At 40.4% G+C, this 88,708-nt stretch carries 69 protein-coding genes; 26 read left to right on the forward strand and 43 right to left on the reverse strand.

Translation table 11 applies throughout. From position 1 onward, the window contains the following. Positions 1 to 388: 388 nt before the first annotated feature. The gene (locus GGQ60_RS00005; RefSeq protein ID WP_183759349.1) at positions 389 to 1,369 is read left to right on the forward strand and encodes an acyl-ACP desaturase; all 981 of its coding nucleotides are present in this window, start codon (positions 389 to 391) and stop codon (positions 1,367 to 1,369) included. A gap of 235 nt (positions 1,370 to 1,604) precedes the next feature. Here GGQ60_RS00005 and GGQ60_RS00010 read toward each other — a convergent pair whose 3' ends face one another. The 5 genes from GGQ60_RS00010 to GGQ60_RS00030 all read right to left on the reverse strand — a co-directional run bounded on the left by GGQ60_RS00010 (position 1,605) and on the right by GGQ60_RS00030 (position 9,650). After that, entirely contained in the window at positions 1,605 to 2,528 is a 924-nt protein-coding gene (locus tag GGQ60_RS00010; protein WP_183759350.1) for an MBL fold metallo-hydrolase, read from the reverse strand. After that, the gene (locus GGQ60_RS00015) at positions 2,529 to 5,924 is read right to left on the reverse strand and encodes a methylmalonyl-CoA mutase family protein (RefSeq protein ID WP_183759351.1); all 3,396 of its coding nucleotides are present in this window, start codon (positions 5,922 to 5,924) and stop codon (positions 2,529 to 2,531) included. A 130-nt stretch (positions 5,925 to 6,054) separates the two neighbouring features. Further along, the gene (locus tag GGQ60_RS00020; protein ID WP_221235843.1) at positions 6,055 to 6,423 is read right to left on the reverse strand and encodes a VOC family protein; all 369 of its coding nucleotides are present in this window, start codon (positions 6,421 to 6,423) and stop codon (positions 6,055 to 6,057) included. A 210-nt stretch (positions 6,424 to 6,633) separates the two neighbouring features. Further along, the gene (gene pafA / locus GGQ60_RS00025; RefSeq protein WP_183759352.1) at positions 6,634 to 8,292 is read right to left on the reverse strand and encodes an alkaline phosphatase PafA; all 1,659 of its coding nucleotides are present in this window, start codon (positions 8,290 to 8,292) and stop codon (positions 6,634 to 6,636) included. Positions 8,293 to 8,360: 68 nt separating this feature from the next. Beyond that, on the reverse strand, positions 8,361 to 9,650 hold the full coding sequence (locus tag GGQ60_RS00030) for a bifunctional folylpolyglutamate synthase/dihydrofolate synthase (protein ID WP_183759353.1): 1,290 nt from the start codon (positions 9,648 to 9,650) through the stop codon (positions 8,361 to 8,363). A gap of 235 nt (positions 9,651 to 9,885) precedes the next feature. Here GGQ60_RS00030 and GGQ60_RS00035 point away from each other — a divergent pair, with 235 nt between their 5' ends. Continuing rightward, positions 9,886 to 11,949 carry a CBM96 family carbohydrate-binding protein gene (locus GGQ60_RS00035; protein WP_183759354.1) on the forward strand — a complete coding sequence of 688 codons (2,064 nt, stop codon included), beginning with the start codon at positions 9,886 to 9,888 and terminating at the stop codon, positions 11,947 to 11,949. 59 nt (positions 11,950 to 12,008) lie between these two features. Here the strand turns inward: GGQ60_RS00035 and GGQ60_RS00040 are convergent, their stop codons facing one another. The 8 genes from GGQ60_RS00040 to GGQ60_RS00075 all read right to left on the reverse strand — a co-directional run bounded on the left by GGQ60_RS00040 (position 12,009) and on the right by GGQ60_RS00075 (position 23,799). Beyond that, positions 12,009 to 12,842, reverse strand: a complete 834-nt coding sequence (locus tag GGQ60_RS00040; protein ID WP_183759355.1) for an energy transducer TonB — start codon at positions 12,840 to 12,842, stop codon at positions 12,009 to 12,011. Continuing rightward, the gene (locus tag GGQ60_RS00045) at positions 12,842 to 13,243 is read right to left on the reverse strand and encodes an ExbD/TolR family protein (RefSeq protein ID WP_025144642.1); all 402 of its coding nucleotides are present in this window, start codon (positions 13,241 to 13,243) and stop codon (positions 12,842 to 12,844) included. Before GGQ60_RS00045 ends, GGQ60_RS00040 begins: the two co-directional genes overlap by 1 nt. Next, entirely contained in the window at positions 13,243 to 13,947 is a 705-nt protein-coding gene (locus GGQ60_RS00050) for a MotA/TolQ/ExbB proton channel family protein (RefSeq protein ID WP_183759356.1), read from the reverse strand. Before GGQ60_RS00050 ends, GGQ60_RS00045 begins: the two co-directional genes overlap by 1 nt. Then, on the reverse strand, positions 13,944 to 15,725 hold the full coding sequence (locus tag GGQ60_RS00055; RefSeq protein ID WP_183759357.1) for an SPOR domain-containing protein: 1,782 nt from the start codon (positions 15,723 to 15,725) through the stop codon (positions 13,944 to 13,946). Before GGQ60_RS00055 ends, GGQ60_RS00050 begins: the two co-directional genes overlap by 4 nt. 481 nt (positions 15,726 to 16,206) lie before the next feature. Then, on the reverse strand, positions 16,207 to 17,832 hold the full coding sequence (locus tag GGQ60_RS00060; protein WP_183759358.1) for a LamG-like jellyroll fold domain-containing protein: 1,626 nt from the start codon (positions 17,830 to 17,832) through the stop codon (positions 16,207 to 16,209). An 82-nt stretch (positions 17,833 to 17,914) separates the two neighbouring features. After that, positions 17,915 to 19,552 carry a SusD/RagB family nutrient-binding outer membrane lipoprotein gene (locus GGQ60_RS00065; protein WP_183759359.1) on the reverse strand — a complete coding sequence of 546 codons (1,638 nt, stop codon included), beginning with the start codon at positions 19,550 to 19,552 and terminating at the stop codon, positions 17,915 to 17,917. 18 nt (positions 19,553 to 19,570) lie between these two features. Continuing rightward, positions 19,571 to 22,684, reverse strand: a complete 3,114-nt coding sequence (locus GGQ60_RS00070) for a SusC/RagA family TonB-linked outer membrane protein (protein WP_183759360.1) — start codon at positions 22,682 to 22,684, stop codon at positions 19,571 to 19,573. Positions 22,685 to 22,911: 227 nt separating this feature from the next. After that, on the reverse strand, positions 22,912 to 23,799 hold the full coding sequence (locus tag GGQ60_RS00075; RefSeq protein WP_183759361.1) for an ROK family protein: 888 nt from the start codon (positions 23,797 to 23,799) through the stop codon (positions 22,912 to 22,914). A 150-nt stretch (positions 23,800 to 23,949) separates the two neighbouring features. Between GGQ60_RS00075 and GGQ60_RS00080 the strand changes: the two genes are divergently transcribed. From GGQ60_RS00080 to GGQ60_RS00095, 4 genes are read left to right on the forward strand one after another with little or no spacing between them, the layout of a single operon-like run. Beyond that, positions 23,950 to 24,591: an RNA polymerase sigma-70 factor gene (locus GGQ60_RS00080; protein ID WP_183759362.1), complete on the forward strand. Its 642-nt coding sequence runs from the start codon at positions 23,950 to 23,952 to the stop codon at positions 24,589 to 24,591. 47 nt (positions 24,592 to 24,638) lie between these two features. Continuing rightward, a complete protein-coding gene (locus tag GGQ60_RS00085) occupies positions 24,639 to 25,652 on the forward strand; it encodes a FecR family protein (RefSeq protein WP_183759363.1) in 1,014 nt (337 codons plus the stop codon). A 32-nt stretch (positions 25,653 to 25,684) separates the two neighbouring features. Next, the gene (locus tag GGQ60_RS00090) at positions 25,685 to 28,786 is read left to right on the forward strand and encodes a SusC/RagA family TonB-linked outer membrane protein (RefSeq protein WP_183759364.1); all 3,102 of its coding nucleotides are present in this window, start codon (positions 25,685 to 25,687) and stop codon (positions 28,784 to 28,786) included. Positions 28,787 to 28,795: 9 nt separating this feature from the next. Next, positions 28,796 to 30,391: a SusD/RagB family nutrient-binding outer membrane lipoprotein gene (locus GGQ60_RS00095; protein ID WP_183759365.1), complete on the forward strand. Its 1,596-nt coding sequence runs from the start codon at positions 28,796 to 28,798 to the stop codon at positions 30,389 to 30,391. Between the two features lie 30 nt (positions 30,392 to 30,421). Here GGQ60_RS00095 and GGQ60_RS00100 read toward each other — a convergent pair whose 3' ends face one another. Then, complete coding sequence (locus GGQ60_RS00100; protein ID WP_183759366.1) at positions 30,422 to 30,670, reverse strand: hypothetical protein; 249 nt, start codon at positions 30,668 to 30,670, stop codon at positions 30,422 to 30,424. Between the two features lie 41 nt (positions 30,671 to 30,711). Next, positions 30,712 to 31,614 carry a class I SAM-dependent methyltransferase gene (locus GGQ60_RS00105; RefSeq protein ID WP_183759367.1) on the reverse strand — a complete coding sequence of 301 codons (903 nt, stop codon included), beginning with the start codon at positions 31,612 to 31,614 and terminating at the stop codon, positions 30,712 to 30,714. Positions 31,615 to 31,775: 161 nt separating this feature from the next. Here GGQ60_RS00105 and GGQ60_RS00110 point away from each other — a divergent pair, with 161 nt between their 5' ends. Together GGQ60_RS00110 and GGQ60_RS00115 are read left to right on the forward strand one after the other, a co-directional pair. Further along, the gene (locus GGQ60_RS00110; protein ID WP_183759368.1) at positions 31,776 to 32,351 is read left to right on the forward strand and encodes an RNA polymerase sigma factor; all 576 of its coding nucleotides are present in this window, start codon (positions 31,776 to 31,778) and stop codon (positions 32,349 to 32,351) included. Further along, positions 32,348 to 33,850 (forward strand): hypothetical protein, encoded by a 1,503-nt coding sequence (locus tag GGQ60_RS00115; RefSeq protein WP_183759369.1) that lies wholly within the window; start codon positions 32,348 to 32,350, stop codon positions 33,848 to 33,850. The genes GGQ60_RS00110 and GGQ60_RS00115 overlap by 4 nt, the downstream gene beginning before the upstream one ends. Before the next feature lie 275 nt (positions 33,851 to 34,125). Here the strand turns inward: GGQ60_RS00115 and GGQ60_RS00120 are convergent, their stop codons facing one another. The 4 genes from GGQ60_RS00120 to pyrR form a co-directional block, all read right to left on the reverse strand. Further along, on the reverse strand, positions 34,126 to 35,823 hold the full coding sequence (locus tag GGQ60_RS00120) for a TonB-dependent receptor (protein WP_183759370.1): 1,698 nt from the start codon (positions 35,821 to 35,823) through the stop codon (positions 34,126 to 34,128). 4 nt (positions 35,824 to 35,827) lie between these two features. Next, positions 35,828 to 38,851: a tetratricopeptide repeat protein gene (locus GGQ60_RS00125; protein ID WP_183759371.1), complete on the reverse strand. Its 3,024-nt coding sequence runs from the start codon at positions 38,849 to 38,851 to the stop codon at positions 35,828 to 35,830. Positions 38,852 to 39,294: 443 nt separating this feature from the next. Continuing rightward, positions 39,295 to 40,224: an aspartate carbamoyltransferase catalytic subunit gene (locus GGQ60_RS00130; RefSeq protein ID WP_183759372.1), complete on the reverse strand. Its 930-nt coding sequence runs from the start codon at positions 40,222 to 40,224 to the stop codon at positions 39,295 to 39,297. 2 nt (positions 40,225 to 40,226) lie between these two features. Next, the gene (pyrR, locus tag GGQ60_RS00135; RefSeq protein WP_183759373.1) at positions 40,227 to 40,775 is read right to left on the reverse strand and encodes a bifunctional pyr operon transcriptional regulator/uracil phosphoribosyltransferase PyrR; all 549 of its coding nucleotides are present in this window, start codon (positions 40,773 to 40,775) and stop codon (positions 40,227 to 40,229) included. Positions 40,776 to 41,071: 296 nt separating this feature from the next. On the opposite strand from pyrR, the gene GGQ60_RS00140 reads away from it, so the two are divergent. Continuing rightward, positions 41,072 to 41,473, forward strand: coding sequence for a thiol-disulfide oxidoreductase DCC family protein (locus tag GGQ60_RS00140; protein WP_221235844.1), 402 nt, complete (start codon positions 41,072 to 41,074; stop codon positions 41,471 to 41,473). A gap of 2 nt (positions 41,474 to 41,475) precedes the next feature. Here GGQ60_RS00140 and GGQ60_RS00145 read toward each other — a convergent pair whose 3' ends face one another. The 3 genes from GGQ60_RS00145 to GGQ60_RS00155 form a co-directional block, all read right to left on the reverse strand. Beyond that, the gene (locus tag GGQ60_RS00145) at positions 41,476 to 41,676 is read right to left on the reverse strand and encodes a hypothetical protein (protein WP_183759374.1); all 201 of its coding nucleotides are present in this window, start codon (positions 41,674 to 41,676) and stop codon (positions 41,476 to 41,478) included. 138 nt (positions 41,677 to 41,814) lie between these two features. Continuing rightward, positions 41,815 to 42,189, reverse strand: coding sequence for a DUF779 domain-containing protein (locus tag GGQ60_RS00150; protein ID WP_183759375.1), 375 nt, complete (start codon positions 42,187 to 42,189; stop codon positions 41,815 to 41,817). Positions 42,190 to 42,345: 156 nt separating this feature from the next. Beyond that, positions 42,346 to 43,851, reverse strand: a complete 1,506-nt coding sequence (locus tag GGQ60_RS00155) for an aldehyde dehydrogenase family protein (RefSeq protein ID WP_183759376.1) — start codon at positions 43,849 to 43,851, stop codon at positions 42,346 to 42,348. Positions 43,852 to 44,184: 333 nt separating this feature from the next. Here GGQ60_RS00155 and GGQ60_RS00160 point away from each other — a divergent pair, with 333 nt between their 5' ends. After that, a complete protein-coding gene (locus GGQ60_RS00160; protein WP_183759377.1) occupies positions 44,185 to 45,111 on the forward strand; it encodes a helix-turn-helix domain-containing protein in 927 nt (308 codons plus the stop codon). Here the strand turns inward: GGQ60_RS00160 and GGQ60_RS00165 are convergent. The 6 genes from GGQ60_RS00165 to cmk all read right to left on the reverse strand — a co-directional run bounded on the left by GGQ60_RS00165 (position 45,108) and on the right by cmk (position 54,018). Then, complete coding sequence (locus GGQ60_RS00165) at positions 45,108 to 46,772, reverse strand: beta-N-acetylhexosaminidase (protein ID WP_183759378.1); 1,665 nt, start codon at positions 46,770 to 46,772, stop codon at positions 45,108 to 45,110. The genes GGQ60_RS00160 and GGQ60_RS00165 overlap by 4 nt on opposite strands. A 412-nt stretch (positions 46,773 to 47,184) precedes the next feature. Further along, positions 47,185 to 49,119 carry a 30S ribosomal protein S1 gene (gene rpsA / locus GGQ60_RS00170; protein ID WP_183759379.1) on the reverse strand — a complete coding sequence of 645 codons (1,935 nt, stop codon included), beginning with the start codon at positions 49,117 to 49,119 and terminating at the stop codon, positions 47,185 to 47,187. Between the two features lie 411 nt (positions 49,120 to 49,530). Further along, positions 49,531 to 50,514, reverse strand: coding sequence for an SH3 domain-containing protein (locus tag GGQ60_RS00175; protein WP_183759380.1), 984 nt, complete (start codon positions 50,512 to 50,514; stop codon positions 49,531 to 49,533). A 146-nt stretch (positions 50,515 to 50,660) separates the two neighbouring features. Next, positions 50,661 to 52,160 carry a TPM domain-containing protein gene (locus tag GGQ60_RS00180; RefSeq protein WP_183759381.1) on the reverse strand — a complete coding sequence of 500 codons (1,500 nt, stop codon included), beginning with the start codon at positions 52,158 to 52,160 and terminating at the stop codon, positions 50,661 to 50,663. 54 nt (positions 52,161 to 52,214) lie between these two features. Continuing rightward, the gene (locus GGQ60_RS00185; protein ID WP_183759382.1) at positions 52,215 to 53,045 is read right to left on the reverse strand and encodes a 3-keto-disaccharide hydrolase; all 831 of its coding nucleotides are present in this window, start codon (positions 53,043 to 53,045) and stop codon (positions 52,215 to 52,217) included. A 292-nt stretch (positions 53,046 to 53,337) separates the two neighbouring features. Then, the gene (gene cmk, locus GGQ60_RS00190; protein WP_183759383.1) at positions 53,338 to 54,018 is read right to left on the reverse strand and encodes a (d)CMP kinase; all 681 of its coding nucleotides are present in this window, start codon (positions 54,016 to 54,018) and stop codon (positions 53,338 to 53,340) included. 104 nt (positions 54,019 to 54,122) lie between these two features. On the opposite strand from cmk, the gene arfB reads away from it, so the two are divergent. Continuing rightward, positions 54,123 to 54,530 (forward strand): alternative ribosome rescue aminoacyl-tRNA hydrolase ArfB, encoded by a 408-nt coding sequence (gene arfB / locus GGQ60_RS00195; protein WP_183759384.1) that lies wholly within the window; start codon positions 54,123 to 54,125, stop codon positions 54,528 to 54,530. A gap of 140 nt (positions 54,531 to 54,670) precedes the next feature. Further along, on the forward strand, positions 54,671 to 55,705 hold the full coding sequence (locus GGQ60_RS00200; protein WP_183759385.1) for an MAC/perforin domain-containing protein: 1,035 nt from the start codon (positions 54,671 to 54,673) through the stop codon (positions 55,703 to 55,705). A gap of 73 nt (positions 55,706 to 55,778) precedes the next feature. On the opposite strand, the gene GGQ60_RS00205 is transcribed toward GGQ60_RS00200, so the two are convergent. Together GGQ60_RS00205 and lon are read right to left on the reverse strand one after the other, a co-directional pair. Further along, the gene (locus GGQ60_RS00205) at positions 55,779 to 56,729 is read right to left on the reverse strand and encodes a lipid A deacylase LpxR family protein (protein WP_183759386.1); all 951 of its coding nucleotides are present in this window, start codon (positions 56,727 to 56,729) and stop codon (positions 55,779 to 55,781) included. Positions 56,730 to 56,810: 81 nt separating this feature from the next. Then, the gene (gene lon, locus GGQ60_RS00210; protein ID WP_183759387.1) at positions 56,811 to 59,282 is read right to left on the reverse strand and encodes an endopeptidase La; all 2,472 of its coding nucleotides are present in this window, start codon (positions 59,280 to 59,282) and stop codon (positions 56,811 to 56,813) included. A gap of 319 nt (positions 59,283 to 59,601) precedes the next feature. On the opposite strand from lon, the gene GGQ60_RS00215 reads away from it, so the two are divergent. Further along, positions 59,602 to 60,222 carry a tetratricopeptide repeat protein gene (locus tag GGQ60_RS00215; protein WP_183759388.1) on the forward strand — a complete coding sequence of 207 codons (621 nt, stop codon included), beginning with the start codon at positions 59,602 to 59,604 and terminating at the stop codon, positions 60,220 to 60,222. Positions 60,223 to 60,268: 46 nt separating this feature from the next. On the opposite strand, the gene GGQ60_RS00220 is transcribed toward GGQ60_RS00215, so the two are convergent. After that, a complete protein-coding gene (locus GGQ60_RS00220) occupies positions 60,269 to 60,805 on the reverse strand; it encodes a hypothetical protein (protein ID WP_183759389.1) in 537 nt (178 codons plus the stop codon). Beyond that, a complete protein-coding gene (gene gpmI / locus GGQ60_RS00225) occupies positions 60,805 to 62,325 on the reverse strand; it encodes a 2,3-bisphosphoglycerate-independent phosphoglycerate mutase (RefSeq protein WP_183759390.1) in 1,521 nt (506 codons plus the stop codon). The genes GGQ60_RS00220 and gpmI overlap by 1 nt, the downstream gene beginning before the upstream one ends. Before the next feature lie 180 nt (positions 62,326 to 62,505). On the opposite strand from gpmI, the gene GGQ60_RS00230 reads away from it, so the two are divergent. The 4 genes from GGQ60_RS00230 to GGQ60_RS00245 all read left to right on the forward strand — a co-directional run bounded on the left by GGQ60_RS00230 (position 62,506) and on the right by GGQ60_RS00245 (position 65,511). Continuing rightward, positions 62,506 to 62,904 carry a DUF4783 domain-containing protein gene (locus GGQ60_RS00230; protein ID WP_183759391.1) on the forward strand — a complete coding sequence of 133 codons (399 nt, stop codon included), beginning with the start codon at positions 62,506 to 62,508 and terminating at the stop codon, positions 62,902 to 62,904. A 165-nt stretch (positions 62,905 to 63,069) separates the two neighbouring features. After that, the gene (gene nadC / locus GGQ60_RS00235) at positions 63,070 to 63,912 is read left to right on the forward strand and encodes a carboxylating nicotinate-nucleotide diphosphorylase (RefSeq protein ID WP_183759392.1); all 843 of its coding nucleotides are present in this window, start codon (positions 63,070 to 63,072) and stop codon (positions 63,910 to 63,912) included. Between the two features lie 49 nt (positions 63,913 to 63,961). Next, positions 63,962 to 64,609 (forward strand): glycerol-3-phosphate 1-O-acyltransferase PlsY, encoded by a 648-nt coding sequence (gene plsY, locus GGQ60_RS00240; protein ID WP_183759393.1) that lies wholly within the window; start codon positions 63,962 to 63,964, stop codon positions 64,607 to 64,609. A gap of 95 nt (positions 64,610 to 64,704) precedes the next feature. Then, positions 64,705 to 65,511 (forward strand): M48 family metallopeptidase, encoded by an 807-nt coding sequence (locus GGQ60_RS00245; RefSeq protein WP_183759394.1) that lies wholly within the window; start codon positions 64,705 to 64,707, stop codon positions 65,509 to 65,511. A 362-nt stretch (positions 65,512 to 65,873) separates the two neighbouring features. On the opposite strand, the gene GGQ60_RS00250 is transcribed toward GGQ60_RS00245, so the two are convergent. The 4 genes from GGQ60_RS00250 to GGQ60_RS00265 all read right to left on the reverse strand — a co-directional run bounded on the left by GGQ60_RS00250 (position 65,874) and on the right by GGQ60_RS00265 (position 71,838). Then, a complete protein-coding gene (locus GGQ60_RS00250; RefSeq protein ID WP_183759395.1) occupies positions 65,874 to 67,142 on the reverse strand; it encodes an anthranilate synthase component I family protein in 1,269 nt (422 codons plus the stop codon). A gap of 517 nt (positions 67,143 to 67,659) precedes the next feature. Beyond that, positions 67,660 to 68,940: an adenylosuccinate synthase gene (locus GGQ60_RS00255; RefSeq protein WP_183759396.1), complete on the reverse strand. Its 1,281-nt coding sequence runs from the start codon at positions 68,938 to 68,940 to the stop codon at positions 67,660 to 67,662. Between the two features lie 38 nt (positions 68,941 to 68,978). Further along, positions 68,979 to 69,476, reverse strand: a complete 498-nt coding sequence (locus GGQ60_RS00260) for a Fur family transcriptional regulator (protein WP_183759397.1) — start codon at positions 69,474 to 69,476, stop codon at positions 68,979 to 68,981. Between the two features lie 154 nt (positions 69,477 to 69,630). Next, a complete protein-coding gene (locus GGQ60_RS00265) occupies positions 69,631 to 71,838 on the reverse strand; it encodes a RelA/SpoT family protein (protein WP_183759398.1) in 2,208 nt (735 codons plus the stop codon). A 109-nt stretch (positions 71,839 to 71,947) separates the two neighbouring features. Between GGQ60_RS00265 and GGQ60_RS00270 the strand changes: the two genes are divergently transcribed. The 4 genes from GGQ60_RS00270 to GGQ60_RS00285 all read left to right on the forward strand — a co-directional run bounded on the left by GGQ60_RS00270 (position 71,948) and on the right by GGQ60_RS00285 (position 75,360). Next, a complete protein-coding gene (locus GGQ60_RS00270) occupies positions 71,948 to 72,562 on the forward strand; it encodes a DUF4294 domain-containing protein (RefSeq protein ID WP_183759399.1) in 615 nt (204 codons plus the stop codon). Between the two features lie 5 nt (positions 72,563 to 72,567). Then, positions 72,568 to 73,080, forward strand: a complete 513-nt coding sequence (locus GGQ60_RS00275) for a glutathione peroxidase (RefSeq protein ID WP_183759400.1) — start codon at positions 72,568 to 72,570, stop codon at positions 73,078 to 73,080. Positions 73,081 to 73,087: 7 nt separating this feature from the next. Beyond that, positions 73,088 to 73,804: a bacillithiol biosynthesis deacetylase BshB1 gene (gene bshB1, locus GGQ60_RS00280; RefSeq protein ID WP_183759401.1), complete on the forward strand. Its 717-nt coding sequence runs from the start codon at positions 73,088 to 73,090 to the stop codon at positions 73,802 to 73,804. Positions 73,805 to 73,998: 194 nt separating this feature from the next. Continuing rightward, on the forward strand, positions 73,999 to 75,360 hold the full coding sequence (locus tag GGQ60_RS00285) for an acyl-CoA dehydrogenase family protein (RefSeq protein WP_183759402.1): 1,362 nt from the start codon (positions 73,999 to 74,001) through the stop codon (positions 75,358 to 75,360). 399 nt (positions 75,361 to 75,759) lie between these two features. Here GGQ60_RS00285 and GGQ60_RS00290 read toward each other — a convergent pair whose 3' ends face one another. The 4 genes from GGQ60_RS00290 to GGQ60_RS00305 form a co-directional block, all read right to left on the reverse strand. Continuing rightward, positions 75,760 to 76,161, reverse strand: a complete 402-nt coding sequence (locus GGQ60_RS00290) for a hypothetical protein (RefSeq protein WP_183759403.1) — start codon at positions 76,159 to 76,161, stop codon at positions 75,760 to 75,762. 2 nt (positions 76,162 to 76,163) lie between these two features. Beyond that, positions 76,164 to 77,495, reverse strand: a complete 1,332-nt coding sequence (gene lat / locus GGQ60_RS00295) for an L-lysine 6-transaminase (protein WP_183759404.1) — start codon at positions 77,493 to 77,495, stop codon at positions 76,164 to 76,166. A 272-nt stretch (positions 77,496 to 77,767) separates the two neighbouring features. Further along, the gene (locus GGQ60_RS00300; protein WP_183759405.1) at positions 77,768 to 78,844 is read right to left on the reverse strand and encodes an RICIN domain-containing protein; all 1,077 of its coding nucleotides are present in this window, start codon (positions 78,842 to 78,844) and stop codon (positions 77,768 to 77,770) included. A gap of 767 nt (positions 78,845 to 79,611) precedes the next feature. Beyond that, positions 79,612 to 80,364, reverse strand: coding sequence for an SDR family NAD(P)-dependent oxidoreductase (locus GGQ60_RS00305; RefSeq protein WP_183759406.1), 753 nt, complete (start codon positions 80,362 to 80,364; stop codon positions 79,612 to 79,614). A 98-nt stretch (positions 80,365 to 80,462) separates the two neighbouring features. Here GGQ60_RS00305 and GGQ60_RS00310 point away from each other — a divergent pair, with 98 nt between their 5' ends. From GGQ60_RS00310 to GGQ60_RS00320, 3 genes are all read left to right on the forward strand, one after another. Beyond that, positions 80,463 to 80,828 (forward strand): winged helix-turn-helix transcriptional regulator, encoded by a 366-nt coding sequence (locus GGQ60_RS00310; protein WP_183759407.1) that lies wholly within the window; start codon positions 80,463 to 80,465, stop codon positions 80,826 to 80,828. A 112-nt stretch (positions 80,829 to 80,940) separates the two neighbouring features. Next, positions 80,941 to 81,246 (forward strand): GNAT family N-acetyltransferase, encoded by a 306-nt coding sequence (locus GGQ60_RS00315; RefSeq protein WP_183759408.1) that lies wholly within the window; start codon positions 80,941 to 80,943, stop codon positions 81,244 to 81,246. A 138-nt stretch (positions 81,247 to 81,384) separates the two neighbouring features. After that, a complete protein-coding gene (locus GGQ60_RS00320; RefSeq protein WP_183759409.1) occupies positions 81,385 to 82,800 on the forward strand; it encodes an alpha-L-fucosidase in 1,416 nt (471 codons plus the stop codon). A 136-nt stretch (positions 82,801 to 82,936) separates the two neighbouring features. Here the strand turns inward: GGQ60_RS00320 and GGQ60_RS00325 are convergent, their stop codons facing one another. The 3 genes from GGQ60_RS00325 to GGQ60_RS00335 all read right to left on the reverse strand — a co-directional run bounded on the left by GGQ60_RS00325 (position 82,937) and on the right by GGQ60_RS00335 (position 86,137). Further along, entirely contained in the window at positions 82,937 to 83,794 is an 858-nt protein-coding gene (locus GGQ60_RS00325; RefSeq protein WP_183759410.1) for an SGNH/GDSL hydrolase family protein, read from the reverse strand. 381 nt (positions 83,795 to 84,175) lie between these two features. After that, positions 84,176 to 85,045 (reverse strand): 1-aminocyclopropane-1-carboxylate deaminase/D-cysteine desulfhydrase, encoded by an 870-nt coding sequence (locus GGQ60_RS00330; protein WP_183759411.1) that lies wholly within the window; start codon positions 85,043 to 85,045, stop codon positions 84,176 to 84,178. Positions 85,046 to 85,108: 63 nt separating this feature from the next. After that, entirely contained in the window at positions 85,109 to 86,137 is a 1,029-nt protein-coding gene (locus GGQ60_RS00335; RefSeq protein WP_183759412.1) for a DUF6588 family protein, read from the reverse strand. Between the two features lie 102 nt (positions 86,138 to 86,239). Between GGQ60_RS00335 and GGQ60_RS00340 the strand changes: the two genes are divergently transcribed. Together GGQ60_RS00340 and GGQ60_RS00345 are read left to right on the forward strand one after the other, a co-directional pair. Further along, positions 86,240 to 87,268 carry an RluA family pseudouridine synthase gene (locus GGQ60_RS00340; RefSeq protein WP_183761157.1) on the forward strand — a complete coding sequence of 343 codons (1,029 nt, stop codon included), beginning with the start codon at positions 86,240 to 86,242 and terminating at the stop codon, positions 87,266 to 87,268. Between the two features lie 3 nt (positions 87,269 to 87,271). Further along, positions 87,272 to 88,111, forward strand: a complete 840-nt coding sequence (locus GGQ60_RS00345) for an aminotransferase class IV (protein ID WP_183759413.1) — start codon at positions 87,272 to 87,274, stop codon at positions 88,109 to 88,111. The last annotated feature ends 597 nt before the right edge of the window (positions 88,112 to 88,708 follow it).

Raw genomic sequence — 88,708 nt, forward strand, 5'->3', positions numbered from 1 at the left:
CCCTGATGGCAGCGAAAATCCCTTTTGGGTTAAAGAGGGTTACTTATCCAGGCAATGTTCCCCAAAAGGATTGCAGCGTACAGCAGGACGGAACCTCACCCAAATGTACAGGAAACTGCGCTCCTGATAACAAACTCATAACAGGCAATTCCATCATCACGGCTGCTTAGCTTATAACAGATCCAACAGAAGAAACTACGCGTAACAAAAAGATAAGACTTAGTTATGTTGTCAATTTACCGGATGTAAACCCTGTATGAACTTATTTAAGAGCCTGTGGATAATTTTGATCTCTTTTATGAGCGATTTAGGGCTAAATATGTTAATATCATAAGGTTTGCCGCAATATTTGGTTATCTTTGTTGTTAACAATATATAAACACAAATAATGAGTTTTTTTGCAGATAAAAGAAGGGAAGTAATGGTGCATATAGAAAAATATATGCTGGAGATGATGGATACCTATCTTAAACCAATCGATATAAACTGGCAACCGTCTGATTTTCTTCCCGATTCTACCAGCGATACATTTTATCAGGATATTAGAATATTAAGGGATAATGCAAAAGACCTTTCTTATGATTTAGTAGCTGTATTGATTGGCGATACCATTACGGAAGAAGCTTTACCTACTTACGAATCGTGGTTGGCCATGGTTCAGGGGCCAAGCATGAAAGAAGACGGCGGCTGGATGAAATGGAACAGGCACTGGACGGCTGAGGAAAACCGTCATGGCGACTTGTTAAATAAATATTTATACCTTTCTGGCCGTGTAGATATGCGCCAAATGGAAATTTCTACACAGTACCTTATTGCAGATGGCTTCGATATAGGAACGGGGCATGATCCTTACCGTAACTTCATCTATACCTCTTTTCAGGAAATGGCTACCAATATTTCGCACAGAAGGGTTGCTTCTTTAGCGAAAAAAAGTGGTGATACCTTATTATCAAGAATGTGTGGTGTTATTGCATCTGATGAAGCCAGACATGCCAAAGCCTATAAAGATTTTATGAACCGCATTTTCGAAGTTGATCCAAGTGAAGCGATGCTGGCTTTTGAAGATATGATGCGTAAAAAGATTGTAATGCCGGCACATTTCCTACGTGAAGTTGGTCTGAAAATCGGTCAAACTTTTGGGCATTTTACCGATGCTGCACAACGTTTAGGCGTTTATACGGCGGTTGATTATGTCGAAATTATGCAGCAATTAATTGTTGATTGGAAAATTGAAGGTATGCGCGATTTAAATGAAGCCGGTGAAAAAGCCCGCGATTATATTATGGCTCTGCCTTCGCGTTTACTGAGGGTTGCAGAACGTATGAAAAACCCAACCATTGATTATAAATTTAGCTGGATTGCCGGCTAAAAGCAATTGAGAGATATAGAGCCCTGATGTTAAACCATCGGGGCTTTTTTATGCGTTTTCGTCTTTTCAAGGGATAATTTATTGTATAAAAATCAATACGGGTGGCAGCCCTCTCCGGAATCGTCATTTCAAGCGGAGTGCAACGCAGTTGAGAACCTGAAGGCTTTGCGCAGCTAAATCTGCCTTGAGATAGATCGCTCCACTCTGCCATGCCCCGGTCGGGATGATGAAAAACCTAATAATAAATATCGCCCTGTTTAGCAAAGTGGAATCCATTTTTTAAAACCTGTTTTTGATAGGTTGGATCCCAAAGCAGGGGATTGGTATGGTTGAAATGGATAAAGAAAATTTTATTTTTGACATTAGGGGATTCCATACTGAATAATTTTTCTGTTTCGGTTACCAATGGATGCGGAACTTCAGCAATTGGCCTGTTCCCTAATTCGGTATTGCTATAAAAGGTAGCATCGATCATTGCAATATCTACCTTTTTTACTTCATCAATGATATTTTTATTCCATTTGCTCCATTTGTCAATATCGGGGATAAACAGGTATTTTTTAGTTGGTGTTTCGATTTTAAAACCGGCAGTTTCTGAAAATTCGTCCCTGTGCGGAACAGTAAAGGCTGTTATTTTATTGTTGGCAATATCGATAGACTGATCATCGCTCAATGTAACCAGGTTAATGTTGTTGAGCTTGGCCAATTGGCTCCAGGGACCGTTTTGTTCAAGAAAAGACTTTAATTTAGGAAGCGTATAAACTTTTAAACGGTTGGCAGACATTACCTCCCGGCCAAATTCCATCAGGCCAGTGTAGTGACCGATGTGGGCATGGGTAATAAAAATGCCTTCAGGTAAATAGGGATAAGCCTCATTGGTTCTTTTTCGAAAATCCTGAAGCTGTAATTTAATATCAGGAGTAGCTTCAAAAAGCCACCATTTTTTGCTTTTCGGATCAACCAAGGCAAGTGAAACCACATTTTTTCTTAATTTTTGGTTTTTCCAGGCCAATGTACAGCAATTTTTCTGACAGCCCATGTGTGGATAACCCCCGTCTTGGGCAACACCCAATACTAAAACATAGGGAGATTGGATTGTTTCCTGTGCCCAGGTTTTGAAGGAAAAAACAACTACGAAAAATAATAGTATAGCTTTCATTTACATGTTTCTTCTGTATTGTCCACCTACCTCGTAAAGGGCCTTGCTGATTTGGCCTAACGAACAGACCTTACAAACCTCCATCAACTGTTCGAAAATATTATCGCCGGCAATGGCTGATTTTTGAAGCTGTTTTAATAATTCACCAGCATGGCCGGCGTTACGTTTCTGGAATTTCTGCAAGGCCAAAATCTGGTATTGTTTTTCATCTTCCGTAGCACGAATCACCTCACCCGGCACAATAGTAGGGGAACCATTTTTGTTTAAAAAGGTATTTACTCCAACAATTGGGTATTCGCCCGTATGTTTCAGGGTTTCGTAATACAAACTTTCTTCCTGTATTTTTCCACGCTGATACATGGTTTCCATGGCACCCAAAACCCCTCCACGATCGTTAATGCGTTTAAATTCGGCTAAAACGGCTTCTTCTACCAGATCTGTTAATTCTTCGATGATGAAAGCACCCTGTAGCGGATTTTCGTTCTTGGCAAGGCCCAATTCACGGTTGATGATCAATTGTATGGCCATAGCCCTTCTCACCGATTCTTCGGTAGGCGTGGTAATGGCTTCATCATAAGCATTGGTGTGAAGGGAGTTACAGTTATCGTAAATAGCATATAAAGCCTGCAATGTGGTTCTGATATCATTAAAATCGATTTCCTGGGCATGCAAGGAACGACCCGACGTTTGAATGTGGTACTTAAGTTTCTGTGAACGGTCGTTCCCTTTGTATTTATTTTTGATAGCTTTGGCCCATATTCTTCTGGCTACGCGACCGATAACAGCATATTCAGGATCAATCCCGTTGGAGAAGAAGAAGGAGAGATTCGGCGCAAAATCATCGATATGCATCCCCCGGCTTAAATAATATTCTACAAAAGTAAAACCATTGCTGAGGGTAAAGGCCAGTTGAGAAATGGGATTGGCCCCGGCTTCTGCTATGTGGTAACCCGAAATAGATACCGAATAAAAATTCCGTACTTTTTTGTCGATAAAGTATTTTTGAATATCGCCCATCATTCGAAGGGCAAATTCGGTAGAAAATATACAGGTATTCTGCGCCTGATCTTCTTTTAAGATATCTGCCTGAACGGTTCCCCTTACCGAACCGATGGCTTTTGCCTTAATCTGCGCATAAACATCGGCTGGCAGAACCTGGTCGCCGGTAACACCTAGAAGCATTAAGCCTAAACCATTATTCCCTTCTGGTAAAGTGCCATTATATGACGGTTTTTCGATGTTTTTAGAAGCATATATCGCATCAATTTTAGCCTGAACTTCTTTGGTCAAGCCGTTTTCGATAATGTATTTTTCACATTGCTGATCAATTGCGGCATTCATGAAAAAGCCCAGCAACATTGGCGCCGGTCCGTTAATGGTCATGGATACCGATGTAGATGGCGCACAAAGATCAAAACCTGAATATAGTTTTTTGGCATCATCCAAAGTGGCAATGCTCACGCCCGAGTTACCGATTTTGCCGTAAATATCAGGGCGCAAATGCGGATCTTCGCCATAAAGGGTAACCGAATCAAAAGCTGTAGACAAACGATGAGCCGATTGCCCCAGTGAAACATAATGGAAACGTTTATTGGTCCGTTCGGGGCCACCTTCACCGGCAAACATACGGGTAGGGTCTTCACCATCGCGTTTCAGCGGAAATACGCCTGCAGCATAAGGAAACTCGCCTGGCAGGTTTTCGGTTAAGAGCCACCTTAAAATGTCGCCCCAATCTTCGTAACGGGGCAGCGATACCTTTGGAACCTGAAGCTTTGAAAGCGATTCATAAAATAAAGGTTGTCTAATTTCTTTATCGCGCACCTTATAAATAAAAAATTCTTCTTTATAAGCCTTTTTGGTATCTGGCCATTGGCGTAATAACCTTTTGCATTCGCCATCGAGCTGTTCTTCGAAGAATTGATAGGTCGCATTTAGGTTTTTTGACACCCCGTTATGCTGCCCTCCCTCTACGAGAGGGGAATTAGGATCATTTAATAAATCGATTACACCTTTGAGCTGGTACATTTTCCGGGCAATGTTGGCCTGTTTAGTTACCCACTCATTGTATACCTGGCTCGATTCGGCAATTTCGGCCAGGTAACGGATACGATCAGGTGGTATGATGTAGATTTTTTCGGACTGATCTGAAGTTAATTCCATTTTGGCCTGAAAATCTGTTCCGGTTTTAACTTTTATTTGCTCCATTAAGGCCACAAATAAGTTATTCATGCCGGGATCGTTAAACTGCGAGGCCATGGTGCCGTAAACAGGTATTTCGTCGTCTTTGGCGTCGAAAATGTTGTGGTTACGTTTGTATTGTTTTCGTACATCGCGCAGGGCATCCAAAGCCCCTCTTTTATCAAATTTGTTGATGGCTACAAGATCGGCAAAATCGAGCATATCGATTTTTTCGAGCTGGGTAGCCGCCCCGAATTCGGGAGTCATTACGTATAATGAAACATCGCAATGTTCGGTAATTTCGGTATCAGATTGGCCAATACCTGAGGTTTCTACAATAATCAGGTCATAGCCTGCAGCTTTACAGATATCAATGCTTTCCTGCACGTTTTTAGATAAGGCAAGATTAGCCTGGCGTGTGGCCAGGGAGCGCATGTATACCCGGGGGTTATTGATGGCATTCATCCGGATACGGTCGCCGAGTAAAGCCCCACCTGTTTTTCTTTTTGAAGGATCGACAGAAATAATGGCCAGGGTTTTGTCTTTCACCTCAACCAAAAAACGACGGACCAGTTCATCTACCAGGGATGATTTTCCGGCACCGCCGGTTCCAGTAATGCCTACAATTGGGGCAGTGTTATTTTTGGAAAGTTTCTTTAATTCATCAACAAATTTTTGGGCACCTTCAGGATCATTTTCTGCAACAGTAATAGCGCCAGCGATGGCTTTTATGTCTTTTGTTGGGATGGTTTCCAGCTCGTTTGTAATATTGGTTTTGGTTACAAAATCAGTTTGTATAAGCATATCATTGATCATGCCCTGTAAACCCATTTTACGGCCATCATCGGGAGAGTAGATCTTAGCAATTCCGTAAGCCTGCAATTCCTCAATTTCCGAAGGCAGGATTACACCACCGCCGCCTGCAAATATTTTAATATGGCCCGAACCCCTTTCCTGCAGAAGATCGTACATATACTTAAAATATTCGATATGTCCGCCCTGGTAAGAAGTCATGGCAATACCCTGAACATCTTCCTGTATAGCGCAATTTACAACCTCATCAACCGACCGGTTATGGCCAAGATGGATAACCTCGGCACCGGATGACTGAAGGATACGGCGCATGATATTAATGGTTGCATCGTGGCCATCAAAAAGGGAAGCAGCGGTTACAAAACGGATTTTATTTTTTGGCTTATATATTTCTATTGGTTGCATACATTGGGATTTAAAGGATTGATTTATACAGAAACGACCAATCCGTGTTCCAAATATTTGGTTATGCAAATGTACTAAATTAAGCAGTTTTAAGCACGAATACCCTATACTGTTATGGCTTTTGGTTCAGTTATAATTCCTGTCCAAATTGTAGTAAATAGCCATTATTGTCATAAATGGCAAACTCTCTCATACCATAATCAAAATCTTCTAACGGGTAACAGATCTCGCATTGATCTTTTAAAATTTCCCAAAGCTGTTTAACTTCATTGGTTTTAATGTAAAGGGAGCCACTCATAACCGCTTTGGGCATATTGCGGTGCTCGTTGGGCATGCAGAACATAATTTCTATCCCATCTTTGCTAAGGCTAAACCAGCTAAGATCATCGAATTTTGCCTCACAGGTGAAACCTAAAATTGTTGTATAAAACTTTAGCGTTGCCGGTATATCATGCGACTCGAGCATGGGGGTAAGTTTGATAGCGGTGTATGTTGACATGATCTAAAATAATAAAAATGCGATTTTTACCATACGAGAAATTGGAGAACCAAAATTAATGATTGCCCTATTAAAGATCGTCATTTCGAGCGAAGTGCAACGCAGCCGAGAAATCTAATTAGATAGATCTCTCCATTCCGCTACGCGTCAGTCGAGATGACGATTTCAGTAAAACAAAAAAACTATGCTGGTGAGCATAGTTTTTTAATATTATTTATTGGTGATTTCGGTGATGGGCTCTCCAACTGTTCCGTTGGGTGTTTGGATATGTAACAGCGCAGCTAGTGTTGGTGCAATATCGGTCATGTAATGCATCCGGTTTGTTGCACCCGGTTTAACTCCCCAGCCCATAAAAACCAATGGAATATGCGAATCGTACGGATTCCAATTGCCATGGGTGGTTCCTGTACTGCCACCGTTAAACCAGTTCGGTTGCAAAACATAATAGATGTCGCCGCTTCTGCGGGCATTGTAGCCATTGGTAATCATCTTTTTTTGGATCTCCTGAAGGGTGGCCTGCGATATTTTAGCAATATCTACAGCATTCTGGAAACCATCCAATCTTTTTAGGAATTCAACAGCGGCTGATTTAATCACATCGAAACTCACATCACCTTTATCGGTTTTATCGTGATCAAAAATGATCTGATTGTTCATTGATCTTAAAACTACATTGTTTACCTTAAATTTATCGTTTAAGTAAGCATTTAATTTGTTGGCAATATCTCTGTCGCTAACCACTCCCGAAGGCATTTTATTTTCTTGCATAAAACCCGGCACATGGGCCGCACCATGATCGGCAGTTAAAAATACAGTGTAATTTCCTTTACCAACTTTTTTATCAAGGTAATTGAAAAACTCTTCGAAATCTTTGTCCAAACGTAAATAGGTATCTTCCGCTTCTATCGAATTCGGACCATAGGCGTGACCAATATAATCTGTAGAGGAGCAGCTTACTGCCAAGAAATCGGTGATGTTATCCTGTCCTAAATCTTCCGAAAGGATCGCCAGTTTAGCCAGGTCAAGGGTGATGGTATTGCCATAAGGTGTGCTTCTGATGGCATCGAAATTTTTATCAATGTTTTGGGTTAACTGGTGTGGAAATGTGCTCTGTTTACCTTCGTAAGCTTTCTCATCAGCGGTACTGTTTACATAGGTATTGATGGGATATAAAGTTTCCCAGTTTTTTGCATAAAACTTGTTTGCCAGTTTCAGTTTATTATAATCAGCAATCCAGCCTGGTACTTCTTTCATATAATAGGTACTCGTAATCCAGTTTCCGGTGCTACCCTGGTACCAGTATGCCGCATTTGCAGCATGACCTGCCGGAAGGATTGATCCCCTGTCTTTTAACGAAATACCGATTACTTTGCCTCTAAAATTGGTTGCTAACCTCAATTCATCGGTTATGGTGGTGGTTAGCATATTTTTGGGCGACATATTACCTTCTGATGAGGGGGTACTGCCAACTGTTGATACGGAAGAATCTTCTGTACAGTATACATTTTTTTTAGTTTCAGGATCATACCAATCGTTACCGATAATGCCATGAACAGCCGGAACTGAACCCGTGTAGATGCAGGTATGGCCGCAGGCAGTATAGGTAGGGGTGTAAGGAATAAAAGTATTTTCTACTGAAAAACCTTCATTTATTAATCTTTTAAAACCACCATTGGTATACCGGTTATAGTAACGGTATAAATAATCCCACCGCATTTGATCAACCACCAGGCCTACCACTAATTTAGGACGGGCTACCTCGGCAGGGAATGCTTTTGGCTGTGCAGGGATAGTTTTTTTAGTCTGGGCAGAAGAGAGAGAAACTGAAAAAATAGATATAGAAAAGATTAGAAAGGAAATTTTCTTCATTGTGTTTTAGTTAAAGGGCTAAATTAACAACTTTTAAGTGAAGATATTTTGAAGTTAATGTAAAGATTTTATATCGCTTCGGCCACTACAAAAGTGCTTCCACCAATATAAACAAGGTCTTTTGCCCCAGCTGATTGAATAGCCATGGCTTTGGCTTCGGCTACAGATGAATAAGTGTTTCCTTTTAAGCCAAACCCGGCGGCCTGGTCGGCAAGTTCGTTAGCGGCTAATCCCCGTTCTAAATCGGGTTTGCAAAAATAATAAGACGCATTTTTGGGCAGTAGAGCTAAAACCTTCGAAATATCTTTGTCTTTAACCATTCCGAAAACGATATGCAGGTTTTGGTAAGGTGTTTGGCTGATGTTTTTGATTACTTCGGCAATACCGGCTTCATTGTGTCCCGTATCGCAAATTACTAACGGATTTTTACTTAAAGTTTGCCAACGGCCCTGTAATCCGGTCTGTTTTTTAACCTGACTTATGCCTTTGTAAACGTTTTGCACATCGGTTTTGATTTCGGTTTGGGCATTCAGTACGGCCAGTGTTTCTAAAACCGTTAAAATATTTTTATGCTGATAAACACCGGTGAGGTCGCTTTGCAGGTTTTTATATTTAATTTCTTCGCCCTGATAAACCGATAATGACAATTTATTATTTGCCAGTTTAAAATCGAGGGCAGTTAAAACCTGATCGGCAAAAACGATTGGCGCATTCATTTCTGTGGCCTTTTTGTTAAATACTGGCGCCGATGCTTCGTGGGTTTCGCCGATTACAACAGGTGTGTCTTTTTTGATAATGCCGGCCTTTTCGCCGGCAATTTCTGCCAGGGTGTTACCCAGCATATTGGTGTGGTCTAAACTGATATTAGTAATTACCGAAGTAAGCGGACTAATGATGTTGGTCGAATCGAGGCGGCCACCTAAACCCACTTCGATAACGGCAATATCCACCTGGTGCCTGGCAAAACAATCGAAGGCGAGGGCTACTGTAACTTCAAAAAATGAAGGCTCGACCTTTTCAATGAGTTGTTTCTGATTTTTAACAAAAGCAATCACTTCGGTTTTGCTGATCATCTTTCCATTGATACGAATGCGCTCACGGAAATCTTTTAAATGAGGAGAAGTATATAGTCCGGTTTTATAACCCTGCGCTTGTAATACGGAAGCCAACATATGTGAGGTTGATCCTTTTCCGTTTGTACCGGCCACATGGATGCTTTTAAATTTATCCTGCGGATTATCCAAAGCATTGCATAGGATGATGGTATTGGTTAAATCTTTTTTAAAAGCAGAGGCGCCAACGCGGGTAAACATCGGAAGTTTACTGTATAAAAAATCAAGCGTTTGTTGGTAGTTCATAATATGCGTCAAATATAAGTTGACTAGAGTGATTATGGAACGAAATGTTCAATATTTTCATCTGCGATTAAGTCAATTCATGTTTACCTGAAATTTAATTTAGTTTATGTCTGATTTTATCATGATAAATGAAAAACGAACTAAAATTATCCCTAATCTTTAAGATTTTTCGCCCTTCATTTTTTTTAAAATAGATAATATTTGATTGAAAATTTTTAACCAAATCAATTAAACAATGAAAAACTTATTAATTACCTGCTCAGCACTAACCATGCTGCTAATAGGCGGGTGCAAAAAAGCAGTCGTACAAGCTACTGAAAGCTTGTCAAATCAAAAACTAAGCAGACATGCCAGTAATCTTATCAGCGTTGTAGGAACCATTTACTATGTTGATCCTTTAGGAGATGATAATAATAATGGGACGAGTATCAGTACCCCCTGGAAAACCATTAGCAAAGTAAATACGATTACTTTTGCACCCGGCGATCAGATTTTATTTAAAGCGGATGGTGTTTGGACCGGAAATCTTGCCCCTTTGGGTTCCGGAAGTGCAGGAAGCTCAATTGTTATTGGTCAGTATGGAACAGGTAGTAAGCCGGTTATAAATGGTGGTGGATTAACCAATGGTTCAGTAACACTTTTGCTTAACAACCAATCTTTTTGGGAAATTAATAACCTTGAAATTACCAATACAGTAACCTTAGGACAACAATACACCGTTACAGGCATTAAAGTAAATAATTCTGGTGCTACGGCAGCTAGCAATATTACGATCAATAACTGTTACGTACATAACGTAAATGCTACGGGTTTTGGTACGCCCAATTACAATAAGGGTTCGGGCGGAATTATCTTTACCGGCCTGATTAATAATGTGCTGGTTTTAAACTGCCATGTTAAAGATTGCGACATTGAAGGAATCAGAACATCCAGCTCAGTAAAAGCAGATAATGTAGTATTTGAAGGTAATTTAATTGAAAATATTTATGGTGATGGCATTGTATTAAACGGGGTTAAAAATTCGAAAATTACGCATAATGTTTTACGTAATACCTGTAAAAGCGATGCGGCTAATTATGCTGCCTGCTGGACTTATAATAGTTTAGGTACCATTATTTCTTACAATGAAGTTTCGGGCATTAAAGGTGGCGGACCGTATGACGGACAGGCTTTTGATGCAGATATTGATACCAACGGAGACATTTTTGAATATAATTACTCGCATGATAATGACCGTGGTTTTATGTTATTTATGCCAAGCGCTCAAAATATTATTGTTAGATATAATATTAGTGTAAATGATGTGAAGAATGCCAATTCTTCTCCAAGCGGTTCGAAACTTATTAATTATACCTCAAATTATACCACCAATAAAATATACAATAATACTTTTTATACGAATGACAGCTTTACCAGAATATTTCAATACACCAATACTGCCAGTACTTTTGCGTTTAACAGCACATTTAGCAACAATATCATTTATGCTACGGGAACCATTACAAGATTTTCGGACAAACCAATAATGGCATCCGCTGTTTTTAAAAATAATTGTTTTTATCCTCAGTCTATCACTGCGGTAAATGGCCCTGCTGGAACTGTTTCAGGCAATACTTACGCCGACCCGAAATTTAATAATGCATCTGCAACAGGCGGACCTGCAGATTTTAAATTGCAAAAAACTTCTCCTCTAATTGCCGGGGCAGTTAATTTTACTAATAATGGAGGAATTGATTATTTTCAAACTAATCTTCCCTTAAGCAATCCAGATGTGGGTTTTGCTCAAAGCTCTTACCCATTTACAGGATTTATTGCTAACGCTGATACCTATGTAAGAAACGGTACCTATGCTGACAATAATTATGGTACTGAAAGTACGTTTATTGTAAAATCTGATGCAAACTCTTATGCCAGAAAAGCCTATGTTAAATTTGATTTTTCTGCACTGCCTAGTACTATGGTTTCTAATGCGAGATTGGTTTTAAACGCTTCATCAGTAAATACAGATCCCTCCAGAACAATAAGTGTGTATACTGCCGCAACAAATACCTGGACTGAAACCGGATTAACCTGGAATAATGCACCCTTAAGTAATCCATTGGTTAATAGTTTTGTAGCCTATGGAGCTGATAATTATTCAATTGATGTAACCAGTGTAATCAACCAAAACCTAAGTACAGGTAATAAAATTATAACCTTTGTATTGATCAATAATGCTCCTGCAAGTAGTAAAAGCGACATTTATTTTACCAGCAAAGAACAGACGAGCAATAAGCCTCAGCTCAATATCATTTTATAGCGGTCATAAGAAAGCCCGATAAATATCGGGCTTTCTTATGATGCTGATCGGGTATTGTTCTACTTCACTTTAAAGTTGAAGACCACTACACCGGTTTGGTTATCGCCACCAATTTCGGTTTTACTTAAGGAAGATTCCATTACAGCTTTGATACATTTGTTTACCAGTTCGGTATCGGTAATGGTAGAGCCTTTAAGTTCCTGGTTGGCGCGGATGATATCGCCATTTCTATTGAAATAAATCCGGATGGCTATTCTACCCGTTTTCTGTCCGTCGTCTTGTGGTACCACCAGATTGGAGAAATGTCTTAAAGCAATGGGTTTATTTCCAAATCCCGAACCGCCATCGCCGTAATTGTTAGATAGGGGATCGCCGTTAACCGAGCCTTGATTTCCTGCGGTTGTTCCTGTTCCGTCTCCCTTACCCTGACCGGTATTCTTTTTACCCTTATAAAGCGCATTTTGATTAATTACCGGTTTTGCAGGTTGATCTTCGGTTACCGTAGTTGGCGCAACTTTAGTGGGTTTGGTCGCTTTTGTATTTACTGCAATTGCATCTTCGGTATTCTGTGTCTGGATTTCCTTGTTGCTGCTTTCAGTAGCGGTAGTTGGGGTAACCTTTTCTTCGGGCGTTACCTTTTCGGGTGCTTTACCGTTTGCATTTGGATCTGCCGATGGTTCTTCGATGCTGGTATAATCATCGCCCATGCCTTCAGCCGAAGTTCCATAATTTACTACCATACCACCCATGCCCAGCTCTTCAGGTGGCTGGAAAGAACCAATCACAATAAAAAAACTGATTAACAACAAAAAGCCCATAATACCGCTTGCTATCGCAATGGCCTTTGGATAGTTGTTTTCTTCCTGAGGTACATTTTGTGCTTTGTAGTTCATTATTTTTTAGGCTCAACGGCTACAACAAGTTTCAATTTTAATTTGTTGGCAATATCGTTTACCACAAATCCATCCTGATACGTCACATTACGCGAAACATATAAAAGAATGGTCATATCAGGAGCCAGTTTTTGGTACGATGCCAGGGTAGGCTCCAGTTCTTCAATACTAACCGGTTTCTTTTCAACGAAATATTTAAGGTTTTCGTCTATGGTAACTGTAACCGCTTTTTTGGCAGTCGATTGCTGCCCGCTTGATGATTGCGGCAGCAATAATTTAACTACGGTAGGATTTACCACAGCTGAGGCCAATAGGAAGAATAGCATCAGGAAGAACATAATATCGTTCAACGCTGAAGTATGTACTTCTACCGATCCTTTTGTTCTTTTGCGTAAATTCATTATTTGCCCGGTTCTTCTAGTAAATCAATAAAATCAATCGCATCGGTTTCCATCTTAAGGATGATTTTCTCCACCATGATGTTTAAAATGTGGTAAAGTACGTAAGCAATGATACCGATAATCAATCCGGTTGCAGAGGTGATCATTTTGGTGTATAAACCACCTGAAATGGTTCCGATTTCGATGGCACCTTTAATGGATACCTGGTGGAAGATGGTAATTACCCCCACAATGGTTCCAACGAAACCAAGCATTGGTGCAATACCGGCAACAATGCCTAATATGCTGATGTTTTTCTCCAGCTTGGAGACCTCTAATTTCCCCACGTTTTCGATGGCTCCTTCAATATCTTTAATAGGACGACCAATACGTTTCAACCCTTTTTGCAACATGCGCGAAAGGGGAGAATTGTTGCTCCTTAGAAGAGACATGGCTCCGTCTAAATTTCCCGACTGGATATAAGACCTGACCTGAACCATCAGATTGGCTTCATCTTTAGTGGCTTTTTTTATAGTTAAATAACGTTCAACAAAAATAATTAAGGCTAAAAAGGCAAGGAAAGCCAAGGGGATCATTACCCAACCCCCTTTAAAAAGAAGATCGATGAAATGTAATTGCTCCTGTGGTTGTGTTACTGCCTGGTTTAGCGCATTTGCGGTGTCTTGTAATGCTTTTGTGGTGTCCTGAATTAATAAATTTATCATTTTGGTTGTGTGTTGTTAAAAATCTGCTGTACGTAAAAGCCTTTTCCTTTTAGTTTTTTCTGTAAAACCTCTTTTTGTGCTTTTGCTTCTTCTTCTGTGGCAAAGCTTGCTATACTTACCTTTTTCCATGGCCCTGCCATGTTTGCAATTTTGGCATTTATGCCACGGGTTTTCATGATGGCAATGTATTTTTCGGCTCCTTCAACAGTTTTATAAGAGGCTGCAATAACATCAAACGTAGAAGGACCACGGTTTGGTACAATTTTATCGTCTTTTGGTTTTTCAACAGGTGCATTAACCGATGTTTTTACTGCAGGCTTAACTGTTGTTTTTGTATTGGTGTCTGTTTTTTTCTGAACCTGGTTGGCCTTTAAAATGCTATCGGTTTTGGCCACCGAATCGCTCTTTATTTTGGCAGAGTCAACAGTTGCTTTTGGCGAATCGATCACTGCAGGTACTGCTTTAGCTTCCTCGGTTTTACCGTTAAAAATTTCGGGCTTAACCAGGTAGGTAATGGCTGCGGTAATCACCAAAATTAAAATAACGATGGTTACTTTTAACCAGGCAGACATACCGGGTTGTGGTTCCTGATCGTGTAGAATCGGATCGTGACCAAAACGGTTTGGGTGTTCGGCATGTTGTTCTTTAATAAAGGCAGGTGCCTCTATTACCGGTTCGCTGTGTTTAACTTCCTCTTCCAGGTGGAGATAAGTTTTTGGTTCTTCAGTTTCCGGCCGGAGTGAGAAACGGCCAGTGTATTCCCTTTGCGGTATAACTGTTTCGATAGCCTCAGCTGGATCTTTTTCTCCTTCCGTTTCAGGTGTATGTCCAAAACGTCCGGGATTTTCTTCGTGCTGCTTCACCACAGATTCAGGAACTTCAACGGTCGGTTCCTCAACAGTTGCGCGAACTTCAGGTACTGTTGTATTTTCTTTTACTTCATCTTCCTTTTCAACAGGTGCAGGGGTTTCTTCAGCCTGAGGTTCTTCCGAAATATTTTCTACTTCCTGTTCTGTCGTATTCTCAGGAGTTTCTATTTTATTTTCGGCATCAGCAGCAGCTATCCCTTCAGCCGACTGCTGTTCTGCAGCAACATTTTCTATTTCCGATTCTGGCGCATGTCCAAAACGGTTTGGATGTTCTTCATGTTGCTCCTTAATAAAATCAGGTGCTTCGGTAATTTCCTCCGCACGGCTTTCTGAATGTTGTAAAGTATGTTTAAGGTCATCCTTTACTTCATCCAGTTCTATATTTTCAATAACAGGGTGATGGTAAGATTTATTTTCGAACGGAGAAGGTGCAACTGGCGCCTCCGCAATTTCGTCGTATACTTCTTCCTCTTCTTTCGGTAAATCTGTTTTTGCTTCTTCTGTTGCAGTTTCAGGTAAAGCAGGCAGACCGTAATATTCAGAGCCGTAATTGATGTTCTTTACCGGTTCGAAATCAAGTCCCTGTTCGGTGAAAAATAATCGACCGGTTTTTTCCAGTTCGATCTCGTGGTCCAACTCCAGTTTTTCGTTTACCTCATTAACAAACTGTTCGATGTAATACCTTGCACTGTCATCAGAGATATTTCTCCTGGCTGAAATGAAACCTGTTAAAGCTTCTTCTTCGGTTACTTCGGTCGAAAACTGCAGCGTATATCCGGGAGGCAAAAACGTTTGTTTTTCCTTATCGTATCTTCCCGGGTATTTTTTTTTATAAAAAGTGCCCAAGCCGGTAATACCAACTTCTTTGCGTTGCTGCAAGAGTTCTAATAGGTATGATAAGATATCCATTCGGATAAAATTAAGCGTTTTAAAATTAAAAATTGTATTCTACCTTCAAATAGTGTTAAGGCTGTTTAAAACATCCTATTCCAAAAGGGAGATCAAAACGGGTACAGTTTTGTTATTTTGATCCTGAAAAAAATCAATTTTCTAAACCAATACCTGTATCCGTGCAAAGATAACGGTTACAAAGATAGAAATGGTATGCTAGTAAGCAAATGGCTAAATCGATATAATGCCGAATTTGGAGATAAAGCCTAAGCAACAGAAGTGTTTGTGGTAAAAAAGCTTGTGGAGAAAATAAAGATTGGGTGATCAAAATAGGCTGTATCATATTAACCTTAAGGTATACAACAACTTTTACAAACTGTCTTATCCTGAATTTACCTGAGGATTTATTGCACAGCCTGTAAGCATTAAGCCCGCCCCATCAACGGGCCTTGTACAACCATTTGATCTTTGATACAGCCTATTAAGTTTTTAGGAGGAATTACAAACAAGGAACCGTTGTAGACCAATCGCTACTCTCCATATTCACGAGACTAGCGGTGTGGCCATGTCCGGTTGCATCGGCCACGGTAGTTCCCGTTCCTTCGTCAAATTTCCAATAAGCTTCTAAATTGGTGCTTGTTGAGCTTACACTGCACTTATTGGCCGAAATTGTCGACTGTGCCAAGGCTGATTTCCAAACCCGAAATTCGTCGAACTGGCCATTAAAACCCCGGTTGGCATCCCAGCTTCTCGAAATCTGGAATGTGCCATTGGCAACGATGGTACCCGTTGCACTCAAGCTGGCATCTAAAGTTCCGTTGATATAGATTTTCATGGTCGAGCCATCATAAGTGGCTGCAATATGATACCAGGTATTGGCACTTAGTGCGGTGGTAGAATTTAGTTTTTTAGGCGTTGCACCACCTGTATTGAGCACAAACTGAACTTTATTGTTGGCTAAACCGGCATCACCTAAACGAAGCAAAGCCACATTGGCGTCGCTCACTTCGACACCCATAATGGTGGAGATATTTGGAGCAGTAGTTTTAAAGGAGGTTGGCTTAATCCACGCTTCGTAAGTTAAGCTGCTTCCGGCAAGGTTAAACGTATTCGAATTTAAGTACTCATTTGTACCATCGAAAATCAATGAGCGGTTTGCAGCCGGTGGAGGGGTGCCTCCATTACCATCAATACAGTTTGGTTTCACATCAGTTGAGGCACCGTAAAGTACGTTCGACATGGCAGATAACTTAGTTTGTGAGTTGTTGGCTACATTGTAAACCATTGCACTGGCCAAACCATTGTTTTTTACATAAGTGGCAACAGCTGCCTGGTCGCTATTACCTAAATCCGTACCTAAGCCTAATTTACTTTTTGGCACACCGGCGTTGATATAAGGCTGCAAACGACCAGCATAATTGGTAGAGAAATAAGTTTGCTCAAATACATAATCTAATATATCGCCCAATTTTTGGTTGTTATAAGTAGCGGTAAAATAATTAGCCTGGTTAAATGCAGCCATGGTAATGAGTTTGCCGGTACCCATGCGTGCCCTGAGTGCTGCTGCAGCGAGAACCAATGAACCATCATTTGCGGTACAGGTAGAATATTCGTCATCAATATCAATTCCATCCAAACCATATTGTTGTACCGCATTGGCACACTGAATGGCAAAGGCATCAGCCTGGGCATAAGAGGTAAAACAACCCCAGCCTGCATTTTGATGGTTTCCAAGCACATCGAGCAGAACTTTTATTCCCAACGATTTAAGGTAAGCTACCTTGCCCGAATTTAAAGTTTCCTGTACCTGTGGATTGAAGTAAAGGGTAGGGGTGCCATTTACCGAATTGATATTGGCCGCGAAAATTACGGAAATACCAAATAATTGACTGGCTGAGGTACCGTAGGTATAACAGCCGGGATTGACAAAATTATTGCTGTTTACCTCTACATAAGCAGTCATAAACGGACCGGTTAATGCCAGGGCAGAGGCATTGGTTGCGGCTCTGGCTGTTCCTTTGGTGTTCAATAGGTTGTCTTCTTTTTCAGAACTGGCTTTTTTGCAAGCATACAACAAGGCGAAAGCTGTTAACAGCAGTACGCCGAAAACGGTTAGTTTTCTCATAAGTTTAAAGATTTTGGTTAGAAATTGGTTTTTATAAAAATGGTAGGATAACTTTCGTCACCCTACCTGAAATATTGGCCTGTTAGAAGTTTGCTTTATTCACATCCCACCATAACCGGGTACCGCCGTTGTCTGGTCCACCTAAAAGGCCAACCGCTTTAACCACCTCGGCGCTGTTTCCGTTACCATACTCGGTTGCCGGGTAGGGCAATCTTCTGATCTGGGTTTGGGAATTTATAGTTCCACCACTGTTATTGTTGGCTACAGTAAATAATTTAGGGTAACCTGTGCGCCTGTATTCGCTCCAGGCTTCCTGTCCGTCAGGGAAAATGGCCAGCCATTTTTGGGTGATAATCCGTTCCAGTTTTTGTTCATTGGTAGCTGTAGGGTCCCATGTAATGGTAATTGTACTTACCGCTGCAGCATTGTTTGCAGGGTTTTTCGGATCTGTATAACCGGTTTGCTTGCTGCTTGCATCAGCAAGATAGCTGCCAGCGGCAACATTCCATTGCTGAAAGGATGTGGTAATGCCGGTTTCATAATTGGTTTGTGCATCCCCGGCACCAGTCCAGCCACGTAAGGCGGCTTCGGCTTTCAAAAACCATACTTCTGCAGCGGTCATTAAAATCTGTGGCGCTTTTTGTCCGATAACTGATTTCGTCGGATCTGTAGAATTCAGGCTGGAATAGGTTTTGTATCCTGGTTTGCCCAAGCCGCCAGAAGAAGTGTTTGCCCCCGATCTGATCCCCACATATTGGCCCTTAAATAGGGGATCGGTAGCCGGTGTGGCATAAACAGGCAAACGCGGATCATTATATCCCACTAAATAGGTTTGCAGGGCTGCTCCTAATGCATTATCGCCATCATAGGCAACAGTAACTATCCATAGGTCATTATCTCTTGTACCAGACTGTGCTACGGCCGCATTATCAGCCGCAGTGGTTAATAAACCTCCGGGTGCGCCCAAGGCTTTTTCGCCCTGTAATTTGGCTGTAGTGGCATCGGCTTTAACTATACGCATGGCTAAACGTAAGCGTAAAGAATTGGCCAGTTTTAACCATTTTACAGGATCGCCTGCATAAATCAGGTCGCCTTTATCATAGAAAGCAGTTTTACCCGGATTTGCACTGATGTATGCCTGTAAGTTATTGGCTGCGGTATCTATTTGCTTAAAAAATGCATCATAAATGGTTTTTTGATCGTTATACGGTGTTGATACCAGTGATGATCCAGCTGTAGTATACGGAATAGGCCCAAACTTATCCGTTACCCTGCTCATGGCCATCACCTGAACCAAAAGGGCAATTCCCCAGGCTTCAGGCGATTTAGTTTTAACCTGGCTCTGACCAATTTTGGATATTGGCGCCATTACATAGTTGTACTGATCGTTAAAACCGGCACTGTTCCAGCCATCGTTCAGCGAGTAGTTCATATTATTAATCCCTCCGCCAAAAGGTGTAGGTGCCATCATATAACCGCTAAAAGCATCGGCGCTCAGGTTTTGTGCAATCTGGTAGTTATGGAAAATCTCCTGCTCAATTGGACCGATTGCCGATTTTAAAAGCGAAGTGGTCTGCTCAGGAGAAAGTGCTGTCGGGTTGGTGTTAAAATCTTCAAAGTTTTTTGTACATCCAAAATTTAAGGCCATTAAAGATGCCAGCAAAACAGCCGACAATCCTTTAATCCTGTTATTTGATGATTGATAATATATAGTTTTCATGTTGTTTTTTGAATAGAATTAAAATGATACGTTTAGATTGAAACCTAAACTGCGGGTAGCAGGCTGGTTAAAAACGTCTATACCCGATAAGCCATTCCCGGTTGACATGGTGATCTCTGGATCGAAAGGAGCCTTTTTATAGAAATAAAACAGGTTTCGGCCGGTAACAGAGAATTTAACACTTTTAAATGTTTTACCCGTTAATGGCAGGGTATAACCTAAAGCAGCTTCTCTTAAACGTACAACTGTAGCGCTATAGATATATTCGCCCGATACGCCCGATCTGCCACCAACAAATGAATAATAAGCCTGTGGGTTAACTGTTGTTGATACTGCATTACCTTTGGTGTCTACACCGTCAATTTTAACACCACCCTGAGCCCTTGCATTACCGGTCGCTTCAGATACACCTGCTTCGTCCATTAAAGCTTCGGTAAGCGATAATACCTGTCCGCCGAATTTACCGTCAACCAGGAAACTTAAGCTAAAATCCTTGTAGTTGAAACTGTTGTTCCATCCCAACTGGAATTTTGGATTAGGGTTACCTACGTAATTAAATTCTTTACTTTTTAGTGGTGTATATGGCGAAGCGGTTGTACCATCTCCACCTAATATGATGCGGTTCTGTGCATCTCTTTGCAAAGTATAGCTATAAATATCGCCATAAGAACCACCTACTTTTAGCCTCGAAATATAAGAAGTATTACCGGCGCCGGTTAAATCTACACTGTTAATTTTATCGGCCGATGCGATATCGATTATTTTGTTCCTGTTTAACGAACCGTTTACTGAAGTATTCCAGTTTAATCCATCACCTTTTACAACATCAGCACCTAAAATAAACTGGAAACCTTTGTTCTCTACATTACCGGCATTCAGGTATCCTGTTGATACCAATGAAGAAGGAGGTGCAACTACAGGGATATATTGGTTTTTGGTATTGGTTTTATAATAGGTAAAGCTGAAATTGATTCTGTTCGATAGGAAGCGTAAATCGGTGCCCACCTCGAACGATTTTGTTCTTTCAGGTTTTAACTCCCTGAATGCTGCATTGGTATTGAAATTTAATGCACCGTCTGATTTTAATGTATTTTGGATAAAAGTAAGATACGGAGGTACAGTATTTCCAACTTCTGCATAAGTTCCTCTTAATTTGGCATAAGTAATGGTTTCAGGAAGTTTAAACATCTGTGAAACAATCAGTGATAGACCCACAGAAGGGTAGAAATAAGAATCGTTCGGTGTATACGATAGGTTAGAAGACCAATCGTTTCTGCCGGTTACCGTTAAGAATGCCCAATCTTTATAGGAAATATTGGCATTACCAAATACGGCCTGTAACTGGCTGTGGTTAGGAACAATTGGTACCACGTTACTGAGTGTGTTTCCTGTATAGGTTCCCGGAAGGGCAACAATGGTGTTCGCAGGCGAAAAGAAATCGACTGCCGAAAGGTTGCCCGCTAAAGATAAGCCTGACGTTTTCTGATCGTTGATACTCCCGCCAATTAGCCCGTTCACTTTAAAATCAGATCCAGTCATCGGAACAGTAAAATTGGCAATTGCATCTACATATTTCTGTACATAAGTTTGGTTGCTCTGTGCAAAATAACCTGTTCCGGTAGAGTTGAAATTGGTTGCAATTCCCGCATACCTGCGATTTTCATAATCGTCGGTAGTGTGATCCATATTTCCCCTAACCTGTACATTTAACCAGGGTGCAACATCGTATTTAACGCTTCCGCTGAATAAAAAACGGTTACGGATTGATGTATTTGGATTTAAATTGGTTAACCACCATGGGTTTTGATTAATATCCTGCGGACCACCTAACCAGTTTTGGCGTGCGCTACCTGTATTGCCGGCCAATAAATACTGATCTTTATATGGGGTTATATCAACACCGCGGGGGAAAAGGTACAAGCCCAATAATGGATTTAAATACAAACCTAAAGAAGGGCTGTTATTGATGCGTTGATTAATGTAGTTTACACTTCCGTCTACCGTTAATTTATTATCAAAAAATCTGGCCGTTTCGCGGAGATTTAAGTTGTTGCGGTTTAACTTATTGCCCGGTTGAATTCCACTGGCATAGGTGTTTGAGTACGAAAAATAGGTTTGCGCTATTTCAGAACCGCCCGATAGATTTATCGCGTTGGAAGTATTAAACCCTGTTTTGAAGAAATCTTTTAGGTTATCTGTTGCATTACTGATTCCTCCACCCCAACTGTCTCTTACCGTAGCTGATGATGGCCCGTAACTGTTCTGGAACTTTGGCTCGTAAGCAATATGATCAAGGGTTACGCCCGATGAAAAACCTATTTCGGTTTTACCCGCTTTGCCCTGTTTAGTGGTAATTAAAATAACACCATTCTGTGCCTGGCTACCGTAAAGGGCCGCTGCTGATGCACCTTCTAAAACCGTAATACTTGCAATATCATCCGGATTAAGGTTGGAGATACCATCACCACCATCCTGACCACCTCCAAATACACTGTTCTGCTGGCCATTGGCATTACCGTTATTACTGATCGGTACCCCGTCAATTACATATAAGGGCTGATTATTACCGCTTATCGAACGGCTTCCTCTTAAAATTACCTTTGCCGAACCACCAACACCAGATGCACTCGGACTAATGGTTAAACCCGCAACTTTACCGTTAAGGGAATTCATTAAGTTCGGACTTTTTACTTTTGATAATTCTTCGCCCGATACCTGTTGCGTATTATAGGTTAATGACTTTTCTGATCTTTTTACCCCCAAGGCCGTTACTACAACGGTTTCGAGATTTTTAGAGTCAGGGGTTAAAGTAACATCAATTGTACCCTGCGTACCCACCGTAACTTCTTTGCTTTGGTAGCCGATAAAAGAGAACACTAAAACATCGCCTGTTTTAGCGGCAATACTGTATTGCCCTGAGGTATTACTTTGGGTGCCGCCCTGTGCCCCCTTTATTGTAATGGTTACACCAGGTAAAGTTGCGCCGTTTTCGTCTTTTACGGTCCCTTTTATCACGTCCTGGTAAACCGAGTAGTAGGAAACTGACCGTTTAAAATGATCTGCTGGAGTAGCTGCATACAGACCCGCCGATGCATAAAGCAATAAGCATGTGAGCTGTAGAGATTTTTTCATATTCATTATGAATAATTTTGAATAAGTATTTGGTTAATTGTTTTTCGCCTTAAGGATTTCCATCCGGGCTGTTTTATAGATAAGAGTATTATGCTTACAGAAATTGCCTACAGGGAAGTGGAAATATTTTATTTTTTTTCTGGCGTGATGCGGTATCTTTTAGGTATTCCCGTTTCAATACCATAAAATACCTGTTCATGATCTTCAAATTCAATTTATTATAGCTTTCAGATGCTTTCTTTCTCCCGCACGGCCCAACAACCTGCAGCACCAACCAGTGCAGCATCTTCATTCAGTTTGGAGATATGGACAGGCGTATTGATCCCTTGCGATTCGAGGTATTTAAGCACACCGGGCAAAAAGCGGGCGGATGCATTGGCAATGTTACCGCCAATTACAATTGCTTCTACTCCATGATCTTGTTGAAAATTTTTGAGGAAAAGACCCAGGTTATGGCCAAATTCTGTAAATATTTTCCGCACCGTTTGGTTCTCCTCATAAAGCAGGGCCAGCTCGCGAACATTCAGGATATTTAAACTGGTGAGTTCATAATAACGTTTCAAAAACCAACGGGTAGACAGGTAATCCTCTGCTATTCCGTTCAAAAAAGACGAACACCACAGGTTGGCATCGGTAATTTTTCCTTCTTTACAAACGGCACTTCCGAGTCCGGTGCCCAAGGTAATGCCAATCAGGTTTTGGTAGGAACGGGCTTCACCCGCAAATACCTCTCCGGCCAAAAAGCAGGCAGCATCGTTGCCCATTAAAATCTGATCAGGGCTTATCTCCAGTTCTCCAGCCAGCATGTCTTTTATGTTCAGGCCATAAAAAGCAGCATATTTATCATTGCCGGCAATATAAGAGATGCCATTAACATAATCGAAAGGCCCTGGCATGGCGATGCCCAAGCGGTCAATCTGGATACCTGCTTTTTTATAACCAGCTTTAATTGCATTACACCACGTGTGGATTATCTGTGTGGTTGAGCCATGAGAATCGACGCGTTCTCGCGTGTAGGAATTTTTAAGAATGTTCCGTTGCTGCATATCGAGTACGGCAACTGTAATGTGCGAACCCCCGATATCAATGCCCATTACGTATTTGTTTTTATTCATTATCTTCTGCTTCAATAGGTCTATAAGTGGCTGGTGTCTTACGAGTACACCGAATTGAAGAGTCCTTTTTTTGTTAAATTGCCTACAACGGGAATATTTTTTTATGAAATATTTTTTATTACCTTACATTTGGTTCAAAAACTAACCAAGTTGAAAGCAGCTAAACCGAATTTAGTCGTTTTATGGAATAAGATTTGTCTTGAAGATGATGTGAAATCTTTTGAGCAGCTTTACCGCTTTCTGTATACCCGCTTAATTAAATTTTCTATTTATTATGTAAATGATAAACCTGCTGCGGAAGATATTGTGGCCGAAGTATTTATTAAATGCTGGGAAAACCGCGCAGCAGGCGCCCATGTGCTAAACCCGGAAAGTTACTTTTTTATCGCCGTAAAAAATCAATCACTTAAGCACCTTAAAAAAAATTCTTCCATTACGTTTATCGATTTAGTAGACGTAGAAGAGGATCGTCCGGTCAGCACACACACGCCAGATTACATCATGGAAACCAAAGAATTGCACCGGCAGCTTGACCTGGCCATTGATGGTTTGGCCCCACAAGCGGCTATGGTTTTTAGGCTGATTAAAGAAAGTGGGATGAAGTACAAAGAAGTGGCAGAGCTATTGGATATCTCGCCCCGAACGGTGCAAACTCAATTGTTCAGGGCAATTACAAAACTCCGGTTGGTGTTACAGCCGTTAAAAGATAACAGCGCAAATGAAAAAAAACTGGGAAAATTCATCTCTCTGGTTATATTAGTAGGAAGTATATCTTTTTTATACTTTTTGTAGGCAATTTTAAAAGAAAAGAGAACTTAATAATAAAGGGCGGAAAAAAAATGACAGATCAACGATTTACAGAATTGCTTGGAAAACAATTAGCCGGTGAAATATCATCGGGTGAATCTGTTGAACTGAAATCTATTTTAGACGCTAACGAGGCCCTCAGAACAGAATATAAACAACTGCAGGCCTATTTCGAATCGGAAACGGCAGCAGATGAAAATATGGAAACCGTTTTGGACCGGATCAAGGCACAGATCAAAGTTCCTGATCAGGCCAATTTAGCCATTAGCAAAAATAAACCCGGTGTTACCTGGCTAAAAATTGCGGCAGTTTTAGCCATAGTTTTGGTGGGATTATTGATTTATAACAGGGACACAATTTTTATTGATAAAACCAATAATGAGGTTTTGGTAAACGTACAAACCAGGGCGTCCGAAATTAAAACAATTGTACTGGCCGATGGCTCTACCGTTAAAATCAATTCGGGAAGCAGTTTTAAATATCCCCGGAACTTTAAAGGTGCCAGCAGAAATGTTTACCTGTCGGGTGAGGCTTTTTTTGAAGTGAAAAAAGATGCGAGCCATCCCTTTATTGTTCATACAGCGCAACTGGCAGTAAAGGTATTGGGTACTTCCTTTGATGTTAAAGCCTACCAAAATGATTCTCTAACTGAAACATCCTTAATTAGCGGTAAGGTAGCCATCTCGATGAAAGATAATGCCGCAAAGACCTTTATTTTAAAACCAAATGATAAGTTTACGCTTGCAAATGGCAAGGCAAGCTTGGGTAAGCTCACTTATTTTAGTGGCACGGAAAATAACCGGGTAATGGAAACAGCCTGGACAAAACACGAACTCATTTATAAAAACAATCGTTTTGATGAAATTGCAAGGCTTTTTGAGCGGTGGTACGATGTCAAAATTACGTTTAAAGACCCTCAGCTGAAAGCAGTTAAATTTACAGGACACGTAGATAAGGAAACCCTTACCGAAGCCTTAAACGTATTAAAACTGATCGAGAATTTCAATTATTCCATTGAAGGTAAAAATGTATATATCTACCATTAGTACAAACAATTAAGCGATGTATATTTGTAGTCATGAGTGGTGCGCAGAGAATTATATTTTTAATTGGATTAATTTCTTCGCTATGCGCCAAAGCGCAAACTAAAGTTACTTTAAATTTTACCGACGCAAGCTTTGAAAAGGTAATAGAGGCGATACAACGGCAAACTGTTTATCATTTTGCCTATGGCGAGTCTAAAATACTCCAGCACCAGGTATCTGTTAAGGTAGAAAAAGAAGAGGCCATAAAAGTCATCGGTCAATTGCTGCTCCACAGTGGTTATACCTATACTGTACTTCCCAATAATTTAATTGTAATCAGAAAAAATACCGAGGTGAAAACGGGATCAGACAGTGTCCGTTTTTTAAAAGAGGTCGTAATTACGGCTTTGGGTATCGAAAAAGATAACCGGAAAGTGGGTTATGCCCTCACCACTATTAAGGGGAGTTCTATTGCCAAAGCAAGGGAAAGCAATATGATGATGATGTTGCAGGGCAGGGTAGCCGGACTAAATATTGCAGGAATAAACGGCGGCCCGGGGTCTGCGGCACGTATACTGATCCGTGGGGTTTCCAGCATGACGGCTGCCTCCCCGTTATTTATCGTAAACGGGGTACCCATTGATAACAGCATCAGGGGAAGTGCAAACGAATATGGCGGAGCCGATTATGGCGACGGCATCAGTAATATTAACCCGGATGATATTGAAACGATTACCATACTGAAAGGCTCGGCTGCTTCAGCTTTATACGGTGCAAGGGCAGCAAACGGGGTAATTCTCATTAACTTAAAAAGTGGTGGGGAAAATGGCAAACCAAAGCTGGAGTACAATACAAATTTAACATTTGATGTGCCGGTTAATTCAACAGGTTTTCAATATTTGTATGGGCAGGGGGCTCAGAATAAACGTCCTGCCGATCTGTCCAACGCCATTTCTACCGGTTTATTAAGCTGGGGCGAAATAATGGATGGCCGGCTAACTGCGCAGGTTGATGGTTCTATGCGGCCATATTCGCCTGTTAAAAACAATATCCAAACTTTTTACCGCACTGCTCCGGCATTTATCAATACCCTTTCGGTAGTTGGCGGAAATACCCGTAATAATTACCGCGTTTCGGTATCTAATTTAGATTACAGTTCTATCTTAACCAATGGCGCATTAAATCGAAAAACATTAAACCTTTATGGTATGGTGGCACTAAGCCCTAAACTATCGCTGAGTTTTACTGGAAATTACATTTACGAAAGAAATAAGAACAAAAGTTACCTCAGCGATGGTCCATTAAATGCAAATTATGGCATTTCGGCGCTTGCCACGAGTTTAGACCAATCGATGCTGGCTCCTGGTTTTGATGCACAAACAGGCTTTGAAACCCGGTGGAATGCAGATGAATATAAAACCAACCCGTATTTTTTAATGAACAAACAGGCCGATTATGCCAACAGGAACCGCTACATCACTTCGGCCGTGTTAAATTATAAGCTGGCCAGCTGGGCCTCACTTCAGGGCCGGATAGGTTACGATTCGAGTAAAGACGAGGTGGTGAGTATTCTGCCTACCGGGATCGCATTTTCGATTAACAGGCAGGGCGGAATGAATGCTTACGATCAGAACCAAACTTCAGAACTGAATAGCGATATTTTGTTCAGCGCCAGCCGGAACCTCAGCGATAAATGGAATCTCGAATTTTCGGCAGGTGCAAATTACCGGGAAAGGAGGGGCAATAGTGTAAAACTGAAAGGATCGCAGTTTAAAGTCCCTTACCTGTATATTCCCGAAAACCTGGTTACCAGTACAAAAACAATGGCCATATCTAAAATTGTGACCGAATCGGCCTATTACACGGCCGATGTAAGCTATCAGCGTTATCTTAATTTCTCTGTTACAGGGCGTTACGATATTTATTCTACCCTGCCGGCAAACAACCGGGGCATATTTGTACCCGGTGTATCAGGAAGTTTTATTTTTTCAGACCTTTTGAATCTAAAAGATTTGGATTTTGGTAAACTGCGCCTGGATTTTGCCAAAACCAGCGGCGAGCCCATTGTACCCTATACCACACAAATTTATTATACCGTAGATAATCAGGTAAACGGTACTCCTGTTGGCGGTTTTTCAGGCGATTTACCCAACTATAATTTAAAGCCCTTTACCTTAAACGAAATAGAAGCAGGCCTCGATCTTAAGTTTTTCAATAGCCGTATCGATATCGATTTTACCTATTTTAACCGCACCACCCGGAATGAAATCATTAATGCAAAGCAATCTGTTACCACAGGTTTTACTTCGGCTTACGTTAACCTGGGTGAAACCCGTAATGCAGGAATGGAACTTGCAATAGGATACACACCCATTCTAACTGCAACCAGCAAATGGAAGGTTAATTTTAATTTAACCAAGGTAAAAAATACGCTGCTTTCTATCGACGGAAATAGTAATTATACCCTTACCGGTACATACAGGCCCTTAAATGCGAATACAGCACTTGTGGTAGGCAAACCCATTACGCAAATTATGGCTTATGATTACCTGCATGATGCCAATGGGAATGTTGTTATCGGATCGGATGGAATACCCAAGAGAGGTAATTTTATCCCAATGGGTGGTACCATGCCTACTTTATACGGAGGAATTACCAATAGTTTTAACTACGGGCAATTCAGTTTTTCTTTCCTGATCGATTACCGCTTCGGCAATAAAATTTTATCGGCAACAGAATATTACAGTTATGTGCTCGGTTTAAACCAGGCTACTTTGCCAGGCAGGGAAACAGGCATTGTGGCCAATGGAGTGATGGAAAACGGGCAAAAAAATACCATTAATGTTCCGGCTTATGCCTATTACCCCGAGCTGGCTACCAATATTTCGGCCCTATCAGTACTTAATGGTAGTTTTATTAAAGTGAGGCAGGCAACAATTGGCTACGCCTTTAATGAACGTTTCCTGAAAAGAACCCCATTTAGTGGTGTAGAGATCGACCTGGTGGCCCGGAACCTGTTTACGCTGCTTAAATATACGAAAAACATAGATCCTGAATCGCAGTTTTCTCCAACACTTGGTTACGCAGGAATAGAAGGGGCCTCATTACCGGCAACGCGGATGTTTGGGATTAATTTTAATTTTAAATTCAGGTAAGGATTAATCATGAGAAAATTGCATATAATCGGTTTTTTAGCCCTGGTTTTAATGGGCAGTTGTTCTAAAACAGCTTTGGATCAGATCAATACCGACCCGACCAAACTTACTGAAAGCAATTACGATCCTAATAGCCTGCTTGCACAGGCACAGTTAAAATATGCCAATTTGGGTTATTACCAGCTTTTGTACCAAAGTACGATGACGCAGTTACTGGCCTCAACCTATTATTATTACAACAATGGCGATAAATATATCAATGTGGGTAGTTTTACCGATTATCAGGGACGTATTTTTGATGAAGGGTATACGGATGCTTCCTACATCAGGGAGATGCAAAGACTGGCCAGATTAAAGGATCCGGAAGCATATCAAAATCTAATCGCAATAGGCGATATGATGTTCGTGCTGGTTTTACAAAGAATTACCGATACCTATGGCGATGTACCTTACTCGCAGGCGGTTAAAGCAATGCAGGGCATTAAGTATCCGGTTTATGACCGCCAGGAGGATATTTATGCCCGGATGCTGGCTGACCTTGAAGAGGCCATCGCCAGATTGGACACAGAAAAACCCGGGCCTACAGCCGATCTTTTTTACAAGGGCGACATTAGCAAATGGAAAAGGTTTGGGTATTCTCTAATGCTTAGACTGGCCATGCGATTAACCAAAGTTGATCCGGAAAAAGCCAGGATATGGACTGAAAAAGCTGCTGGCAAAACCTTTACCGGCATTAATGACAATGCGATCCTTTTAACTGATGCTTCATCTTTTAATAGCCAGAATGGAACATCACTTGCCTTAAGAACCTATTCAGATTACCTGGAGGTTCGCTGGAGCAAAACCTTAATTGACCAATTACGGAACAGCAGCGACCCCAGGCTGGGCATTATAGGCGAAATACCGAAAGATGGCCTGGCTAAAAATGCAGACCAGAATCTGGCTGGAAATACAGATGCAACCATTCAGCTGGGGCTGCCAAACGGGTACGACCTGCAGGGCGGCGATACCGATATCAGTCGTTCGCCAGGTTATCCCGGTGGTACCGGTAGCGCTAATGATTTTGCCCCACTGGGTAAATATTCGAGGCCGCGCACTGCCTTATACCTTAAATTAGGCGGACCGATTTTTATCCTCAGTTATGCTGAAACTGAATTTTTGCTTGCCGAAGCAAAGGTAAGGGGCTGGAACATAAACGGAAATGCAAATCTACATTACACGAATGGGATAAGCGGTGCAATACAATCACTGGCACAGCTGGATCCTTTGGCTGCGTTAGATACAAAAAAAATCAGTGATTTTGTAAATCAGAACATGCTTGACGAAAGCAGTACTCAAAATGCACTTAAAGCCATTAATACCCAATATTGGATAGCAACCGGTACCAATTTTAATTTTATAGAAGCCTGGCTAAATTGGAAACGAAGCGATTATCCAAAACTTACGCCGGTTAATTATAAAGGTAATGTAACCCAGGGTACTATACCAAGAAGGTTAATTTACCTTTCGACAGAAATTCTGAATAACCCGCAGAACTATAAAGATGCAGTAGCGCGGTTAACGGGTGGCGATGTTCTTACAGCAAGGGTTTGGTGGGACAAGTAAAAACCAAATAATTAATACCTCATAGGACTGTTACAGGTATCTGATGTGTGTTTTTTCCTTTCCGCGGTTAATGCCTTTAATCACCAGGTATATACCTGTAAATAAAAGAACGGCTGCAATAAACATACCCGCTGCAATCGGCAAAAATATAATTGCAGCATTAAAAAACTCATTCCAGTTTATGTGTAAATAGAAAAAGAAAACCAGCAATAAAAAACTTAGTAATATCAAGAAGGCAGCAAAAAAATACAGGGTTCCGGAGGTGGTATTGATTTTCATGTGTTTTTAAAATGATTAACAGGTGAAACGATCAGCAAGATTTAATGGAGGTAAGGGTTCTGTGGAATGTAGACCAAATGGTAACCATTTTTTTTAAGGAGGCCAATGGTTTGCTCATCAGGGAGCTGTTTAAAAATAACGGTAGTTAATACCTGTGCAGGTACAAGTTTTAGCTTTACCAGCGTATCAGCAAGAAACTTCTTCATTTTGATCAGGAAAAATTGCTTATTGCAGAGGTCTGTCGATATCGATTCTGCTCCCTTAAACCAGTAATTTGGATTAATTTTTTTAAAGGCAACCATTGGTAAGCCTAAACCTGCAGCCAGTTTTTCAAATTCGCGTTCAGAAACTTTGTATACAAAATTTCCAACGGGCTCGAATGAAAACCGGTTTTTCCACAATTTATTTAAAAAAGGGGCATTCCGGGAAAAAATATTGCTTAACATTAATAACAGCGGCATTTTAGCAATGGGATCTTGTGGTTCTATTACCACCACACCTAGTTTGGCCACCCTGATCATCTCGTACATAGCAACATAAGGTCTCGGAAAATGGTGGTAAGACTCTTTACAAAGTACAAAATCGAAACTGTTATCATGCTGTGTGAGTTTTTCTGCGTTTTCTGCCACACAGGCATTAATAATCCCTTCTTTTAATGCAACGGTTAAAAAATCGGTATTAAGATCGGTTGCCAGTACATGGTTGCCGGATTGCAGGATGTATTGTGCATCAAATCCGTAGGCATCTCCAACAGTGAGCCAATTCAGGTGTTTTTTGGTCAGGAGTGGGTCGAGACAACTGAAAAATAGCTGCTGAAGCCAGCTGGCAACATTATTTTTTCCTGTAGCCTTTATCTTTTCATAATGATCGCTTTTAGCACTTTCGGATGGGAAATGTACATTGTACCATTCGTTGTGTCGGTTATAGCTTTCATTGTGGCGCATAATTTTCTGATTTATAGAGTATACGGCCCCACCAGCCAAAACGCTTGGTAGAAAAATAAAATGCAGAAATAAAAAATAAATTAATTTTAACCCAGCGTTTTTAATACCTACTGCGTAACCTTATTAGCATACGATGAAAAACCGCTTACCGAACCAAATGGATGAACCTTTTTTTTAAGCAGAATACTAAACTAATCAAAGGTTGTAAAGCCAATGAACGGCAGGCGCAGGAGGGTCTTTATAAACTTTACTATGCAGACATGCTGCGTATTTGTCTTCGTTATTTAAAATCAGACGACCTGGCACAAGATGCATTAAATGTTGGCTTTTTGAAGGTTTTTCAAAACATCCAAACTTTTGATGCTAATAAAGGAGCATTTGGTGCCTGGATAAGAACTGTAATGGTGAGGTCGTGCATCGATATAAGCCGTAGAGAGGCAAAGTTTAATGAAACAATCAATCAGGATGAGATTGAAGAAATTTTTATCCAGCCATCGGTTTTAGATCAACTTTTTGTAGAAGATCTCCTGAAATTAATAAGGCAATTGCCTACAGCTACTCAGCTGGTGTTTAACCTTTCGGTGATAGACGGCTATTCACATAAAGAAATTGGAGAACATTTGAATATTACCGAGAGCACCTCAAGGTGGCACCTCACAGAAGCAAAGAAACAGTTGAGGAAAATGTTAGTTTCCCCGGCCATTGATAAACCAACTGAAAACACAAAAACGAAATGAGAAATTCAGCATGGTATCATAAACTCTGGCGAAATAAATTCGATAGTTTTCCGGTTAAGGATACTCCGGATGCCGCATGGACGGGTATGCACAAGTTACTTAACGAGCAGATGCCGGTCAGTACAGCAGGTGGCCACGGACCTCATGTATCAACAGGGGCGAAATTGTTCAAAATAATTGGTTATACGCTATCTGTTGCGGTTACAGCTTCCACGGTTGGTTATTTCGCCGTTCTGAAACCAAAAAATAAACAGAAAGAACTCAAAAAGAAGATCAAGCCCATCCTGGTAGATTCAACACCTGTGGATAGCAACAAGGTGTTACATTATAATGAAATAGTTGATAAAACGCTAATTAAGGACAGCACTACGGGGACAGGCGATTCAGTAAATGTGACTGCAGAGCGAGATAAAGCAGTTGACCCTACTGCAGCTGAGCTTTTAAAACAGGCTATGCGTATGGAAAATATAACTTCATCTGCTGCTAAATCGAATGCTGTTTCTCCTTTTAAAAACGAGCATGGTGTTACACAAAGGCCAGGTCAGTTTAAATCATCCGGAAATTTCGGACCGGGAATACTAAAACCTGATTCAAAAGTTGAGGGCCACAGAAATATTGTTCAAGAAGTTGATGGCCAATTTACAAAGGGTACCAATGTATTACTGGCACCAAAAGGGTTTCAGCAAGGCGATATATTAGCTCATCTTCCTTCATCAGTTTCTATTATAAATCGCAATACAGCTTTACCGGTTTACAGCTCTAGTGATCTGCAAAATGCCTCATTGGTAAATAGTAATAACAGCAAAGGACGGAATCTCGATCGAACAGATCGCCATACGCTTGACAAAAACCAGAAGGTGAAAAATACCAGACCGGGTAAGATTAAAACGACCCAAACTAAACGAGAAGATAAAACCGAGCCAACCTATAATTATGGCATAAGCACCGGAATGAATGTACAAAAAGACAATAGCAGTTTTTATGCAGGCATATTCGGTACCTGGGCGCTAAATAAGAAATGGAAACTTGCGGTTGGTTTAAATCTCAACAGCAATCAAAAAATCGAAGGGCAATTTACTCACCCTAGTTATTACCGTCCGGATTCGTTACCGCCGTTTACCATTACAGCTACGCGAAAAGTGATTACGATAGATATCCCGTTAACTGCAGCTTATAAGCTATCCAAACATATCGATCTTAAAGCCGGTCCAATAATTAGTTTTACCGGCAAACCGTCTAAAATAATTAGCAGATTAAATCCGATTGCCGATCCGCGTGATACGTTATACCACAGCAAGCAGATCGACTCAACCTTGGTTAATACAAATGTTAATAAGATAAACATCGGAATAACAGGCGGCATCAGTATTCACGTTAAACAATTTGATATAAATGGCAGCTATCAATGGTTAACACCATACAAGGTGAGCAATAGTTTGGGCTCTTTTAAACAGATCAATCAGGTGTTTAGGATCGGGGTGGGGTATCGGTTTAGGTAGAAACCAGGGATCGATGGGCCAAAGGTCCTTCGCATGCGCCACCATTGACAGGTCTCTCAGGAATGCCGTCATTGCGAGAAGGCTTTTTCAGTCGACGAAGCAATCTTTCATGCCAGTAATGACGATTTTTCGGGTAAACCAATACCGTTGGGTTCTCCTGTCGCTCATCTTGATTTTTATAAAATAAATTATTCCTCAGGATGACAACCAGAGAAATAAACGCATAAAAAATGCCTCCCGAAACCGGGAGGCATTTTTTATGGATAAGGACTTTCTTAAAAAGAATAAGTGAGCCCCCCGAAAATATTAAATCCATTCACCTGGTAATACAGATACCGGCTATAGTTTGTATTTAAAATATTGTTTGCTTTGGCAAAAACAGAGAATTTTTTGTTGATACGATAATCTGCACCAAGACCTAAATCTACAAAACCTTTAACCGTAACGATTGATTCAATTGATGGGTTCGGAATCACATATTGAGATGGAGGAACCGGGTTAGCAATATTTACTTTTGCCTTAACATCATCCTGGATCACGACACCGGCATTAAAGCTTAATTTTTTATTGTAAGTGTAAACCAAATTAGAGCTCACTTTTAAGCCGGGCTTAAACCAGGAGTAGGTTTCAGAAGCCGGTTTCCAGTCGTCGAGGTTTAATTTACCCGTCCATTTTAAGGCATCGCTTACCTGAACAGAAATTTCGCCCTCTAAGCCTGTTAATTTTGTTTTACCGAAATCGTAGATGACATCAAACTTGTTAAAGTCAGTATAGTTATTGATAAACAATGGCATATCATCAAACTGTTTTACGTAAATACGGGCTTTGTAACCAAAACCCGGGCCACCAGTACCTTTAACCCCTGCACTGAAACTTAGTTTTTCAACAGTATTTTTAATTACTGCATTGCTGTTTAACCAAGGGTTTTCATCTGTAAAGCCTTTTAATGAGTTTCGGTTTACATCACCCTTAACTTCTCCGAAAACCTGTAAATAATCAGGAATCAAAGTAAAATCTGCGGTAACTGCCGGGAATATCCTGGAGCTGCTAACAGCGCCAAACTCCTGTACAAAATTAATTCCGGCGGTAATTTTAGCTCCTTTAACCTGTAAACGGATATAGGGATTTAAACGCAAAAGGTTATTGCCAACACTTGTCAGCGCATCTTTACTGTTGCCAAATTCGGTTGATGCTGCCAAACCTAAGTTTAAGGAATTGATGCGTTTGTTTACATAACCGTTTAAGCTCAGGTAGTTTTCTTTGGCACTAAATTTATCATTCCAGATATAGCCATTGGCTTTTAATGCGTAACTGAAAGCATCTTCATCTTCTGTAAAGTTCTTTACCAGTTCGCCTTCCAGTTCGATGGTGGTTAAAGCCTGCTTTTCCGGGTTAGGATTCAGGGTAGGTCGGTCATCATCTATCCCGTAAAAATAGGTGCCGTTACGTTCAAAATTAATCCTGCCGCTCACTGTATTTTGATCGAGGATACTGCGTCCAAAAATGCTTAACTGTTGGTTACTGCTGTTTTGTTTGTTCAGCTTTCCTTCCTGGCTAAAATGTTTAAAATAGCCGCCAAGCTGAAGGCCTTCATCTTTTCCGGTATTAAAATAGGCCTCCCCCAAAAGTGTAGCCAGCGAACCGAATGCACCTTTAACATAATTGTTAACCAAAATACTCGCCTTTTCTTCGGCCAATGCCTGCGCCTGCAGTTTTTGGATATCGCTGTTCAACTCCAGCTTCCTGTCTAAAATGCTGTAGTTCAGCTTGGCTTTATAGGTTTTAATATCGTCCAAATTCGGACTTCTTCTCAGTTTTACTGCCTCTGCCAGAATGGGTTTATAAGGCCGAACAACTTCTATTTCTTCTTTTACAACACCTTTTTCATCAGTTTTTTTGTCCTGCGCCCGTGCAGTCATTAACCCGGCAGCCAAAAAAAACAGTGAACTATATATATATTTAATCGATTTCATAATGCTACTTCTTCTGGTTTAGTTTTTCAAGTTTTTCTTTGGCCGTAGGAATGATATCATCCTTGCCTTCGTAATTATCAATAATACTGAGAAGTGTGCTCTTTGCCTGCAAATTATCTTTCAGGGCAACATAGTTATCCGATAAAAGAATAAATGCTTTAGCTACCCAATAATCATAAGCGGCCATGTTGTTGATCAGATCAAAACAGGTTTTGGATGAGGTTTTATAATCACCTTTGTTATATTCTACCAAAGCCAGGTTGTATTTTGCCTCGGCTGCGGCAACTGTTTTGGTTTTGGCCACTACGTTTTTAAATTCCTTAACTGCGGTGGTGGTATCGCCTTTCAGCAAATAGGCTTTCCCCGAGAATAAACCTGAACTGTTTTTCTCTTCTTCAGAAGCTTTTTCCGAATCTTTGGTCAGTTGTGCATATTTCAGCATATCATCTGGCATGTTTAAAGCGGTGTAAGCCTTTAACAGGTTATTGATGGCGAAGCTGTAGTGCGATTTATAATCGGTTGTGGTTTCCAGTCTTTTCAGGTAAACAATGGCCTCATTGTATTTCTTCTGATTTAAGAACAATTGCGAAATGCTTACGAGTGAGCGTTCAGTATAATCGCTGGTCCAGTCGTTTAAGATAAATTCATAATCCGGGATCGCCTCATCCGGACGTTTTAATTTTACCAGCGATTCGGCCCTGATAAATTTGGCTTCTTTCTCATGATTGGCTTTCGGGAATTTATCAAAATAAGCATTAACGGCCTGGAACGCACCGTTGGCATCGCCTTTTAAATAAAGGTTGTTTACGGCAGCGAAAACAATATTATCCTGCTCATTGCTCGAGTAATTGCCCAGTGGCGTAGTATTGGCATAGGCAATAAAACCATTTGCATCACCACGGTCTACATAAATGTTTTTGATAGACTCCATAGCCTGTTTGGCTTCATCAGAGGTTGGGTAATCAGCAATCACCTTTTTAAACGATTCTAAAGCAGCATCGTCCTGATCCTGGTTGTACTGAACTAAGCCAATCGTTACCAGTGCTTTTGCTACGTAGCTGCTGTGTGGGTATTTGGCAATTAAGGCTACAAGATCTGATTTTGATTTATCGAAATCTCCTTTATTAAAGTAAGTATAGGCCGTTTCGAAACCGGCATCGTCTGCATAATTCGAGTTTGGAAAAGCCTTTAATAAATTTTGCATGGTTGCGATTTTCGCATCATATTGGTTTTCCAATCCCTGGATCATCCCTTTCTGGAACGTGGCATAATCTTCAGAAGCAGTGTGCCTGCTGATGATTTTGTTATAATTTGCCATTGCGTCGCCATAATTTTTATTCACAAAATAGGAGTCGGCTAAACGGATGGTTGCATCATCAATGGTTTTTTGGTCTTTATCATTGCCTGCCAAAAATTTTTCGAAATAATTTGCTGCCTTACTATATTTTTCGTCCTCGAAAGCGGCATAGGCCAGGGCATAGTTCGCAAAATTATAAACGCCGGTTTTATCTGCATCCGGCATTTTCAAAAACTTTTCGAAAGTGGTAACCGATTCTCCGTATTTACGCAGTTCGTACATCGATTCTGCTTTCCAGTAAGTATTTAAAGCATTTATTTCATTGTCTTCTGGGAACTTTTCGGAGCGTAAAAACATCGATAACGCATTAGGGAAGGCCCTTTCGTTATAAAATTCTAATCCACGGAAATAAGTAACTTTCTGATAAGCCTCTTTAGCCTCGAGGTTTTTGTCGGGAATAGGCTCCAGAATATCTACAGCTGCCTGGTAATTTTTGGTGGTTAATAAAACCTCACCCAATAAAGTTTTGGCTTCGTTTATCTTGCGCGATTTTGGAAAGGTTTTTAAGAAACCCTGGGTCGCTTCTAAAGCTTGTTGATGGAATTCTAATTCGTAACTTAACTTGGCATAGTTTAACCAGGCTTCTTCCTGTATAGCCTTATCGAAGCTTAAACGCGAAGCCCTGAAAAAAGCACTCTGCGCTTTCTGCTTGTTACCTAACTGGATAAAAGCTTTACCCAGGGTGTGCATACCGTTTTGCAGGTAAATATCATCGGTATTTAACTTTTCTAATACGGCTACTGATTCTTTATATTTTTTATTCTGGAATAAGGAGTAACCGTACTGGTAAATAAAGAGGTTGTTCTTGGTTTCGTTTTTATCTTTGGCATAATATTCAGCAAAATACTTTTCGGCATTTTTGAATTCAGATTTTGCAAAATAAGATGCCGCTACCAAACTCAGCATTTCCGGTTCGAACTGCTGTTTGGTTTTTTGAATGGCCGCCAAAGCATAGCTGATCACATCGTCATAGCGCTCGTCAAGATAGTACATCGAAGTGATGTAGTAGGGATAGCTGGCCTCATAGGTAGGAGAACCCTTTAACTTTTCGAAGTTGGCCAAAGCCGTTTTATACTCTTTATTTAAGTAATTGATATAAGCAAAGTAGTAGGTGGCACTTTCCTGAAAATCGCCTTCTTCTTTTTTAACCTTTTCGAACAAAGGCTCGGCTTTGTCGTAGTCTTTAAGTTCAAAATAGGCATAACCCTGTTTAAACTGGTATTCATTTCTTTGTTTGCCCGAAAGGGTGGAAGGGTCTGTTTTCTCAAACCATTCTAAAGATTTTTTATAGTTTTTCTGGTTAAAATAAGTTTTTCCAACATAAAAATAAGCCAGTTTGGTATTCGGGTTTAACGGATAATCGCGGATAAAAGCCTGAAACAAACTCTCGGCATCGCTATTGGTTAACTCTAACGCGCAAACGGCAGCATAGAATTTGGCATTCTCCTTTAGTAAAGACAGTTCGGAGTTGCTTTCTGTTTGTGTAGAAGGTTTATAGCGTTGCAGCTCAACCAGTTTAAACTGTTGTGCAGCCGCAGTGTATTTTTCTTTCTCTAATAATTCTAAGCCCGTTTGATAGTTTTTGTTAAGGTTCTGCACGGCGCTAACTTGGGCGTAGGTGCTAAAACCTCCTGCTAAAATTAGCGGAATTAATAAGTATTTTTTCTGCATTGGTTTCAAATATGGTTGGTACTAAATTAGAAATAGTATCAAAGCTTATCAACAGAAGTAATTAACATCTGTTAATAACACAAATAAACGACTGGATTTTTGGTTTGGTATTAAGGTGTATACGAATGTGGAAAAGTTGAAGGGTTCATTGGTCATTTGTTCACTAGTCATTGGTACCGCCACTTCCAGTAGGGGTTCATTGGTTCATTCGTCAATAGTTCATTGGTACCACCGCATCCGTCATTGTGAAGCGGCTTTTCAGCTAACAAAGCAATCTAGTAGAAGGGGTAACTAGTCAATCATATAAATTGGTTAATTGCCATAAGCTATTAGCAATGGATTATTTACTAATGCATTGCTAAAAAAGATGCTGGATTTAGTCCTTTTGGCAAGATGCTAGATTATGCACTCTGCACTAATGAACGATGACCAATTGAACTAACCTATCCCTGGCTTGCTAGTAAATACAGCACCGCCATTCTTACCGCCACGCCGTTTTCTACCTGTTCTAAAATGATCGATTGTTTGCTGTCGGCCACATCGCTGGTGATCTCCACACCACGGTTAATCGGGCCCGGGTGCATTACCACGATTTCTTTATCCAAGTTATCCAAGATCTGTTTATTTAAGCCATACATCATAGCATATTCCCTTAAAGATGGGAAATATTTAATGTCCTGGCGCTCCAGCTGGATACGCAGCATATTGGCTACGTCGCACCAGTTTAGGGCTTTAATGAGGTTGTGTTCTACTTTTACCCCCAGTTGGTGGATATTTTTCGGGATCAAGGTAGTTGGTCCGCATACCATTACCTCGGCACCTAGGCGCTGTAAGCAAAGGATGTTCGAGATGGCTACGCGTGAGTGTAAAATGTCGCCTACAATGACTACTTTTTTACCGGCTACATCGCCAAGTTTCTGACGGATGGAGAAAGCATCAAGCAAAGCCTGTGTAGGGTGTTCGTGCGCACCATCGCCGGCATTTACAATCTGCGCCTTTACGTGTTTACTTAAAAACTGACCGGCACCTGCATAGGGATGACGCATCACCACCATATCAACTTTCATTGATAAGATATTGTTTACGGTATCAATAAGGGTTTCGCCTTTGCTTACCGATGAAGATGAAGCAGCAAAATTAATCACATCGGCCGAAAGCCTTTTTTCTGCGAGCTCGAAAGAAAGTTTGGTACGCGTAGAATTTTCAAAAAAGATATTGGCAATCGTAATATCGCGGAGTGAAGGAACCTTTTTGATGGGCCTGTTAATCACTTCCTTGAAATTATCTGCAGTTTCGAAAATCAATTCGATATCATTCCGGTTAATATCTTTAATGCCTAAAAGATGTCGGGTTGATAGTTTTTCTGCTGCCATTTTTATTTATTGTTGTCCGATATTAAAATCACTTTGTCTTCACTTCCTTCGCTCGCCCAGGTTACTTTTACCTGTTGCGAGTTTAAGCTATCTACCTGATGGCCAATGTAATCCGGTTCTATAGGTAAATGCCTGCTAAACCTACGGTCTATTAAAACTAAAAGCTCCACTTTCTCTGGTCGGCCATAAGCAAGTAAGGCATCAAGTGCTGCCCTAATGGTTCTTCCGGTCCAAAGTACATCGTCAATTAAGATCACTTTTTTGCCTTCGATAATAAAATCGATCGAGTTGCTGCTCGCGGTAACCAACCCATCTTTACGGCGAAAATCGTCTCTGAAGAAAGTAATATCGAGATTGCCCTTTACTATTTTCTTGTTTTTATGGATGGTTTGTAATTCCTGGTGAATACGGTCTGCCAAAAAAATACCCCTTGGCTGGATGCCAATTAAAACCGTATTGGAGAAATCGTCGTGGTTTTCAATTAATTGATGGCAGAGCCTCTTAATTGTAATCTGAATTTTTTGCCCGTCAAGAAGTGTTTTCTTTTGCATTGAAGAAGGATTGGGCAAATATATAAAAATGTTTTAAGCTAAGAAAGTGGAATGCAGATTGTTTATGGCTTTACCCTTAAATTGTTCTGTTACAAGATTAAAAACTGTTTTTCTTATGCTATTTTTTTGGAAAGCAATGGTTGCTTTTCCGCTTAATGTTAGTCCGGCTGTACACTGTAGTCCCGATTTGCAATCGTGAGCTGCCGTTTCCATCCGGTTTAGGTGGCCAGTTTTTGCAATTATTCAGGGTAAAACCAAACGCATTATATTCATCAATATTCTTATTTTTATAACTTATGATGCAAAAACCTGTAATCTTTTTTGATGGTGTTTGTAACCTCTGTCACTCATCTGTTCAGTTTGTCATTGCGCATGATAAAAAGGATCAATTCAGATTTACTCCGCTACAAGGTGATTATGCCAGAGAAATGCTGCCAAAATTTAATGTGGATACAGAAAAATTGAATACCATTTTGTTATTGGAAGATGGAAAACTCTACATCAAATCTTCTGCAGCACTAAGGATAGCCCGAAAACTTAATGGATTATTTCCGCTTTTGTACGTATTTCTCATTGTTCCCAAATTTATACGCGACTGGTTTTACGATATGATTGCCAAAAACCGTTACAAATGGTGGGGAAAGCAGGAGAGTTGCTGGCTGCCAACGCCCGAATTAAAAAGTAAGTTTTACCCTTAGTTTTATGGTTTGTTTTTCTTTCCACGCGGCGACCACAACCAAAGCGATAATACAATTAATGGAATACAGATGCTCAATGAAATTACAATCAGAATCGGACGCTGTTTAACCATGTCTGCTTCCTGGGAGATAAAAACGTATACTGCCTCTTTGATGGCAAATAGGGTAACAAGGGTAGAGAGAACAGCCAATAGTTTACGCATGGTTTAATTTTTACTGCAAAGATTGCATAAATTTTTAAAAACAAGAATCATGCTGAACTAAATTCAGCATGACAGGCAGTAAACAAAAATTCGGCCGGATTGCTCCAAACGGACCTGTGTTTACGAACTAAACGAAAATTATTCTGCTGTTTTAACAGGCTCAAGATTTTTCAGTTCTTCTTCGGAGAACAGGCGGTAATGGATCTTGAATGTCTTTTGAAGTGGGGTTTCTAAAGAAAATCCACCAACGCCAAAGCCATCCAGCACATCTAAAGTAAAATGTGAGGATTTCCAGTATTCAAAAAGGTCCCGGTCTACCCAAAATTCGCAGCCCTCTACTTCGCCCAAACAAACATCACGCATACGGAGGTAATAACCGCCTTTTTCAAAACATTGGGGTTGTGTACCTTCACAGCAGCCTCCCGCCTGATAGAACATCAGTTCCCCATGTTGTTCTTTTAAAATTGCAATCAGCTCTTTTGCTTTTGCTGTGCTGTCTATTCGCTTAATCATAGTGATGTATAGATGGTTTTACTGTTCTTCGCATTTCAATAGTTGTATCGTTCATGGTCTAATGGCTGATAGCCGTATTGCTAAATTAATTTTCGCAAGGTTCGGCTTTTATGAAACACGAGGCCATGAACTAACCAACTACGAACTATGATCTGACTAAAAGAAACCTAATTTATTTTTATCATATGAAATGAGCATGTTTTTAGTCTGACGGTAATGGCCCAACATCATTTTATGATTCTCTCTGCCAACTCCTGATTGTTTATATCCTCCGAAGGGTGCGCCTGCCGGGTAAGAGTGGTATTGATTTACCCATACACGTCCTGCTTGTATGGCGTGCGGTACCTGGTAAAGTTCGTGTGCATCGCGTGTCCAAACACCGGCACCCAAACCATACAACGTATCATTTGCAATTTCAATCGCCTCTTCGACGGTTTTAAAGGTGGTAACGGCCAATACCGGGCCGAAAATTTCCTCCTGGAAGATCCGCATTCTATTATGGCCCTTGAAAATGGTGGGTTTGATGTAATATCCCCCGCCCAACTCACCAGCTAATTTATTTACTTCTCCGCCGGTTAACACTTCTGCACCTTCTTCTTTACCTAATTTAATGTATTGCGCAATTTTTTCATATTGGATTTTCGAAGCTTGTGCACCCATCATTACCGTTTTATCCAAAGGATTTCCTATTTTAATGGCTTCAGTTCTTTCAATCACTTTAGCTATAAATCTTTCATAAATATCTTCCTGAACCAATAAGCGTGATGGACAGGTACAAATCTCGCCCTGATTTAAAGCGAACATCACTGCGCCTTCTACCGCTTTATCTAAAAAGGCATCGTCTTCATCCATTACCGAGCTAAAGAAAATGTTAGGTGATTTACCCCCCAGTTCCAAGGTAACCGGTATGATATTCTCGGTAGCATACTGCATCACTAACCTGCCGGTAGGCGTAGATCCGGTAAATGCGGCTTTTGATATTTTTGGATTGGTAACCAGGGCGCGGCCAAGTTCTGCTCCAAAACCATTCACTACATTCACCACTCCCGGGGGCAATAGGTCGCCAATCAGTTCCATCAACACCATAATTGAAATCGGCGTACTCTCAGCTGGTTTCAGCACTACGCAATTACCCGCTGCAAGTGCCGGAGCCAGTTTCCATATCCCCATCAGGAGTGGGAAATTCCACGGAATAATCTGGGCCACCACGCCAATTGGCTCATGAACAATAAGGGAAACAGTGTTTTGATCAAGTTCGGATAACGAACCTTCCTCAGCGCGGATCACCCCCGCGAAATACCTGAAGTGGTCTATACCAAGCGGTAAATCAGCTGCCAGCGTTTCTCTAACTGCTTTTCCATTGTCGATGGTCTCAACAGTTGCCAGATATTCAAGGTTATCTTCCATCCGTTGCGCAATTTTATTTAAGATAATACTTCTTTCAGTTGAGGAGGTTTTGCTCCAGGTTTTAAAAGCTTCATGCGCCGCATCAATAGCCAATTCTAAATCCTCTTTGGTAGAATGTGCCGCTTTGGTAAATACTTTGCCATCAATCGGGGATATATTGTCAAAATAAGCCCCTTTAACCGGTGCTACAAATTTTCCTCCGATATAGTTATCGTAATGGGATTTGAATGATGGTTTTTCCATTAAATTTTCCATAATTATTATTGATTATCAAATTTAAAAAGCCATCATGAGCGGGATTAGGTACAGGACATAATAACATTGCTCATCATGATTTTTGTGGTAATAAGATTTGGTTGATACAAACCTAATGGCAAAGGGTTGGGTACAGATAGCATAATCAGATCAATTGATAGCATTATTGTTTCAGGTTTTGTAATCTTCTTGAAACAGTATGTATTCAGGTGGCCAGCCCGTGCAGGTTTTCTCATTTAGCAGTAAAAGGAGCGCTTTGGGCAAGATTAAAAAACAGACCGAAATTTTTATATTTGATGATAGTAAATAGATCTAACCAAATTATTTCGGTTTATGCAATATACATTGGACCAGGTAAAGCTCAGTGCTTCGGAAACTTTACAGACTTTGATAGAGAATAGGACCTCATATACGCTAGAACGCTGCGAATTAAATGTTTTTGAAACCTACACCCAATCTTATAAAGTCCCCTTAACATTTAACGATTTTGTGATTACGAGTATGCTAAGGGGGAGAAAGGTTATGCACCTGTTTGATAAGGAGGGTTTCGACTATTTTCCCGGTCAAACGGTAATTGTCCCTCCGTCGGTTACCATGGAAATTGATTTTCCTGAAGCTACGGGTATGAACCCTACTCAATGCATTGCGCTGGCTATTGACCAGGGGCAGATTCAAAAAACAATTGCCTATTTAAACGAATTTTTCCCAAGGGAGGGAAGTAACGAAAAATGGTTGTTGAATGATGATGAATACCATTTTTATAACAATGAAGAAATTGCCTACCTCATTAACAAGGTCATCCGCATCTGCTCTGAAGATACCAGAGAAAAAGATGTTCTGGCCGATTTAACCTTAAAAGAATTGCTGGTACGCATTATGCAGACCCAAAATCTTAAAACCATCGGCGACGACAGTTATAGCCTCAGTCAAAATCCACTGGCCTTTGTGCTCAATTACATTAAATCCAACCTAAACGAGAAGATCAGCATCAACAGCCTGAGCGACAAGGCCTGCATGAGCAAGGCCACCTTTTATCGATTGTTTAAACGCGAACTTGGCATTAGTCCCAACGATTTTATACAGGCAGAAAAAATAAACAAAGCAAAAATTCTACTTTCCCAGCCCAGGTCAAAAGTAGCTTCGATCAGTTATGAACTGGGGTTTAACGATGCCAATTATTTTATCCGGACATTCAAGAAGATCGTAGGCATTACACCGGGAGCTTACCAGTTGCAAATGGCAAAGCAGATTATTCATTAATTTTCCAAATACCTTTTCGAATAGGTAATGCCCATTAAATCGTAGCGTTTAAACTGTGTCATCAATCTTTTTCGAAAATCAGGATAATTCCTTTTTTCCTTTGGACTCCACAAAATTTCGCTCAGCGCATCTAACCTTGGGAAAAGCTGGTACTGTACTTTAGCAGGATTGGTAATGTATTCGCTCCACAAACAGCCCTGTGCACCCCAGATGTATTCTGCCTGTCTGGCACTTAATTCTGCAGGTATGGGTTCGTAGTTGTACACATCGGCAAGTAACGATGGGGTACTTGCCGTTAAACTATCTTCTTTTACAAACTGACCATGATTGAAGTAGAATTTGTTTTCCGGGGTCATAATGGCTTTATGATTTTGTTTTGCGGCCTCAATGCCACCTTTTTCGCCCTGCCAGCTCATCACCACAGCATTTGGTGCCAGGCCGCCCTGTAAAATCTCGTTCCAGCCAATAATGGTTTTGCCCTTGCTGTTTACAAATTTCTCCATCCTCCGGATAAAATAACTTTGCAGCTCACTTTCATTTTTTAAGCCCTTAGCCTTCATGATCTGCTGCGAAACGGCCGATTGTTTCCACCATACTTTAGAAGCCTCATCGCCACCAATGTGGATATAAGGAGAAGGGAATAAGTTCATTACCTCTGTTAAAACATTTTCTAAAAACTTAAAAGTAGTATCAGAAACCTGCAGTACATTGTTGTATTTGTTCATCATGCCCCAGGTTTCAGCAACTGTGTACTTTTTGTCCGGTTCGGTACCTAATTCAGGATACGCCGCAAGTAAAGCTATACTGTGCGCAGGCATTTCAATTTCGGGAATAATGGTAATATAGCGCTTAGCGGCATACTCAACCACTTCTTTAATTTGCTCCTGCGTGTAAAAGCCACCATGGCGAATGCCATCTGTTTTAATTACCGCATCTTTTGGCGTAATTTTAATTTCGTTTGGTAGTACCTGGTATTTAATGTTTTCATTGCCCTTGCCCGGCCATAAACCAATAATACTGCCATTACGCCAGGCCCCTATTTCGGTTAATTTAGGGTATTTTTTGATTTCGATCCGCCAGCCATGGTCATCAGTTAAATGCCAATGGAAATAATTCATTTTATGCAGGGCCAGGTAATCGATATATTGTTTCACAAAATCGACCCCAAAAAAATGGCGGCTTACATCGAGGTGCATGCCACGGTATGCAAAACGGGGGTGGTCTATGATCGTTATTGAAGGAACCGTTAGCTTATTATTTAAGTCAGCAGGAAGTAATTGGATAACTGACTGGATGCCATAAAATACACCTGCCGCTGATGTACCGGTGATGGTGATGTTACGGTCAGACGCAATCAGGTTATATGCATCTTCAAACTCACTAATTCTTGTGTTTGAAATCAGTGCGATAAAATTTTTGTTCGGGGTAACCTTAGTGATATTGAGTTTTAGGTTGAAGTATTTTTGAAGATAATTACTTAGGAAATCTGCGGTTGGAGCCAAGGTAGAATCTATTACAACGATTTGCGTTTTCGAATCAATGACGAAAGGTTTTTTGCCAGACGCTGTTTGCTGATAAGCCGGCTGCGGTATAATATTAATTTCCTGAGCAGAAACTTTGAGCGAAATAAGGGTTAGAAACAAAAAGATAATTTTTCTCATGCTGAAAAGGCTTGGTTACGCTTTTCAAAAGTAATGATAATAGGCGGTTGAAAGGAAAAGGTTTGTAAGGACGAATTACTTTGTTACATAAACCCGATAGGATGGATGCCGTTTTTCACGGCAGGAAGGATAGCGGGGCTGTGGTTACCGATAAGCAGTTACTTTCGTTTTCTAATTATTATTAAGCATATAAGACATTTAAGAAAATATAAGCCCTTTCCAGTTCTTAATTGAACTAAACGAGATTGCTTCGGCTCCCTTAAACCCAGCCTCGCAATTGACAATCTGTGAGACTGAAATTCCGTGAGCTCCGTGTTTTCGTGGCTAAATGATAAACGGGGTAGCAAAAAATAAACACAAAAAAAATCCCGATAACTTTCGCTATCGGGATTAATTTATCAGTTAAAAAGAACTAGCCTTTTTTAGCTTTGCTTTCTTCGCCTTCTAATTGCGATTTCAGTTGAGCCAATACGTCTAAGTCTCCTAAAGTAGATTTCTCTACAGAATCTTTAACTTTTTTAACCGCAGTTACAGCAGCTTTAGCTTCTTTTTTCTTAGTTGCTCTTTCTTCAGCAACAGCTTCAGCTTTAACCTCTTCCCAGATACGGGCGTGAGATACTACAATGCGTTTAGCTTCTTTGTTAAACTCAATGATTTTGAAGTCGTTGGTTTCTTCAGCTTTAACTGAAGTACCATCTTCTTTAACCATGTGTTTAGTTGGTACGAAACCTTCTACACCATAAGGTAAAGCAATAACAGCACCTTTATCAGTTACTTTAACAACAGTACCCTGGTGAACCGAATCTAAAGTGAAGATCGTTTCGAAAGTATCCCAAGGGTTTTCTTCTAATTGTTTATGACCTAAGCTTAATTTGCGGTTATCAACGTCTAATTCTAAAACAACTACGTCTAATACATCACCAACTTTAGTGAATTCATTAGGGTGGTTTACTTTTTTAGACCATGATAAGTCAGAGATGTGGATTAAACCATCAATACCTTCCTCGATTTCAACAAAAACACCGAAGTTAGTCATGTTTTTAACAGTTGCTTTGTGCTTGCTTCCAACTGGGAATTTAGCAGCAACTTCTTGCCATGGATCGTTAGATAATTGTTTAATACCTAAGCTCATTTTGCGCTCGTCTCTGTCTAAAGTTAATACTTCAGCTTCGATCTCGTCACCAACTTTTAAGAATTCCTGAGGATTTCTTAAGTTTTGCGACCAGCTCATTTCAGAAACGTGGATTAAACCTTCAACACCTGGGATGATTTCTAAGAAAGCACCGTAATCTGCTACAGTTACGATTTTTCCTTTTACTTTAGAACCCACTTGGATGTCGGCATCTAAATTTTCCCAAGGGTGTGGAGTTAATTGTTTCAAGCCTAAAGCGATACGTTTTTTCTCATCATCGAAATCTAAAACAACCACGTTGATTTTTTCATCTAATGATAATACTTCTTTCGGATGCTCTATGCGGCCCCAAGAAATGTCAGTAATGTGAAGTAAACCATCTACACCACCTAAATCGATGAACACACCGAAATCAGTAATGTTTTTAACCGTACCTTCCAATACCTGACCTTTTTCAAGTTTAGAAACGATTTCTACTTTTTGTGATTCTAAATCGTCTTCAATTAACACTTTGTGTGAAACCACTACGTTTTTAAACTCGTGGTTAATTTTAACAACTTTGAATTCCATTGTTTTACCCACGTATACATCGTAATCGCGGATAGGTTTAATATCAATTTGAGATCCTGGTAAGAAAGCCTCAACGCCCATGATATCAACAATTAAACCACCTTTAGTACGGCTCTTAACGAAACCGTTGATGATTCTGTCGTTCTCAAGAGCCTCGTTAATTGCTTCCCATGATCTTTGGGTTTTAGCTCTTTTGCGTGAAAGGATCAACTGACCGTTAGCATCTTCTGGTGCTTCAACGAATACGTCAACTGAATCGCCGATTTTTAGATCTGGTGTATCACGGAACTCAGAAGTAGAAACTAAACCGTCTGATTTAAAACCTACGTTTAATACTACGTCTTTATTGTTGATTGAAACAACAATACCGCTGATAATTTCACCTTTAGTGATCTGGTTGAATGTTCCGGCATACATATCTTCAAACTTTTTACGGTCTGCCTCATTGTAATTACCAAAAACTTTTTCATCAGCATCCCAGTCGAAATCTTCGCTTGGTGTTGCTAATGATGATTTGATCGATTCGATCGAAACTGAATCAGCTTCTGATTCAATAGTTTCTTTTTCAGTCAGGCGTCCGCCTTCTCCCTGAAGCTCAGCTGTTTTTGCTGCTAATTCTTTTTCTGCTACTTGTTTTTTAGCCATTAATTAATTGTCTCCTTTTTCCCCTGTTTAGGGACTGCAAAGGTAAAACTTTTTTTAATTATAGAAAAGATTTTTTTAATAAATCTTGCTGATTTTTAGCGCATTAAGATTTTCCAGTTCGTCATGCTCACCTGAAGCAAAGCGGAAAGCTACGGAGTAAATTTATTTCAGCATCTGAATCATAGAATTTTCAAACTGTTGAGATAGTTTTTCTTAATTATTTGAAAATGAGCGTCCTGCATTTCGTCAGAAACAGCCGCCCGCTATCGCTTATAGTCCTCTCCCGATGAAATATCGGGATCCGGGCTATTCCGCTCTATCGGGTTTAAAAAAAAGGACTGTGCATGATTGCAACTAGTCCATATCTTTTAAAAAAAGATGCTCAAACAAGTTCAGCATGACGATGTACTTCTATCGTTTCGTAAACGTGCCCCTCGTAAAGCCTTCGCCAATAAGTGTCTGTTCATCCCTGATCAGCAACATAATGGTGTTTTGCTGGTTATATAATTTAATCATATCCCCATCAATCACATATTTGGAGGTGAAAACAGAATCGTTATACGCATCACTCACCGTAACCGAGTCTTTGGATTTAAAATTGAAGGTCTTATACTGTACATCTTCACTGCTGCTAAAAGTGCCAGTAACAACTTTTTCAGCTATGAATGTGATGTAACAAAGATAACCTACTACTAAAATCACAATTACCGAAAAACTGATAATTAATTTGTTGCCACTGGCATATTTGAATGAAAAATACAGGATAGTGAATAAAATCAATGCTACAACGGCAATAAAAATAATACCCGTATAGTTTTTGCTGCTTTGAGGAATTGATGCTGCTATGGTGCTCTTCGGCGCTGCAGGTTTAACCGGCGATACCCTTACGAGGAATTCTTTGCTTACCCAGCCTTCGCCATTGGTTACTTTAATTTTAAAGAAAGTGGTGTTCGATGAATCAATTACGGCCACATTTTCATTTTTGGGCAAATAACCCACAATTTTGCTATTGGCATCGGCTTTTTCGCGTACCCGTAAATCATCGGCAGTTACCCGGTACAGGTCTTCACTGCCTTGCGCAGCAGATGTTTGTGTGTTGGGTGTTGCAGTACTGGCTGCAGGGGTAGTGGGTTGAGCTGCGGGGGCAATTTTCTCTAAAAAGTCTTTACTGGCCCAGCCTTCTCCGTTCTTAAATTTTACTTTATAAAATTTGGCATCGCTTGCGTCTAAAACAGCCACATTTTCGTTTTGTGGAATAAAGCCGATAATCTTGCTTTTTGTATCTCTCGATTCCCTTACACGTAGTTTATCCGCGGTAACCCGGTACATGTCCTGTGCATTGATGCTTGTTGAAAAGAGGGTGAGCGCAAAAAATAAGAATAGGATTCTAGCCATGTTGTTTTTTTTGTAGATGCTTTAACAGAGCGTTAAGTCATACCATTACTGGGTAATTGCCAAAAATAGAAATTCTTTTAGTAATGGCCGGGAAGATCGGAAAAGATTTTTTCACAGGCTGATCCCACAGTATTATTGAGCCTGTTTTACCAGCTTCCCCCGGTACCACCGCCACTGCTGCTGCCACCACCCCAACTGCTTGATGATGAAGAGGAGGAGCTGCTGCTGCCACCTGATGAAGACGACGAAGAGCCGGATTCGACCAGCATAGGCAAGATAATCCACTTAATAAATTCGGTTTTTTTACAGAAACTGCATTCGTTAATTACTTTCGCTTGTCCGCTGTGGCTGTAAGTTGCCGCCCTGGTAGTTACCTGTTTATGGAGTTTGAAGGTTCTGAAAGCACAATCCGGGCATTCGGTGTACTGTTTGTAGGCTTCGGCAGGCCATTGTTTAATCAGGTGTTCCTTATGGTCGGTGCTTTCCCATATATCATAATCGTAAGCCTGTATTACTTCTTCTTGCCGTTGTCCCTTGGTTAAAAAAGGGCTTCCATCAATATTGATATCCCGGTCTACCCGGACCATTTCCTTGTTTTTGCTGTCCAATACAGGTTTAAAACGATCGTTGTTTTTACTTTTTTTAAACAGATAACCGATAAGGCTGATCAAAATCAGAGGAGAAAAGATAACCAGCCAAAAGTTCTTTTTATTGAAGCTGTTTACTGAAGTGAAAAAGTTTTTATCGTCATTATGGGCTTGTCTCAACGAAGAAATATAGAAGAGGTACCTGAAATAAAGTGCAATGGCGAGCACGGTATATAAAATTACAGGTACATGCCGCCATCCGAAATGATCAAAAAGCCGGGTGCCATCAAAAAATATAAAAGCAAAAACAGCGATAATAAAAACTAAAATCACGCCCACACAGCCTTTTGCAATGGCTCGTTCGCCAGGATTTTTACCCGTAAAGGCCTTGAAAGGTATATTTTTTCCTTGCCGGTTAACCAGCCTGAATACACCGAAAAATGCCAGGATAATCACCGCCGTGGGTAGCCAAAAACTTTCCATAAGGCTGTCGCTGTTATCTTTTTGGGTAAACAACTGGTTCAGCTCTGCTTGGTTATTGGGGTTTAAAATCAGTTCGCCAAGGGCATTGATGGTGTTGATGATCCCCGTAGCATAATTATTTTTTCTAAAGGCAGGTAAGAGCTGCCGTTCGGCAATATGCTTAAGCTTAACATCGGGTAGTACACCCTCAGCTCCGGTGCCGGTGATAAACCTGTATTTGCGGCGCTCTTTCGAAATAAATAAAAGCAGTCCGTTATTGCTGTTTTTCTGCCCGATTCCCCAGGTATTGAACAGTTGATAAGCGAAATCAAAGTCCTCCTGATCGTGATCAAAATCATTTACCACTACCACCGCCACCTGGACATGGGTTTTACGTTCAAAGTCTGCTATGGTGGTATTGAGTTCAGCTACTGCATTGCTTCCGAGAATTTTGTCGGGATCACTTACATAACCCCCTCCGTTTTTTTTAGGGTCAGGAATATCTTTTACCTGGTAAGCCCGTTGTGCTATGGCGAAGTTTGTAACGAAAATCAGCAGAAATAAGCTTAACGCTTTAAACAGATGAAATTTGAGCATTGTAGATCAGGCTATGTTTACAGCGTCATTCAACAACTTAAGTGCCAGTTTAATTTACTCTTTCAATATTTTAGCCAGTATTTTATCCAATTTCGATTTGTCTTTCATATAAGGTTCTAAATCAAATAATTGAACCGTTTTAAATTCGATTGGATGACTTTCGCTCTGTAAGGAGATATAACCTGAAGTAAGGGCTTTACCGTCTATTTTAACTTTAGGGTCGAAGTTGGAAACGTTGCCGCCCCCGATCTGGGGTTTGGTATATTCCAGTACAACTTCGCCACCAATAATGTGTTTCACAATCGAATCGCGCAGCACCAGGAATTCTGCCGTTACCCACTGATCGCCTGCATAGGTTTTCGATTTCGAGTCGAGGCAGTGTGGAGTAAACAGTTTACCATTATAGTTGATCAGCGTTCCCGGTGTACATACATTGCTGGTATGGCGTTCATGTACGCCATCTCCACCTAAAATCTGCCCCTCGATTGAGATAGGGAAGTCCTGGTTTTTTAACATCGTTGCCGGATCCTGGCAGTGTAACATGGCACCGCTATTGCGCGTGGCCCAGCCTTCGCCACCTTTAGCCTGCTCGCCAACAAAACGATAGGTTACTTTTAAAAGATAAGCCGAAAAAGGTTTTTTATAGAATATATGCCCGTATTGTTGGTCAAATTCTTTGTAACCATCATAACTTACTTTCATGATTCCGTTTTCTACCCGGAAAGTATTGGCATAATTTTCTTTATAGTCGTGTTTGGCAATTTTAATGTTCCAATCGTTTAAATCTTTTCCATTAAACAGGTTGATCCAGCCTTTTTGGGCATTTACATTGGTAATAAATAACGATAGAAATAATAGGGTGAGGTAAATTGATCTTAATTTCATAGCAACATTTGGGTTCTGTGCTAAAAATATGAATTTTTCTCCAATTGTAAACGGATTAATGAATCAATCATTAATTAACCTGGCCAAATGATATATGGATTAATACTGGCTTTTTCCGCTACCCCATTAACCAATGACCAATGAACCAATAAACTAATGACCAATGGACTAATAAACCAATGACCAATGAACCAGTGAACTAATGACCAATGAACCAATAAACTAATCACCAATGAACCAATGGCCAATAAACTAATGAACCAGTGAACTAATGGCCAATGAACCAATGAAACTAATGAACCAAAAAAGGCCCAACTTTCTCTAGCGCAAAATCAAGTTGTTCTTGCTGCGTAAGATCCGTATTATCTAAAATAATGGCATCCTCTGCTCTCACCAGCGGACTTTCTTTCCGGGTAGTATCGGCATAATCGCGGTGGGCAAGATTTTCGAAAACCTCTTCTAAAGTGGTGGTATTATTGCCTTTGCTTTCAAGCTCCTTAAACCTGCGTTCGGCCCTGATTTTCGGATCGGCAGTCATGAAGAATTTAACCGGGGCATCAGGAAAAACAGTGGTTCCGATATCACGGCCATCCATTACAATGTTTTTCGATTTGCCCATGCGCTGTTGCTGTTTAACCATTTCGTGGCGTACAAGTTTATGTGCCGAAACTTCACTTACATTTTCGGAAACCGGCATCAAACGGATCTCGTCTGATACTTCTTCGCCATTGAGTGTAATATGCGATTCGTAATCGCGCGAATGGAAATTGAGTTCGATGTGCTGTAATGCATCGGCAACCTGGGCATCATCAGCAACATTGATGTTATTTCTCAAGAAATACAGCGTAACGGCACGGTACATTGCGCCGCTGTCTATATAAATGAAACCTAATTTTTTAGCCAATGCCTTTGCTAATGTACTTTTTCCACAAGATGAATAGCCATCTATTGCTATTACCAGGTTTTTCTTCATCGTAGCGCAAAGGTAAAAAATAGAAACAGAATGCTGAATTTTTTTAGGTGTATAAAGTTAGATTCTAAACAAGATAATTATTTTCAAATACTTACTTTTGAAACATGTTACCTACGAGAGAAGAAATTTTACGGTCTGTTACTTTCAAAACTTCCAGAAGTGGGGGCAAGGGCGGGCAAAATGTAAATAAGGTTTCGAGTAAGGTTGAGCTTATTTTCGATCTCGAAACTGCAGTTTCTTTTAACGAAGATGAAAAAACATTGCTTAGGAGCAGATTGGAAAACCGTTTGGATGCAGAGGGTTTATTACATATTATTTCGCAGGAAGACAGGAGTCAGCTTTTAAATAAAGAGAAAACAATTGTAAAACTGATCGATTTATTAAAAAGATCGCTTACTGTTCAGAAAAAGCGAAAACCGACCAAAATTCCCAAAGCGGTAATTGAAAAAAGATTGAAAAACAAGGCTTCTACAGCTGAAAAAAAGAAAAACCGGAAAATCATTGATTTATAAGGTTTTAATAGATTAATTATCCTGCCTTTTTAGTTGTTTAATTTTACCATTCAGAAATTCTTATTTGGTATAATGATTTGTGTTTTTAAGTGGCATTAAAATTGAGTCTGCTCTGCACACACACACACAAATTAAACCAAATGAAAAGAACAATGTTAGCCTTAGCCTTTGTGGCTACACTTGCTGCCTGCAAGAAAAAAAACGACGAAATTCCAACGCCTGCTCCTGAAGAAAAATTATCGCCTGATATTGCTTTTACCGTTAACGGGGCAACGCAGAATGCCAAACCTTTGTACCCTGCATCCGGAATGTATAACTTCTTAGGCTTCGGGTATGACGTGACCGATAAATTTAACGACCTAACCTCTGTCAGGGCTAATGTTGTTGACATTCCTGCCTATGATGCCAATAGGCAGTATAACGTTGTGTTTATAAGAAGTACGCAATCTTCGTGGAGGACTACTCAGGCTGAAAATGCCGTTGATTTATCAACAAAGTTATCCAATTCATATGATGCGACTAAAGGCTTTAAGCTCTTTGGAAACACCATTGATCAGGTATTCCCCGGAACAGATGCTAATGATAAAAAGTATGTTTACGGGCACTATTCCTATTACATGATCTGGAAAGTATATAAGTTTAATTACGAACAGCCGGTAAATAATTTTTTAACAGCCGATTTCAGGAAAGATATTACTTTATTAAATGCTTCACAGCTCGTGAGTAAATATGGAACACACGTGCTAACCAATATAAAGATAGGTTCGAAATTTGATGTTATTTACCAGGCAGAGGCGCCTCAAAATGAGAGAAGAGGTTCGATTGTTATGGAAGGATTGCGTTATACCCTGAAAAGAACATTTGGCTTGCCTACTGGCTACCTGGATGAACCCGTTCTCCGCAATTTAAATGATAATACTTCGGCCAAAATCTATTATAGCTCAACTGGCGGCGATATTAGCAAAATAAAACCCGAAAATATAAATAACAGGGTAGTTGTAAACCTTAATAACTGGGTTGCTTCCACTACTGAAGATAAAGCCACTTTTATAGGTGCTGCTGATAATGGTTTGGTTCAGCTGGATAACTTTATAGATGATGCAGTTAAAAAAGCTGAGGTTAAAGCTTATATAGAACAGTATTTTGCCGCAAAAACGGTTAAATTGAAAAGTTAGCAACAGAAAGGGCGGTTTAACCGCCCTTTCTGTTGCGTATGCCTGCAAGGCTATATCCTCCCTGGTATCTTTATTAACCTTTACCAAACCTGTAATACAGGCTTAAGCCTCCATAATTCTGTGCTTTAGCCACACTTTTAACCTCTTTTGTCTTAAATATTACATTAAAATCGGCGGTAAATCTTCTCGAACTGTAATTAACTCCAAACTGTTGTTCGAAAACAAGGGGTTTAACACCAAAAGTGAGCGGACTATCATTATTGAAGAGGCTGCCCTGGATGGTGGCATCATAAGCAACAAAATCAAGCTGTGGCTTTACATAAAAGAAAAACTCCGAATTGTTCAGGCTTTTGGTTTTCGAATTACCGATTACCGCATTATGGTAAGCACTATTGAACAACTGGTTTAATTTGCCGGCCCTGAACAGTACCGACGCGCCCAGGCCTGAAAAAGTGGTGCCCAGATTGGCATATCCCTGGGCGCTGATATCAACAATCGGATCTTCCGGGCGGAACAGTAATTTACTATAATTTGCAGCCAGGTTTACAGCCACCTCATTTTTAATCTGGTACTCCCAGCCTGCCGGGGTGTAAAAGCCCACTGTTTGATGTAGAAAACGCTGCGCATCCTGCGCAAGGGAATTCGGGCCAACAGTTCCCAGCTCTACGCTTGTTTTTAAAACACTTTCATTTTTGTAGAAAACAGAATAAGCACCACCTGCGTACAGATAACCGGCGAAAGGCCTGTCCTGGTCTGCTTTATTTGGCACCTGTCCCCAATATGGGGTATACATTTTCTGCCCGGCAGAAATTTCGAAAGTCTTTTTTTCTATTTTATCCGATAGTTTTTCGGTAGGGAATGCCCTGCGGAAATAAATAAACAAACCATTTGTATAATAACGGTCGTTTAGAGTAGCCAGATAAGCATCGTTTTCGGTTTTAAAGCCGAATTCGTTTTTAAAAGATTGTGCAAAACCGGTTGAAATAACCAGACCAAAAACTAAAGTGAATAAAATTGATTTCATAAAAAAGTCCCGATGGTTATCGGGACTATAAAAGTATTTATTGTAATTGGATTTTTGATCGTTAATCCGAATTTTTACCAATTAGTTTACAATAGAAGCAGTTTTGATGCTTAAATCCAAAGGTTTTTTAACCTTGTTCTTGGTTAAAGCCAGGTCAATTACCTCGCTCATTTCGCTTACATAGTGGAATTTCAGGTCTTTAATGTAGCTTTCCTTAATTTCTAAAATATCTTTACGGTTGCTTTTGCACAGGATAATTTCTTTAATATTGGCCCTTTTTGCCGCCAATATTTTTTCTTTAATCCCGCCAACCGGAAGTACCTTTCCACGCAGGGTAATTTCACCCGTCATCGCTAAATGTTGTTTTACTTTGCGTTGTGTAAATGCCGAGGTTAATGCCGTAAGCATGGTTACACCTGCCGATGGACCATCTTTTGGCGTAGCACCCGCTGGAACATGCACATGAACATCCCAGTTGTCAAACAACGTGTAATCGATGCCAAACTCAGCAGCGTGCGCACGCAGGTAAGCTAAGGCAATTATTGCCGATTCTTTCATTACATCACCTAAGTTCCCGGTTAAGGTCAGTTTCCCTTTTCCGGGGCTTAAGCTCGATTCGATAAACAAAATATCGCCCCCAACGCTTGTCCAGGCTAACCCGGTTACCACACCTGCAACTTCATTGCCTTCATACAAATCTTTATCAAAAATCGGCGCCCCTAAAATACGCTCCACATCATCGTTGCTTAAGTTTGCATCATAGGTTTCTTCCATGGCAATTTTTGTAGCTACACCGCGTACCAACGAGCCGATTTTTTTCTCAAGACCACGAACGCCCGATTCCCTGGTGTAATCTTCAATTACTTTTTCGATCAGGGCAGGTTTAAGTGCAATATCTTTGGTCTGCAAACCATGGTTTTCTTTCTGTTTTGGCAACAGGTATTTTTTAGCAATTTCAATTTTCTCTTCAATGGTGTAACCATTTACTTCAATAATCTCCATCCGGTCTAACAATGCAGGCTGTATGGTGCTTAAAGAGTTTGCGGTTGCAATAAACAGGATATTAGAAAGGTCATAGTCCATTTCTACGTAATGGTCATAGAATGCACTGTTTTGCTCAGGATCCAATACTTCAAGCAAAGCTGATGACGGATCGCCACGATGGTCAGTCCCTACCTTATCAATCTCATCCAAAACAAAAACAGGGTTATCTGCTCCTGCTTTTTTAATAGAAGAAATAATACGTCCAGGCATTGCGCCAATATAGGTTTTACGGTGGCCACGGATTTCCGCTTCATCGCGGATACCACCTAAAGCCATGCGTACATATTTACGACCCAAAGCTTTGGCAATTGATTTACCAAGCGATGTTTTTCCCACTCCCGGAGGACCAACCAAACATAAAATTGGTGCCTTCATGTCGCGTTTTAATTTAAGCACAGCCAAATATTCGATAATACGCTGTTTAACTTTTTCTAAACCGAAATGGTCTTTATCCAATATACGTTGTGCTCTTTTTAGGTCGAAATTATCTTTGGTAAACTCGCTCCACGGTAAATCCAAAAGCAGTTCCAGGTAATTTAACTGTACCGAATAATCAGGTGCAGCAGGGTTCATCCGGCCCAGTTTATCAAGCTCTTTGTCAAAATGATCTGCAACTGCCTGTGTCCATTTTTTCTTTTTCGCTCTTTCCTGCAGGGCATCAAACTCTAAATCCGCCGAACTGCCGCCAAGTTCTTCCTGGATGGTTTTTAGCTGCTGGTTTAAGAAATAATCACGTTGTTGCTTATCGAGATCGGTACGTACTTTAGACTGGATCTGGTTTCTTAGTTCCAACATCTGCAGTTCGACCATTAAAAGTTCCATTACTTTCTGCGCCCTTTCCTGCAGCTTATCCATTTCGAGGATCTTCTGTTTATCGGCCATTTCGGCATTCATGTTTGAAGAAATAAAATTGATCAAAAATGAATTGCTTTCGATGTTTTTAAGCGCGATGCTGGCCTCACTAGGGATATTCGGAGAAAGTTGGATGATCTGTGCAGACATTTCGCGGATAGAGGCGATCAATGTTTTGAACTCTTTATCTGCTTTGTGTTTCTGCTCTTCAAACTTTTTAATAACCGCTTTAATATAAGGTTCGTTCTGTACCTCTTCAATCAGACTGAAACGTTGCTTACCCTGGATAATTACCGTCGTATTTCCATCGGGCATTTGCAACAGCTTAATGATATTTGCAACGGTACCTACGGTGTTAAGTTGCTCAAAAGTAGGGTCTTCTATCGATACATCCTTTTGAGATACCACCCCGATAATTTTATTTCCCTTGTAGGCTTCCTTAATTAATTTAATTGATTTATCTCTTCCAACCGTAATGGGGATCACTACGCCTGGAAATAAAACGGTGTTTCGCAAGGGCAATATGGCCAATGTTTCAGGGGTTTCCTCATTGTTCATGTCCTCCTCGTCCTGTTGAGACATAAGGGGGAAAAACTCTGTATCTTCGTTGATGATTGGCATTGCTGATTGGAAATCAAATATATCTTGTTTACTCATTATCACATTTTTCCGCTAACGACAAATTGGCAGTTCAATCGTATTCGCTTTATTTAATTTTAGTATTAAATTAATAAATTCAACTCTTGTGCCAAAGTGAAAATAATATTAATGTTATGTTAAAAAGGCAGGGGAACATAAATATTCCTGTCTATATCATATTACACCTATTTTAACGTTAAAGCTAATGTTTAAGGGCTTCGGTTTCGAATGAAAAGAAAAATTAAAAACTTTTAAATTATCAGAATAGGATTATATTGCGAAAAAATTCTCCTATAATTTTAATAGGCGTTTGATTTGTTAAATTTATTACTCATACATGAACGATTTTAAAAAGGCGATTTTAGGACTCATTATTTTTTCATCAACCACTAGTTTTGCGCAGGGCAATTACGAAAGAAGTATGCAGGCCATGATGAAAGGGGACTATAAGACTGCCGCTACGCAACTGGAAAAGGCTGATGCTAAGACTCCTGATAATGCACATGTTTTACAGATGCTTGGATATTCATATTTTCAGAACCGCGAATATGAAAAATGTATTGCTACCTACAGCCGTTTATTAACGATTAAACCAAGCGAGGTGTCAGCTTATTATTACCGCGGTATTGCAAGATTAAAAATTGCCAACGATCCAAAAGAATCGTTAAATACAATGCGCGAAAGCTTTTATCTGGCCTCTCTCAAAGATTTTACAAAAGCCATCGAAATTAACGGGGATGAAGATGCACAGATGTTTCAGAACCGTGCCCTGGCCTATAAGGATTATGCAATTTTTAAATCTTTTAAAGTAAAGAAAAAAGAAGAAAAAGCAGCATGCGTAGCTTTGTTCAATAATTCTATTGCTGATTTTCAGAAAGTATTGACCTTGCAGCCACTGAGAAAAGATATTATCGATTGGGTTACTTATGATAAAGCGCAGATTGCGAGTTTAAAGTAACATGATGATCAAAATAAAAAAGGGCCTGAAATTTTCAGGCCCTTTTTTATTTCAGTTTTCCCGTTATTGAATATTTCTTTTCTTTTAAAAGCCTTATTTTTTGGTGCTTCCTGATGCTGTATAAACTATCTGGAAAATAAGTCAACGTATCCTGCGATTGGTATAAAATGTTTTTGTTATCGATCAGGATTTCGATCTTTTGTATTTCGGAACCGTTCCTGGTGATCGAAACCTTTTTGACCGGGATTTTTTTATTATCCGAAGTATAAGCTTCCGTTCCATCCAGTTGTGTTGTTTTAAAGCCTTCTTTCCACGATGCTTTATTAATATCTGCGTTAACGAAAATGGCTAATTCTTTTGCCCAGCTGGCCATTTTGGAGGTTTTGTTTTCGGCTGTCCCGTTTACATTAACGGTTTTGTTTACAACAGGATTTAGCTTTTGTAAGCGCGAAATTTCTTTTTCAAAATAGCCTTTTATATCAAAATACTGCAGATCAGTCTTTGCTTCAGCCTCTTTCCGCTGTTTGCAGGAAAAAAAAGCTAAAGCAAATAACAATAACAGGATGGAAATTTTTTTGATCATTATACTAAAACATTTCCGGTCATTTCTGCCGGTATATCAACACCCAGGATCTTCAAAATGGTAGGAGCAATATCGCCTAACTTACCATCGGCAATTGTTTTGTAATCCTTATCAATTAAGATACAAGGTACCAGATTGGTGGTATGCGCTGTGTTAACAGAACCATCGTCATTAATCATATATTCAGAGTTACCATGATCGGCCAGCAGGATAAAAGAATATCCGTTTGCCAGTCCGGTTTTTACTACAGTTTCTGCACATTTATCGGCAGTTTCTACTGCTTTTACCACCGCTTCGAAAACGCCTGTGTGCCCAACCATATCAGGGTTTGCAAAATTCAGGCAGATAAAATCAGCCCATCCGGTTTGCATTTCTTTTGTAATGGCTTCGGTAATCCCTGCAGCACTCATTTCCGGTTGCAGATCGTAGGTAGCTACTTTTGGCGAAGGGATTAAAATGCGTTTTTCGTTGGCAAATTCAGTTTCCCTGCCCCCAGAGAAAAAGAACGTAACATGAGGATATTTTTCTGTTTCGGCAATGCGGATCTGATTTTTATGGTTATCGGCCAGAACTTCGCCAATGGTTTTGGTCAGGTCGTCTTTCGTGAAAATAACATTTACCTTTTCAAAGCTTTCATCGTAGGTCGTCATCGTAACATAATACAATGGCAGTTTGTGCATTTGCTGCTCAGGGAAATCTTTTTGGGTCAGGGCGGTGGTAATTTCGCGCCCTCTATCCGTACGGAAGTTAAAGCAAATCACCACATCATCAGGCTGGATGGTGGCAACCGGTGCACCATTATCCTGGGTAAGCACAACGGGTTTTAAAAATTCGTCGGTAATGTTTTCTGCATACGATTTTTTGATGGCGGCAAGTGCATCCTGTGTTTTCTCGCCAATGCCGTTAACCATTACATCGTAAGCCTGTTTTACACGCTCCCAACGGTTATCGCGGTCCATTGCATAATAACGCCCAACTAAAGAAGCCAGTTTGGTATCCGTATTTTGGATGTGGTTTTGTAGATCGGTAATAAAACCTAAACCCGAATTCGGGTCGGTATCGCGACCGTCTAAAAAAGCGTGTACATAACTTTTCACTTTCGATTCGTTTGCTGCATCGCAAAGTGCTTTTAAATGTTCGATATGTGCGTGAACCCCACCGTTCGATACCAGGCCGATGAAGTGTACCGGTTTGTTGTTCTTTTTGGCGTAATCGAAAGCATTTACCAAAACAGGGTTGTTGTGCAGTTCGCGGTCGGTAATGGCTTTATTAATTCTGCCGAGTTCCTGATAAACCACACGGCCGGCGCCTAAATTCATGTGTCCCACTTCCGAATTGCCCATTTGTCCGGCAGGCAGGCCTACGGCTTCGCCTGATGCTTCAAGCTTAGAATTGGGGTAATGTTGCAGTAGCGAATCGAAAAAAGGGGTGTTGGCGGCATAGGCAGCGTCAGAATTGTCTTGTTTTCCGTAGCCCCAACCATCAAGGATTATCAGCGCGAGTTTTTTATCGTTTACCATTTTTATACTTTATTGTAAAATTTATTGATGCACATTAAAACATTTTCATGTATAACATGTTTTAATATTTTGTTTATATGGCAAATATAACTTTATTGAGGCTTATCCGAATGGAGAAATCCTTTTTTTGAGAAGCTAATGGCATAATTTTAGCTATAGGATTTGGTATAAAATACAGAAATGATCCGGAGCTTATTTTTATTCATTATCAGTTTGTCGTCATTATATCATCCTACAACTCTCCAGGCCGATATTATTGATGATTTGTCGTCGTATTTTAAAGCGGGTAACTCAAAAGAAATCGCTAAAAGTTTCGCCTCAACCATCGAACTTATCATTGTTGATGAAGAAGATGTATACTCAAAAGCACAGGGTGAACAGATTTTAAGAGATTTTTTTGTTAAACACCCTCCTGTAAAAACCAGTATTTTTCATAAAATCAATACCAATCCAAACTACCGTTTTGGTGTAATTATCTTAAGTACCGCCAAAGAAACCTTTCGGGTTTCGGTTACGATGAAAAAAATCAATACGGGTTTTTCGATTACCGAGCTAAGGATTGAACCTGCGAAGGATTAATTTAACTGATAAGCCTGAAACTGCTTTAAAAAGAGCGAAAGCCGGGCTCTTGAATTTCCAAACTCCTGCTAAATCAGCATGTTAAAGCGAGCCAATCACTTTAAGCCCTGCTGTAAATTGTCTGCTAACAAATAATTCTTATTTTTGCGGCATAAAATCTATATTTTGGATACTCAACTTATACATCAATTCATAAAAAATGCCCTTGCCGAAGATGTTGGCGATGGTGATCATACGTCACTTTCTACCATCCCTTCCGATACACAGGGAAAAGCTAAGCTCATCATCAAAGAAGAAGGTATTTTAGCCGGGATCGAATTGGCGAAAGAGATTTTCAGTGAAGTTGATGCTGATTTAAAAGTTGAACTCCTATTAAAGGATGGGGCGGCAGTAAAAGTTGGCGATATCGCCTTAACTGTAGCCGGAAGTACCCATTCCATTTTAATTGCAGAGCGTTTGGTTTTAAACTGTATGCAACGCATGAGTGGCATTGCCACCAAAACCCATCGCATTGTATCCTTGCTAAAAAATACCAAAACCAGGGTTTTAGATACCCGGAAAACCACACCCGGACTCCGTTATCTCGAAAAATGGGCTGTGCGAATAGGTGAGGGGGTAAACCACCGCATTGGGTTATATGATATGATCCTGATCAAAGACAATCATGTTGATTATGCCGGTGGTATTGCCAATGCCATTACTGCCGCTCAAAAATACCTTGCTGAACGAAATAAAAAACTACAGATCGAAATTGAAGTGAGGAATCTGGATGAGCTTAAACAGGTTTTGGCCATTGGTGGTGTTGACCGTATTATGCTCGATAATTTTAGTTTTGAAAACCTGCGGGCTGCCGTTGCGCTGATCGATGGGAAATTTACCACAGAGGCATCCGGCGGGATTACCGAAGCTAATGTGGCAGAATATGCCGCTTGCGGGGTAGATTTTATTTCGATGGGTGAGCTTACACATTCTGTGAAAAGCCTGGATATGAGTTTAAAAGCATACTAAAGTGATTTGCTATAAAATTAAAAGCTTATTTTTTGTATCATTGTAGGCTATGGTTACGGTTTATTCTCTCAGTGCTTTATTGATTGCTTACCTTTTTGGATCCATACCAACAGCCGTATGGCTTGGCCAAGCGTTTTATGGCGTTGATGTAAGGGAATATGGAAGTGGTAATGCCGGGGCCACCAATACTTTTAGGGTATTGGGCAAAAAAGCAGGTATTGCCGTAATGATCATCGATATTGCTAAAGGTTATACAGCAACCAATCTGGCCTATTTAATCGGTATGTCGGTAACCGGACCACAAAATTCAGTTGTTTTTGTTAACTACCAGCTTGCCCTTGGGGTAACGGCCGTAATGGGACATTTATTTCCTGTTTTTGCCGGTTTTAGGGGCGGAAAAGGCGTAGCTACACTTTTTGGAATGGTTTTAGCAGTTAATTTCGAAGCATCCATGCTTTGTGTTCTGGTTTTTGTTGTCGTATTGTTATTAACCAAATATGTTTCACTGAGTTCCATCTGTGCAGGCTTTACTTTTCCGCTCAGTGTGGTGTTCCTGTTTCAGGTTTCCATCAAATCTGAGGTGCTGTATGGGATGGTGGTTTGCATATTGATTTTGGTTACTCATCAGAAAAACCTCGAAAGATTGCTGAAAGGCAAAGAATCCAAAGTGTATTTGTTTAAGAAGAAAACTAATTAATTAACAAAACACATTTCATTAAAACATATTTATAGGCTTACTGTTTAATCTTCGGTTCTGCTTATGGGTATTACTAGTCATTTAAAATCGCATTTATGAAAAAGTTATTTTTAACAGCCAGTGTTGCTGGGATCTTATTATTTAACTCCTGTTCTACCGTTCCTTTAACAGGCCGTAGTCGATTTGATCTGGTAAGTAATGACCAGGTTCTGCCAATGGCATTTCAAGCTTACAATACATTTTTAACCGAAAACAAATCAGCCGTTTTACCTGCTTCAAATGCGCAGGCATTAAAGGTAAAAACCGTTGGAAGCAGGTTAATAACTGCTGTTAAATCATATATGAACAGCAATAACTATGGAAATTTAATTGCGGATTATCAGTGGGAAGTTAATGTGGTACAGAACAATGAAAAAAATGCCTGGTGTATGCCCGGAGGAAAAATTGTGGTTTACACCGGAATTTTACCGGTAACACAGGATGATGCCGGTTTGGCAACCGTAATGGGACATGAGATTGCACATGCTATCGCGGGCCACTCGGCCGAACGCATGTCGCAGGAAATGGTGGCACAGGGCATTGGTGCTGCTGCAGGTGTAGCTTTGTCTAAAAACCCGAAAACACAATCTATTTTTAATACGCTGTATGGGGTAGGTACGCCGGTAGCCATGTTGAAATTTAGCCGTAACCAGGAGCTTGAGGCCGATCGTTTAGGTTTGATTTTTATGGCTATGGCTGGCTATAATCCACAGAATGCTACTGCTTTCTGGAATAGAATGTCTGCAGCATCCGCAGGTGCACAAAAACCTGCTGAATTTCTGAGCACTCACCCTAGTGATGCAACCCGTATTGCCCAGATCCAAAAATATTTACCTGAAGCACAACAGTATTATAAGAAGTAGGGTTTGAGGTTTAGGTTTTAAGGTTTAAGGTTTAAGGTTTAAGGTGTAGGGTTTAGGGCTGAAAGGTGGAGGATTTAGGCAATTGCTGCAGAAATCTTCCACCTTTTTTATTTGCTCAAGATCTGTCATTCTGAGTTTACGAAGAATCTATAAGCAACAAGCGTAAAACATTATGGGGTATAAAAAGAAAAGATTCTTCCCTGCGTTCAGCATGGCAAATTAGGTTAATCCTAATGAACCAATGACCAATGAACCAATGACCAATGACCAACGAACCGGTTTAAAGATCCTTCACTGCGTTCAGCATGGCAAATTGGGTTAATCCTAATGAACGAATGAACTAATGACCAATGACCAATGAACTAATGAACCAACGAACCTCCTAACACCTTCAAAATGGCACTGGCTTTCAATATACATTCTTCATATTCTGCATTCGCATTACTCTGATAGGTAATGGCTCCACCAACCTGAAATGATAAATATTGAGCTTCATAATGGTATAAGATGCTGCGTATCACAACGTTAAAGTCAAAATCTCCATCCGGACTGATGCAGCCAAACGAACCTGAGTAAATACCCCTTCTGGTTACTTCATATTCTTCGATCAGCTTCATGGCTTTAACTTTTGGAGCGCCGGTCATGGAGCCCATCGGAAAAGCATTTTTAATGGCATCAATAAAAGGTATCTCCGGATTCAGTTCACAGCTAATGGTTGAGATCATCTGGTGTACCTGCGGGAAACTGTAGATCCCAAATAACTCCTCGACTTTAACCGAACCTTTAACGGCAGATTTAGTAAGGTCGTGCCGTACCAGGTCAACAATCATGACGTTTTCTGCCTGCTCTTTAATGTCGTTCCTGAGTTGCAATTTTATGGCTTCATCTTCTTTTGGATCAGTGCTTCTTTTTGCAGTACCTTTTATAGGCTGTGAAATAAGTTTTGAGCCACGTTTACATAAAAACCTTTCGGGTGTTGCCGATAAAATATATTGATTATATACTTTAAAATAACCTGCAAACGGGGTAGGGGAAACTTCATTAAGCTGTCCGAAAGTATGAACGGGATCTATTTCGGCATTTTCGGCAAAAAACTCCTGGCAGAAATTGATTTCATAAATGTCTCCTCTCCGGATGTGATCTCTTAAAGCTTCAACTTTATGGATATATTGATCTCTTGATAATCTACGTGAAATCTGTATAGGCTTTAACTGTTTTTTATGTTCAGTTGACCAGGATTCAATTTCGTTTAATATTGAGGGATCGCCAAGGAGAACTTCGGCTTTACCGTTCCTGAAAGCAAGGAGGTATTTTGGAACAAAAAAATATAAATCCGGAAAGTTTAAACCGTCAGGATTGCTCGATTGAAGATCTTCTGTTTCGTTTTTTAAATCATAGCTAAAAAAGCCAAATATCCATTGCTGATGCAGGGCATAAAAGCTTTTTAATTCGTTAAAAGCATTTTTTGTATTGCATTTTAATTCATGTGCCACATCTGCTGCAATAATAAAGTCGTAGGCAGAATAAGCGTCTTTGTAGCCATTTGAATCTAAAAAGCAACAAACTTCGAACCGGTTGATCCAGTTTAAAGCTTTTTGTTTGAAATCGGATATGTTCGGTGGGGTCTTCAATCTGCCGCAAAGGTAAAAATCGGGATGATAATTGTGAAAAATTAATTTTTATCTTTTTACTGACTTGTTAAGAATGCCTAATCATTTCGAAAGTTCAGTTTTTAGCAAAATAGGTGGGAAATGACGGGTTGGTATTAAGGGGAGCATATTTTCGAGCGGGGCACAACATGGTCGAGAACCCGGAGGCTTGGCAGAATGAAATCTGTTTAGATAGGTTTCTCCATTTCGCCAGCGGGAAAAAACCGGCTGGCTCCAGTCGAAATGACGACTCTATTATTGTAATAGTTATTATTGTAATAGTGTTCAGTGAAATTAAATCTGTCTAGATAGATTCTTCGCTTTGCAACGGTTGAGGTGACTATTCTTAATAAATAGCTAAAACCAAAAAAGCAACCCGTACGGATTGCTTTTTATTTTATTTTGGTTTCCGTCATTTCGACCGTAGTGGAGAAATCTGTTTCGATTGATCAGTCTTCAGGATATTTCGGACTGCGTTAGAAATGATGGATCTAGTATTTTAATGTAATTCTAAAGTTTGCGCCCTGTCTGGTCCGACTGAAAGGAATTTGATCGGCACCTCCAGTTCTTTTTCTAAAAATGCAATATATTCGGTCAATTTAGCAGGAATTTCATCCACAGAAGTAATTTTAGTTACATCGGTGGCCCAACCCTCTATTGCTTTTAGTACCGGTTTTGGTTCGATTGAAATGATGTCGTAAGGCATATAATCAATCGTTTCGCCGTTATATTCGTAGTGTGTACAGGCATAAATGGTATCGAAAGTATCCAATACATCGGCTTTCATCATAATTAATTCGGTTACACCGTTTAACATGATGGCATATTTTAATGCCGGAAGATCAATCCAGCCACAACGGCGGGCACGGCCAGTGGTTGCGCCAAATTCATGACCTAAGGCACGTAAATTTTCGCCAACTTCATTATCCAGCTCGGTAGGGAACGGGCCACCGCCAACGCGTGTGCAATAAGCTTTAAAGATCCCGTATACAGCACCCACTTTGTTCGGGGCAATACCTAATCCGGTACAGGCGCCAGCAGTAGTGGTATTACTCGAAGTTACAAAAGGATATGAACCGAAATCGACATCCAATAAAGTTCCCTGTGCACCTTCGGCCAGAACCGCTTTTCCTTCTTTTAGATAGCCATTAACAAAATGTTCGCTGTCTACATGAGGGATGGCTTTCAAAAATTCGATTGCCTCAAAGAAAGCAGTTTCTTTTTCTGCCAGTTCATATTCAAAACCTTCGTAATGAGAAAGAATTTCAGTATGTTTTTCTACCAGTTTAGCATAACGTTCCTTAAAATCAGGTAGTGTGGTATCGCCAACACGTAAACCGTTACGGCCTGTTTTATCCATATAAGTTGGGCCGATACCTTTTAGGGTCGAACCAATTTTATTTTTACCCATACGTGCTTCGTTTGCAGCATCCAATAACTGGTGTGTAGGTAAAATTAAATGCGCTTTACGGGCAATTACCAGTTTGCCATCGGCAACCGGATCGTGACCGGCTTTTTTTAAATTATCAAGCTCTCTTTTTAAAATGATAGGATCGATTACTACACCATTTCCAATTAAATTCATGGTTTTTTCGTTAAAAATTCCTGATGGAATCGTATTTAAAACGAATTTTTTACCATCGAACTCTAAGGTATGTCCGGCATTCGGGCCGCCCTGAAAACGGGCTATAAGATCATATTTTGGACTTAGTACATCAACGATTTTTCCCTTTCCCTCATCGCCCCATTGCAGGCCGAGAAGTACATCTACTTGCGTCATTATTAAAAATTTAAGCTTGTTTTATTTTATGTATTGATTTAATTTGCTTTTAGGTCCGCTGCTGCGGCCGCACTTTCGTTCACTTTCCTTGCCACGCTGCAATCAGAACAGAACCCGTAAAGGTTCAAAGAATGGTGCTTGATATCGAACTTCAACAGCTCTCCAACCATGGTTTGGATCTGGTGTATACGTGGATCGCAGAACTCTACCACCTTACCGCATTCAATGCAGATGACGTGATCGTGCTGACGGTAACCGTAAGATTTTTCGAATTGTGCCATGTTTTTGCCAAACTGATGTTTGGTCACCAAATCACACGAAACCAATAACTCTAAGGTATTGTAAACTGTAGCACGGCTCACGCGGTACTTTTGGTTTTTCATGTGGATGTAAAGTGTTTCTACATCAAAATGATCGTTTCTGGAATAGATCTCCTCCAATATGGCGAAACGCTCAGGTGTTTTACGTAGATTTTTGTTTTCTAAATAAGCCTCAAAAATCTTGCGAACGAGCTCATTTGTATTTTGTTCAGACATAGTTTTTAAACTCCATTCAAAGGTAGTTAAATTGTTTGATTGTTCGAGGCTTAGATTGTTTAAATGTTGTAAGATTAGTCTAAAGTCGGAAGTCCTGAGTCGAAAGTCTACTACTATTACAACTCTGGACTTCGGACTCAAGACTCCGGACTAATCAGGCATCAAACCTCGTTACCCCGGTAACACCCCTCACTTTCAATAAATTTTTAATCAGGTTTTCGAGGTGTTCGGTATCATTTACAAAAATCATAATGGAGCCCTCAAATATCCCTTCGTTGGTATCAACGGTGATGGAACGCATGTTCACTTTAAAATCGGTAGAGATTACCCTGGTGATGTTATTAATTAAACCCACATCATCAATACCAACAATTTTTAAACCGGTTAAGAAAGTCAACTCTTTTTGCCGGTTCCATTTCGCTTTTACTACCCGGTAGCCATAATTGGCCATCAGCTGAGCAGCGTTAGGGCAGTTGGTACGGTGTATTTTAATCCCTTCGCTCACGGTGATAAAACCAAAAACATCATCACCGGGTATCGGGTTACAACAGGCCGCCAGCGTGTAATCAATACGCTGCATATCTTCTCCTATCAACAGGATATCCGATTCGCCGCCTTTAATTTTATTCTTAATCCCGTCGACGGTAAGATTTTCAGGACGTTCCGGTCCACGGTTTTCGATTTCCTTTTCGGTTGTCAGGTACTCCCGGATATCTTTCAGTTCGATTTTCCCGAGGGCTACATTAACGAACAGCTCCTGTGTTGAAGGGAGTTTGAAGAAATAACTCAGTTTTTGAATGTTATCGGTATTGTAAGTGATTTTTAACGATTTTAGCTTTCTCTCCAGGATTTCCTTGCCATTTTCGGCTATTTTGCGCTTTTCTTCCTTTAAGGATGATTTGATTTTTGATTTTGCCTTTGCGGTAACCACCACATTGAGCCAGTCTTCTTTTGGTGTTTGTTTGCTCGAAGTAATGATTTCTACCTGATCGCCATTCTGTAATTTATAAGAAATCGGAACCAGTTTATGATTTACTTTGGCGCCGATGCAGGTTGCGCCTACGTCAGTATGTATCTCAAAAGCAAAATCCAAAGCTGTAGCACCCAACGGCAACTGGATTAAAGCGCCTTTTGGCGTGAAAATGAAAATTTCATCAGAGAAAAGGTTCATTTTAAAATCATCCAGGAAATCTAACGCATTTGCTTCAGGATTGCTCAGCATTTCCCTTACTTTCTGGATCCATTGATCCAAACCATTATCGTTGCTTGATTCTTTGTATTTCCAGTGTGCCGCAAAACCTTTTTCTGCAATCTCGTTCATGCGTTGTGTACGGATCTGAACCTCCACCCATTGTCCGCGGGGTCCCATCACCGTGGTATGCAAACTTTCATATCCATTTCCCTTCGGTGAAGATACCCAATCACGCAAACGGTCGGGGTTTGGGCGGTATAAGTCGGTTACAATAGAATAAGCTTTCCAGCAGTCGGCTTTTTCATTTTCAGGTGCCGAATCCAGAATAATCCTGATGGCAAAAAGATCATAAACCTCTTCGAAAGGGATATTCTTCTTTTTCATTTTATTCCAGATGGAATGGATCGATTTTGGTCGTCCGTAAACATCGGCCACCAAACCCTGCTCATGTACAATCTCATCAATAGGTTCTACGAATTTTTTGATGAAGAGTGCCCGCTCGGCCTTTTTCTCGTTTAATTTTTTTGCGATGAACTTATAGGTGTCAGGATCAAGATATTTCATAGAAAGATCTTCCAGTTCCGATTTGATGGCATATAATCCCAGGCGGTGGGCAAGGGGGGCGTACAGGTAAATGGTTTCTGAGGCGATTTTAAGCTGCTTGTGGCGGGGCATGAAATCCATTGTACGCATGTTGTGCAGGCGGTCGGCCAATTTGATCAGGATCACCCGGACATCATCGGCAAGGGTGAGCAGCATTTTGCGGAAATTTTCGGCCTGTAACGAGCTGTTGGTATCAAATACACCCGAAATTTTGGTCAGGCCGTCGATTATTTTAGCTGTTTTCTTACCAAATTCACGTTCAATATCTTCAAGGGTAATATCGGTATCTTCAACCACATCATGCAACAATGCACAGACGATGGAAGTAGTGCCCAGACCAATCTCTTCGGCAGCTATCTGTGCTACTGCAATGGGATGATAAATATAAGGTTCGCCGGATTTGCGGCGCATATCCTTATGGCTTTCGAGTGCCATATCGAAAGCTTTTCTGATTTCCTTTTTATCGCCTTTCTGCAGGGTAGATTTGCTTGCCCGTAGTAATGCCCTGTATCTTTTTAGAATTTCCTGCTTTTCCGCCTCTAAATCAATCACTAACTCTGTTTTCATTTGTATTTTTTGCGTAAAAATTGCGTCTTATTTCTGAATAAAACTTATATTAGTTTTGTGAAACACCTAATATATGAAATAACACCTAACTTTGTAAAAGTATAAATTTATGAAATTTAAAGGGCTCTTTTTTCTTTGTATTGTAATGATTTGTAGCATTTCGCTACAGGCACAGGAGCCTGTTGCCCCAATATTCCCAAAATTGGGTAAAAGCGATACAATCAGGGTAGCTTCTACAAACGACAACGGTGTGATGATCCCATGGATGCAGCTTAACGAGGTAACCATTTTTGCTGCCAGGATCTGGAAATCCCCGGCAGAACAGGCAGCTTATAACCGGTTAAGGTATAATGTATTAAAAGTAATGCCATATGCCCTGTTTGCCAAACGCAGATATGAGCAGCTTGAACAGGATATTGCCCGTACACCCGAAAAAAAAGAACAGAAACAGTTGGTTAAACAATGCGATAAAGAGATTAAAGACATGTTTAACCGCGAAATAAAAGAATTAACCATTACCCAGGGGCAGATTTTAACCAAACTGATCGACCGTGAGGTGGGCAGAACAACATACGATATCATCAAGCAAACCAAAGGTGGTTTTGCGGCATTCTCTTATCAGATTGTTGCCCGTGTGGTAGGCCATAATTTAAAAAGTACTTACGATCCGACGGAAGATAGGGATATCGAATCGATTATCCGTACCTCAGGATTTTATCAATAATAATAATGCAGGAACGCATTCCGAATATTTATCCGTTCAAGGTTAAAAAAATAAACGGCGAAGAACAGCCCTTATCAGTTTACCGCAATAAGGTGGTATTGATTGTAAATACTGCATCCGAATGCGGTTTTACACCACAGTTAAAAGAATTACAGCAGCTTAAAGACGAAATCAACAATCCTGACTTTGAGATCCTGGGTTTTCCAACCAACGATTTCGGCAAGCAGGAACCCTTAAACGGTTCGGATATTGCCTCGTTTTGCGAAATTAACCATGGTGTCCAATTCCCTGTTTTTGATAAGATCATGGTACGGGGGCCACAGGCCCACCCGCTGTATCAGTTTCTGAGCGATAAGAAACAAAACTTAAAATTGAGTTCCAAACCCCGTTGGAACTTTCATAAATACCTGGTGAACAGAAATGGCGAGCCGGTAGATTATTTTTTGCCCTTCACCAAACCGTTGAGCTCAAAAATCAAAAAGAAAATTCAGCAACTGCTGAATCAAAATGCCCAATAAACACACGATGAAATTAGATATTTTAGTTATAGCTGTGCATCCTGATGATGCCGAGCTTTGCTGTTCAGGTACCATTTTAAAACATATTGCCCTTGGTAAAAAAGTTGGAATTGTAGATCTAACCCGGGGCGAACTGGGCACACGTGGTACTGCCGAAACCCGTGATGAGGAGGCTGCAGATTCTGCAAGAATTTTGGGCCTGCATGTCCGCGAAAACCTCGGAATGCGGGATGGTTTTTTTCAGAATGATGAATTTCATCGTTTGGAGGTAATTAAAGTGATCAGGAAATATCAGCCTGAAATTATTTTGAGCAACGCACTGGAAGACCGTCATCCTGACCATGGCAGGGCAGGCGACCTGGTTTACGATTCGGTATTTTTATCCGGTCTGCCAAAAATCGAAACCTTGGTTGAGGGCATTAAACAGGAAGCACACCGCCCAAGATTATTGCTGCAATATATTCAGGACCGGTACTTAAAACCGGATATTATTGTGGATATTACTGAACATATGGACAAAAAAATCGAGTCCATCAAAGCCTTTAAAACACAGTTTTACAATCCCGATGTAGAAGGCTTACAAACCTATATTTCTTCTCCCGAATTTTTTGAAAGTATGATCGGTCGTGCAAGAGAATTTGGAAAGAGCATAAGTGCCACATTTGGCGAAGGTTTTACTTCGAGGAAGCTGCTGGGCGTTGATAATTTATTTGATTTGAGATAGAAAAAAACTGTCATTCTGAGCACAGCGAAGAATCTTTGGGGTGAAAAAGTAAGCCTGACCTAATATAACTTTTAGGTGTTCCGGTATTGCCGTTATACATTCGATAGGTTGTGGATGCTTTACTATGCTCAGAAATGACAAAGCCAGCTGCCAACAAAACCGCCGTTTAATTGTTATGCTCAAAACGAATAATAATGGCGAATATATTATCCTCTCTCAAAAACGCTTACCATCTTTTTAAACATATCGATTTCGATAAGCTGGAAGTTTTATCGAAAAAAGTCGATTTACCCAAAATGGTCGAAACCATCTCGAGCCTGGATGATAAACAGCTTCAGGGGATGATGAAAATGATGGGCGGATCGGGTAAAAAGAAAGAACTGCCTCCAATAGAAGGCGATTTTTACCATTTGGGTGATGAAGCACTCAAAGATGAAGACCGTGAACTTCAGCTAAAAGTACGCGCTTTTTTAGAAAAAGAGGTAAAACCAATTGTAAACCACTATTGGAACAAGGCCGAATTTCCTTTCGAAATTATACCGAAACTTGCCGAACTTAATATCTGTGGCTTAACCTACAAAGGCTATGGCTGCCCCGGAAAATCGAATTTAATGGAAGGTATTTTAGCGATGGAAATGGCCAGGATCGATACTTCAATTTCGACCTTTTTTGGCGTGCAGAGCGGTTTGGCCATGGGGTCGATCTATTTATGCGGATCGGAGGAGCAAAAACAACAATGGTTACCGCTGATGCAGCAATTTAAAATTATTGGTGCATTTGGACTAACTGAGCCCGAAGTGGGCTCTGCTGCTGCCGGAGGATTAACTACAACGTGTAAAAAAATAAACGGCAAATGGGTGTTAAACGGCCAGAAAAAATGGATCGGTAATGCCACTTTTGCAGATATTTTAATTATTTGGGCGCGTGATGAAGATAGCGGTGAGGTTAAAGGTTTTATCGTGAAAAAAGATAACCCCGGATTTGCGGTAGAAAAAATGCAGGATAAAATGGCCTTGCGGATTGTGCAGAATGGAATGATTACCTTAACCAATTGTGAGGTTGAAGAAGCCGACCGGTTACAAAATGCAAATTCGTTTAAAGATACCGCCAAAGTATTGCAGATGACGAGGGCTGGAGTAGCCTGGCAGGCAGTGGGTTGTGCCCGGGGCGCTTATGAAAATGCACTGGACTATACGCGAAACAGAAAACAATTTGGCAAACCTATTGCTTCTTTCCAACTGATCCAGAACCATTTGGTTGAAATGTTATCGAATTTAACGGCTATGCAAACATTATGCTTTAGATTGTCGCAATTGCAGGATCAGGGACTGTTGAAAGATGAACATGCTTCGTTGGCCAAGGTTTTTTGCTCCTTGCGCACGCGTGATGTAGTGAGTAAGGCGCGTGAGGTTATGGGCGGGAATGGTATTTTACTGGAGTACAACGTGGCACGCTTTGTGGCCGATGCCGAAGCAATTTATTCATATGAGGGCACAAAAGAAATTAACACACTTATTGTAGGCAGGGCCATAACGGGGTTTTCTGCTTTTGTTTAAGGGGAGCTCGAAGCTTGAAAGCGTAAGCACAATTTGGGAACTTCGTGAGTTTTGAGCTGGGGTAATCAGTAACCTGAGCATAGCTGAAGGCTTAAGTAGTTTGATCATTATTGTTTCTTTCTGTGCGGATACAGACCGGGTTTAGAGTTACTTGTCAGTCTGAGCGTAGTCGAATACTCCTGCGTTTAATAAGAACTTTTAGGCTTAGGAAACGAATGTCAGTATGTTATAGGAGGCTACAGTCCTGCCATTTTCTTTTTTTTCATTTCTGTTATGCTGTGAGGTGCCAAGCATCTTTTTCATAGGTTACAGGTGCTTCGTGCCTCAGCATGACAAAACATCCAAGGGCATTGCAAGCAAACTCCGATCGTAACGGATGTCTTCCTATTTTATCCTCCGTTAAAACGGATGTTTATTAAATGCCACCTGGCTCATGGCGCTTTTTTCGTATAAGGCGATACAATCTTTGTTAAAAACCGGATCAAAATTTACTTCACCCGGCTGTAGGTTTTGCGGAACATTGGCACTTTGCATAAAGAAATATACCTTGGTATTACCATATTTGGTGTGTGGCATTAAATTACCATAATCTTCCATTTCTTTCCATACCGAATCTTTAACCGTTACCACATAAATGCGTTGCACCGGGCCGGTATTGTTGGCATTCCTGTATTTGGCAATTTCTTTAAAACCAGCCTTCATATCTTCAATGCCGGGTTGGTTAAAAGTATCTTTAACCATAAAGAAAACCAGAATTAAAACAATTGCCGTAATGGTATAAATAAAAGATTTTCTGCTCATGCCTACAATAAAGGCAATATTTTTTCCATAACCGTCAGGCCTTCGTCAATATGTTTTTGTTCAATGCAAAGCGCCGGACGGAAGCGTATCGTTTTTTCGCCACAGCCTAAAAACATCACATTGTTTTCCAGTCCTTTACTGATAAAGGCATTACGCATATCTTTATTAGGAAAATCGAACGAACATAACAAGCCTCTGCCACGTACATTACTCATTTTATCGAACCGGTGTGACAGGCTTTCTAGATTATCTTTTAAATAGGCTCCAACGTTAGTTGCGTTGTCGCAAAGCCGATCTTCTTCTACAATCTGTAAAATCTGTGTGGAGCGTACCATATCAACCAGGTTACCACCCCAGGTAGAGTTAATCCGGCTTGGCACTTTAAATACATTGGTTTCGATTTCATCTACTTTGTTTCCAACCAAAATGCCGCACACCTGCATCTTTTTACCAAAAGCAATAATATCTGGCCGGGCTTTTTCGCTAAAATGCTGGTGGCACCAGAATTTCCCCGTTAAACCCACGCCGGTTTGTACTTCATCGTAAATTAAAAAAGCTTCATTTTCATCTGCTAAAGCCTTAAGTTGGATCAAAAACTCTTCGCGCAGGTGGTTGTCGCCACCTTCTGATTGGATGGGTTCTACAATTATAGCACAGATATCATCTTTATTTTCTGTAAAAGCTTTTTTAATCAGTGCCAGCGACGCTTCTTCGGTTGCAATGGCATGGCTTAAATTATCTCCTGAAAGTGGGAATTTAACCTCCGGAACCGGCACCCTTGGCCAATCGAACTTGGCAAACCATTTTGTTTTATCGGGTAAGGTATTGGTTAAGCTTAAAGTATAACCGGTTCTGCCGTGAAAAGCCCGCTCGAAGTGTAAAACCTTAAAGCCCTTTTCAGATGTATAACCTTTGGCAAAGTTTTTTTGAACTTTCCAATCCATGGCTACTTTAATAGCATTTTCAACTGCTAAGGCGCCTCCGGCAATAAAAAAGGCATGCGGCAGGTAAGAAGGGATACCAACTTTAGAAAATGTTTCTACAAACTGGGCGTATTGTTGGGTATAAACATCGGAATTGGAAGGATTGGCCAAAGCAGCCAGGAAAAGATTTTTTTTAAAGGCTTCATCATTGATCATTTTAGGGTGATTATAACCTAAAGGAACGGAAGCAAAACAGGTAAAAAAATCAAGTAGGTTCCGGTTATATTTAGCATCGTAGATATAGGCACCATTACTTTTTTCCATGTCGTAGGTAAGGTCGAAACCGTCGGCCAAAATGTGTTTCCTTAATGATTCGTTAACGCGATCTGCAGGTACTGTTAATTGGTACATAAAACTGGATTTGGTATATTTCAAATTTAGTTAAATGTGCCTAAAATCAAAATTTAAGCACTTTTTGTACTCCTGCAACAAAAAATAGGTTTAAACAGTTTAAAGTATGATTATAGACAGAATCGGGTTTTGGACTTCACAGATGTGGAAAACTTTTTAATAAGAAATTTGCGCTAAAGCGTCTTTGTTACCAGTATCAATTGTTCAAAAACCTTCCCGATATTTAAAATCAAATACCGGGAAAGCCTTATCAAATAGCATCTGTTGCTGCACTACATCCCGTCTGATCGCATGGCAAAAACTAATTTTACATGTCTGAAAGCATTTGCTTCGCTCCATTCATTATCATAATTTAAACCATAAGGCCAAAAATGGCCGCCCCCGGTGTGTATTGCTGCACTTTGCCCATCAAAAATCTTAATGAGTGCAACGGTATTGGCTCCAAGGAAGTCGCCTGTAGAGGTATTTGATGACCATCCACTGCTGATGCCTACCCCATAGGTATGCGCAATTTCGTGCATTGCCGTACGTACATTCTGGTAACTGGTATTGGCACCAAAACGTATATTGCCATTTGTGCTGCCATCAGCTGTAGGTACACCGGTATTGTATTCTACTGTGAGCGTGCGCGATGGCCAGTTAGCCCCTGCGTTATACCTCGCACAGGCATCGTTCATGGCATTGGTAATGCGTGTAACCACATCTGCAGGTACGCCCGTACTGTTAAGTACCCAGCCCAATTGACCATTAGCGTTAACGGTTAGTAACGACCATTGCTGGCTCTCTGTACCCGAGTAACTCCATTGTTCAACATTGGCGCCATTATCAATTGATTGATTGGCCACATTAAGGTCTTTGCCGCTGTTTCTGTTTATAATACGATAATAACCGTTGCCAAGTGAGGTAAATTGCCACTGCTGATTGGTTGCGCCGTTGTAGGTAGATATATTTACGTTAGCTCCGTCGGCTGTACCTGCCTGGTCTACCTGAAGCCCTTTGGAACTATGTACACCAATAATCGAATAGTAACCTCCAGAAAGCAGCGTTAGGTTCCATCTTTGGTTGGTTCCGCCATTGCTGGCATATTGGGAAACATTAGCGCCATCTGCAGTCTGAAATCCGCCAACATCAAGAACTTTCCCGCTTTTACGGTTCACGATATAGAAAGTACCATTCCCGACAGATAAAGGGGTTTCGTTAGGCGGTATTGCACTTAGTTTTCCTTTTAGGGAAAGGCCTTGGGTGGTATCCGGGTCAGGGAGATCGCTTTTTCTGCAACTGCCGGCAAGTAAAATCAGTCCGAGCATAAAGATGCTGGTCAGGCCTGAGGTAAAGGATTTTGTTTTCATAAAGATTAGGTTAAGATGAATGAACACGCATATATAAATGTCCGTTTGGTTAGTTAAAGAGGATATATGCTACCCGTTTATATGGGCCGCTCTTTTTTTAGCTTGAAATGTATAGTTGAATTGGTCTTAAATTAAAGAGCAGATTTACAGCGATATAAAGCAATAAACCTGTTTCGGAGGTTAGGCCGTTAATGAAATTTCGTGATGAGGAGATTAAAGTGATCAGTGAGCCTCTAATGAGCGGTAAGTATGTTCACGAAACCTGATTGAATGGTTAATGAGCACCTGGCCCTTAATGAAGCCAGATATCCTGCTGATCTTCAATGAGAGAAGAATTGCTAAATACAAGGGTAGTTGGTTTTTCTGTAGCATAATTTAGTTTTTCATAATCGGTTAAACGGTTTGTGATCTCGGAAAATGGTTTATAGTCATTTTTAATAGTTTATAACCATCAATTACCCTACCCGGGGGGTAATCAGGATCAATCCTATTTATACTTGGTTAAAACAAATTAAGCACAAAAAAGGTGTTTGTAGTGAGGGGTAATCTCATAAAAATAAGGGGACAAACTCTTTTTATTTTTGTGGTTATGCCTTATTTTAAGTTTTCAAATACGGCCATATTTTTATACATGTCTTTTTAAGTTTATTTTTTCTTCTGTAATAAAAAGACAAGGAAAGGAGGAGCGATTGATGATATTTTTTGGGCTTAATCTCTCCTCCATCATCCGGTAAGTTGATCAATTCATTTTTCTGATGGTTTTAAGATCAGAATGCCGAACGCCTTGCGCCGCCATCTACCACTGAAACCGTTCCGGTAATGTATTTGGCGCGGGGTGAAACCAGGAAAACAGCCAGATTGGCCATATCCTGTACCTCGCCAAAATCTTGCAGGGGTATTTCGCTTTCTGCATATTTGCGTCGCTCGTCACCAGGAAAATAGCGACGGATGTTTTCGGTGTCGATCAGTCCGGGTTGCAAACAATTCACCCTGATGCCATCTTTACCCAACTCACCGGCAAGTTGTTTAGACCACATGGCCACAGCGGCTTTGGCAACAGCAGAAACATTCAGCGAGCGCAATTCGTAAGTACTGGTCAAATTGAGTATCGCACCCTGCTTCCGGCTTATAAAATGTGGTAACAAAGCTTGCGTGAGTAGCCTGGGGCGCTCAAAATCTAAAGCCATCGATTTGGTCCAGGGTTCTTCCGGCCCTGTTGCCTCTACGGGCTGGCTTTGCCCTGCATTGTTAATGAGGATGTCGATATGACCAAGTGCCGCTAAAGCTGCGGTGGCAATTTTTTGTGGCGCATCAGGTTTGAGTAAATCCTGGGTAAAAACAACGGGCGTGGGGTTTCCTTCTTCAACGATCTCACTGAGCAGGCTATCTAATGCTTGTTGGTTGCGGCCTGTGATGAAAACTTTTACACCTTCTTTTGCCAGTTCTTTAGCTATTGATCTGCCGATCCCCTTAGATGCTCCGGTTACCAATGCCGTTTTTCCGGTTAAATATAAGTCCATATTTTCTTGTAATTAAAATGACCTTGCAATAATAACCTGCACCACGTATTTTTATAGCATACACTACCACTTGTATGGTACAAACAAATTTGTAAGTAATGACGGCACGAAAAGAAAATTCGACCTATACGCTCAACGAAAAATTTATAACCGATTGCGATCTGACTTATGCGGCCAACAAAATAGGAGGGAGATGGAAAATTGTCATATTGGATAAACTTGGAAACCGAAAGCTAAGGTTTAGCGAACTGAAAAAAGAATTCCCCTATATATCAGAACGGATGTTGACCTTACAATTGCGGGCATTAGAGCAGGATGAACTGGTTAAGAGAACCGTTTATGCAGAGGTTCCCCCAAGGGTAGAATATGAGCTAACGCCGATCGCACTGGAGTTTCTCCCAATCTTTTGTCAATTAAGTGCCTGGGGCAAGAAAAACAAAATGTTAAAGAATAACAGGTCATAAAACGTTATAAATGTAATAAATCAGCAGATATTGGCTACCTTTAGTTAATTGAGCAGCAAGTGCTGCCATCAGTTGATGAAGTATATTTTAAAATTATATCGGGTTAAATATCATGGCAGAAGTTAAATTAACTATTCAAAAAGAAGGGCCTAGCGCATTCGAACTTTATGATGAAGGTGAAAAGTACGGAGAAATGGTTTTTGATATTCAGGGAGAAAATCTAACCGTTTATCATACCGAAATTGATCCTGAAAAAGAAGGTAAAGGTTATGCAAAACTATTGCTCGATGCGATGGTAAATTATGTGCGCACCCATAAGCTGAAGGTAATTCCACTCTGCCCATACGTGCATTTGCAATTTAAACGCCACGAAGAACTTTACGGAGATATCTGGAACAAAGTGCGTGAAAACGATTAACCGGTAATCACTATCGAATCAAATCAGGAAAGTTACATTAATGATCAAGTATTTTGATCCGGATATGTTGTGCCATATCGTCAAAGAAAATTAACTTTACCGAAAAACCAATCAGATTCTTAAAATACTACGCACAAAATGAAACTTGTAACCATTCAGAAAAACGTTTTAGTAATTGTTTTTACGTTGTTTTCGTTCGGAGCCTTGGCACAGGGCCAGAATGCTGATGCAGCAAAGAAACTAAATACACTTCAGCAGCAATTCGTTGATCTTCGCTTTGGCATGTTTATCCATTATAACATCCCAACATACGCAAACGCCGATTGGCCTGATCCTGAAGCTTCTCCGAAATTGTTCAACCCTAAAAAGCTCGATGCAAACCAATGGGCTAAAGCGGCAAAATCGGCCAACATGAGCTATGGCTGTTTAACCACTAAACACCACTGCGGATTTTGTATATGGGATACCAAGAGTACCGATTATAATGTAATGAACAGCCCTTACGGAAAAGACGTGGTAAAGCAATTTACGGATGCTTTCCGGGCAAATGGATTAAAAGTAATGCTTTACTACTCCATTTTAGATACCCACCATAAATTGAGGCCCAACCAGATTACGCCGAAACATATCGATATGATTAAGCAGCAATTAACTGAGCTGTTAACCAAATATGGCAAAATTGAAGCCTTAATTATTGATGGTTGGGATGCCCCTTGGTCGAGAATCTCTTATGATGATGTGCCTTTCGAAGATATCTACACCTTAATTAAAACGTTGCAGCCCGATTGTTTGGTAATGGATTTAAACGGTGCAAAATACCCGTCAGAAGGACTTTATTATACTGATATTAAAACTTACGAAATGGGTGCGGGCCAACGAATGCCCAAAGAAAGTAAAGTAATGCCAACGTTAGCCTGTTTGCCTATTAACACCTCTTGGTTTTGGAAAACCGATTTTCCAACCGTTCCGGTAAGAAAGCCTCATGAAATTGTAGATGGTTTAATTAAACCTTTAAATGCTGCAAGCTGTAATTTCATCCTGAATGTAGCTCCAAACAGAGAGGGTTTGATTGATGATAATGCGCTGGCTGCCTTAAAAGAAGTTGGCCAATTGTGGAAGAACGAGGGGCCAACCAAAGCACTCCCGCCATTGGGCTTGCCGGTTATTTCCAGTAATCTGGCTAAAAACCAGGCCAGCAACTCGAGCTGGAGCAACGATATGAACATTATGGATTTTGCAAATGATGATAGCTACAGGACATCCTGGGAATCGAACAGCGCTGTAACCAATCCCTGGTACGAAGTTGATTTTAAGAATGAAAAAGCCATAAATATGATTGTTGTAGCAGAACAGAAAGAAAACATCGACACTTATGCCCTTGAATATTGGAATGGTGTGGAATGGAAGAAAGTTTTTGACGGAAAAAATGAAGACCGCATTAAAATTCATCGTTTCGATCGTGTTTGGGCCAGTAAAGTCCGCATCCGTATTACACACGCCAAAGAGACACCATCAATTGCCGAGTTCCAGGTTTTTAATGAGCGGAGACCATAAAAGAGGCAATATCTTATAATAAGAATTGAATCCAGCAGAAATGGTTTAGAAATCTTATCAGGAGGTCCTTCAGCGATGGAGGACCTTTTTTATGCCAGACCTATGAGATTGACCAGGTTTACAACCTATCCGGCCTTTACAGGCCAGGATAATGTCTCTTAAAAAGCTTCACCAGGTTTCCTGCAATTACTTTATTGCCCTGATCAGAAGGGTGCAAACCATCATAGGTCATTTTAACTGCATCTAAAGGATAAGGATAATCATCTTCTTTGGGGTTAAAAGGAATGGAAGCAGATTCCGGATATTTATAGTTCTGGTATACACCTGTTGAAGGGTTTTTCAGCCTTTTAAATTTAACTGCTTTTTCAAGTTTGAGTTTTCGGTTATGATACAGGTCGAGCACAGGGAAATTTTCATGTTTGGCTATTTCGATGATGGCATTGGCAAACATTTCTAAAGTTTGCCCGTTTTTTGCCTGATAAGACCCAAACGCATTGTTGTTGGCATCGGCTATATATACAAAATCGTTGCGCTGTATAGGTGTAATTACTACAATTTTAGCATTCGGGTTTAAACTCCTGATTTTATCGATAATGATACGATAAGCACCACAGGTAGTGCCTGTTCCGGTGTTGTTAATATAATCGTTTAAGGAGCCTACCGGAATGCCGGCCCACCAATCGTTTGTGCCCAGAAAAACCGAATATAGGTTTGATTGAACAATGCCCAGCTTGTTGATCTCTTTCGCAATACCAACCGTTGTCCAGCCGTTATGGCCCTGGTTAATATAGCTGATGTTTGGCAAACGGTCTTTAACCCGGTCGAGATAGCCTCTTTTTACGCGGTTACCTGTTTCATTTAAATGATTGTTGAGGTAGGTAATGGAATCGCCGATGGCCGTCCATTTGATTTCTTTCGCCGGGGTAAACGAAAAATTAATGATCAGGATGAATAAAAGTGGCCCGGTTAATTTTTTAAGGTTTTTGTTGCTCATTTCTTGTTAAAAATCATAATTAGGCGATAAGAGAAGATCAGCGCTGAATTTAGTTAGAATATTTTAAGTTTTTGAAGCAATTTGCTTTTAAAAACAGCTACATTGATTTAGTCCCAAACATCTATTTTTTTGAGGTGCTGATCGATTTTTATCTTAATTTTTTGATACAGTTTTATATATTTATCGTAATTCAATAATCAATAATTGCAAAGGTTAAATAATGTATAAGGGCTCAGAAATGAGCCCTTATTTATTGCTGCCGATAAACAATAAGTGCATGAACGGAAGGAGGCACTTTTATTGATCAGGCATTAAAAACCGGGAACGCCGGAAGGTGAAAATTAAAGATTTTCTTCAAAGCGCTCCTGATAGTCAGCCGGTTTAAAACTTATCTTTCATTCCAAAAAGCCCCATTAATCCTCCGGTATGAATGGCAAGTACTTTTTCATCTTTATCGATAACTCCCTGTGTCTGTAAATCGACAATGGCATAAAACATTTTTGCGGTATAAACGGGGTCTGAAAGTAAGCCGGTTTGTGCAGTAAAGTTTTTAATAAAACCGATCAGTTCGGGGGTAGTTTTGGCGTAACCACCGAAATGATAATCCTGGTGTAATTTCAATTGATCGGAAAGTGGCGTGTATTTCGCTATCTCATCTTTGATAAACGAGCCGCCTTTTAATACAGGGATAACATGCAGCTTGGTATTTAATCCCTGTTGCCGGATACCTTTTAACAATCCTGCTGCGGTGGTTCCCGTTCCGGCGGCACAGAAAATATGATCGTAAGTTTCGGTTAACTCCGCAATAACTTCTGCACAACCCAGGGTTGCCTCGTGTGATGCGCCACCTTCATCAACAAAATAGGCCCGGTCATCATTGGCAAAATGCTGCTCAAACAAGCTGTGTTTATTCCGGTAGCTTTCACGGTCGGTAAAAATGAGCCTCATCCCAAATAAACTGCACAGTAGTAACATCTCATTTTTTACTTCTTCGCCACGCACAAATGCTGTTGATTTTATTCCCGATCGCGATGCTGCGGCAGCTGTAGCCACAAGGTGATTGGAATAAGCGCCGCCAAAAGTAACCAGGTGCGTTTTGTGACCGGCTTTAGCCTTCGCTAAAATGTATTTGAGCTTGCGCCATTTATTCCCTGAAATATACGGATCAATCAGGTCATCCCTTTTAACAAACAGGTTGTTAAAAGGGTGAAGTGCTATTTTTTGTACTGGACTATATATTTCTTCGAACACGTGTAAAAATAAAAAACACCTGAGTATTTCAGGTGTTTAACATGAGATTATCTTCGAAAAATATTATTTACCTATGCCGAAGCCCAAACCTGCATTAACCATGCTGTATTTGGCCTGGGTGTAGGAGCCATAAAATTTAAAAAAGCCGAATTTCAACTGAAAACCCAAACTACCCCTTATCCCGTCAATATCGGTTTGTTTTACCGAGATCGGATCAACATAGGTTGCATTGCTTCCGCCATCCTCAAATTTATAAGTGCCAAGCGCTTTTAAATTGGTATTTGAGGTTTGGTAACCAATGCTGGCAAAAGGGGTGAAAAACGTAATTTTTTTGGAAACGATGGCATCAAAATTTACACCGTTGAATTTGGCGTCAATACGCTGATCGGAGTTTGCAGTATTATTGATATTCAAAGGCAGATGATATTTGTACTGGGTAAATCCTCCCGCTATTGCGATATCTACCGGAATTAATTTCTCGGTGGTTGAACCCATAAAAAGAGGCAAAAGTTCAATTTTTGCTCCGAAACCGATCATCGATAAGTTTCCTAAATCGCTGCCTAATTTAATCTTCGGCATAGCCCTTAAGGTAACATCAATGTTTTTGGGTAAGCCCAAAGTAGCCTGGATTTGTGCGGAAGGTACTACATGGAAACCTACACCCTGTGGCAGGTTAAAGAATTTATTGGTTGGAATTCCGCTGCTTGTGTAAATCTGCATTTTACCCCCTTCATGGTCATCACCAAAGGCAGTAGGACCTATAGATGATGCCCCCGGAGCAGGTTTAATATTGCTTAAACCCAATGTATTTACATCGTAACTTCTGGCCGATTGCGGAACAAAAGCTGCTGAAGCGGAAATACGGACATCAAATTTTAAAAAACCTTTGGATCTGGCTGTGTTCGACCATCCATCAGTTAAACCCAGGCCCAAGCCTTTGTATAAAGGATCAAAATAGGCATTCACCAGTTTAGTTGCATCAGCAGGGCCGCCAACAAACAGATCACCAACATCTTGCTGAGCACTTGCTTTTTGAACCATTACCAATAGAAATAAGGCAAATAACGCCTTTAAGGAGTAACATTTTTTCATATAAACGATTTAGGATGATTTGATTGCATTAAAGATAGGGTTGTTTTTTCGAAAACACTAATCATTAAAAAAATCTTGAAGTTAAAAGTTTATTTTTGCACCATGGAAAATGTGGTCGAATTGCAGGAATCAGAAGAGCAGGAATTATATGAACATTTAAAAATCATTGTTGATAAGGGACAGTCTTTGTTGCGTATCGATAAATTTCTGATGGTGCGCGTAGAAAATGCCTCCCGAAACCGCATTCAGAATGCCATTGAAGCAGGCAATGTATTGGTTAACCAAAAGCAGATCAAAGCAAGTTATAAGGTTAAACCTTTTGATGAAATATCTATTGTTTTACCACATCCACCGCGCGACACCGAAGTGTATCCGGAAGATATTCCGCTGGATATTGTTTACGAAGACAGCGATTTGCTTGTGGTAAATAAGCCTGCCGGAATGGTGGTACACCCCGGTTTTAATAATTATACCGGAACCTTGGTTAACGCTTTGGCATTTCATTTTGAGCAGCTGCCCCAATTGCCGGGTAATGACGGCAGGCCAGGATTGGTTCACCGCATTGATAAGGATACCTCCGGTTTATTGTTGATCAGTAAAAATGAAAAATCAATTACGCACCTCGCACGTCAGTTTTTTGATCACAGTATTACCCGTAAATACATTGCATTGGTTTGGGGCGATATCGAAAACGACGGCACGGTAACCGGTTACATCGGAAGGAGTGCCAAAGACCGCCGTGTGATGGATATTTACGATGATGAAGAGAAAGGCAAATGGTCGGTAACGCATTATAAAGTATTAAAACGCCTGGGTTATGTAACCTTGATCAGCTGTGAGCTGGAAACCGGCCGTACCCACCAGATCAGGGCACACATGCAGCATATTGGCCACCCGCTTTTTAACGATGCCATGTACGGAGGGGATAAGATTTTAAAAGGAACCACGTTTAATAAGTATAAACAGTTTGTAGATAATTGTTTCGAGTTGCTGCCCCGTCAGGCTTTACATGCACAAAGTTTAGGCTTTATTCATCCCACTACTAAAGAGTATATGTATTTTGAATCTCCCTTGCCGCCCGATTTTAAAGCAGGCTTAACTAAATGGGAAAATTATATCGCTACATCATAAAATATGCTTCAGGAGTACCTTTTGTTTAATGATGAATTTCGGGCGGTAGATGCCCCGGTTTTAACAGCTTCTAACAGGAGTTTCAAATTTGGGGATGGATTATTCGAAAGTATGCGAATGATCAATAATAAGCTTCAATTTGCTGATTTGCACGCAGACAGGTTGGTTTCGGGAATGAAAATGCTCAAAATCGACGGTCATGCTTTAATGGACGACTATTTTCTGCGCCAAAAAACCGCTGATCTCACTAAACGGAATAAATGGAATGGCAATGTCCGTTTCCGCCTTTCGGTTTACAGGGGCGGGGCCGGCGTTTATACACCCGAAATCAATAAAGCCGGTTATGTTTTAGAAGGCATTCCCTTAAAAACATCTGCTTATGAACTAAACAGCAAAGGTTTGATCATTGATGTTTTTGATGAAATGACCAAACCCGTTAATAAGCTTTCAAATTTTAAAACAGCCAATGCACTGCTTTATGTCATGGCCGGGCTTTTTAAAAGCCAGAACCGCCTGGATGAAGCCATGATCCTGAACCAACATGGTTTTCTCTGCGAAAGTATCAGTGCCAATGTTTTTGTAGTATATAACAAACAGATTTATACCCCTTCACTTGCTGAAGGTTGTATTGGTGGTGTAATGCGTACAGCGATTATGCAGTTATGTAAAATGAACGACATACCTTTAATCGAAGCACAGATCAACCCCGAGATTTTAAAAGAAGCCGAAGAAGTTTTTATTACCAATGCCACGCAAGGTATTCAATGGGTAATGGGCTACGGCAGGAAACGTTACTTTAATGAGGTATCGAAGTTTCTGATCGATAAGCTTAATAATTTATAGTACTATTCCATAGTCTGCAGCGCACAGATCATCAACAATAAAATTTACCGGGAGAGTTGTCAGCTTTCAGGTAAACTGCGCATTAAAGTTGACAACTGTAAAATCCTGCTTCAGTCGTCATGCTGAATTTAGTTCAGCATCTATCGTGGCCGTAAAACTGTTCAAATTTTTAGGAAAGCAAAGCTAGTAGTGCTTCGGTTGCGGTAGTCCCGCCCTTTGCTTAATCCCGAAAAAGTTTTTCATAAGATAACCCCTTCTTAATCGGGATAACGCTGCCGGTCGGGTTTATTTAACAATGGGCAGTTCTACTATGCAATTTAAACCCGAATAATTGCACTTTTGTGGCCATTTAAACCCGGTCAAAGCCAGATGCCCCCTGAGTTTAAATCCTACAATGTGGACACATCTTTTTGGAATAGTTTTGAGCATCATGCTAAGCTTGCTTTGAAAAACTACAGCCTTGAGCGAAGAACGCTGTCAATCTCAAGAGCCAGGGAAATCAAAAAAACAGTTGCAGTTCAGGTAAACTGGCACTAACAAACCTGAAACGCAGTGGTTTTGTGTTCATAACGATAATTTTAATTTTAAAAATATGTT

Source organism: Pedobacter zeae (assembly GCF_014196715.1).
Classification (GTDB): domain Bacteria; phylum Bacteroidota; class Bacteroidia; order Sphingobacteriales; family Sphingobacteriaceae; genus Pedobacter; species Pedobacter zeae.

Coding starts and splice junctions, on each gene's coding strand:
- GGQ60_RS00260 (WP_183759397.1), bottom strand. CDS start 69,476: ATGTCTGAACAAAATACAAATGAGCTCGTTCGCAAGATTTTTGAGGCT.
- lon (WP_183759387.1), bottom strand. CDS start 59,282: ATGAGTAAACAAGATATATTTGATTTCCAATCAGCAATGCCAATCATC.
- GGQ60_RS00040 (WP_183759355.1), bottom strand. CDS start 12,842: ATGAACTACAAAGCACAAAATGTACCTCAGGAAGAAAACAACTATCCA.
- GGQ60_RS00105 (WP_183759367.1), bottom strand. CDS start 31,614: ATGCGCCACAATGAAAGCTATAACCGACACAACGAATGGTACAATGTA.
- GGQ60_RS00335 (WP_183759412.1), bottom strand. CDS start 86,137: ATGAAAAAATGTTACTCCTTAAAGGCGTTATTTGCCTTATTTCTATTG.
- GGQ60_RS00320 (WP_183759409.1), top strand. CDS start 81,385: ATGAAACTTGTAACCATTCAGAAAAACGTTTTAGTAATTGTTTTTACG.
- GGQ60_RS00220 (WP_183759389.1), bottom strand. CDS start 60,805: ATGATCAAAAAAATTTCCATCCTGTTATTGTTATTTGCTTTAGCTTTT.
- GGQ60_RS00300 (WP_183759405.1), bottom strand. CDS start 78,844: ATGAAAACAAAATCCTTTACCTCAGGCCTGACCAGCATCTTTATGCTC.
- lat (WP_183759404.1), bottom strand. CDS start 77,495: ATGTACCAATTAACAGTACCTGCAGATCGCGTTAACGAATCATTAAGG.
- GGQ60_RS00310 (WP_183759407.1), top strand. CDS start 80,463: ATGACGGCACGAAAAGAAAATTCGACCTATACGCTCAACGAAAAATTT.
- GGQ60_RS00005 (WP_183759349.1), top strand. CDS start 389: ATGAGTTTTTTTGCAGATAAAAGAAGGGAAGTAATGGTGCATATAGAA.
- GGQ60_RS00180 (WP_183759381.1), bottom strand. CDS start 52,160: ATGCTCAAATTTCATCTGTTTAAAGCGTTAAGCTTATTTCTGCTGATT.
- GGQ60_RS00070 (WP_183759360.1), bottom strand. CDS start 22,684: ATGAAAAAATCTCTACAGCTCACATGCTTATTGCTTTATGCATCGGCG.
- bshB1 (WP_183759401.1), top strand. CDS start 73,088: ATGAAATTAGATATTTTAGTTATAGCTGTGCATCCTGATGATGCCGAG.
- GGQ60_RS00020 (WP_221235843.1), bottom strand. CDS start 6,423: ATGTCAACATACACCGCTATCAAACTTACCCCCATGCTCGAGTCGCAT.
- GGQ60_RS00275 (WP_183759400.1), top strand. CDS start 72,568: ATGCAGGAACGCATTCCGAATATTTATCCGTTCAAGGTTAAAAAAATA.
- GGQ60_RS00200 (WP_183759385.1), top strand. CDS start 54,671: ATGAAAAGAACAATGTTAGCCTTAGCCTTTGTGGCTACACTTGCTGCC.
- GGQ60_RS00160 (WP_183759377.1), top strand. CDS start 44,185: ATGCAATATACATTGGACCAGGTAAAGCTCAGTGCTTCGGAAACTTTA.
- GGQ60_RS00345 (WP_183759413.1), top strand. CDS start 87,272: ATGCTTCAGGAGTACCTTTTGTTTAATGATGAATTTCGGGCGGTAGAT.
- GGQ60_RS00115 (WP_183759369.1), top strand. CDS start 32,348: ATGAGAAATTCAGCATGGTATCATAAACTCTGGCGAAATAAATTCGAT.
- gpmI (WP_183759390.1), bottom strand. CDS start 62,325: ATGGTAAACGATAAAAAACTCGCGCTGATAATCCTTGATGGTTGGGGC.
- plsY (WP_183759393.1), top strand. CDS start 63,962: ATGGTTACGGTTTATTCTCTCAGTGCTTTATTGATTGCTTACCTTTTT.
- GGQ60_RS00140 (WP_221235844.1), top strand. CDS start 41,072: ATGATGCAAAAACCTGTAATCTTTTTTGATGGTGTTTGTAACCTCTGT.
- GGQ60_RS00110 (WP_183759368.1), top strand. CDS start 31,776: ATGAACCTTTTTTTTAAGCAGAATACTAAACTAATCAAAGGTTGTAAA.
- GGQ60_RS00305 (WP_183759406.1), bottom strand. CDS start 80,364: ATGGACTTATATTTAACCGGAAAAACGGCATTGGTAACCGGAGCATCT.
- arfB (WP_183759384.1), top strand. CDS start 54,123: ATGTTACCTACGAGAGAAGAAATTTTACGGTCTGTTACTTTCAAAACT.
- GGQ60_RS00065 (WP_183759359.1), bottom strand. CDS start 19,552: ATGAAAACTATATATTATCAATCATCAAATAACAGGATTAAAGGATTG.
- GGQ60_RS00270 (WP_183759399.1), top strand. CDS start 71,948: ATGAAATTTAAAGGGCTCTTTTTTCTTTGTATTGTAATGATTTGTAGC.
- GGQ60_RS00035 (WP_183759354.1), top strand. CDS start 9,886: ATGAAAAACTTATTAATTACCTGCTCAGCACTAACCATGCTGCTAATA.
- GGQ60_RS00315 (WP_183759408.1), top strand. CDS start 80,941: ATGGCAGAAGTTAAATTAACTATTCAAAAAGAAGGGCCTAGCGCATTC.
- GGQ60_RS00100 (WP_183759366.1), bottom strand. CDS start 30,670: ATGAAAATCAATACCACCTCCGGAACCCTGTATTTTTTTGCTGCCTTC.
- GGQ60_RS00055 (WP_183759357.1), bottom strand. CDS start 15,725: ATGGATATCTTATCATACCTATTAGAACTCTTGCAGCAACGCAAAGAA.
- GGQ60_RS00175 (WP_183759380.1), bottom strand. CDS start 50,514: ATGGCTAGAATCCTATTCTTATTTTTTGCGCTCACCCTCTTTTCAACA.
- GGQ60_RS00095 (WP_183759365.1), top strand. CDS start 28,796: ATGAGAAAATTGCATATAATCGGTTTTTTAGCCCTGGTTTTAATGGGC.
- GGQ60_RS00290 (WP_183759403.1), bottom strand. CDS start 76,161: ATGAGCAGAAAATCTTTTATTTATACCATTACGGCAATTGTTTTAATT.
- GGQ60_RS00255 (WP_183759396.1), bottom strand. CDS start 68,940: ATGACGCAAGTAGATGTACTTCTCGGCCTGCAATGGGGCGATGAGGGA.
- GGQ60_RS00185 (WP_183759382.1), bottom strand. CDS start 53,045: ATGAAATTAAGATCAATTTACCTCACCCTATTATTTCTATCGTTATTT.
- GGQ60_RS00045 (WP_025144642.1), bottom strand. CDS start 13,243: ATGAATTTACGCAAAAGAACAAAAGGATCGGTAGAAGTACATACTTCA.
- GGQ60_RS00050 (WP_183759356.1), bottom strand. CDS start 13,947: ATGATAAATTTATTAATTCAGGACACCACAAAAGCATTACAAGACACC.
- GGQ60_RS00265 (WP_183759398.1), bottom strand. CDS start 71,838: ATGAAAACAGAGTTAGTGATTGATTTAGAGGCGGAAAAGCAGGAAATT.
- GGQ60_RS00090 (WP_183759364.1), top strand. CDS start 25,685: ATGAGTGGTGCGCAGAGAATTATATTTTTAATTGGATTAATTTCTTCG.
- GGQ60_RS00155 (WP_183759376.1), bottom strand. CDS start 43,851: ATGGAAAATTTAATGGAAAAACCATCATTCAAATCCCATTACGATAAC.
- rpsA (WP_183759379.1), bottom strand. CDS start 49,119: ATGGCTAAAAAACAAGTAGCAGAAAAAGAATTAGCAGCAAAAACAGCT.
- GGQ60_RS00085 (WP_183759363.1), top strand. CDS start 24,639: ATGACAGATCAACGATTTACAGAATTGCTTGGAAAACAATTAGCCGGT.
- GGQ60_RS00340 (WP_183761157.1), top strand. CDS start 86,240: ATGGAAAATGTGGTCGAATTGCAGGAATCAGAAGAGCAGGAATTATAT.
- GGQ60_RS00015 (WP_183759351.1), bottom strand. CDS start 5,924: ATGCAACCAATAGAAATATATAAGCCAAAAAATAAAATCCGTTTTGTA.
- GGQ60_RS00060 (WP_183759358.1), bottom strand. CDS start 17,832: ATGAGAAAACTAACCGTTTTCGGCGTACTGCTGTTAACAGCTTTCGCC.
- GGQ60_RS00075 (WP_183759361.1), bottom strand. CDS start 23,799: ATGAATAAAAACAAATACGTAATGGGCATTGATATCGGGGGTTCGCAC.
- GGQ60_RS00150 (WP_183759375.1), bottom strand. CDS start 42,189: ATGATTAAGCGAATAGACAGCACAGCAAAAGCAAAAGAGCTGATTGCA.
- pyrR (WP_183759373.1), bottom strand. CDS start 40,775: ATGCAAAAGAAAACACTTCTTGACGGGCAAAAAATTCAGATTACAATT.
- GGQ60_RS00130 (WP_183759372.1), bottom strand. CDS start 40,224: ATGGCAGCAGAAAAACTATCAACCCGACATCTTTTAGGCATTAAAGAT.
- pafA (WP_183759352.1), bottom strand. CDS start 8,292: ATGAAGAAAATTTCCTTTCTAATCTTTTCTATATCTATTTTTTCAGTT.
- cmk (WP_183759383.1), bottom strand. CDS start 54,018: ATGAAGAAAAACCTGGTAATAGCAATAGATGGCTATTCATCTTGTGGA.
- GGQ60_RS00205 (WP_183759386.1), bottom strand. CDS start 56,729: ATGAAATCAATTTTATTCACTTTAGTTTTTGGTCTGGTTATTTCAACC.
- GGQ60_RS00325 (WP_183759410.1), bottom strand. CDS start 83,794: ATGAGCAACAAAAACCTTAAAAAATTAACCGGGCCACTTTTATTCATC.
- GGQ60_RS00245 (WP_183759394.1), top strand. CDS start 64,705: ATGAAAAAGTTATTTTTAACAGCCAGTGTTGCTGGGATCTTATTATTT.
- GGQ60_RS00010 (WP_183759350.1), bottom strand. CDS start 2,528: ATGAAAGCTATACTATTATTTTTCGTAGTTGTTTTTTCCTTCAAAACC.
- GGQ60_RS00230 (WP_183759391.1), top strand. CDS start 62,506: ATGATCCGGAGCTTATTTTTATTCATTATCAGTTTGTCGTCATTATAT.
- GGQ60_RS00125 (WP_183759371.1), bottom strand. CDS start 38,851: ATGCAGAAAAAATACTTATTAATTCCGCTAATTTTAGCAGGAGGTTTT.
- GGQ60_RS00120 (WP_183759370.1), bottom strand. CDS start 35,823: ATGAAATCGATTAAATATATATATAGTTCACTGTTTTTTTTGGCTGCC.
- GGQ60_RS00165 (WP_183759378.1), bottom strand. CDS start 46,772: ATGAGAAAAATTATCTTTTTGTTTCTAACCCTTATTTCGCTCAAAGTT.
- GGQ60_RS00030 (WP_183759353.1), bottom strand. CDS start 9,650: ATGAACTACCAACAAACGCTTGATTTTTTATACAGTAAACTTCCGATG.
- GGQ60_RS00215 (WP_183759388.1), top strand. CDS start 59,602: ATGAACGATTTTAAAAAGGCGATTTTAGGACTCATTATTTTTTCATCA.
- GGQ60_RS00145 (WP_183759374.1), bottom strand. CDS start 41,676: ATGCGTAAACTATTGGCTGTTCTCTCTACCCTTGTTACCCTATTTGCC.
- GGQ60_RS00285 (WP_183759402.1), top strand. CDS start 73,999: ATGGCGAATATATTATCCTCTCTCAAAAACGCTTACCATCTTTTTAAA.